Origin of the sequence: Microcystis aeruginosa FD4 (assembly GCF_009792235.1) — a bacterium.
GTDB classification, from domain to species: Bacteria; Cyanobacteriota; Cyanobacteriia; order Cyanobacteriales; family Microcystaceae; genus Microcystis; species Microcystis viridis.
Window position 1 is genome coordinate 1 of record NZ_CP046973.1, and the last position, 115,343, is coordinate 115,343.

A 115,343-nucleotide genomic window follows, 5' to 3' on the forward strand; every position below is an offset into this window, starting at 1 on the left:
GCAGAAAACGGGTTTCTTTGAGAAACCCGTTTTCTCGATAGCGGGTGATGTTAACAATTATTGCGCTTGCACTTGCTGGCTAATCCTAGAGTTAATAATAGTCCGAAAATAGGATCAGGTTCAGGAACTTTGGCTATATTAGTAAGCTTGATATTATCAACTAATAAAGCTGAATTTCCAGCAGCATTTCCTCCTCCTGTCTTATCCACATCAACTACCCCAAACCCTAAAGTATATGTTCCAGTCACCGATATTGGTATCGTGTAGGTTTGATAGCCTGTTTCTTTCGTTACAGGGGAAAAAGAAGGATTGACTGGAAAACTAGATTGAGTATCTGCCAAAGAATATAAAGTATTATTAAGGGTAAAAAAAGCGAAATCATTGTAATCTACATCAGCGGCACTTCATCAGTCAGAAAATTCCAAGAAAAGCTGAAAATATCGCCATAATTAGCAGTAATAGTCTGTTTGATAGCGGATCCTTCAGTAACAAATAGATTGCTTAACTGATTACCCGATAAGCTGAGAAATGATTCTAAATTACTAGCATTAGTCAAGGATTGACTGTCATCACAAGCACCGATAAAAACACAAGTTTGTAACAATGCTTGATAATTTCCGTTAACTGGTGTAACGACAAAACTGGCAGTTTTAACGCTTGTTTTTCTAACTTTTGGCCGCTCTGAGCAGATTTTGGGACAGCCCATCTCTAAAGAAAATATAAAACTGCATTTGAAAAAAGCTGGAAATCCTGTAACAGTTAACTGATGATTGCCTACTCCCTTTAATGATGCTTAGAAAACCAGGAAATTGCTGGCAGTTAAAGCTAAATTTGGAGAAAGTGTCGCAATTTGGCTGGCTGCTGTTGTTCCTGTACCGTCAATGTCGTACCATAATTGACCATTACTGGCATTATAAATAAAACGATGAGCAGAAGTCGTCGCTGATGTTCCGGTAGTAAACTGGGTGTTTAGTAAAGTACCAACCGTTAAACCGCCACTAAATCCACTCCGAGATACCAAAATCGTGTCATCTAGCACATTAAAGTCGGCAATCGTGTCAATGCCTTCCGTGCGTGAGTTATAGCGGAAGAAATCACGGCCACTTCCTCCCGTCAAGCTGTCATTTCCTGTCCCTCCTATAAGAGTATCATCGCTATTTCCGCCGAGTAGGGTATCATTTCCATTGCCCCCATTAAGGCTATCATTACCATCCAACCCAGAGAGAAGATTGGCACCTGAATTTCCGGTTATCACATTATTGCCATTGTTCCCCGTGCCATTAATCGCTGTACTACCTGTTAAGGTCAGGTTTTCAAGATTATTGGCCAAGGTATAAGTAATGGAAGCGGAAACCGTATCTGTTCCTGCACTATCAATAATCACATCGTTGATATTATCAATAGTATAAGTGTCATTACCTGCTCCTCCGTCTAGGGTATCTACCCCTGCTTTGCCGTCTAATGTATCGTTCCCTGCATCGCCTAGGAGGTAGTTATTGCCGTTATTGCCGATAATTGTGTTATTAAGGCTGTTTCCTGTGCCATTTAAGTTACCATTCCCAGTTAAGGTTAGATTTTCTAATCCCGCTGCTAGGGTATAAGTAATGGAAGCGGAAACCGTATCTGTTCCTGCACTATCAATAATCACATCGTTGATATTATCAATAGTATAAGTGTCATTACCTGCTCCTCCGTCTAGGGTATCTACCCCTGCTTTGCCGTCTAGTTTATCGTTCCCTGCATCGCCTAGGAGGTAGTTATTGCCGTTATTGCCGATAATTGTGTTATTAAGGCTGTTTCCTGTGCCATTTAAGTTACCATTCCCAGTTAAGGTTAGATTTTCTAATCCCGCTGCTAGGGTATAAGTAATGGAAGCGGAAACCGTATCTGTTCCTGCACTATCAATAATCACATCGTTGATATTATCAATAGTATAAGTGTCATTACCTGCTCCTCCGTCTAGGGTATCTACCCCTGCTTTGCCGTCTAATGTATCGTTCCCTGCATCGCCTAGGAGGTAGTTATTGCCGTTATTGCCGATAATTGTGTTATTAAGGCTGTTTCCTGTGCCGTTAATGGCTGAATTACCTGTTAGGGTCAGATTTTCCACTAGGTTAGGTAAAGTATAAGAGACACTCGCATAAACTAAGTCCGTTCCGCCTGTACTACCTGTAACGGTTTCTAGGACAAGATCTCCACTATTATCCACATAATAGACATCATTGCCATTGCCTCCTTCGAGAGAATCCGAACCCAGTCCTCCATTTAGGGTGTCGTTTCCGGCTAATCCTTGTAGGGTGTCGTTTCCGTCTCCACCGACAAGATTGTCATTGCCAGATGTGCCTGTAATGAGTATCCCTTCCGTCACTTGGTTGACGGTAATGGTAAAGGTATCCTCAATAAATAAACCTTTCGATGTTCCTCTGATGGTAATTTGAGCCGTTCCAAACTGATTTTGGAGATAATCTAGGATTAATTGGTTATTAACGATAGTTGCTGTCACCAAGCTAGTATTTGTGTTGGATAACACACTCTTGGTAATTGCATCTCCATCGGGGTCACTAAAGACGGTGGTTAAATCAATAACCGTATTAGCTGCATCTTCGTCAACATTAACATCTGTAATCGGATTGAGGACGGTTGGTGGATTATCGACTATACCGACATTGACAACGAAAGTATCGTCAACAGTTTTACCGTTGGATGTTCCCCGAATTGTCAGATTAGCTGTCCCAGATTGATTGTCTTGGTAGTCAAGGGTTAATTGATTGTCAACGATGGTAGCGGTGACTAATCCAGGATTGTCATTGACGAATACTGATTTGACAATTAAAGTCGGGTCATTATCAATATCAGTGAAGACGTTGGTTAAATCAATGACGGTATTGGCTGCATCTTCGTCAACATTGACATCTGTAATCGGATTAAGGACAGTTGGTGCGTCATCTACTGGGTTAACTGTAATGACGAAAGTATCGTCAACAGTTTTACCGTTGGATGTTCCCCGAATTGTCAGATTAGCTGTCCCAGATTGATTGTCTTGGTAGTCAAGGGTTAACTGATTGTCAACGATGGTAGCGGTGACTAATCCAGGATTGTCATTGACGAATACTGATTTGACAATTAAAGCGATGTCATTATCAATATCAGTGAAGACGTTGGTTAAATCAATGACGGTATTGGCTGCATCCTCGTCAACATTGACATCTGTAATCGGATTAAGGACAGTTGGTGCGTCATCTACTGGGTTAACTGTAATGACGAAAGTATCATCAACAGTTTTACCGTTGGATGTCCCACGAATTGTCAGATTAGCTGTCCCAGATTGATTGTCTTGGTAGTCAAGGGTTAATTGATTGTCAACGATGGTAGCAGTGACTAATCCTGTATTATCGTTGGTCAATACTGATTTAACAATTAAAGTCGGGTCATTATCAATATCAGTGAAGACGTTGGTTATATCAATGACGGTATTAGCTGCATCTTCGTCAACATTGACATCTGTAATCGGATTGAGGACAGTTGGTGCGTCATCTACTGGGTTAACTGTTAAGTTAACTTGAGCAGAATTGATACTATAAACACTCCCATCAAACCCGTTCCAACTAAAACTGATATTCCCGTTAAAGTTAGTATTGGGACTAAAAGTGAGATTATTTAAGTCGCTGACAGCAATTTCTTGACTGAGTGCAATTGCTGTATTATTCAGTTGGAGAACACCGTTATTAGGTAAAGCAGTAATCTGGATTTTAACGAGAGTATTACCATCAGCATCATTGAAAGCTGAAGTAAAATCACTTTGGCTAAAGTTGATGGGGTTATCTTCATCCCCACTCTTATTAATGTTATTCAGAGTTGGCGGTTGATTGCTGGGAAGTTGCTGATTACCGAAGTTAATTCCCGTTAGTATCTGTCCCGCAGTCAGGGTGACATTATGAACTAAACTGACGGTATTAGTGACCGTGTTGGAACCATTATTATTGTTATTTCCTGGGTTAACTAAATCTGGATTAGAATTACTGTCATTGAGGTTGAGTATGTTTTCTGCTAAAGCAAGTGCATTGATTCGAGGATAACTGATTCCTGTATTGGTAACGTTATCGTTTTCGTCATCCCCATCAATAATTAAATTGCTAGTTGTGTCTAATAAGGTACGGAATTCAGTTAAGGTTAATTCCCGTCCTAAATAAGTTTTAGCAATCTGTTGGGAAAGGGTAGCAATTGCGCTAATGTAAGGCACGGCTTGAGATGTGCCACCCATGGTAATTGTCCCGCCAGTTGCATTCGCGCCACTGATTAAAATTCCTGGAGCAAATACATCTAAAATTGGATGGCGTTGGGAGAAACTGGCAATTCGGTCTGCCGCAGTTGTATAATCTTTAGCACCATTACTAAAGCTGCCAGAACCGAAATCATCGGCCCAAACTGCACCGACTGAGATAACATTAGGGTCTGCTGCTGGATAGGCTAATCCAGGACTGCTATTAAAGGTGTAGAAACTGTTACCCGCTGCTGCTGCTATGAGAATATTTTGTCCGGCAATGGCGGCTAATTCATCGCCAATTCCATAGCGTCCGGTGGCGGTTGTCCAGTTTTGATTATCTCCTAAAGAAAGGTTGACAGAGGTGACATTATATGTGTTGGCATTTGTATTAACCCACTGTAATGCTTCTTCTAAGTCAGCAAAGTACCCAGAACCGTTATCTTTAAAGACTTTGAGTATAATTAAGTTAGCGTCGGGAGCAATTTGCGAGGCGATGCTGGCGATGTGGGAACCGTGATTGTTTTTATCACTAGCATCAGTATCATTATCAGCAAAGTCGTATTGATAGATAATCTTGTCAGCAATACCATTATTATTAGCATCGACACCAAAGAGCGGATGATTTAAGTCTGCACCTGTATCAATAATAACGATGCTTTCTCCTTGTCCTTTGATGTTAGTAAAGCGGGAATCTGACCAAAAATCATCAAGGTTAATTAGATTGGTGGCGTTACTATTTTGAGAAGTGGAAAGGGTGTTACTGGGATTTGAGATAGGCGGTGTGATTGGATTATTATTGGGAGATTCATCATCGAGAATAGTGACGGTTGCTTGACTTTGATTACCAATGATTGCGCCGTTTGTCGGGTTGGTTAGATGAATTGTAAAGTATTCGTCTCCCTCAACTTTATTGTCGTTGCGAATGCGGATGGCGTTGGGATTATTTAAGATGGCATTTTGGACGGGAATGACTTTACTGATTTCGTTTTCTGTGAAAGTAATGGTAATGGGACTATAGTTAAAGTCGTTATTTATCGAACTAGCGGCGCAACCGCATCCTTTGGCGGTTCCATCGGTAAAGGTGAGGGTTGCTGTGACTGTTTCTGCGAGATTTCCGCTGCGGTTGATGATAATTTCGGTAATGGCGGTTCCATCTTCTTTGACTATGTAGTTGGCGGTGTTGAAGTTGAGTTGGGTTTCAGTGTTTGTCGAGGTGGGAATGAGGTCTAGGGTGGGAATTGTCAGGGGAATATTCGCAGCGGTGGTGGTGATATTGAGGATGGGATAGGTTTGTTTCCATCCGTTTTGAACGACTTGTGCGACGTTATAATTACCTGGACGCAGGTTATTGAAGGTATAGTCACCGTTGGCGTTAGTTTGAGTTGTGGTTTCTCCGGTATCTAGTTGGTTGTTGTTGTTGCTGTCTAAGTAAACTGTCCATCCTGATAGATTGGGTTCGTTGTTATTAACGGCATTGCCATCAATATCGTTCCAAATATTGCCTTTTATTTCAGCATCGTTGTCTTGAATATTGACAATAACATTAGGAAGGGTTAACCCGTTGTAATTGGTGTCTGTACTGCTGATATTGTGGGTAATGGTAGCAGTATGATTCCCTTCTGTTAGGGTGTCATCTACTGCGGTAATGGTGATGTTTTGGGGAGTATTCCAGTTGGTTGTAGTGAAGGTAAGGGTAGTTGAATTGAGGGTAATTTGATTGTTACCAGTTAGGGTGATGGTAACGTCGTTGGTGGGTTGGGTTTTTAAGACGAGGGAATAGGTGTCAGTGTTACCACCTTCGGTGACGGTTGTGTTTCCTCCGGTTTGGGTTAAGGTAATTCCAGGTGTGGGAGGGGAAGTAATGATAAAGTTGGTGTTTTTGGCTGCGTCTCCGCTGTTTCCGGCGTTGTCTTGTATGGTGGTTGCGTCAACTTTTAGGTTGTAGATTCCTGGGGTATTGGTTAAGTCTCCTAAGCCATTAATCCGATAGGTTGTACCTGAGAGATATTCAACGGTTACGGTATTGGGTAGGGTGAGGGTGACACCATCACGGGTGAGGGTAATATCACTTTTATCGAAGGTATTTAGGTCAATTTGTTCGGAGAATTCAAGGTCAATACTATTGACAGGGTTAAGGGTTGAGGTAGGAATGTTGAGGAATTGGGTAAGGACTGGTTGGCTGATATCTGCGAAGAGACTGAGGGTTGTACTACTGATGTTTCCTGCGGTATCTTGTAGGCGGATTTCTATATCTCTAGCACCAGGTGAGGGAAGTGGTAAACTACCACTAAATTCGCTTCCTGTTACGGTTGCTTGTTGTAAGAGAGTATTAGTAGTTTTGTCGTAGAAGAAGACTTTTAATCCGGTTTCTCCTAAGTCACCGCTAATGGTGGGATTGGTTGTATTAATGCGCTGTTGTCCTGATACAGTTAAAGGCTGTAGGGGCGCAATGCTTGCGCCCTCAGCAATGTTTGCACTCTCAATATTTATCCCTGAAGGGGTGAGGGGATTTGTGACTGTAATGTTAGTAGGAATTGTGGGTGCGATGGTATCCATTATCCAGGTTTCGGACTGGGTTCCATTTCCTGAATTACCAGATAAGTCTTGGATTCCACTACCGTTAACTGTCAGGTTGTAAGTTCCATCGGTGGCGGTTAATCCACTTAATCCATTGATACGATAGGTGGTGTCATTGATGGCGGTGATGGTGACAGTATTGTTAATTAAATTAGTTCCACTATTGCGGGTGAGACTAATATCTTGCCAAGTGAAGGTACTGAGGTCAATTTTTTCGGAGAAAGTGACGGTTAAAGAGGGAACTGGTTGATTGCGAGGATTGATGAGAAGATTGACAATATCTGTTACTACTGGTGGGGTGGTGTCTGCATTACCGCCAGCCGTTTTCTCCCAGGTTTCTGTTAGTGAACCGCTACCGAATTTACCGATGGTGTCTTGGATTCCTGTGGCGTTGACGGTGAGTTTATATTCTCCGTCGTTATTGGTAAGGGTGTTTAATCCTGTAATTTGATAACGGGTGGGAGAGAGGGAAATAATGGTGACGGTGGAGTTGATTAAGTTTGTGCCATTGTTTAGGGTTAAGCTTAAGTCGTTGTAATCGAAACTGCTGGCTTTAATGGCTTCAGAAAAGTCAACGGTAATGGCGTTAACAGCCGTAGAGATAGGGTCGGGACTAACATCAATAATATCGGTGATAGTGGGTCCGCCAGGGGTATAAACAACCGTGTAGGTTTTCGTTCCTCCTGTGGCGTTATTGTCAAGAAAATGTAAGATATTTTCATAAATTGGACGACCTGTCGCAGGGAAAGTTCGGTCAGTTGTCCAAATATTATCTAACCCAATTTCTGTACCATCAGACCGCAAGATTTTAACGATATCGTATTGACTGTCACTGGGTTCATCTAAGCGGAAGTAAGTCCAGCCATTTTCGACGGTGGCGCTAATTTGAACGGTTAAATCATTGAGGGTTGGGGGTGCGTCAAGGGTGGCGTTTTTGACGGCTTTGACGGGTGCTGTTCCCCCACTGCTGAAGTAGATTATATCGGGGGTAAATTGTGCGTCAAAGGTTTCGTTAACGAGGAAGTCGGGTAGGTTGTCGGGGTTAGAATGATTGACTTGGACTGTGTGAATTAATTCGTGGATTTTGACTTCTTTGATGAGGGAGAGTTCGGCTTTACCAAGGCTGTTAATATGCTCAAAGGTGGCTTTGTAGTCGATGAATTTTCCTTGTAGGCTGGATTTTAGTAACCAGTCAGCGACGGCGGTTTTTCCGGCTTTGATGTCGCCAAAGTTGACGGTTAGGGAGGGGGTTACGCCTTGTCCGTTGACTTCGGAACCGATGATTTGAAAGTCTATTAGTAAGCCTTTTTCGTTTTCGACGATTTTGGGTTGACCGGAGGTGATTTTGAGGTTTTTCGCGTCTCCCTTTCCTTCATTTCTGACTAATACAGCGAGGGAGTAGGGGACGGATGTTTCAACAATGTCGTCGGTGAAGGGGTCATCGGCGAATACATCTCGTTGATGGAAATAGTCGAGGTAAAGTTCGGCTTGGGGATAGACGGTTACAGGACTGGATAGTAGGGGGACGGTGATAGTTTTGCCGTTTTCGAGGTAGGAAAGGGTTCCACCAATACTGTATTGGGTTGGAATTTCTGGCGCGGCTAAATTGGTGGGAATAAAAGTCCATTTGGCGCTACCTATTCCTTCATTTTGGGGTGTGTTGGGGTCGTTTCCGGTTAAGATTCCTGTTCCGTCAACGGCGGTAATATTGCTAAGAATGGGGTCAGTAATGCCAAATAAGTCGTTGACAATATTGCCGTTTTGGTCTTTGATTTGGAGGGTGACAGCAAGGTTAGTTAGGTTGGTGGGGTTGCCGTTTTCTATTTCTAAGTTACCAAGGAAGGCAGCGCGGGTCATTACTGCTTCTTGGTCGATTTGGATTTTGACTGTGGCGCAGACTCCTCCACTACCATCTAAGGCTTTTTGTAGTTCTTGAATTGCTCCTAAAGCTTGCTCACCAGGATCACTAAATCCAGCAGCTTCACTTTGCTTGATAGCATCATTTGCTTTAGATAGTTTATTTTTCCATACATCTATTGCCAAGAAGTCAGCATTGTCTCCAGATGGAACATCTTTTTGTTCAAATTTACCTGCTTGCCAATAATCAATAGTACGATTCCAACGATCTAGAAACTGGTTAACATCAGTTGCTGTAATACCGGAAGGCAGTGTTACACTAAGCAATTCATTTCGCTCTGAATCAGAGATTTTTGCCTCTGTTGTAGTGGTTCCCTCAGTTCGAGTTTGAAACGCATCTAACCAATTACTAAAGCTTACTGCATCCTCTTCGGCTGCTTTCCACCAAGCAATATTGCCAAAAAGAAAAGTTTGAGCATCAACAAAGGTCTGAAGACTAGCATAGCTATCTTGTAAGAGTTTCAAAGCAGATTGAGGAATCCCATTGACACTGATCTGACCTAAATCACTTGTTTGAATGCCAAAAGAGGCTAGAGTATTAGGACTGTTAGGGCCTCCACCCCCACTTCCGCCAGAGCCTCCACCCCCACTTCCGCCAGAGCCACTACCTAGACAAGCTGTCAGGATTTCATACGTACACTCCAGTACACTTAGATATTTCCAAGGACCCGGTATTGTCTTACCAATTGCCTCAGCACAACTTAAGATGGTTGTAAAGCAACCATAAGCACTTTCCCAACTTATACCGCCGGTAACACAGTCATAAGCTCCTTTAGTGCAACTAATCCAATTAGGGATAGGAATAAATTTGATCGCACAACTAGCGATCGCTTGTTTAGTTTTCTCCACACAAGGATCACAATCAGATGGGGTTGAAATAATGGTGACCTGGGAAACTGTTCCGCCACCAGGGCCAAAACCGCCACCAGGGCCAAAACCGCCACCAGGGCCAAAACCGCCACCAGGGCAGTTACCTTCTACATTCAAGACAGGAATAGGAATTGCACGCTTAATTTTTTGTCCAGCACATTCATAGTCATAACTCAATCCCCATGAAATCGAGCAAGGTACTTGAGGGGTAGAAGATGTACTAAGATCACCACTATTGCTAGGTAAAGTGTCAAAGTCCGCAATACGGGTAATTCTTACCGGAATGGTAATCGAACTTTTAGCGGCTAAAATGTCAACCCCATTGATTAAAGGCTCAATCTTATAGAAGGGATGTTCAGGTAAATTTAAGGCAATATCATTCGCTGCAATTAAGCCATGATTAGTAACTTTCATGTCAATTTGCATGACTTGACCTACTCCTTGTAAGTCAATTAAATCAATATACCCTGGTTCAATAACTACCGTCGGAATTGGGACGTTGGTTTCAAAGGTTGATTCAATGGTAATGGTATATCGATCTTCAATTTCTGTCGGCGTTACTGTCCAAGTATATTTAACTGTTTGTCTTGACAAAAATGCCTGAATATCCTCTGTTTCTCCTGCGCTGACATAAATATTCTGCTCATAAGTATCATGGTTGTCAGCAGTAATCCGCAGTTTATAATACCCTTCTGCTAAATCAGTTTTAGACAATATCCCATCCGCATCTTTTTCTGAGGAAATGACGGTTCCTGTAAAGGGATCTAATAGGGTAATTGTCGCATTTTCTAGCCTGGGTGAACCTTCCGCAAAAAAGAATAATTCATCAACAACATTAATATTAAGATTCCCTTTCGCTTCCGAAATCGCTCGGAAATTAAAGGGTAAGCTTAAGGATGCTTCATCCCCAGAAATAACGACATTTCCGTTATAAACCGTTAACTCTTGCGTTGTTGACGGTTGTAATAACAATGAAACTTTCGTTGATTGACCAGGATTTAAAGACGGTAAAGTAACCGCAGAAGCTGACTTTAACCAAGAAGCATCAGGAAGCAGAATACTTAATTGTCCTGACGCAACCTCACCTTGATTACTCACCGTAAACTCGACTATCGTTTGACCTCCCCGCAACATCGAAGCTTGTAAACTGCTGGTATCCGCCACTAAACGGGGTAATAGTTGCGCCACATCTACTCGTACTGGTAAATTGGCGGTAACGCCTTCAGCGGTACTTAATCCCAGACCAAAATTGTAATAACTCCATTTATCATCAGGGACATTGATACTGTAATTGACCGTGATTTCTTCATTCCCACCTAAGCTAGTCTTCTCTGGAGTAACATTAACTGTCCAATCACTCGGTGCACCATTGACAGTAGCAGTTAATCCTGATAATCCTAGATTACTCAGGTTTTGTAATTTAACTGACCCATTAAAGGTAGTTCCTTCGGTAATCCGTTGGGAAACCTGGGTTAAGAATTGGTCATTTTGTTCAAACCGCATTCCTAAGAGAGTAAAACTATCTTCTGGGGTGCTATCTTCTGCTGCAAATCCAGGGAAATAAGCATTGATATTATAAGTTCCTGCTTCTCCTGTTAAGGGAGTAAATTGACGGACAAAATTACCATTTCCATCGGTAAACGCATCAAACTCTCGGATATTTCCTTTGTTTTCTACCCGAACTTTGACAAATTCATAAGCTACAGGAGAATTATCACTATTACTTAATGCTTGTCCCCGTAAAGTAACAGGATTACCCGCAATCGCAGTTTCTGTGTCAGTATAAACCGTACCACGATAAGCCGGTGTTACTGTCACTGGGGTAATCGTTGTATTATTGTTTTCCCCAATTGTTACCCCCTCATTAACCGTATTTCCGTTATCTGTCACCCCAATTAAATAATATTGTCCGGGATTACGGGGAGCAAAATAGGTGACTGTGCGATTGTATGATGTTCCGGGTAATAGATTGGCTGGATTTTCTGTACTTCCTAAACCAAATTCTCCTAATAAGGTGTCATTTGCATCTAGCTTATTGTCAGTTGATAAGTAAATTCGGTCTTTCCAACTTCCCGTCGCAGCGATAATCCCATTGTTAGCGACTGTGTAGGTAAATTGGGATTGTTTAGTTGTATAAGTTGGGGAGATTCCTTGTAATTGAGTGACGACTAAATCGGGAACATTAATATCAGTGACTTCTAAGCTGTCACTCCCACTATTTAACCCTGTTGCTGAAGCAGTAATCGTTACCGTTTGGCTTCCATCATTGATTCCGTCACTAATTCCGGTAATAGTGAAAGTGGCTGAAGTTTGTCCCGCAGCAATTGTCACTGTATTGGGAACAGTTGCTTCGGTGGTATCACTGGAATTGAGAGTAACGGTTAAGTCACTGCTGGTATCAGTATTACGGGTAAGGGTTGCTGTTGCGGTTCCTGTTTCTGAGATAACATCTTTGTCAATAACGACTTTTAAACTAGGACTTTCGTTATCGATGATATTAATATTGGTGGTTGCGTTTCCTGTATCAGTTGCTAAGTTTGTCCCTGTATAGGTGGGTTTGGCGGTGATGGTAACTGTTTGATTTCCGTCTAAAGCAGTATCGTCAATTGCTGATATTTCAAAGGTAGCAGAAGCTTGTCCTGCTGCGATGGTAACGCTTGTGGGTACAGTTGCTTCAGTGGTGTCACTGCTGCTGAGTTGGACAACTAAGGGGGTTGAAGTGATGACATTGCGGGTGACAGTCGCGATCGCTTTTCCGCCATTTTCGTTAATATTATTAGAGTCGAGAGTTAGGCTGAGGCTAACTGCATCATTGTCGATTACTGCTAGGGTATCTGAACCACTGACAAATCCTTGGGATGTAGCAATAATTGTATAGTTTTTCGGTAGTTCAATTAAGGTATCATCAACTGCGTTCAGGTTAAAGTTAACTGAATTTGCACCTGCTGGAATAGTCACAGTATTAGGTACGGTAATTTGACTATTATCACTATTAACTAAGGTGACAGTTAGGGGTTCGGTGGTGTCGGTATTTCGAGTGACTGTTCCCTGAATGGTGTTACCTTCGGTGACTTGTTCCCCAGTAATGTTAACGGTTAAGGTGGGTTTAAAGTCGTTGTCAATAATATTGACAATTGCGCTGTTTTGTGAGCCGATTGTTACGCCGTTGGTGGGGTTAGATAGACTCAGATTGATGGTTTCAGTAGTTTCTAAAACACTGTCATCAATGATGGGAATATTGACGGTTTTCGCTGTTTCCCCATTAGCGAAGTTGACTGTAATTGGGGTGTTATTGTAGTCACTTCCTGCTGTGGCTGTTCCATTTGTGAGGTTAACTGTAACACTAACTGCGCCATCACTTCCATTAGTACGGGTGAGAGTGACTGCTGTAACCGGAGTTCCATTCTCATTAACTGAGTAAGTAGCATTACTAAATTGAATGACCCCTGGTACTGCGTCATTATCAATGATACTGAGGGTGGCGGTTTGCTGGGTTCCTAATGTTGCGCCACCTGTGGGATTAGAGATGGTTAAGTTGACAGTTTCGGTGAGTTCGTAAATACTGTCATCGGTGATGGGTATAGTAACGGTTTTACTGGTTTGTCCATTAGCAAAGGTGACAGTAATGGGGGTATTAGTGTAATCGTCTCCTGCGGTTGCACTGCCATTACTAGGGGTTAGAATAACGCTAACTTCCCCGTCACTTCCACCGCTACGATTTAGAGTAATATTCGCTGTCCCATTATTTTCGTTGACGGTGTAACTATTGCTGTTGAAGCTAATTGTTCCGGGTTGAGGTAAGTCATCATTGAGAATGGTTAAAACTGCTGTCGTCTGGGTTCCTAATGTTGCGCCACCTGTCGGGTTAGAGAGGGTTAAGTTGACGGTTTCGTCTGCTTCAAATTGGTTATCGTTAACGATGGGAATGGTAACAGTTTTGCTGGTTTCTCCGTTAGCAAAGTTAACCGTAATTGGGGTATTATTGTAGTCACTTGGTGCGGTTGCTGTTCCATTAGTTAGGTTAATTCTGACACTAACCGCGCCATCACTTCCATTGGTACGAGTTAAAGTTACAGCAGTAACCGGAGTTCCATTCTCATTAACTGAGTAAGTAGCATTACTAAACTGAATGACTCCTGGTACTGCGTCATTATCAATAATCGTCAGGATGGCGGTTTGTTGGGTTCCTAAGGTTGCGCCACCTGTGGGATTGGAGATGGTTAAGTTGACGGTTTCAGTGGGTTCGTAAATACTGTCATCGGTGATGGGTATAGTTACAGTTTTGCTGGTTTCACCGTTAGCAAAGGTGACGGTAATAGGTGTGTTATTGTAGTCACTTCCTTGGGTTGCTGTTCCATCTGATGGTGTTAAAGTAACACTAACTGTTCCCTCACTTCCTCCAGTACGGTTCAGCGTTATTGTGTTAAGTTCAAAAATCTTAATAGTATATTTACCTAAGTTATCCCCCGAATTGATATCATAGATGTAAAAATCAACTGGTTCTCCTTTTCCTTCGTACTCTAAAGAATAAATGTGATTAGCTTGATAATTACCTAAGAAGTCATCATTATTATTACCGAGAATGCTGGAATATAATCCAAAATCACCAAAAGTAGAATCACTATCATTGACGCTTACAAAGTTATTTCTTGTTACAAATCTTGCGTCAACCAACCAATTATTTACCCGATAGTCTGGACTCCATGTTCCTGCAATTTCAAAACGATATTTTTTGCCATTCGTTAAAACTTGAGAATATACTTTAGGTTGGCCTATAGGATAAATATTTGTTTGCGAATCAACTGTTAAAATTTGAATTGGTGAACTATTTGCATTTTCATTAACCGAATAATTAGCACTATTAAAACTAATTGTTCCAGGTTGCGGTAAATCATCGTTAATGATGGTTAGTACCGCTGTGGTTTGGGTTCCTAATGTTGCGCCACCCTGGGGATTAGACAGGGTTAAGTTAACGGTTTCGTCTGCTTCCAATTGGCTATCGTTAATTATCGGAATGTTGACGGTTTTACTGGTTTCCCCATTAGCGAAGTTAACTGTAATTGGGGTGTTATTGTAGTCACTCCCCGCTGTTGCTGTACCAGAAGATAGACTTAAAGTGACACTAACTGCGCCAGTATTATTACCTGCACGATTAATAGTGACTGCATTGACTACTGTTCCATCCTCATTAACACTAAATTGAGATGAACTAAAAGATAGAACTCCTGCATCAACATCGTCATTATTAATTGTGCTAGTAACTGTATTCGTCGTTCCCCGATTATAATTAGCACTAGAAACCAGAGTCAAACTAACTGTTTCATCTTGCTCAAAGATAGTATCTGCTGTGGGGTCAATGGTTAAAGTTGCTGTATTAGAACCTGCTGCAAAGGTAATACTTCCACTTGTCCCACTAAAACTATCTGCACCGCTTTGGCTATAGTCATTATTAAAGGTTGCATTACCACTCACATTAAAGTTAACGGTGAGAGGACTAGCGGTATTTCCAGTACGGGTAAAAGTATAAACTAAGTTATTTGTGCCATCTTCTGTCACACTTGCAGGAGAAACCGCTAGGGAAACCGTTGGCAAATCATTGTCAACAATAGTTAACGTAGCCGTAGTTTGGACTCCTAATGTTGCGCCACCTGTGGGACTACTTAAGGTTAAATTAACGGTTTCATCCCCTTCAAAATCGGAATCATTGACGATGGGAAGGGTTACTGTTTTACTGGTTTCTCCGGGTCCAAAGACCACAGGAATAGCTAGGGAATTGTAGTCATTGGGAAAGACCGCCGTTCCATCACTGAGTAAGACATTAACACTGACAGTTCCTTCATTACCATTAGTGCGTTGAACAGTGACACTAGCAACGGGTGTTCCATTTTCATTGACGCTAAAGGTCGAGGAAGTAAAAGATAAAGTTCCTGCTAAAGCATCATTAACATTGGAAAGAAAGATAGTAATATTTTGCTCATAAGATAAGCCACTACTATCTGTTGTTTTGACTCGAATTGTATGTTGAGTAGCTGTTTCGTAATCCAGTAAGCTAGTATCAGCAACAACTATTTTATCACCATCAAGAGTAAACCGTCCCCCTGCATTATTCACTAAGGTATAAGTGAAGGTGTCATTGGTGTTTAAATCTTGAGAAATCAGTGTGCCAATTAGAGTATTATTAGCACTGTTTTCGGGGATTGTATTATTGCTAAGACCAATAGAGTAGGGGGCGCTATTCACCACACTCAAGACAAAGCTATCGCTTGTGGAAGCACCACTTTGATCGGTTGCTATCACCTTTAGGTCATATTGTCCCGCTTGGGCCGCACTAGGATTACCACTAAAAGTGCGCTCATTAAAGGTTAACCAACTGGGAAGAGGACTGCCATCGGCTAAGGTGGCAGAATAGGTTAAAGAATCGCCAACATCGGAGTCTTGGAAAGTATTAGCGGAAATAGTGAAATTAGAGGAGCGATTACTATAGATACTGGTATCAGCAATGGGACTAGCAACGGTGGGGACATCGTTGATTGAGTTAATGGTTAAAGATACGGTTGATGGGTTAAGTGCGTAATTGGTGCCATCTGAGCCGTTCCAGGTAAAACCAGCGATTCCGTTGTAGTTGGTGTTTGGGGTAAAGGTTAAATTGCCTAAATCTGTTACAGCAATTTCTTGATCAACAGCGACGGAATTATTATTTAACTTGAGAAGTCCGTTACTAGGTAGGTTAATAATCTTAATTTTGGACAGGGAAAGTCCACTGCCACTGTTAAAGACACTGGCAAAGTCATTAGCAGTAAAAGGAACAACCTGATCCTCATCTCCTGTTTTCTGAACAACACCAATGGTCGTAATCTGATCAACATTAACTGACCAAAGTTCTACGCCATTAACCCCGTTATCAGCGGTGAAGTAAAGCTTGCCATTACTATAGGTTAAATTGCCTGGATTAGAACTATTACTACCGACATAAATATCCTTGAGGAACACTGGATTGCCTGTCGTCGGATCAACTTTCCAAAGTTCCCGACCATTAGCACTGTTAGAGGCCGTGAAATAAAGAACACCATTAGCATTAAGCAAGTTTTGCGGCGAAGAACTGCCACTACCCGACACGACATTAATCACACTGGGGGTTCCCGTAGCCGGGTCAATTCTCCACAGTTCATAACCACTCGTGGCTGACAGTGCTTCGAAATAAAGCGTACCGTTGACATTGGTTAAATAACTCGGCGATGAACTGTTACTTCCTGAATAAATGTCAATCAGAACTGGATTTCCGGTGGTGTTATCGATGCGATAAAGTTCTGTCCCGTTTGTGCCATTATTGGCCGTAAAGTACAGGGTGCCATTGACATCTGTTAGGTTGCTGACGCTAGAGGTATTACTTCCGGGATAAATGTCTAGCAGGGAGACAACGCCAGTAGCCGGATTGGCTCGCCACAGTTCGGTGCCATTAACATCATCGTTGGCGGTGAAATAGAGGATGTTGCCAATTTTGATAAAGTTGCTGGGACTAGATGCCAAGGTTGTGGCATTAATGTCTTTAACTAAAGCTGTACCTTCTGGTGTGCCATCGGTTTGCCACAACTCTATCCCTTGGCTGTAATTATCAGCACTGAAGTAAAGCTTGCCATTACTATAGGTTAAATTGCCTGGATTAGAACTATTACTGCCGACATAAATATCCTTCAAAAATACTGGATTGCCTGTAGTCGGATCAATTTTCCAAAGTTCCTGACCATTAGCACTGTTAGAGGCAGTAAAATAGAGAACGCCATTAGCATTAAGCAAGTTTTGCGGAGAAGAACTGCCACTGCCAGACACAATATCAATTACACTGGGGGTTCCCGTAGCCGGGTCAATTCTCCACAGTTCATAACCGTTTGTGGGGGTATAAGCTTGGAAGTAAAGCGTACCGTTGACATTGGTCAAATTACTCGGGGATGAACTGCTACTTCCGGCTGAATAAATGTCAATCAGAACGGGATTTCCTGTGGTGTTATCGATGCGATAAAGCTCTGTCCCAGTTGCGCTAGTAGTAGCAGTAAAGTACAGTGTGCCATTGACATTGGTTAGGTTAGCAGGACTGGAGCTTGACACACCTGAATGAATATCCAGAACTTCAGGATTGCCAGTCGTAGAGTTAATGCGCCAGAGTTCTGTTCCGTAAGTGGGATTATTAGCAGTAAAGTAGAGGACTCCGCCAAGGTCAATGAGATTACTTACATTAGTGCTACTGGAGCCGACATAGATTTCCAAGGGGACTGTACCTTGAGCTGTCCCATCGCTACGCCATAATTCTCGACCATTCACCCCATCATCGGCGGTAAAGTATAAGGCGTTGCCAACTGCATAAAGCGCGGTGGGACTCGAACTATTACTTCCTGTGCGAATATCTTTAACTAAAACTGGATTACCACTTGTATCCAGCTTCCATAATTCTGTCCCATTGGTACTATTGGTTGCCGTAAAGAAGACTGTGCCATTAACATTGGTGAAGTTCTGAGGAGATGAACTGCCACTACCTGCCACCACATCAATTAACACCGCATTGCCTGTGGTGTTGTTTATTCGGTAAAGTTCATAGCCATTGGCAGCACTATAGCCTTGGAAATACAGTGTGCCATTGACATTAGTTAGATATTGTACATACTGAGCGCCGGAAACCTGGACAACGTTGCCAGTGGCGGGGTCAATCGTGTAAAGGGGACGGTAAATCGTAAAGTCATTATTGTAATAAGAGTTGCGGAAGTACAGGCGATCGCCGACGCGGGTAAATTGGTCAAGGTATGCAGCATTATCTTGGTATAAATTAGGTACACTCAGTTGTACTGGTTGACCCGTTGTTGGGTCAATTTTGTAGAACCGCTCTCCATTAACGCCATCATTAGCGGTGAAATAGAGTGTGCCATTGATATCAATTAGATTGCGGGGGTTGGAACTAGGACTCCTTTCGTTAATATCCTTAGCTAGAACTGTTCCCGCACTTGTGCCGTCGCTAACCCATAATTCCACTCCATTGATACCGTTGTCAGCCGTGAGGTACAGGGTATTGCCGATGGCGAATAAACTACTGGGACTCGAACTATTACTTCCGGTGCGAATATCTTTAACTAAAACTGGATTACCACTGGCATCCAGCTTCCATAATTCTGTCCCGTTGGCACTGTTGTTTGCCGTAAAGAAGACTGTGCCATTAACATTGGTGAAGTTCTGGGGAGATGAACTGCCACTACCTGCCACCACATCAATTAACACCGCATTGCCTGTGGTGTTGTTTATTCGGTAAAGTTCCGTGCCACTGGCATCACTATAGCCTTGGAAATAGAGTGTGCCATTGACATTAGTTAGATATTGTACATACTGAGCACCGGAAACCTGGACAACGTTGCCAGTGGCGGGGTCAATCGTGTAAAGGGGACGGTAAATCGTATAGTCATTATTGTAATAAGAGTTGCGGAAGTACAGGCGATCGCCTACCCGCGTAAATTGGTCAAGGTAGGCGGCATTATCTTGGTACAAATTAGGTACACTCAGTTGTACTGGTTGACCTGTTGTTGGGTCGATTTTGTAGAACCGCTCTCCATTAACGCCATCATTAGCGGTGAAATAGAGTGTGCCGTTAATATCAATGAGATTGCGGGGGTTGGAACTAGGACTCCTTTCGTTAATATCCTTAGCTAGAACTGTTCCCGCACTTGTGCCGTCGCTAACCCATAATTCCACGCCATTGATACCGTTGTCAGCCGTCAGGTACAGGGTATTGCCAATGGCGAACAAACTACTGGGACTCGAACTATTACTTCCTGTGCGAATATCTTTAACTAAAACTGGATTACCACTTGTATCCAGCTTCCATAATTCTGTCCCGTTGGCACTGTTGTTTGCCGTAAAGAAGACTGTGCCATTAACATTGGTGAAGTTCTGGGGAGATGAACTGCCACTACCTGCCACCACATCAATTAACACCGCATTGCCTGTGGTGTTGTTTATTCGGTAAAGTTCATAGCCATTGGCAGCACGGCCTTGGAAATACAGTGTGCCATTGACATTAGTTAGATATTGTACATACTGAGCACCGGAAACCTGGACAACGTTGCCAGTGGCGGGGTCAATCGTGTAAAGGGGACGGTAAATCGTATAGTCGTTATTGTAATGGGAGTTGCGGAAGTACAGGCGATCGCCTACCCGCGTAAATTGGTCAAGGTTGGCGGCATCATCTTGGTACAGATTAGGTACACTCAGTTGCACTGGTTGACCCGTTGTTGGGTCGATTTTGTAAAACCGCTCTCCATTAACGCCATCATTAGCGGTGAAATAGAGTGTGCCGTTAATATCAATGAGATTGCGGGGGTTGGAACTAGGACTCCTTTCGTTAATATCCTTAGCTAGAACTGTTCCCGCACTTGTGCCGTCGCTAACCCATAATTCCACTCCATTGATACCGTTGTCAGCCGTGAGGTACAGGGTATTGCCAATGGCGAACAAACTACTGGGACTCGAACTATTACTTCCTGTGCGAATATCTTTAACTAAAACTGGATTACCACTTGTATCCAGCTTCCATAATTCTGTCCCGTTGGCACTGTTGTTTGCCGTAAAGAAGACTGTGCCATTAACATTGGTGAAGTTCTGGGGAGATGAACTGCCACTACCTGCCACCACATCAATTAACACCGCATTGCCTGTGGTGTTGTTTATTCGGTAAAGTTCATAGCCATTGGCAGCACTATAGCCTTGGAAATACAGTGTGCCATTGACATTAGTTAGATATTGTACATACTGAGCACCGGAAACCTGGACAACGTTGCCAGTGGCGGGGTCAATCGTGTAAAGGGGACGGTAAATCGTAAAGTCATTATTGTAATAAGAGTTGCGGAAGTACAGGCGATCGCCTACCCGCGTAAATTGGTCAAGGTAGGCGGCATTATCTTGGTACAGATTAGGTACACTCAGTTGGACCGGTTGACCGGTTGTTGGGTCAATTTTGTAAAACCGCTCTGTATTAACAGCATTATTAGCGGTGAAATAGAGTGTGCCATTGATATCAATTAGATTGCGAGGATTGGAACTTCCTGAACCGGTATTAATATCCAACAGGACGATGTTTCCAGTTGTGGGATCTACACGATAAAGTTCTACTCCGTTGGTTCCATTATCAGCGGTAAAATACACAGTCCCGCCACCAAAAATTAGATTAGTGGGATCAGAACCGCTACTGCCAGAGCGAATATCGCTGACTAATATCGGTAAATTATTGGCGGGATCAACTTTCCACAGTTCCCGACCCGCAGCGCTGTTGGATGCGGAAAAGTACAAAACGCCGTTAATATTAGTCAAATTTCGCGGAGAAGAACTACTGCTACCCGACACAATATCAATTAAAGCCGGATTGCCGGTGGCGTTATCAATGCGATAAAGTTCTGTCCCGTTGGTGCCGTTATTGGCGGTAAAGTAGAGCGTCCCGTTGACATTTGTCAAATTACTAGGATTAGAACTACTTGACCCTAGACGAATGTCAATCAGAACCGGAGATTCGTCGACGGTATCAATGCGATAAAGCTCCGTGCCGTTCGTGCCGTTATTGGCCGTAAAGTAGAGTGTCCCGTTGACATCGGTTAGATTATTAACACTAGAAGTATTACTACCGGGATAAATATCTAGCAACTCAACCACCCCGGTGGTAGGATTAGCCCGCCAGAGTTCCGTTCCATTAATCTCGTCGTTAGCGGTGAAGTAGAGAACGCCCCCAATCTCAGTGGGTGTTGTCAAATGGGAAACTGGCATCTCAACGAAATTACTCGGATTAGAACCTAAGGTCGTGGCGTTGATATCTTCAACTAATTCCGTTCCCTCCGGCGTGCCATCGGTGCGCCACAACTCCACGCCCTGGGTGTAATTATTCGCCGTAAAGTAGAGCTTGCCGTCGCTGTAGGTTAAATTGCCGGGACTAGAGCTATTGCCGCCCTCGTAAATATCCTTGAGGAAGACGGCGTTGCCGGTGGCGGGGTCAAGCTTCCAGAGTTCCTGGCCACTCGTGCTATTCGTAGCTGTGAAATAAAGAACTCCATTGGCATTCGTCAGATTATTCGGGCTAGAACTACCACTACCAGGGACAATATCAATCAAAACTGGATTGCCAGTGGTGTTATCAATGCGATAAAGTTCTGTCCCGTTGGTCCCATTGTTAGCGGTAAAGTAGAGCGTCCCGTTGACATTCGTCAAATTACTAGGACTGGAAGTACTTGACCCTAGACGAATGTCAATCAGAACTGGATTTCCGGTGGTGTTATTGATGCGATAAAGTTCTGTTCCGTTTGTGCCATTATTGGCCGTAAAGTACAGGGTGCCATTGACATCTGTTAGGTTGCTGACGCTAGAGGTATTACTTCCGGGATAAATATCCAGCAGAGAGACAACGCCAGTAGCCGGATTCGCCCGCCATAATTCGGTGCCATTAACATCATCGTTGGCGGTGAAATAGAGGATGCCCCCAACGTTAAGGAAATTACTCGGGTTAGAGCCAAAGCTAGTAGAGTTAATATCGGCAACAAGAGAGGGTTCGGTAGTGGTGGCTCTCTCAACTGCAATACTTATACCATCAACATTAATCACCCCGTGATCATCTTCCGATTTCATATAGGCCAAAGCCTCCTCAGACAGACTTTCCCCCAAAACCAACGAGGCAAAAATTGCCCCCTCATCCCCTAGCGCATCCGTACTATTCAACACCCCATCCACATAATGGCCATATTCTTCCAACAGCAGAGCGACAATAGCCCCTAAATTGCCCTGATTATGACCCAGAAACTCGTAAGATAGGTAAATTCGATTATTTGCTATTGCATAAGCCCCATTTGCCCCATTAAGGTCATTTCCTGTAACAATTTCCATGAGGGGAAAGCCAGTTAAATCGCCTGCTTGCCACTGGCTTTGTAATCCATCAGTATTAACCGCCGTGCCAAAGGCTACCTGTATTTTGTCGCCAAAGGCAGAATCATCGGCAAACTGTTGTAATTTGCCAGAAATTAACAGCGTTGCCTGTTGTAGCGCAGAAATAATATCTGAATCGAGGGTTAACGCAGATTCTAGGGTTAAGTTAGTTGTGAGGGTGTAAAGGGTGTTAGGCATGGGATGAACTGGGGATAAAAAAAGAGAATTAAACAGGATTCAGCGATATTTTGGTGGCAAAATCGATAAATTTGTACAACAATATCCCAATGGACAACAAAGTCAATCGAGAGATTAGGAGAATAATTGGTTGGGGAATATCAAATTGATCTAAAAACTCATCTGCGAGTCTAGCCTAAGCTGCCTAGCTATGTCAAGAAGTTTTCTGTAATTTCACAGGAACTTTAAAAAAACTTAACCAAATTTAGAGCATATAGCTATTGGCCATACACTTATTAATTCTATATCCTGGGTTATAGCTGTTGGGATTATCTGGGCTGCTACCAGTAATGCGATGTTTATCTTGTTAAGTTTTGTTAATAGCTTAATTTCTATGGTTTTCATAGTCTAAAAACAATGGTTATCCTCTTGTGTGAATAGGAGGAAAATCTAAGCTGGTATCTCCCATTCAGCCGCTCATAAGTGGGTGGGTGGAATTAAATATAAAATGAACGTAGGTTGGGTTGAAGCATGAAACCCAACGCCCGGATGGGTTACGAAGTGCGCTAACCCATCCTACAAATAATTGTGCCTCCCTACTTAACTAGATAAGAGAAACTGTAGCGATTAATTCAGTGACCGGTAAACACAGAAAACGGGTTTCCTCAAGAAACCCGTTTTCTTGGGCGACAAACCAGAATTATTCAGGTTTGATTAACTGATTTAAATAGTCCTGAAAATCTGAGATTGAGTCAAGAGTAATCGCTTGTCTGTGGAGATTTTTCAGAAGAGAAGTGTCTTGAATTTGGCTAATCTCATCAACCAGTTCCGAAGGCACATTCTCAAACCGAATCTCAAGGGCATCAATGACAGATTCTCTCATCCCTTTTTCCATTCCCATTCTTTCAACACTGGTAATATAAGGCATTCTTTTTTCCTCCTCGTACTGATTTAATTCCTGTTGAAACTCTTGTTCTAATTCAGCGGGTAAGCTCATCAGCCAATCGATAAACTTAAAGAGGTTGATAATATCCTCTCGTTGATAACCCTGTTCGTACAACCGTTTAGTTAATGCTAATTTCGCTTCTTTGCGCTTTTTTCGGTTTTGCCGAGTTTCTAAAGCTTGGAGATTCGCCATCACGACTGTAGCAAAAGGATTGCGGCTGGCTTCTAAAGCTGACCACTGCTGCTTAAATTCTAGCAACTTGACGACCGGAAAGTGAAAACTCACTTGACAATCAAATAACTCACGCTCAAATTGATTGGGTCGCCAAGAAGCATTATCATCACCTAAAACTGCCAAACTCGCTACTGAACGCCTGTAACGATCATAAATACGGTAGTAATAGATAAACATCCGTTCAGCAAAGTCAATTTCTCGCTGACCCTGGATTTCTATGTGGATTAAAACCCAGGTCTCTTCTCCCGCCATACGATAAATTTTCACCAACTTATCGACGAGACGTTTGCCTAACTCAGCATCGCGCACCACTTGTTGAAGTTCTTTGTCGAGAAATTCAAAGCCTTGATTCCAATCAATACCCGCATGAGCTTGAGGAAAAAAGAAGGAAACAAAGTCTTCAAAGTAGATTTCTAAGACATCTTTCCAAGGAGTATCAAAATCAGTATTTGGGTTAGTCATTTCGGTTATCACTTCTCTTGAACCACCGAAGCAATTTTTGTGATGTACTGTACTTACAATCGCAGAAAACGGGTTTCTTTGAGAAACCCGTTTTCTCGATAGCGGGTGATGTTAACAATTCTTGCGCTTGCACTTGCTGGCTAATCCTAGAGTTAATAATAGTCCGAAAATAGGATCAGGTTCAGGAACTTTGGCTATATTGGTAAGCTTGATATTATCAACTAATAAAGCTGAATTTCCAGCAGCATTTCCTCCTCCTGTCTTATCCACATCAACTACCCCAAACCCTAAAATATAATCTCCGGTCACGGATATTGGTATCGTGTAGGTTTGATAACCTGTTTCTTTCGTTAAATGGGAAAAAGAAGGATTGACTGGAAAACTAGATTGAGTATCTGCCAAAGAATATAAAGTATTATTAAGGGTAAAAAAAGCGAAATCGCTGTAATCTACATCAGCCGCATCTTCATCGGTCAGAAAATTCCAAGAAAAGCTGAAAATATCGCCAGCATTAGCAGTAATAGTCTGTTTGATAGCGGAGCCTTCAACAACCGATAGATTGCTTAACTGATTACCCGATAAGCTGAGAAATGATTCTAAATTACTAGCATTAGTCAAGGGTTGATTGTCGTCACAAGCACCGACAAAAACACAAGTTTGTAACACGGCTTGATAACTTCCGTTAACTGGTGTAACCTGAAAACTTGAAGTTTCAACGCTCGCTTGTCCACTGGTATTCCAGTCAGAAAAATTACCCGTTTCAAAACTTCCATTGACCACGGCGGCGGGGGAAATTTCAGCCGTCGCCACTAACAAACCAGCCACAGTAATTAAGGTTAAAGTTGGGAGTTTAAACATGAATAATTTTCCTGATATATGGTTAATTGTGAGATGGTATATTTCTCTGTCTGTTTACTTAAGCTTGAAGGAAAATGTCATTCTCACTTAACTGTGGGATGCCATTAAAATTGGCAAAAAGTGCGCCATTACCTAATCCTGATGTGGCACCGTTTTGATTGTAGAACAGATTACCTGTGGCTAAATTGTAAACGATTTTAGCACTACTGGAACCAACTAAGTCTAGTTCGTTGGCGGCATCGTTAATAGCCGCAAATTCGGCGGCTTGTAAGTTGTTACCGACGGTACTGACAAGAGCATTGAAGGAGGTTTTACTTAGGATAATTTTGTCACTTCCTTTAGTAAAGTCACTGATGCTATCAACTCCGAAATCACTGCTATTAAAGATAGCACCACTGCCAAAGAGGAATGAGTCGCTGCCATCGCCGCCGGTGAGAACATCATTTCCTTTTCCACCAATCAGGGTGTCGTTACCGGCGCTACCGAGGAGAGTGTCGTTGCCATCTAATCCCTTGAGTAGGTTATTGCCACTGTTGCCGGTGATGAGATTATCTAGGTTGTTACCTGTGCCGTTGGTGTTGTCATTGCCTGCTAAGGTGAGGTCTTCGATGTTGACAGTGAGAGTGTAATTTACAGAGGATTTGATGGCATCTTTGCCTTCTCCAGCATTTTCGATGACTACATCGCGGCTGCTATCGACAATGTAGGTGTCGTCACCGGGACCGCCTGCGAGTCGGTCATTTCCTGTGCCGCCGTCGAGAATATCGTTGCCTTCACCGCCGTTGACTGTATCGTTACCTGCACCGGCGTTGATGTGGTCGTTGCCGCTAGTACCGTTGACGGTTTCACCGCTACTGCTACCGTTGACGGCGTTGAGGATGTTGAGGCTAAAGCTATCGTCGGCAGTTTCTCCGGCTGAATCGCTGGCGATTACTGTAAGGTTATAGATGCCGGAGGCGGTATCGGAGGGAGTGCCACTGAAGGTTCCTGTGGCGGCATCAAAGGTGATGCCACTGGGGAGGACTGTTTCTGTTGCTAGGGTGTAGGTGAGATTATCGTCGTCAATATCTGTGAAGGTATTAGCGGGAATGGTGAAGCTGAAGGGTTGATTTTCTGTGGCGGTTTGATTGGCTATTTCCTGTTGTAATGTGGGTGCATCATTGACTGGGTTAACTGTAACTACTAAAGTATCATCAACAGTTTTACCGTTGGATGTTCCTTGAATTGTAATATTAGCTGTCCCAGATTTATTATCTTGGTAGTCAAGGGTTAACTGATTGTCAACGATGGTAGCGGTGACTAATCCAAGATTGTCATTGACGAATACTGATTTGACAATTAAAGCGATGTCATTATCAATATCAGTGAAGACGTTGGTTAAATCAATGACGGTATTGGCTGCATCTTCGTCAACATTAACATCTGTAATCGGATTGAGGACAGTTGGTGCGTCATCTACTGGGTTAACTGTTACTAGGAAAGTATCGTCAACAGTTTTACCGTTGGATGTTCCTTGAATTGTAATATTAGCTGTCCCAGATTTATTATCTTGGTAGTCTAGAGTTAATTGATTGTTAACGATGGTAGCAGTGACTAATCCCGGATTGTTATTGACAAAGACTGTCTTAACAATCACATCTCCATCAACATCACTAAAGACATTGCTTAAGTTAATAACACTATTTTCGGCATCTTCGTCAACATTAACATCTGTAATCGGATTGAGGACGGTTGGTGGATTATCGACTATACCGACATTGACAACGAAAGTATCATCAACAGTTTTACCGTTGGACGTTCCCCGAATTGTAATATTAGCTGTCCCAGATTGATTGTCTTGGTAGTCTAGAGTTAATTGATTGTTAACGATGGTAGCGGTGACTAATCCAGGATTGTCGTTGGTGAATACTGATTTGACAATTAAAGTCGGGTCATTATCAATATCAGTGAAGACGTTGGTTATATCAATGACGGTATTAGCTGCATCTTCGTCAACATTAACATCTGTAATCGGATTGAGGACGGTTGGTGCGTCATCTACTGGGTTAACTGTAATGACGAAAGTATCATCAACAGTTTTACCGTTTGATGTCCCACGAATTGTAATTTGAGCGGTTCCCGATTGATTGTCTTGGTAGTCTAGAGTTAATTGATTGTTAACGATATTAGCGGTGACTAATCCAGGATTGTCGTTGGTCAATACTGATTTAACAATTAAAGTCGGGTCATTATCAATATCAGTGAAGACGTTGCTTATATCAATGACGGTATTGGCTGCATCTTCGTCAACATTAACATCTGTAATCGGATTGAGGATAGTTGGTGGATTATCGACTATACCGACATTGACAACGAAAGTATCGTCAACAGTTTTACCGTTGGATGTTCCCCGAATTGTCAGATTAGCTGTCCCAGATTGATTGTCTTGGTAGTCAAGGGTTAATTGATTGTCAACGATGGTAGCGGTGACTAATCCAGGATTGTCGTTGGTGAATACTGATTTGACAATTAAAGTCGGGTCATTATCAATATCAGTAAAGACGTTGCTTATATCAATGACGGTATTAGCTGCATCTTCGTCAACATTAACATCAGTAATGGGATTGAGGACGGTTGGTGCGTCATCTACTGGGTTAACTGTAATGACGAAAGTATCGTCAACAGTTTTACCGTTGGATGTCCCACGAATTGTCAGATTAGCTGTCCCAGATTGATTGTCTTGGTAGTCAAGAGTTAATTGATTGTCAACGATATTAGCGGTGACTAATCCAGGATTGTCATTGACGAATACTGATTTGACAATTAAAGTCGGGTCATTATCAATATCAGTGAAGACGTTGGTTAAATCAATGACGGTATTAGCTGCATCTTCGTCAACATTGACATCTGTAATCGGATTGAGAACAGTTGGTGCGTCATCTACTGGGTTAACTGTTACTAGGAAAGTATCGTCAACAGTTTTACCGTTGGATGTTCCTTGAATTGTAATATTAGCTGTCCCAGATTGATTGTCTTGGTAGTCTAGAGTTAATTGATTGTTAACGATGGTAGCGGTGACTAATCCAGGATTGTCGTTGGTGAATACTGATTTGACAATTAAAGTCGGGTCATTATCAATATCAGTAAAGACGTTGCTTATATCAATGACGGTATTAGCTGCATCTTCGTCAACATTAACATCAGTAATGGGATTGAGGACGGTTGGTGCGTCATCTACTGGGTTAACTGTAATGACGAAAGTATCGTCAACAGTTTTACCGTTGGATGTTCCCCGAATTGTAATATTAGCTGTCCCAGATTGATTGTCTTGGTAGTCGAGGGTTAACTGATTGTCAACGATGGTAGCAGTGACTAATCCTGTATTATCGTTGGTCAATACTGATTTAACAATTAAAGTCGGGTCATTATCAATATCAGTGAAGACGTTGGTTATATCAATGACGGTATTAGCTGCATCTTCGTCAACATTGACATCTGTAATCGGATTGAGGATAGTTGGTGCGTCATCTACTGGGTTAACTGTAATGACGAAACTTGTGGCATTAATATTACCACCTGCTCCATCTGCTACCGTAAAGCTAAAGCTATCACTGGTAGTTTCTCCGCCATTATGAATGTAGGATAGTAAGCCAGTATTAATATCGGCTTGGGTAAAGGTGTTATTAACCGCTAAAGTAACTCCATTGCGTTGTAAATTTCCATTTGTCGGAATCGTACTGATGGTAAAAGTCAACTGATCCGCGGTATTATCTGGATCTGCGACAGCAAGCAGACTATTAGCAATAGCAGAACTAGATCCTTCATTAAGAGTTAAGCCTGTATTGACCGAGATTTGTGGGGGTTGATTAACTGCGCCACCGATTTGTATGGTTGCATCTGCCGTCGTCGGTGCTGCTTCTGTATTACCTGTGTTATCAACTGCAACCGAATAGAAGGAGTAGGTATGTCCAGCTGTCCCCGTGTAAGTGGCTTCGGTTAGTTCAGTATTATTGAGCCAAATCGTGTATTCTCCGCCATTATCAGAGACATAAATAGTATAAGTCGCCAAAGCTGAACCCGTATCTGTTCCCGTCCAACTGACGAGGAATTCAGGGGTTGGTGTGGTTGCAGGTAAGTCATTAACTTCACTGCTAGGTTTATCAACATCAAGGGTGTTGAAAATAGGTGGAGTGCTGATGGGTTCTTCCGTATCGAAGATGATAGTCGCCACAGCATCGATGACATCTCCTGTCTTTGCGGTAGATTTAGGTCGGATGCTATAGGTTACAAAACCTTCACCACGTCCGTTTTCGTCGTTGGTGGGAAGGAATCCTTGTTGTGCATCAAGAGGGGCTTCCCCTGTGGTGGGATCAACGGTGCTGATGCGCCAGGTTGCAATGCCTGTAAGGGTATCAATGGTGGCGGCAATATCTACATAGAAACCCTGGGTTTCGGTTAAGTCAATGCGGGCGCTATGGAAGGCTCGATTTCCTTCTAAGTCATAGACAGTTCCACTCCAGCCATAATCATCAATGCGGAAGGTACGCCAATCGAGGTCGGCATCAAGTTGTTGGGTAATAAATACTTCTTGAGCGGGGGCAGAGGCGGTGGCGACATTTTCAAAGCGAATGGTATAGCGGAGGGGTTCATCGGTGTCGATCCAACGATCTTCACCAAAGCCTTCGGGACCGAGGATGTCATTGGGATCACTGGGGCGACGAACAGGAGGTTCGTAATCATCATCATCATCATCATCGTCATCGTCGTCATCACATTCAGGATCGCCTTCTTTACAATCACAACATTCTTCAGGAGGAGTAGGTAAAGAGAAGCCTGAATTAGTAAAGATAGCCCCTTCTTCTGAAACGGTTAACACTCCAGGTGATTCAACTTCTGCTAACTCAGGGGTAAAACTGAGAGGTTCTGACCAATTACCATCATATAAACTGTAGAAAATACCAGCATTCGTAACATCTGGGTTAGAGTTTAGATCCTCACTCCAGAAAATCGCTGTTTTGCCTCCTATTTCTCCTATAGTAGCTAATCCAATAATTTCCCCATCGACAATTTCTTCGGCTTCACTCCAGATATTGCCATCCCAGATACTAACTAATAACTGTTCACTATCATCGCTAATATGATTCCAAGCCAGGAGAACTTCTCCTGTTGCAGTTGTTCCTAAGACTGGTGTTTCATCTGGTCCTAAAGCAGTTGTAATCGCAGTGGGTACTGACCAAACGCCAGCATCCGTTAAGACTGAGTAAACGATATCTGTCTCTAATAAGATAGCAACGTATTCTTCTTCGTTGATTTCAGGTTTAATCTTACTACCATCACCCATTGACCACACGACTAAGGGAGTATTATTTGGGTCAAAAATAACGGCTGGATTATTACTAAGTCCTAAACTATTAGGAATTTGAATGGGGCTAGTCCATTCATTGTCATTCATACTAGAAACAAAGATTGCACTGCCTCGTTGTTCACTGGTAGGGTCAAACTCTTTAGCCCATGCCATAAGAATTTCCCCATTTTCTCCTTGTGCTATGGTTGGGGGTTCATCAGCGTATAAATCGGATGCAATATCAGCTAATACACTGTCATTGTTATCGTCAAAATAGGTGTTTTCTGTGCCTACCGCCAGAGAGGGATCATAGATAAAATCTACTGTTATTTCTGGTGGAAGACCACTTTCATTAAGAGGATATAGACTATCACTCAAAGTTAAATCCGTTGCATCAAATTCATACAGAGTCGGTGTGTATCGATAACGGGCCAAGAAACCTGATGGAGTGCGGATATCAATTCCTACTTGCCCATAGACTTCTTTGACACTGGGATTTGGTATTATGTCACCCTTAGCCCCTACATTTCCATAAGCCTTAGCTTCGTATTTTAAAAGCTTTGCCTGGCCAAAAAGACCAACTCTGGCATCATAGGTCAAAGCTCCACTATCGGGTAGGCGATAGCCTTGAGGGGGGGCTGCTGGATCAGTCCACTGCATATTACCCCCTAGAAAGAGCATGGTACTTATCCCAAAGTTCGCTTCAAATAAACCCAGTTGACGCAAGGCTGCAAGTACGATTGTACCTGGCAAACTCACGGCAGGATTCGGAATTCGAGCAATGAGCGATTCCAATGGTGCAGCGAAATCTGCTCCAATCCCGACATTCAAACCCAGTGTTGCTTTATCAAATTCGTAGTAACAGTTTTCGTCAGTTCCTTTGCTGCTCCATTGCCCTTTGTAAAATAATTGACCCAAGGCTTTTGTTTTGGGAGAAAAGCGACTCTTAAACTCAATTTGAGCTGTTCCATCGGCTTGCAATTTTAATTCACAATCGATTCGATAACTACCATTGGCTCTTAATTCTGTTTTATATTGAGCCAATTGTCTCAGAAAACCCCATTTTGGCGTTCCATCAAATTTCCAGCCAATAGAAAATGTATTGGTACCTGGATTAGCATCTAAAGGAACAATTACATTCTCAAATACACTTAATTGTTCAAGCCAAATTAAAGGCTCGTTCTCAAAATCGACGAGATTATAGTAGAGATCAGTATCATCTTGAATACTCTGATCAGTTTTTTGATAAACCACCACAGCTTGACCATCTTGATTAACAATTATGGCTGGTTGAGTATCAGCGATACTATCGTCTGTAATTGCTACTGGTTCAGACCATTGAAAACTTCCATCTTCTTTCTTTGTGCCGACTGCATAGTAAATATCTTCATCATTTTCTTCTGTTCCCTCAGACCAAGTTGCGATTAAGCCTGTTTGAGTTCCATCAATGAGATTATTGACTGCCTTGACATCAAAAGTCCCAAAGTTTTCGCTTGGGATAGAGGCTGCTTCAATCCAGTTACTGCCATCAAAATAAGAATGCCAAATTTGACCATTTCGAGACCATAGCAAATGAGAATTTCCATCTCCATCTACTACCAAACGAGGCTGAGAATCTTGATTTTCATCGGTCTCTGTTTCAGAGAGAACATAAAGGTCTAAATCAGTAGTCTCAGAGGGTTCACTAATAATGTAACTAGGTGACTCAATATCTTCTACACCGTCACGGTTGTTATCAAAAGATAGTCGAGTGGTTTCATAAATTACATTGCCAGCTAAGACAAATTCATAATTTCCTGTCTGTAAACCGTCAAGGGTAAAATTGCCTTCTCCATCACTCAAATCGGTTTTTTCTAAAATCCATTCTCCTTCAACTTGACGATAAGCCGCAATTTCTGCGTTATCTAATGCTTCCCCTGTTTTTGAATCTAGTAGTTTTCCTGAGAGTTTAGATGTGTTAAAAAATGTGGAATTAAGTTGATAGGTTTGTGTAAATAATTCCCGAACATCATAAATTGGATGATCTGGTATTGATAATTGCTCAGACATATCATTGAGCATCTTCACATAGTCGCCATAAGTCTGAACACGAGGCACAATGTTACTCAAAAAGCCATCCCACTGAGCATCTGTTAATTCCTCTGGACGAATTGAGGCTTCCAAACTATTCCAATCAATAGCTGTGGTATTGTCTGCTGAGTAAGTACGAACTTGAAATTTAATCGGATCAGTGTTGCTATTAAAATACACGGGCAGAACATTGAGATCCCCAGGTCGCAAAATCCCCTGTGGCCCTTCATTGCTCACACCCAACAAATGCAATGGCGAATCAGAAGTCAGTCCATTTAAGGTCGTTCCTGCTTGGGTATTAGTCACACTTTCAATAATCAACAGAGGAGCGATCGCATCCGTATCCCCCGTATTGCCATAGTTAACATTGAAGCGATAATTACGGTTAGGTCGGACTTCCTCTGGCCCAGTAATATTGGAATTTAAATCGAAACCGTTCGCATCTTGAACCGTGACAACATCCTCTAACAGCGCGGTGCTATTACCCTGGTTTGCTTGAACGTCATACAATCCCAAGGTCTCATTAAAGAGATCGAAGGTAGCGTAGGCTAGAGTGGAATTTTCCAGATAGATATTCTCAGCGGTGATAAGGCTACCATCAGCGGCCCGAAGTTGGAATGTCGTATCGGTAGAAAACCTTGCGCCACGAATCTCCAGAGTAGCTTCACCAAAATTACCAATTTTCCGACTCGTTACGTCAGTAATAGAGAAAGGAATCTCTTGAGCAAGAATTTCATAGCTGGGCGTTTCGATAACCTGATCGCCATACCCCAGCACATAGTAGGTTCCCGTTTGTTCAATGGGAATAATAATTTCTGGATCAGTATTAAAGGGTTGTGTTGTTGTCCAGTCAAACTGTCCCCGCGTTGGCATTCCTCCATAACGCACATACAATTCATTCAAAGATTGATCAGAACTACTGTCTAACTTAAGACGAATCGCCTGACCAGCAGTCGCATTGAAACGATAGTAAACCGACTGACCTTGGTCTAAATCACCAATATCCGCAGTTCCCATCGTTAGAACTTCTACGTCGAGAGCAATTTTTGCATTTGAGATACCTGTATTATTTCCCTCATTTACTTCGGGAACTTGATTGCGAATATCGCTACGAACAAGGACATAGTAATCCCCTAAATTGACCCCTGGAACCACGCCATTAAGAGTTTCTGTATAACTCGCCCCTGTAGCCACATCACCCGAACGATCCACTTGCCCGACTAGGACATCTTCAATATCCCACTGATTATCAGCAGAAAGATAGACAGCATCCGTCCAACTTCCGTAGGCGGTCTCAGTGCCTTGATTCTGAACGGTATAGCTCAGGCTAATAGCTTGACCTGGAATGCCACTGGCCGGAACAGTAACATCGGTCACCACAAGATCCGAGGGCGGAGGGATGATGAGATCCGTCGAGAATCCGTCATAATTAACATTATTGATCTCTCCTAACCGTTCATAAACAGCATTACCGCCATCCGTCACCACGAAGGCGTAAAAACGTCCCCCTAAGCCTCGCGGTATATTAAAAGATTGAGTTGCAGTATAACTATCTCCTGCATTTAATCCCCCCGTATGGTTGCGATAGCCTAAATAAACATCGCTGTTGCGATCAAATACTTGGTCACGGGATAGATAAACGGCATCATACCAACTTTGACCCGTATTGGCATCATTATTAACAACCGTCCAAGTTAAACTCAGAGATTGTCCGGCAATTCCCTGTTCTGGTGCATCGACGGCAGTGACAGCAAGATCAGCAGAAGGAGCGGGAGTAATCGGTAGGCTTCCGGTTCCCGAACCGCCTCCACTGGTACTATCGCTGGCTAAAACGTTATTATTCTCAAATGCCCCTTCAATAACGTTATTATCTCGGTCAGTTTGCACCAGAACATAGTAACTCCCGTTCAGATTAACAGGAAGGGAGAAAGTGCCTGTGGCGCTATAACTTGCTGATGGCTCTAACGCTCCTGAACGATAAACCGACCCTAAATTAATGTCATCACCGCTGACATTTTTGTCTAAAGACAAATAAACTCGATCATACCAATAATTGCTATTAGTACGTCCTACCCCCAAATTCGCTACCGTCCAACTGAGGTTCAACGGCTGTCCGGGAGTTACAGTATTTGGCAGAGTAATGCTAGTAACTTGTAGATCGGGAGTATCACGAGAGATGGTGATGGGAAAAGCACTAGAGCCGTTGTTCCCCTCATTGCTACCTTCATAAACACTATTAGCCGAATCAGTGACGACAAATAGTTGATAATTGCCTTCTAAGGTAAAGGGTAAAGTAACACTTTCAGTCCGACTGTAAGTACCATTGGGAGCTAAAAGTCCGGTGCGGGTGAAGCTGGCGAGGGTAAGATCATCTGCATCCCCTAAAACCTCATCGTTAGAAGCGACAAGGCGATCGCTCCAACTGTTAACAATGGTATCCCCAGGCCCCTGGTTTTTTACTGTCCATTGCACGGAAATCGCCTTACCAGCCTCTCCTGTAGTCGGAATAATTGCGTCAGTAACGACTAAATCCGCCGGTTGGGAGACAATTTGTACTTGATTGATGCTTTGAGTGACGTTATTAACATTATTTAATTCAAATACCTGATCGCCGCTATCGGTTACGCCAAAGACATAGTAAGTGCCAGTTAAGGTATTGGGTAAGCTAAAGTTAGCGGTGCGATCATAACCATCACCCGGATAAAGAATGCCATACTGGCCAACACTACCCAAATTAATGTCCGTTGCCTTATTTAGTTGATTATCGCTGGAAAGATAGAAGGTATCGGTCCAATAATAATTCGGGGTTTCTGTGGCTCCAAAGTTAGTGACTCGGTAATTGATATTTAAACTGCTACCAGAACGAGCGTTGTTTGGAATCGTTAAGGATTCAAACTCTAAATCTGGTGGTGGCGTTAGGGTAATGTTTGTTGCTGTGGTGTCGTAGCCACTATTGTTATTCTCAAAAACGTGTTCATAAACGTTGTTGTAGATGTCACTTTGGACAAAGAAGAAGAAACTTCCCGCTACACCAATGGGTAAATTAACTGTTGCTGAACCGGTATAATTTGCACCGGCATTTAACGCACCACTATGATAGAAATCTCCCAAAAAGCGATCGCCTGCATCTAAAGTTGCATCCGCCGACATAAACACGCGATCATACCAAGCTGTTTCTAAAGTACGTCCTGTACCAGCATTGGTGACAGTCCAACTCAAGTTCATCGGTTGTCCTGAGAAGGCTCCATTAGGAGCATTAACCGCCGTTACTTGTAAATCGGGAGGTGGAGTTAAATTAACATCCGTCGGCCCACCAGACCCCCAATTATCCCCTTCATTACCAACTTCGGTAACGTAGTTATAAACATCAGCTTGTACGAGGAAATAGTAATTGCCATCAATACCGCGAGGTAGGGTTACGGTTAAGCTGTTGCTATAACTATCATCCGGGTTGAGATAACTAGGATTAACTGCTTGTCCTAAATAGGTATCAGTATTGTCATAGGTAGTATCGAGAGACAAATAAACGCGATCATACCAAACAGGCGCATTAGTAGCACCAGTACCGACATTTTTTACTGTCCATTGTACGACGGTTTCTTGACTGGAAAAAGCTGTCGTTGGTGCAGTTACCCCAGTAACTTGTAGGTTGGGAACTGGAGCAAGTTGTAAGGAAATCGAGCGATCATCTGTAGTGGTATTGTTCGATTCGTTCTGCGTTCCTTCAGCAATTTGTCCGTAATAATCCGTCGTCACAACGACTCGATAATTACCAGTTAAACTGAGGGGAACGCTGTAGGATTGAGTGCGATTTAAGGAGGCTCCAGCAGCCAAACTACCCGAATATTCAAAAATTCCGACATACTGGGTTGCATTGGTCGCCGTATTAACTAAATACACATAATCATACCAAGTTCCTTCGGCGGTTGTCGCTCCTTGGTTTTTGACAGTCCAATTGATCTCAATTGGTTGTCCAGATAGAGTTTCAACTGGTGCGTTAATATCGCTTACTACTAAGTCAGGAGCATTCAAATTGATAGCGACAGCACGAGTATTGTTAGTCTCGTTAGTTTCCCCTTGACCTCCCGAACCATCAGCGACAAATATTAGATAACGGTTTCCTGTGGCAAAGTTGGGGAGGTTGATATTGCGAGTAATGCTGTAACTTGCACCGCCGGCTAATGGCGTTTGGGTGGAGATTAATTCTTGGGTGATGTAAGTGTCGGCATTAGCGTCAAAAATAGCATCGTTGGAGAGGTAAATGCGATCATACCAGTCAGTAGGAGCGGCGCTTGTCCCTTGGTTTTGTACTGTCCAAGAAACTTCAATACTCTTACCGACCGTTCCAGTTGCTGGTGCAGAGGCATTGGAGACAATTAAATCGGGAGCAGTTAAACTGATAGCAACCGCAGCGACGTTATTATTCTCGTTGATTTCCCCTTGATAATTGTCCCGATCTGCAACAAATAATAGATATTGATTACCCGGGTTAAAACTAGGTAAGGCAACGTTCTTGCTTATGGTATAACTCGCTCCCGCAGCTAAGGGAGTTTGACTGGAGACCCATTCGGACGTAACTTGAACATCATTGCTATCTAAAGTTTGATTGCTAGAGAGGTAAACTCGATCATACCAATCCTGACTGGCTGCTCCCGTACCGTTATTAGTGACAGTCCAAGTTAATTCAACTGTTTCCCCTAAAATGGCACTTGTCGGAGCATTAGTTGAGGTAACTTGGAGGTCGGAAGCGGAAATATTAATCGGTAGGGAATAGACGTTGTTATTTTCGTCTGTCTCGCTTTGATAATTATAGTTATCAGCTTTGAAGAGTAAATAGCGATCGCCAGTAGCGGTACTAGGTAAGGTAACATTGAGGGTGCGGCTATAGGTTGCTGCGGCTGCTAGGGGAGTAAATGAACCCTGCCAAACTTCTGTCAGATAAGTATCATCGCTATTACCGAAAATCTGATCAGTAGAAATCACAACCCTGTCCCACCAATCAGCATTAGCCGCAACTGTACCTTGATTCTTCACCTCCCAAGTAACACTAATGGTCGCGCCTACAGTTACCGATGCGGGTGCAGTAGCATTTGAGACAATTAAATCTGGTGCATCTATGCGGATAGGAATGGCGAGATTATTATTATTTTCGTTGGTTTCTCCCTGAGCATTATTACCATCAGCACGGACAATTAAGTAACCATTACCAACCAAGTTTATTTGATTGGGTAAGGTAATATTTTGGGTTTTGCTATAGCTTCCTCCGGCTGCAACGGGAGTTTGTGCGGCGGCGGAAATACTGGTAATGAAGGTATCAGAACCGTCATAAGTATCATTGCTTGACCAGTAAATATAATCAGTCCAATCGGCGGGAGCTTCTACTGTTCCCTGGTTCTGTACTGTCCAAGAAAGGCTGACTGTTTCCCCTAATGCTCCTGATTCTGGTGCAGTAGCATTACTAACAATTAAATCCGGCGCACCAATAGTAATGGCAATGGCCTGACTATAGTTGTTGTTTTCGTTAGTTTCCCCTTGATAATTATAGGCATCAGCGCGGAAAAAGATGTAATAATTTCCCGGTGTAACATTGGGTAAGTTAATACTGCGATTGATCGTGTATGTACCGTCCGCAGCTAATGGTGTTTGAGTGCTTATAAATTGTTCGGTAATGTAACTATCATTGCCGGGTATATTATCAGAGGATAGGTAAATAACATCATACCAATCCGCCGGTGCATCCGTCGTACCCTGATTTTTTACCGTCCATGATACATTGATCGCTCCATTCACCACCCCACTACTGGGTGCAGTTGCTCCAGATATAATTAAGTCTGGCGCACCTAAAGTGATAGGAACAGCATAAGTATTATCGTTTTCGTTCGTTTCTCCTTGTTGGTTGTAGTAGGAGTAAGAGTATTGATCTGTAACAAAGATCAAATATTTATCACCAATTCCTGCATAGCTAGGAATGGTAATATTTTGGGTATCTGTATAACTGGTATTAGCGGCAAGGGGACTTCTTGCGGCTTCCCAGAAAGCGGTAATCCATGTATCTCCACTATCCCAAGTCTGATCATTAGACAGATAAACTGAATCATACCAATCAGCATTAGCGGAAACAGTTCCATTATTTAGTACCGTCCACGAAACTGATATGGAACCGCCTAAAATAGCAGCACTAGGTGCAGTCGCACTGGTAATAGTTAAATTGGGTGCAGCAATATCAATCGCTTGAGCATAAACGTTATCGTTTTCGTTTGATTCTGTTTGGTAGTTATAAGCATCTGTTTTAAATAGCAAATAGCCACTTCCTACTGCCTGGCCGGGTAAGGTAACGTTACGACTTACTGTGTAGGTTTCATTCGGTTCTAAGGGTAGTCCGTAGCTACTAGAGATATATTCATAGCTAATAACTGTAATATCATCACTATCCCCATAGATGTCATTGGTGGAGAAGACTACGCTGTCATACCAGTAGGAACTTCCTGTGGTCACGGAACTGTCATTTTTCCCCGTCCAAGATACAGTAATACTCTGACCAGCAGTAGCGGTAGTCGGTGCTGTTACTTCGGTAATAATTAAATTGGGTACAGCAATATCAATCGCCTGAGTATAAACGTTATCGTTTTCGTTTGTCTCTGCTTGATAGTTAAAAGCATCTGTCTTAAACAGTAAATAGCCACTTCCTACTGCACCACTGGGTAGGGTGACACTGGTATTAACCGTATAGGTTTCATTGGGTTCTAAGGGTAGTCCATAATAGCTGTAGATATAAGAGTCAGTCAAATAAATATCATCACTATCCCCATAGATGTCATTGGTGGAGAAGACTACCCTGTCATACCAGTAGGAACTTCCTGTAGTCACAGAACCGTCATTTTTCCCCGTCCAAGATACAGTAATACTCTGACTAGCAGTAGCGGTAGTCGGTGCTGTTACTTCGGTAATAATTAAATTGGGTACAGCAATATCAATCGCTTGAGCATAAACGTTATCGTCTTCGTTTGATTCTACTTGGTAGTTATAAACATCTGTCTTAAACAGTAAATAGCCACTTCCTACTGCACCACTGGGTAGGGTGACACTGGTATTAACCGTATAGGTTTCATCGGGTTCTAAGGGTAGTCCATAATAGCTGTAGATATAAGAGTCAGTCAAATAAATATCATCACTATCCCCATAGATGTCATTGGTGGAGAAGACTACGCTGTCATACCAGTAGGAACTTCCTGTGGTCACGGAACTGTCATTTTTCCCTGTCCAAGATAGAGTAATACTCTGACCAGCACTAGCGGTAGTTGGAGCCGTGACATTAGTAATAGTTAAATTGGGTACAGCAATATCAATCGCTTGAGCATAAACGTTATCGTTTTCGTTTGATTCTACTTGGTAGTTAAAAGCATCTGTCTTAAATAGCAAATAGCCACTTCCTACTGCACCACTGGGTAGGGTGACACTGGTATTAACCGTATAGGTTTCATTGGGTTCTAAGGGTAGTCCATAATAGCTGTAGATATAAGAGTCAGTCAAATAAATATCATCACTATCCCCATAGATGTCATTGGTGGAGAAGACTACGCTGTCATACCAGTAGGAACTTCCTGTGGTCACGGAACTGTCATTTTTCCCCGTCCAAGATACAGTAATACTCTGACTAGCAGTAGCGGTAGTCGGTGCTGTTACTTCGGTAATAATTAAATTGGGTTGACTAATGGCTATAGGAATACTATAGTCATTATCCGTTTCATCGGTTTCTGCTTGATAATTATATTGATCAGTCTTAAGCAATAAATAGCCACTTGCTGTAGCAGGTATATAACTAGGCAAGGTAACATTGCCAGTCATTGTATAAGTTTCATCGGGATCTAAGGGTACGTTACTATTAGATGAATCAACCCAAAAATTATTTAGATAATAGTCATTACCATTCCCCCAAATGTCATCAGAAGAATAGACAATACTATCGCTCCAATAACTCCACGCTGTGGGAACTGTACCTTGATTTTTAACCGTCCAATTCACAGTAAAAGACTGTCCTAACCCCACACTGGAAGGAGCGGTAGCATCAGTAATCACTAAATTGGGTAACTCTCCCGTTAGGGTGATAGAGGGAGAAAATTCTGAGGTGTTCCCATCAGGATTAGTCGCTGTGCCAGTAATATAGCTATACAGTCTCTCGGCATTAGACAAGGAAAGGGTAAAATCAGCATGACCATTATCATCTGTAGTAACGGTGATATAGGTACGGTAATCTTCTCCTTCTCCGTTACCACTAGCATCTTGTGTACGATTAGCAAAAATCTCAATCCTGTATTCCTTATTGGCTTCACTATCAAGATAACCAATCAGGGTGGCTGTTCCTCCGACAACTTCAGCAGAGGTGAAAATGGGATAATTTTGTAAAGCATTCGCTCCCGTATCGCTATCACCTTCATCATTAGTGGTGACTCCATCCCGTCCTAAATCAATTCCTAAGCCATTATTTTCATAGATACGATTACCTTGAATAGTATTTTTGTCAGAGTTATCTATGGAAATACCATTAGAGTTGTTATAGCTGATTGTATTTCCTGTAATTGAATTACCTTGTGCCTGTTCTTGGATACTCATTCCCTCGGCATTATTAAACAGATAATTATTGGTAATCTGATTACCTGTTGTATCTGCTCCGCGAATAACAACACCAGAGGATTGATTATAATAGATGTAATTGCCTTGCACGAGGGTATTTTTTGCTCCGGCTAAATCAATTCCATCATCCCCGTTACCTAAAAAATTGTAGTCTTGGTTAGTCCCAATCCAGTTACTAAGGATTTGATTATTATTGGCGATCGCTCCATAGGATAATACACTTACACCGTTGTTAGTATTACCAGCAATAACGTTTTCTTGAATAAGATTATCTGAACCGTTAACTATCCCCACCCCAACCCCATTAGGACGGGATGAAGTTCCTGATGAATCAAGACCAATGTAATTATTAATGACTTGGTTGTTAATTGCAGTTTCATTATTAATTAATACACCTGTTCCCGTATTACCAGAGATAATATTCCTTTCACTGGTAGTTGCTCCCCCAATCAGATTATTGGCAGATTCAATTAAAATACCGCCTTCTCCATTGCCCGAAAATCCCTCATAAATGTATTCAACATTACCAATATAATTACCTTGAATAATATTATTACCTTGAGCGATTAAGCTTATTCCATAACCACTAAACTGGGTAATAATTAAGCCACGGACGGTACTGTCACCGGCACTAATAACTAGACCCGATAATCCTTCACCTGCTTGATAACCACTAATTTGAATTATCGGCGTTCCCGCGTATCCCGGTTGACTGGTACCATCAATCAAGACAGGGGACGTAATTTCCGGCAAAGCCGATAAGGGAGTTATGGTATAGTATCCACCCTCACCAATATTAAACAAAATGGTATCTGTACCCGGATTATTATTAGACTCAGTTATTGCCCATCTGAGGGAACCCTCCCCATCATCGTCGGTATTAGTAACTGTGTAAGTAGTTCCTGGATTATTAGTAATGGCAAAGCGAGCAAAACCTGATCCCGGACTGCGAATACCTTCATTATTGAGAGGACCGACATTACCGTAATCATCTGAAACAGTCAGAGTATCACCTTGGGTAACATACAGATAGCCATTTAGATAAACTGCACCACTACCTTTACCAATATTGAACGGCACATCAGGAAGGGTTTCTAACCAGCCATTTGCCCCCACTTTAGCAAAGTTACGATTGTTAATTAAACCGCGTCCCTCATTAAAAGGCCAACCATCTGTACTGGTTTCTCCTCTTAATAGATACAAGTCTTCATTAACTGCGGTGACAGAGTTACCCCATAAACTTGTTCCAGTTCCACTATTTGCCCAGCCTAAATCATTTTTCAGTGAGTAAAGTAAGGTACTTTGAGAAGCTAAAGGCAATTCACCGTTGGGGGTAGAAGTTAAGAAACTTCCTCCCGGATAAGCGTAGTCGTCATGAGTCCACATCACCAATTGATCGCCACTGAGGTGATACAAGCGATCATTAGTTGGATTATAATCCCAATCTCCATTACGGGGAAAATGCGCCCCAGTAAAACTCCAATTAGGGGTTAATTGGGTATGAGTTCCCCCACCATCAATATCATCGGTACGAGCAAAATTGTAATCTCCTCCTCCCGTATGATGGAGAATTACTGGTTCTCCATTGACATCTACCCCAAGGATTCCTGCATTACTATTAATTAATGGTGAATCTTCGCTAGTTTTTTGCCATTCCTGCGTCCAAGTACCGCTAGTACCGGTGCTTAAATCGTAGGAATAGAGAGCCGCTATTTGTGGACCTGAGCGGAATTGGTAGTAATATAATTTATCGCCTGCTACAAACAGAGGATTAACTAAATTACCAGCGGAGAAAGCATCTCCCGACACCCCTTCACCATTTAATATCGGCAAATCTTCCCAGGTATCGGTTGCGGGATTATAGCGAGCAAAACGGACAGAACCGTTAGCAATACCTAGATTATCTAAACTTTCCTCGCTATCATCGCTCAAATTCCTGTTTAAGTCAATATAATCATCATTGCCATCGCCGCTAAAGTCGGCGGCATAGATATAAGTTCCGTCAGTAGCTAGACCGCCACCAGTACTAACTCCGTAGTCAAAAGGCACTGCCGCCAATTGTTCCCAACCCAATTCCTGAACTATCGAAGAAGAGGTTGCAGTTGTTGTTTTCTGTACTGACGGAGGATTATTCATATCCTTAGCTCCAACACAAAGAAGTTTAATACTGAGGCGTTCAGCGTTGACTATTTCTCTGGCAGTTTAGCCTAAGCTACTTAGCTATGTCAAGAAGTTTTCACTAATTTCATCTAGGCCTTTGAAAAACTTAACCAAATTTAGAGCATATAGATAGCTATTGGCCATCCGCTTATTACTTCTATATACTAGGTTATAAATGTTGAGATTGTTTGGGCTGCCACCGGTAATGCGATGTTTATATTGTTAAGTGGTGTTAATACCTTAATTTCTATGGTTTTCATAGTCTAAAAACAATGGTTATCCTCTTGTGTGAATAGGAGGAAAATCTAAGCTGGTATCTCCCATTCAGCCGCTCATCGAAAATTTTGGGTGGGAAACCCCGCCGTTCTAGGTTGGCTTTACGTTAGAATTAAAAAGACCGTCTCGAAAACCAAGTGGGCGGACAGCACCTTGAAAACTCGGCTTAGGGGGTTCCGTTCAGAAAAGCTTGTCCGGGTAAAAAGTCGCGCGCAACAAGTACAAGAAGCGTTTAGTCAGAACCGTACCGTGGGACACAAGGAATCGGGCTTCTGAAAGGTCGCGAAAGTCTGTGGACTTTGTGTAAGACAGTACATGGTTTTTTAACCGTGGTATGCAACGGTGGTTGAAGCAGAAACTTAAATCGTGAGGTTTAGGAATCGCCGCACTTTTAGGGCGGCGAGGATGTCAAAATTCGGGTCTGCTGAAAAAGTTTGTTGGTGGGGTTAGGAGTCGGTCGTCGGTCGGGGAAGTCAGAATAACAGAATGACCTCGCGTGCCTGGAAGCGGACTCCTTAGCGTTCTCGCTCGAAGAGCGCTTTGCGTTCGCCTCCGGAAAGTGCCAGGGTTTTGAGTCCCTCGGATCGATTTCTCAACGTTTGTTTTTGGCACTTTTTTGGCTAAAAAAAGTGCCAAACTCTTTTCTAGTAAAGCTTCTACTGATATTCAGCCACCCCTAAGTAGCCTATACTCAACGGATTGAGGATAATAAGCTAAGACGTATTTAAACCGCTTATTCTTAGATTAGCCGAATCTCCCCCAATCCCTTTACTGTTCCCTTTTACCAGAGCGCAAGAGTGCCTCGTCTCAACAAGCAATTTAAATTACGAACAGCTTAATCGTTTCTACTAAAATTTCCAATACGCAGTTTAAATGCAGTACAGCTTAGTAGATGAACCGCCGGTTAATTAACCTTTTGAAACGATTGAAGAAATGGAATAAATTCTGATAACTCGTTGTCAGTATCTCGAAATAATGACTAATGAAATTAAAAACTTGACCAATTATCATTGGCTAACTGATGATTGTTATCAGCTTTCCCAAAAAAATTAATATAACTAGGGTTTATTCTACAAAAATCTGCCTAAATCGAATTCCGTGGTGGCAGTAATTTCTCGAAAGCGTTCTTGACTGATTATTAACAATAATCTTTCAGTATAATCCACTGCACCGCGCAATTCTCGTTCTAATCTTGCTAAACCAGCGTTGGCATATTCCTCGAAAATTGTCACTCGCAAAGCTTCCGAATCTACCCCGTGGGGAGAAAGAATTTTCGTGTCTTGGAATTCATTGACTGCCAATAATTTGATTAGGGTATCGTAGCCACGAGAAATAAAAATTTCGAGGTTAATAGGTGAGGGTTCCTTCGCCACATTTTCTATCGTCACCCTTTCTTGATATTTTACCCCTAAAGCCGCCGCAAAAGCGATGACATCAGCATAGGTTTGAAAGGGTCCAATTCCCTGATTAAAATTAACTAAGGACTGGACAAATTCCCCTTTATCTCTAGCAATACGCACTCGATGAATGGACATATTTATCAAGTAAAAAGTAAAAAAGGTTACAAAATTCAGGAAATAGGAACCCGCTAATAACTGATAACTGCTTTAAGGATAGATTTTAATTAGTCCTTTAGCTTGGTAAACATGAAATTGTTCGATGGTAACACCACCGCGCTTGATCGGAATGACAGCTACTTTAATTATATCTTGGAAATAGGGACGGTAGCGATCGATTATTTCCCGTCTTTCTAGAGAACTATTTGTAGTAATTAATAAACCATTTTTACCGATCCATTCTTGAGGATTAAACCAAATTTGATAACCCCTTTGATCGTTGTTAAAACAGGTTACGGGGATAGGAACTAGGGGATAAAGGGCCATATCTAGCCATGCTGTCACATAAAAACTATTGGTAAAAACGAAACTAGAATCTTTTAAGAGTGCTAATAATTCGGGAGAATTAGCAAAGCCTTGACGCAGTTGATTGATATCGACAATTTCCCGAGAAGGGTCTTGTTCTGGGGCAATAATTCCCCCAAAAATTGCGTATTGACTAGGTTTTTGGAAAGTGCCAAAAGTAACGTGAAGCATTGCTATAGATAAAACAGTAACGATAAAAATTCCCGATCCCCATAACCATCTTTTTACCCAAATTCGAGAAGATTGCTGCCAAGTATTGGCCTTTTCTCCTAATAAAATTGTGCAGGACCAGAACCCTGGTAAAATCCAACTAGGGGCGAGATAATGGGAAGCACCCACATAAAGCATTCCCAAGATTAAAGGCAGAGAAACCGAGAGAATTAACCATTTTTTTAGGGATTCTTCTTCTCGATGAAAAAATCTTTTTTTAGAGATAAAATTAGGAATTTGTTCGCCAAAGCTTTTAAATGTCACCCACCACATCGGTAAACCGAAAGGAGGAAACATCGTGGCGACACTAATGCCAATAACCGAGAGAATACCGAGAATATTAAAGGTTTTTGGTTCTCCAGAAAAACGGTCTTCTAAATGAAAGCGAAAGGAAATCCAATCATGGTTAATATTCCAGTAGATAATCGGCAATAAAGTTATCAAAAAGAGAATAAATCCTAATCCCAACCATGGCGATCTAAATACAGGCCAATAGCGGGGAGTGGTCAGACAAAATAAAACTAAACCAAAGCCTAAAATAAAGCCGTGATATTTACTTAAAACCGCCAATCCTACGGCAAGTCCAATATAAGCGAGACGATAGCTAGGATGATAGTTTTTTTCCCGAATTGGCCAGAATTCTTGCGCTGCTAAATAGACTGTTAATGACCAAAAAAAGATTAAAGGACTATCTGGCTGCGAGAGAATCCCGAAGACGATCCCATAGATGGGGATGAGAGTGGCGATCGCTAAAGTCATTCTGGCGACCGGCAGACTGAACAATTGTAAAGCCGTCAGATATAGCAAGCAGAGGCTACCAGTATAGAGAAGGAGAGTACCGAAGCGAATGGTAAATTGATTGACTAATCCCGTGATCCAAGTCCCAAAACCCGTGGAAATCGCTACTATTGGCGGATGATCGAAATAACTCCAATCCAGATTATGGCTGTAAACGTAATAATAGGCCTCATCGTACCCGGGATAAAGCCCCAGGGCGATGATTGTTCTAAACAGGAGTCCACCGATGAGCAGATAAACGGCAATGCGATCGCTAATTATTTTGGTCAAAATTCTTACCTCATTTCATCGCTGAAACTGATGTTAGAGACGGGAGATTTTTGGGGTTGCCAGATTAGATTTAACTGTGATCTTTAGTTACTATATCACCAACTCTGTCATCTCTTAGCCCTTGGCTATCAACAAACTCTCCCTAGGCGTTGCTAATTTGAGATATGAAAGAGGATTAAGGGAACGGGGAACTTAGATAAAAGTGATGTTAATTAAATAACTTTTGCCCCCATCAAATCAATAATAATCAGGGCAATACCTTATAACGGTAAATCACGAGGCTGACTTTCTTGCTCAAGAGCCTCTATTATCCATGAGGGAAACTCAAAGGCAATTGTTTGTTCCTCGGAATTAGAACGTTTAATTTTAGTTAAATCCAAGTATTCGATGATATTTTCTCCATCATCAAATTTGCGGTCAAAATCTTCAGCTTTCATAAATTTGCACCTCTTCTGGTCTAGAGCGTCGGACTGCGATAATAGAGTCCTATTCCTAGATTAGACCATTAGGGGAAGTGGGGAAGTGGGGAAGTGGGGAATTTCAACTGAAATCCCCAACACCCAACACCCTAATTTAATGATTTAATAAAACCGACCACTGCTGCAGGAGATAAAAACTATGTGTATTCTCGGTTTTGATCCGGGTAAGGACAAATGTGGGATCGCGGTTAGGTCATCGACAGGGAAAATTTATACCCATGAGGTGATAGCATCGTCACAAGCGATCGAGCGTTTAGCCAGTCTCTGTCAACAGTATCCGATCGAATTATTGGTGATGGGGAATCAAACCACCTCGAAAAGTTGGCGCGAAAAAATTGCCGCTCGTGTCACCATCCCGATTACTCTAGTAGATGAACGCAATAGTACCCTAGAAGCGCGCGATCGCTATTGGCAAATGTTCCCCCCCAAAGGATTACAGAAACTCATCCCCCAAGGTATGCGTCTTCCTGGTCGCCCCATTGATGATATAGTAGCGATTCTGCTGATTGAACGTCATTTACAGTCCAAATAATGTCACACTACAAAATAGACACAGCAGGGTAAATTGACGATGCTCCTAAGTAAAGGTTTTGAAGTGGAAATGTACACCGGAACAGCAGCCGGAGAAATTATCGGTTTATCCGATCGCATTGTCAAGGATTTAGATGGTTTTGTGCGGGAACCGGATAGTCGTAACGTAGAATATACCACGGCCCCCATGACTAACTATGACCGTCTTTTATGCGCTACTTTAAAACCTCGTCTGGCCCTACGGCAATATTTGCGTCGTTTAGGTGATTATACCCTCATCCCTGGCAGTACCCTCTCCTTGGGCGATAGTCAATATTTTTATCGCAGTGACCCCCACAATCCCTATCATGACTATATTGAACAGACCTACGGCACTAATGTAGTCACGGCCAGTATTCATATTAACGTCGGTATTAGCGATTATGAGGATTTAATGCGGGCCTGTCGCTTAATTCGCCTAGAAGCTCCTTTATACTTGGCTTTAAGTGCTTCCTCTCCTTTTCTCGATGGTAAAATCACTGGTTCCCATTCCCGTCGTTGGCAAGTTTTCCCCCAAACTCCCGCTTATGTTCCCCTGTTTGAAAGTCATAAACATTTTGTCACTTGGACTGAGGAACAATTAAAACTCGGTACGATGCAGAATGTTCGTCATCTCTGGGTTTCGGTACGTCCTAACGGTAGCAATCGTCCCTATAATCTCAATCGTCTAGAATTGCGAATTTGTGACCTAATTGCTGATCCTATTAGTTTATTAGCAGTTATGGCTTTTTTAGAGGCCCGTTTAACTCAACTTCTGCACGATCCCCAATTAGACCCCTTAATTTTAAGTCAATTACCCAGCAGCAATCGCGGCGAGGATCTATTAACTTTAACCCAAGAAAACGAACAGGCTGCCGCACGTTTTAGTCTTGATGCCACCCTGAAACATTGGTACGATGGACGGGAAATCTTAGCTAGGGATTGGATTAAAGACCTCTATGTTCAAGTTTATCCGATCGCTAAAGAAAGGGGTTTTAGTTGTTTCCTCTCTCCCCTACAAAAAATCCTCCGCGAAGGTAACACCGCACAACAATGGCTAAAACAATTCGACCAGGGTATGGATGTTAAAAGTATTATCAAACAGGCGATTATTACCCTAGAAAAACAGGAACGAGAGTTAGAACATAAATTATGTCAGCACATTCTAGTCGCGTGAATAATTATTTAAAGGCCATGGTAATTAAACCCTGTTGACCGAGAAGAATTTCCCGCAGCAGCGTACAAATTCCCACCCAAATAATCGGAGAAATATCAACTCCTCCCAAGGGTGGGATGAGTTGACGCACGGGGATTAAAAAAGGTTCTGTGGGCCAGGCAATAATATTAAAGGGAAAGCTATTTAAATCTACCTGTGGATTCCAAGTCAGCACGATCCGTAAGATAAATAGAAGGGTCATTAACCCTAAGATAATTCCCAAAGTCCAACTCAATGCGATCGCTATGTCCATAGTCCCTAAATGAGTTTTTTACTAATTGCCTCTGTCCTAATATAGCAGTTTTGGTTCTATCTTGAAATAATTATGTTTAAAGGTGGGCGTTGCTGATTTGAGATATGAATCTTCTTTTGTGGGATTTTTAAAACCTAGACTCAAACTAACTTTTGGATACGATGCACAGTCGGCATTCATACCTTGATTCAGCAACGCCAAAAGGTGCGTAGGACGCACCCTACAATAGCGGCTATCACTTTCAATTAATAGACTTGATCGTGATTACCAATATCAACAAAAACGGCTTTTTCATCGTCTGTAAAATAAAATATCACTCTTTGATTATACTCAATACTAAAACTCCATAATTCTTTAAGTTTGCCTGATAATTTATGAGTTTTGAGAGATGGATCAAACGGATTTTCTTGAAATTTTTCTAGCTTTGTCCGAAATTTTCTTTCTAACTCATGGTCGCCTTGAAAACGTTTTTTGAAGCCTCGCTTAAAAGACTCATCAAAACTAATTTCTATCATTATTCTTCTAAAAACTGCATTAGTTCATCTGTATCTGAGGAAAATTTTAGTTTTCCTTCTTTCTCGTTCTGTTTGGCTACCAAATAGTTTTGATAAATTTTGTCACGTTGCTCTTCTCTTAAAAACTGTTCTAAAAGAAATTGTATCTCTTCCTTTTCTCCTAAAGATAAGGTTTTAATTGCTTCTACGACTTCACTAAATGTCATATTTATCTCCTTAAAGATTTTATATATTTGTTTCTATGTATAGTTTATCAGTGATCGCCGATAACTTCAAGGTTTTTTTTCTTAGGATATCTTAGCGAAGTGTAACGCATAAATATTACAAATTTATCACAATTAAAAGTAAAAAGGTGCGTTAAGTAACGCACCCTACAAGATCGGCGATCACTACCTAGACGGCGATCACCCAATTATTTTCTATTAAGAAATCTATTTTGAGGTCAAATCGCCGGAATAACCATTTCATCAAGTGTTGGGGGATCTCCGTCTCCGAGAGTGACAAAAGAGGGATAGATATTGGGCTGCTGCATAACGGCTAAGTTGAGCGGCGGCTAATATCCTTTGCACCACTATCAATATCTCTCGCTCGTCCGCTCCAACGTTTTGTTAGACCGTGTTTTCGAGATAAAGTTACAACTTCTCTGCCACTTTCAGCTTGTTGCTTTTGCAAATCAGCAAAGATGGCTTTCAAGTCATGATTGAATGACCGAGAGTACTCTTCACGAATTCTGTGGATCTCTTCCACAATCTCATCCTGAAACATAATCAACCTCCGAGAAGTTCATAGGGTGTACAAAGAATCGGTAACTCATATCCAAAATCAAGGCTGATCTCTGCCAACTTTCCCTGAATTTGAGCGTTGGCAATGTGCTTACAATTCCATGTCAGCAAATAATCCATGCCGTGAACGGTTGCGGCGGCGATATGAACAGCATCCAACATCAGCTTTTGCGGGAAGGTTGCTGCGTTCCAAAAATTGCTCTGCTAAATCCAGCACAGATTGGTTCAAGTCGAGTAAAAATAGATTGCTAAGAATTTCTAGTCGTTGAGAGGCGATCGCATCATCGCCTTGGGAAGTTTCTCTCACGACTGCCTGAGACGAATACAATTGGAAGTCACTGCGGCGAGTATCCCACCACTCCCTCGTCACCTCAATATTAGCCGCCACAATAATATCTCTGCTGGGTCGAGCAGTAAGATAGCCTAAAATACTGGTTTCAATATAGACGGTTTCGCTCACAGCAATCTAGAAAACCTCTCCAATCTCTATCCTACCAGATTTAATCTTGATTCCGAGGGTGTTGGGTTTCCTTTTGTCAATCTAACCTATCAAGATCGGCGATCGCACTACAAGATGGGCGATCACACTACTATTACGCCGAATCAGCTAAGGGACTTGCGCTTTGATAATGTACCTTTTGGGCGAACGCAGTTCGCCCCTACATTGTGGACAAAATCCGTTACTGTCGGGGCGCAAAGCTTGCGCCCTCCGCGCGCAGGGGGTTTGCTGATCACCCTAAGTAGGGGGAGAGCCTTCGAGAACCCCCTTCCAATAAGGGACTTGCGCTTTGATAATGTGCCATCTGGCTGGTCTGATTCTTCTACAGAGCGATTTTCAAAGCTGGGATATTATTCCCACGCCAGTCCCTAAATTCTTCACGTCTTTTAAGGTTCCCATTTTTATCATATGATTCACGTACTTTTAACTTTCCTATATGATCTCCTGTTATCTTAGAAATTTCCCATTCATATATCATTCGTGAAGAAATCTGTAATTTTCCAGTTTCTATCTGTGGAATAACGTCATAAGTAACTTGATGCCATTCTGAGCCTTGTTTATAATAATGCCTAGATAAAAAACTAACACCGTCTTTATTTGTACCTGTTTCTTTCATTTCATGCAAAATATGTACTACGTCAATAGCAAGAATAGTGGTTTCAACCCACCTTTCAACTGTTAGCGGTCCATTTTTTTCAACTTCTCGCTTTATAGCCATTTTTGGTTCCCTCTCAGTTAAAAGTGTGTAGGATAATTTCGGTGAGTGGTATAACTAAGGATTATAGAGAAACTTTCCGTATAACACTCTCCAAGGTAACAATATATGGAAAATTTCTGTATATCACGCCAAATACGCATTTTTTTGAGAAGTTTTCCGTATATCACGCCCAAAAGCCTGTTAGGCAGATTGGCGTACTGTAAACAGCACTAATTGTTGTCGTTTTTTAGGGGTGATCGGCAACATTACTGTCAATTTACCCCTAGTTTTCTCTCTTGGCTTAGTCTGTAACCAATCTTTTACAAAGCTGTAACTTGATCCCAGTGAATAAGTTAATCCAGCATTAGGCGATCGCTCCTCAGCAATTGAGAAAGTTTTCACAACGTCCAACGGTAGCAAGCAATTATTGTCCAGATCAGCGATCGCTGAATAATTGCCTCACGATTAGCATTGACGTTACCGATAATCATGGCAATAAATTTGCCCCCATCAAACCGACTCGATCAACTGCGCTCTTTTTGGTCCCTAACATCGGAAAAAATCCTCAATAAGGCTTGACAAACTAGCTAGACTTGACTTATAATTATTTTTATAATGGGAATCCGTGTCGCCCTGCGACCCCCCTTTTTCAGGCCAGATAACGACCATCTTTTCCTGACCGCAGAAGTAACTTAAAGATGACAGAATTTCGCATCGAGAAAGACAGCATGGGAGAAATTCCCGTACCTGCCGATAAACTTTGGGGAGCGCAGACCCAAAGATCCCTACAATACTTTAGTATCGGTGATAATCTCATGCCCCGGGAGATGATCCGGTCCTATGCCATTCTCAAAAAAGCCTGTGCAATTGTCAATCAGCAAAAACAGCGCTTGAGTGAGGAGAGAAAAAACCTTATCTGTCAAGTCTGCGATGAAATTTTAGCCGGACAACACGCGGATAACTTTCCCCTCTACGTTTGGATGACGGGAAGTGGCACCCAGTTTAACATGAACATCAACGAAGTCATCTCCAATCGTTGCAGTCAACTGACGGGGAATCCTTTGGGTAGCAAAACTCCCGTGGATCCCAACGATCATGTTAATATGTCCCAATCGACTAATGATTCCTTTCCCTCGGCCATGTATATTGCCGTTGCTTTGGCAGTCAAGGAAAAATTAATTCCCAGTCTGCAACTATTACGGAATAGTCTCGATGAAAAGGCGCAATTATGGGCAAATATAGTTAAAATTGGTCGCACTCACCTACAGGATGCCACCCCTTTAACCCTCGGACAAGAATTCTCAGGTTATGTGGGTTTATTAGATGATGGCAGCGATTGGCTAGAAAAATGTTTAGAAAAAGTCTATCGTTTATCCTTGGGAGGAACAGCAGTGGGTACGGGAATTAATGCTCCTCTCGGTTTTGCTGAAGATGTGGCTGCCGAAATCGCTAATCTGACCAAATTACCCTTTATTACCGCTCCTAATAAGTTTACCGTGCAAGGTTCCCACGATGCTCTGGTTTTCTTGAGCGGGGGACTGAAAACTATCGCTAGTTCCCTCTATAAAATTGCTAATGATATCCGTTTACTTAGCTGTGGTCCCCGTTGTGGAATCGGAGAATTACAGCTGCCGGAAAATGAACCGGGTTCTTCAATTATGCCGGGGAAAGTTAATCCCACCCAATGCGAAGCTTTATCGATGATAGCAGTGCAGGTGATGGCTAATGATTTAGCGGTGACGATGGGAGGTGCTGGGGGACATCTGGAGATGAATGTCTATAAACCGCTGTTGATTCATAATCTCATGCAGTCTATCCGTTTGCTCACTGATGGTTGCGCTAATTTCTGTCAGTTTCTGGTTAAGGGGATGACTGCTAATCAAAAACAAATTGAGACTTTTTTAAATCAATCCTTGATGCTGGTGACTGCCTTAAGTCCCGTGATTGGCTACCAAAAGGCTGCCTACGTCGCTCATTATGCTCTAGAAAAGGATTTAACCCTGAAAGTGGCAGCCTTGCAACTAGGATACATCGAGGAAGATGATTTTGATCGCATTGTTGACCCCGCTAAGATGGTCAATCCCTACGTTGCCGATGGTTAATTCTCTGAGGGGTTGACTGCCCTAAAAATCAGAGGTCGCAGGCAGGCACGGATTCCCATTATACATATAAGTATAAGGCAAGCGGCGGGATTTGTCAAGCCCCGCCGGTCAAAATTTCTCCTAAACTTGGGTGATGATAACGAAGAAAACAAACAGAAAAATCATAAATGCTGCTGCCATGGGGAAGAAGGATTTAGGAAGATTAATAACTTTCTCCAGTTTCAGGAAACCCACCAGAAAATAAGCGGCGATTGCCAGGAGAATTGGGATAACTAAGCGCAGGATTGTGCCAAGGGGACCAGAGAAAAACTCACCGATTTTATAGCGGGGTGTATTTTCTTCCGCGTGAGGAGGAATAGTTACACTTGTCCAAGTTTCTCCCCCATCGGTGGAACGAAAAACTGTAGTTTGAGCGCCACCAAAACCGAATAAAGTTTGATCTTGAGCGTAATTAGGAGAAAACTGGACGGAGATACCAGAGGAAGGGATACTATGAATTTTCACTAGGGGTATTTTAGGATCACCAATTGATTTAAAAGTTTCCCCGCCATCGGTAGATTTAAACAACCCATCTCCCTGTAAACTAACTATTACCGTGCGATCATTAGCATAATTAGGAGAGATAGCAATGGTTTCTACTGAGGTATTGGGATTAAACCCCGGTTTCTCTAATTTTGTCCAACTTTTAGCCCCATCTTTGCTGACAAACAAACCAGAAATTGTCCCAGCAAAAATAGTTCCATCACTGGGATAATTGGGAGAAATTGCCAACTGCACATTAGCGGTTTTTGATAGGGGTGTTCCTTGAGTGACATTTTTCCAAGTTAGTCCACCATCAACACTTTGATAAATACCCTCCGTTCCCGTGACAAACAAAGTTTTATCCTTAGCAAAATCGGGGGAAGCTGCCATAGCAGGGGCATAATTACCGGAAATTCTGCCCACTTCACTGATATTTTTAACCGTATTTCCTCCATCGGTAGAACGAAATATTCTACCCTGCTGATTGGTGAGAAAAAGAGTTTTATCCTTGGCAAAATCTGGAGAAGGAACTATCCGCGGACCGCGGACTCCTTCATCAATTTCGATAATTTTCCATAAATCACCACCGTTATCGGATTTGGCAAATCTATTGCGTAAAAACCCAGCAAAAACAGTTCGATCTTCTCCATAGTTAGGAGAAAAGGCAATGTCAAAGAAACGCCGGGGATCTTGTCCTGATTCTTCGGGATCTTTACCAAGTCGATAAACCTCTAAACCGCGATTAATTGGTGTCCAAGTTTCCCCTTTATCCCGACTGATGAAGATATTGCCTACATAATTAGCAATGACGACAGTACCATCCTGGGCATAATTAGGAGAAACCGCCATAGCGATAACTGTTCCCCGGGCTAAAGTTTCTATTTCCTGCCATTGTTTGCCGCTATCCGTGGTTTTAAATAAGCCATTAAATCCCCCTAAAAACATCGTATCTTCAACGACTTTTAAATCCATAAAATGGGGAACTTTATAATCATCAGCCTGTTTATCTTTGGTTAAACCCTCGCTCATCTTTGTCCAACTTTTGCCCCCATCTTGCGAAACATACATTCCGTCATACCAAGTAATGGCATAAAGGGTTGAATTTTGGGCATACTGGGGAGAAATAACGATGTCTTCGATGATTTTATCTTTAATTCCTTCGTTAACGGCTTGGAAGGTTTTACCATCATCAACGGTTTTAAAAATACCTGCTTCTTCTGTGCCGACAAAAAAGGTTTTATCCCTGTCTAAATTAGGAGAAAAAGCCATTGTATCTACTGCCCCCACATTAGCGGGTAAGGTGAGATTTTGCCAAGTTTTCCCCCCATCGGAGGAAGTGTATAATTTACCCTGTTCATCCCCGAAAAAAATTCGCCCTGGATTGTTGGGAGTAATAGCTAGAGAGGTTATCAGTGCCGTGGTGGGAAAAATATTTGACCAATTTTTACCGCCATCTTCGGTTAAATAAACCCCTTTTTCTAATCCCACTGCTGCTGCTATATTAGGATCGGAAGGGGCAATTTGGACAAAGTTAATAAAATCAGTTTCTAAACCCTGATTAACTTTCTGCCAAGATTCCCCCGCATCTTCACTTTTATAAATACCATTGGATCTTGAAGCTAAATAGAGAATATTTTTATTGAGGGGAGATAGGGATAGAGAACTTAATTCACCCGTATAATCTAAACCTTGAATTAATCTTGTCCAGTTGTTACCTCCATCGCTAGACTTATAAAAGTTATTTCGCACCAAGATATATACTGTATTATCTGTCTGGAAATCAGGAGAAACTTCCACTTGACTAATCACATCATGGGGACGATGGGCAAAAGCAGGATTACTCCAGAGACAAAAAACTGTAGCGATTATCAATAAAATGAGATGCAACTTGTGGGCGAATCTCAGCAAACTTTGGCGATTAATCATACTTAAACTGCTAATATCGAGAATAAAAATTGACCTAATCTAGCAAAGGGCGATCAAGATTTAACCGAGGGTTCTGTAAGAGTATAGACGAAAACGGCGATTATAACCATTACTAAAATCAGGCTTATTTGCTATCAGCATAGATTAGAACCAATCTCTACACTTTGATTATTGTAGAGACTCATTGCCTTTTGTAACCCTTGTTTGAGACCAAGTTCGATCGCTTTTCTGGACAAGTCTAACACTTTCAAGATCACTTCGTTTTCTTGGGGGGTGAATCGGCCTAAAACGTGGGAAATTGTCGCTTTTTCGGTTGATTTACCGATTCCTATGCGTAAACGAGCGAAGTTTTCCGTGCCAACGTGGGCAATCATCGATTTAATACCGTTGTGTCCGCCCGCCGATCCCGATAGACGGATTCTCAACCGGCCTAGGGGCAGATCCATATCATCGTAAATGACTAAAATCGACTCTGGAGCTAGTTTATACCAGTCCAGCACCGCTCGCACCGATTGCCCGGAGCGATTCATATAGGTTTGGGGTTTCAAAAGACGAATTTTGCCCGGGAGAGAACTGTCACCCTCAGCGATAAAACCGTGAAATCGCTTATTTTCCTGCCAAGATAGCCCCCAATCCCGCGCTAATGCGTCCACAGCTTCAAAACCGATATTATGACGGGTGCGATCATATTTGGGTTCGGGATTACCCAAACCGATAATTAGCTGAGGAATGATTAAATTAGGGGTTTTATCGGAATTCATAGGGGAAAATCGGGCTTTTAACCATGACCCGACTCTTATTATCACCGAATTAGCACTCCGAGCGCTGGAACAAAGTTTCTAGATAAACCTTGGCACAGCTATTTTGCTCCTCAAAATTCATCCTTTCGGAGGATTGACAATTAAGTAGAAAAAATGATACGGCCGCCGTAAACACACCATCTTGATCCCAACCAGGGTGAGTTTCTAGATATTGTTGTAGGGATTGGTGGAGGATTTCGGGGATTTCTGCCAAGATACTGACTGATGTATTCATAATCGTTTACCTCTGATCGGAAGTGGGGAAATCCCTGACTGGTGCAGTGGACAGTAAGGACTATTGTGAGCCAAGTTGGGGGGAGTTGCAATATTACCAGATGTAAAGGAATGCTTTAGAAAAACTTAATATTTACGAAGGAATAAGGGTTAGAGCTAGATTTTATTTACTCAACTTAACAGTAACTCAGTATCTATCGATGGGAATTTTTACAGTCAAGATTAATTTTTTCTCGAAGTAAGTGCCGATTATATCGCTGTTGCCTGTGGAAAAGTCTGGGTAAACTGTGGAAAACTTGGGAGTGAGTGGGGAAAGACTGGGGAATGTATGGGGGAAAACATCGGGGAAAAATAAGATTTGCAAATTTTAATCCGTAGTGATGCTCAAATCCGATCCCTGATAGCTATCTCACAAGTCTGGGAATCTCGACTCTGAATGCTGGCTGCTATGCTTTTACCACCAATACGGAACAGGTAGCTTCTGCCACCACGAGACTACTAACAGAATCTTCGATCACCCGTTGAACTCCCGTTAATCCCCGGCTACCGATCAGGATCAGATCAGCATGATAGATATTAGCTAAACGAATAATTTCCTCCGCTGGATCGCCAAAGATGACTTCGATTTCACTAGGGGCAGCAATCTGGGATTGATAGCAGCGCAATTGATCTTCAATGATCTCACGGGAGGAGTGAGGGCGATCCACTGGCGATTCATCTCCCTCCTTACCGAGGATATGGGTGAGGATGATGCGAGAATTTGCCGTTAGAGAAAGGGAATTCAAAGCATGAAGGACTCGAGGCGATAATTCCCCACAATCTAAGGCAACAACGATATTTTTAAACATTTTGACTAAATCCTGCCACTAAATAAATTTTCAATTAAGATTCCGGAGCAAAAAATCTATAGACAATTTTATAGGTTATTGCGATCGGTTAGGATTTCGTAACCCGTGGCGGTTACTAGGACAGTATGCTCAAATTGAGCAGAGAGAGCATTATCCATCGTCACCACCGTCCAACGATCGCGCAAAGTTCTGGTATGTTTAGAGCCCCCATTGACAATTGGTTCAATTGCCAGAGTCATCCCAGCGCGGAGTTTGACATTGGGTAACTGATGAGTGCGAAAATTAAATACCGAGGGTTCTTCGTGGAGATTTCTGCCGACTCCATGACCAGTAAAATCTTCTACCACCTGGAAACCGTTAGCTTGAACGTGATCTTCGATCGCTCCTGCAATATCGAGCAGATAATTGCCAGCTTTTACCTGATTTATGCCTTTATATAAAGCTTCTTCCGCCACGCGGATTAATTTTTCGGCTTTGGGAGAGACGGAACCGATCGCGATCGTGATACAGGAATCCCCATGATAACCTTGGTAGTAGGCCCCCGTATCTACCTTTAACACAGAACCGGCTTTGAGGCGTTTTTTCGGGCTAGGGATACCGTGAACGACTTCGTTATCGACGGAGGCACAAATCGAGGCAGGAAAGCCATAATAACCTTTAAAACTGGGAGTAGCACCCATTTCGCGGATACGTTTTTCTGCGTAGGCATCCAGAGCCGCCGTCGTCATTCCGGGTTGAGCGATCTCGGCAATTTCCTTGAGGACTGTGGCGGCAATTTTACCCGCTTGTCGCATAATAACGATTTCTGCGGCGGATTTGGTCTCGATTCCCCGGCGGCTTTTCTGTACTCGCGGCGAACCTACTTGCTCTGGGGTTTTAGTTTCGGGAAAAAGCAGCTTGGTTAGGATGTTCATGGAGAGTTGGTTCAGAGTCTTTACTTAACTTAGCATTTTCCCGGCGATCGATGACTGCTCTGGAGAAATCAAAAATCTTCCCTTAGGTGAGGAGACTCCGAGACTCCGAGACAGGAGATGGGGAGGTAGGGAGATAGGGAGATAGGGAGTGGGGAGATGAGGATAAAAAAGACAAGAGACAACTATACTAGCCATAAAACCGAAAATTATCGCAAATTTATCTGAGTTTTAAGATATTTTGAGCCGATAGCACATCGAGAACTTACTTTTGCAGGAGAGCTAAGGGACATTTAGAAAAGCTATAGTAGGGAAAAGGCTATTTTTCTGGCGAGGTGACAATTTATGGCAGTCAAAAAAGAGTTTTCCAGTTTTCAGGAACTGTTGCAAACCACTAATCTTCCCGTGTTAGTGGATTTCTATGCCACTTGGTGTGGTCCTTGTCAAATGATGGCCCCGATTCTAGAACAAACGGGAATGTATTTCAAAAATCGCCTACAAATTGTTAAAATTGATACAGACAAATATCCTAATTTAGCCACCAAGTACGGTATTCAAGCTTTACCGACTTTAGTAGTCTTTAAAAATGGTCAACCGATCGATCGAATCGAGGGAGTGGTGCAGGTTAACCAACTGGTTCAACATTTACAAACTCTGTTGTAAGATGATTTTGAACCAGAACTAGGAGTTAGTGTCATGGCCAAGGCGATTTGGAATGGTGCAGTGGTAGCGGAAAGCGATAACTGTGAAATTGTCGAGGGGAACTACTATTTTCCCCCCGATACCATCAAAGCTGAATATTTTCAACCCAGTAACACCCATACCATTTGTTCTTGGAAAGGAGAGGCTAGTTATTATACTCTCAGGGTAAATGGACAAGACAATAAAGATGCCGCTTGGTATTATCCCGATCCTAAACCAAAAGCCCAAAATATTAAAGGATATATCGCTTTTTGGCGAGGTGTGCAGGTTGAGAAATGATCGCCATCTACCCCGGCAGCTTCGATCCAGTTACACTCGGTCATTTAGATATTATCGAACGCAGTGTGCCACTATTCGAGCGAGTAATCGTGGCAGTTCTCTGCAATCCCCATAAAAACCCCTTATTTACCGTCGAAAAACGCATAGAACAGATCAGTTACTGTACAAAACACCTGAAAAACGTTGAGATAGACAGTTTTTCAGGATTGACGGTTGAATATGCCAGATTGAAAGGCGCTAAGGTACTTTTGCGGGGGTTGCGGGTCCTCTCGGACTTTGAAAAAGAACTGCAAATGGCACATACCAATAAAACTCTCTGGGAAGGAATCGAAACGGTTTTTTTAGCTACCACTAAAGAATATAGTTTTTTAAGTAGTAGTGTGGTTAAAGAAATCGCTCAATTCGGTGGCTCTGTCAGCCATCTAGTCCCAGAAAACGTTTCTAGAGATATTTACTCATACTATAGTTAACATACTAGAATACAGCAATGAGGACGATCTGAACCTATGGCGCGCCGAGAATCTAATGATCGCAGGAAAGCACTACCTAACACTTCTAATAGTGGGGTTCCCAGTCCACCCGTCGATTTCGATATCTATCAGGATCTGGCGCGTCTGCAAGAGATGATTTTTGATAGTTTCCATATCCCCCTCACCCGTTGGACAATGATCGATGAGGGACAGATTTCCGAACAGATAGATCTCATCTATGAAACCGTGCCACCAGCAGTACAGAAAGCTTTAGCAATTTTGCAGGAAGAACAGGAAATTATCACTAAAGCGGAGGAATACGCTCAACAAGTCCTTCGTTCCGCTCAACAAAGAGCCGCCCAAATTCTCGATGAGTCCGGTATTATTCAACAAGCAGAACGGCAGGCGGCCCAAATTCGTCAACGGGTTCAGCAGGAGTGTGAATCCTTGCAACAACAAACCCTCGATGAAATCGAACAGATGCGTCACAGTACCATGCAGGAAGTGCAACAGTTACGACAAAAAACCCAAGCTGAATGTCATGAAATTCAAAAAGGCGCTGACGACTATGCCGAAGCAGTTTTAGAACATCTTGATCAACAATTAGGGCAAATGTTACAGGTTATCCGCAACGGTCGTCAACAGGTAAGATCGAAACCAACATCCTCAAAAAATCTACCCGGAGAACGTCCTTAATCAGTTATCAGTGATCAGTGATCAGTTATCAGATGTAAGTTTTAAGTTAATTAGTGAGTTAGTTATCTTTATCCCTGATTACTGATTACTGTTTACCGAACACTGAAAAGAACCAAACCTCCGATTCCTCATCGATAACTGATCACGGAATTTCATGAATAACCCCTCCTCGAATTCCCATCTATTCGGACGCTTTCTTAGCGGGTTATTCAGCTGGAAAATTTGGTTATTTGTCCAGATATTTCAAGGCAGTAAAAGCTTTTATCGATTCCTGTATCATTATTTATATCGTCGTCCTAAAATTGATCGCATTCTCGGTAGCGATGTCATCTATATTCCTGAGAAAAAACTTTATAGCATTCCCCTCGATGTGCTGAAAATGGAGCGGCAAATGGTCAATAGTGATCGCCAGCAGTTGACTTCTGTTACTACTTGGAAAGTTAAAACGATTCATCCCACCATCACCGAAACCGAGATACAATTCCACGATATTACCGTCGATTTACAACAGGTACACCTGATTAAATCAGACCTTAATAACTACGATTATACTAACACTCGCCGCTTGGCTCCTCTGGTGAAAACCTTGCTTTTTGAAATTAACCCCAAAATTGCTAGTTTAGTAGAAAAGAAAAATCAATTACATAGACTGCGAAATCTGTCCGCATCTTCCGAAATTTTTCATTCACAAACCCCATTATATGATCGAGCAATTAATCAAGTCCAGCTAATTATTGATCAAGCCGAAACTTTGAGACAAGAATGTTTAAAATTTATCCGAGAAACCCTGATCGAACGGGAATTAGTGCAATCAGATATCGATAGCAATATCGTTGATTGTAACCTCGATTTTGCTAGTCAATATCAACTAATTCAAGAAAAATATCAACTCTGGAAAGGAGAAGTACAAGCTTATTTTGAACTAAAAGATTCTTCCCTACCTAAAAATTAACTATCACCGTTAGTTATCAGTTACAGGATTTATTAAACCTCTTGCATAATTAATTGGTGAAGGTTCAAAAACGGCAAAAGTAAGGATTAAATTGCATAAAATATGTAAATAGACCATTTAACTGATTAATGCTCATTTTTAATTCTCCTGACTACTGACTCCTGACTCCTGACTCCTAACCCTAACAACAATTTTTTATTTTTACAAGAGGTCTATTATTATGTCTAATTTAACGACAATTCGTGAACATATTTTTACTTGGGGAAAACGCACCTATATCATGGGTGTTTTGAACGTTACTCCCGATAGTTTTAGTGATGGGGGAGAATTTGACAAGGTTGAAAATGCCCTGCTACAGGCGATGAAAATGATCGAGGCTGGGGCAGATATAATCGATATCGGTGGTCAATCCACCCGTCCGGGAGCGCAAGAAATTAGCCTAGAAGCAGAATTATCGCGAGTTATCCCCGTAATCACCGCTATTCGACAACAAAGTTCTATTCCTATCTCTCTCGATACCACTAGGGCGATCGTAGCAGCCCAAGGTATCGCCGCCGGGGCCGATTTGATCAATGATATTTCTGGGGGAACCTTCGATCGCCTATTATTGCCTACGGTGGCTAAATTGGCCGTTCCCATCATCCTCATGCACCTGCGGGGCAATCCGCAAACCATGCAATCGTTAACACATTATGATAATTTAGTCAAGGAAATTAAAGAATTTTTACAGGATCGCGTTAAGGAAGCTTTACAGTGGGGTATTGCTAGGGAAAATATTATCATCGATCCGGGGATTGGTTTCGCCAAAACTGGGCGACAAAATCTTGAGTTATTGCGAGAATTAGGGCAATTTCGGGATTTAGATTTACCTGTTTTAATTGGATTGTCGAGAAAACGCTTTATCGGCGATATTACAGGCAAAGATGACCCAAAAGAACGAGTTTTTGGAACGGCGGCGGCCTGTGCCATAGCGATCGCCAAGGGGGCCGATATCCTGCGCGTTCATGATGTGGCCGCGATCGTAGATGTGAGGAAAGTGGTGGACGCAATCGAGCGAAGTTGAAAATTTTTGCTAGTCTTAGAATCATCCACAGTTCGATCGAAATTAGCGATGAATAGCCAACTAACTAGCGATCATTGTATGTTACCCGTGATTCGATCTCCCCGGGATTATCAAGTTTTTCGCATTAGTGCTGGGGATACGAATCGTTTAGCGATCGTCTTCGATTCTACCGTAGCGGGGGATTCCTTGACCGTCTGTGTGGAAATTTTCGATCCCCACGGTCGCACCCCTACCCATCGTCATCATTTTGCCGTAGAAATGTTTTTTATCCTCAAAGGGGAAGGAATGGCTATCTGTGATGGTAAACCGATTCCCCTGAGGCCGGGGGATAGTTTATTAGTCCGTCCCACGGGTATTCACGAGATTAGAAATGTGGGGGACGGAAGACTGTATGCACTATGTTTTATGGTTCCCAATGAGGATTTTTCGGAATTAATTCGCAATGGTATCTCAGAGGAGTTAGACGCAGAAGATTTAGAGGTGTTGATGGGAACTATTAAAGGATAATCAAGCAATATCATCCCTTAAATTTTGGTCTTTTTTTTCAGGAAAAGAGCGATAAAAAAGGTAAAGGTTCCTCCCAGAAGTCCGAAGATTAGCCAATTTAATCTTGGATAGCCTTTATTGATAGCGATGATTGTAGCAATGGCACCGATGAGACAATGCCAGAAAAAAAGCAACAAGAATAAATCTAAGCTCGGGGAAATATCACCAATTAGTTTCATATTTTATCAGTAGAGCGAATAGAATCTTTCCAAGGGACGAATCCCTGACCCGATTTTATGTTTATTAACCTTTATAAGTATTTCTCTTATTTTTTTGTCCAAGGCCATTTTGTTCCCATTTCGGTTAAAGCTGAAAAAACTAGATAGAGAATGAGAAGGACAACACAAAAGATAAAAGTCAATAAGTCGTTATTCATCGAGTCATCGCTGATAGGTTAAAGGTCACTGATTCGCTACTATTCATTTTACCACTACTTAGCAATTACTGCTTTTCTAGACTGTTGAAACAGGTTTAATTATTGTTGCTGTTGTGCCAAATAGTTAAGCACTGTTTCCAGAGTCAAGTCTAAGCGTTCCGAGATTTGTTGTGGGGTTAAACCGAGGTCTTGCAGTAGAGGAATTGTTTTCAATTTTTGCAAGTTTATTCCCTGTTCAATTCCCTGTTCAATTCCCTGTTCAATTCCCTGTTCAATTCCCCGTTCAATTCCATCTCCAAAAGCTTCTTGATAGAAACGAGTTTGTTTGAGGTCTTGTAGTTCCAACATAGCTTCTATTTCCTCTCGATTACTGCTTTTCTAGACTGTTAAAACAGGATTGATTATTGTTGCTGTTGTGCCAAATAGTTAAGCACTGTTTCCAGATTCAAGTCTAAGCGTTCCGAGATTTGTTGCGGGGTTAAACCGAGGTCTTGCAGTAGAGGAATTGTTTTCAATTTTTGCAAGTTTATTCCCTGTTCAATTCCCCGTTCAATTCCATCTCCAAAAGCTTCTTGATAGAAACGAGTTTGTTTTAGGTCTTGTAGTTCCAACATAGCTTCAATTTCCTCCCGACTTTTTTGGGGTAACTTATAAATGATTATCGTTTCGATTAAATCAATGACATTTCTCTGCACTAAGCGATCGCTAACTTCTCTTTGAGCCTGTTTAATTAAAATCTTAGCAGAATTAACAGCTTGACTCTCACTTTCCGTAACCAATTTGCTCAGAGCGATCGCTAAGGAAGGAGTCTCGTCATTTGGCAATTCATCCAGATAGATTCTTTTAACCCTGTCCAAGGATAACAAGTCAGCAAATTGCTGGGGATGTTCTCGCTCAATGTCTCGACTGGGATAAATAACAACTATCTGCCAGGGTGACAAAGGTTTATACTGTCTAAGATACAGGAAAAGTTCTGAAAATAATCGATAATATAGGTCTTCATCCTTTTGAAACTGCACTTCTACCAGATAAAAGGGCAAATTTTCTAGATTATCGAGGGGCAAAAATAAACCATCCAATCGAAAAGCTAGTTGTTTAACTTCTTGAGAAGTAAATCGATAATTGCTAACAATAACATCGGGTCGCTCAATTAATTCAAAGAACGAATCGGGAAAATCGAGAAACATTCGATAGAATATGCTGTCAGTTTTCATACTGTCACAAAATTACCTGTAATTTCCGCTTAATCTGCCAACAAAAGAGAATTAACCTATGATCATCCCATCATTTCTGCAACCCGGTGCTAAAGTTTCTCTGGTGGCCACCAGTGGAGCCGTCAAGGAATTAGCCGCCCTAGAAAAAGGCGTAGAAATCTGGCGATCGAGGGGTTATCAAGTGGAATTTAGCGAGAATTGGGCTAATCGTCTCGGTTATCTCGCCGGTAGCGACGAGCAACGTCGTCAAGCTTTAGCCCAAACATGGCAAGATGCCGATTGTCAAGCAATTCTCTGCGCTAGGGGGGGTTACGGTAGCGCTCGCCTCTTAGAAAATTGGACATGGGCAAAAACTAACCCCAAATGGTTAATCGGTTTTTCCGACGTGACGGGGATTTTATGGAGTTTAGCGAAACAGGGCATTTGTAGCGTTCACGGGCCAGTTTTAACCACCTTAGCCCAAGAAAGTCCCCAATCAATCGATCGCCTCTTTTCTCTTCTGGAAGGTCGTCCTTTAGCCCCTCTTATCGGTCAAGGTTGGGGTGGGGGCAAAGTGCGGGGACGCTTATTACCGGCCAATTTAACCGTAGCCACCCATCTCCTCGGAACCTCGGTTCAACCCACCCTAGAGGGGGTAATTTTAGCCCTAGAGGACGTAACCGAGGCACCCTACCGGATCGATCGAATGTTAACTCAGTGGCGAATGCTGGGCATTTTCTCGCAAATTAAAGCCATTGCTCTCGGTCGTTTTAGCCGTTGTCTGGCAGCCCCCGACAGTGATAGTCAAACCGTAGAGGAAGTCTTAAAAGAGCGTTTGGGCGATTTAGGCATTGCGGTTATTGCTGAGTTACCTTTCGGTCATGATGGCGATAATGCCGCTTTACCGGTGGGAACAATGGTAGAACTGGACGGGGATCGGGGAATCTTAGAATTTTTCTATCCCCAATGATCCACTTTTTTGATAGTATCTTAGAGAAGTGTTAACAAATGTAACAAAAAATTAATTATAGATGAAAGTATTAGTTGTCGGTGCGACGGGAACCCTAGGGCGACAGATCGTGCGTCATGCCATCGATCAGGGACATCAAGTGCGTTGTTTGGTACGCAGTCAGAGAAAAGCGGCTTTTTTGAAGGAATGGGGCGCGGAATTAGTCGGGGGAACCCTGCGGGATAAAAGTACGATTATTACTGCTTTAGAGGGAATGGACGCAGTGATCGATGCCGCTACTGCCCGGGCGACGGACTCGGCCAGCATTAAACAGGTGGATTGGGATGGTAAAGTTAATCTGATTCAAGCGGCCAAAACTGCCGGAGTAGATCGCTTTATTTTCTTTTCGATTCTCAATGCCGAAAAATATCCCAACGTGCCTTTAATGGAGATAAAACGCTGTACCGAGAAATTTCTAGCAGAATCGGGGTTAAAATCTACAATTCTCCGTCCCTGTGGCTTTATGCAGGGTTTAATCGGTCAATACGCCATCCCGATGTTAGATAATCAAACCGTCTGGATCACGGGAGAAAGTACGGCGATCGCCTACATGGACACCCAAGATATCGCTAAATTCGCCGTTCGCGCTTTAGAAGTCCCCGAAACCGTCGGTCAGTCCTATCCCGTGGTGGGCAGCAAAGCTTGGAAAGCTGAAGAAATTATCGAAGTTTGCGAGCGCCTATCGGGTAAAGAGGGGAAAATTTGGCGTTTACCCATGGGATTACTGCGTTTTATGCGAGGAATAAGCCGTTGTTTCCAATGGACTTATAATATATCTGACCGACTAGCTTTTGCGGAAGTTCTCGCTAGTGGTCAAGCTCTTGATGCCCCCATGGCAGAAGTTTATCAAGTATTTGGCCTTGATCCGAGTCAAACAACTACTTTAGAATCCTATTTACAAGAATACTTTAGCCGCATTCTCAAGAAGCTCAAGGAAATCGACTTCGAGAAACAAAAAGCTCAGAAGAAGAAGAAAACCCCTTTCAAAAAGAAAGCGTGAACCAGCAGTAGGAAAATTTGTCAATGCCCAAAATCGGCATTATTTACAACGATATTAAGCCTATCGCTTGTAAAACAGCCCATCAGATACAAGATCAGCTACTTTCTTTAGGTTGGCAGGTGTTTATGGCTACCGGCAGCGGTGGTCTGCTAGGCCATTCTAAACCCTCTCGTCCCGTTTGTTTTACCCCGATCGATCAGTTAGTCCCCCCCCACTTCGAGCAAGATTTAAGTTTTGCGATCGTGCTGGGTGGCGATGGTACAGTCCTATCGGCGGCCCGGCAGTTGGCTACCCTCAATTTGCCCCTGTTAACGGTCAATACGGGACACATGGGCTTTTTGACAGAAATTTACCTAAATCAGCTTGAACCCGCCTTAGAGCAGGTTCTAGAGGGGAAATACACCATCGAAAATCGCTCGATGATCACGGTGCGACTGTTTCGCGAAGATACCCTCCTCTGGGAGGCACTTTCTCTCAATGAGGTGGTCGTCCACCGGGAACCCCTCACCAGTATGTGTCATTTTGAGATTCAAATTGGTGAACACGCACCCGTCGATATCGCTGCCGATGGGGTGATTCTCTCCACTCCGACCGGTTCTACTGCCTATGCTCTCAGCGCCGGTGGCCCGGTAATAACTCCCGATGTGCCGGTATTACAATTAGCTCCCATTTGTCCCCATTCTTTAGCTTCCAGATCCTTAGTATTTTCTGACAAGGAAACAGTAAATATTTTCCCAGCAACTGCTAATCGCATGGTGATGGTAGTGGACGGCAATGGCGGTTCTTATATCTTGCCAGAAGATCGAATTAATGTGCAGAAATCGCCCCACCAAGTCCATTTTATTCGTCTGCAATCAACGGAATTCTTCCGCATCCTCCGGGAAAAATTGGGTTGGGGGTTGCCTCATATTGCTAAACCAACTTCGGTGGAATTACCTTAATCAGTTATCAGTTATCAGTTATCAGATGTGAGCTTTCAGTTCATTGATTACTGGTTACTGTTTACTGATAGCTGAATTTATGCTCCCTTTTCGTGCCAAAATAGCTTTTTATTTAGAGGATGTCACCACGGCGATCGGACTGACGGTAAATCTGCTTATCTTAGCATTAATTTTACTCTCTTTGGGGATTTATGTGGCTCAAACCTATCCCTTATCCGCCACTTGGCAAATGTGGTTACGTCAGCTTGATTGGGTAATTTTAAGCTTATTTTCCCTAGAGTATTTAATTCGGTTTTGGTGTGCGGAATCAAAACTAGGCTTTGTTTTTAACATTTTTTCTATCCTAGATTTATTATCAATTCTGCCCCTATTTTTTGGTTTTTTTGATATTAGATTTTTTAGAATTTTTCGCTGGTTTAGAATTTTGCGAGTCATTCGTTTTTTTGGTTCCGATCTTTCTATTTTTCAAATTAAAACTTCCGATCAGATAGTATTTATTCGCATTTTACTAACTCTATTTTCGATTATTTTTGTCTATGCAGGTTTAATTTATCAGATCGAACACCCAATTAATCCCCAAGTTTATCGGACATTTTTTGATGCTTTTTACTTCGCCGTTGTGACTATGACTACCGTAGGATTTGGGGATGTAACTCCCCTTTCTGATGGAGGCAAAATGGTGACAGTTTTAATGATTTTAACGGGAGTTTTGTTAATTCCCTTGCAAATTAGCGATCTGACTAAACAAATATTAAAATCTGGCAATCAAATTGATTATCCTTGTCCAGCTTGTAGTCTACCCCGTCACGATATAGATGCCAATTTTTGTAAAAACTGTGGGGCAAAACTCTTAAAAAAACCTGATTGAGACTAATTCTGGCGAAAGGGGGAGCGGGGAGCTTTTCAGTGATCAGTAAACAGTAATCAGTAATCACTGAACTGAAAAAGCTCTCTTGGATATTGGCTGAAAAATGTTCACAGTGTCACATTATGGGTGCAAGCAGTTGGATAAACTCACTGACCACGTTGCGCCCCTACATTGCACCTGTGTGATTGGCAGAGACCTATAGCCTACGCCCTTTCTTCGATAAGATTTGCTCATCACTATAACCCCAAGAGAGCCACTGATAACTGATCACTGATCACTGATCACTGATCACTGTCTCGGAGTCTCGGAGTCTCCTGACTCCTAACGACCGACGACCGACGAAATCATGGCCATTTACAATTGCTTAATAATTGTTGCCGCTGCCGTGATAATATGTCTTGTGGCTTACCTGAGCGTCATAGCTGGGAAAGCAATCCAGATATTGAGATTAGTCTATCGCTGATTTAGGTGTACCTTGTCTGACCCATCGATCGAATCTCCCCCAACCCCAGAAACCAACCCGCCGTCAGCTCCGATGCGGGAATACTATCAACTACAAAACACTTTATTGATCACCACCCTGATCTTAAGCGGTCTGATCTTTATCCCTGTGTGGCTGTTTTATTCCCTCAATACCGCCCTTAATTACCTATTGGGGGCAATGGTGGGAGTTGTTTACCTAAAACTCCTAGCCGGGGAAGTGGAAAAATTGGGGGTAACGAAAAATCGGGTGGGCAAAAAAGGATTAGCCCTATTCGCTGGATTAATCATCATCGCCAGTCGTTGGCAAGAACTGCACATAGTGCCAGTTTTTTTGGGTTTTTTGACCTATAAAGGGGCGATCATCGTCTATACTCTGCAAACCATCTTCAAGCTGGAGCAGAAAGCCGATTCCTGAACCTTTTGGCCGTTAAAATAACCCTGATTTGCGAACCCGAATCTCCCCAAGGTGGAAATGTTAGACAGTTTAAGTGTGCTTAATTTTTATAGCCTCGCTTCCCTGGAAGTGGGACAACACTGGTACTGGCACATCGGCGGACTAAAAATTCACGGGCAAGTGATCGCGGTCTCCTGGATCGTCTTCGCTATCTTAATCATCGCCTCGATCGCCGCTACCCGCAAGATCCAGAAAGTTCCTAGCGGTATTCAAAACCTGATGGAGTACGTCCTGGAATTTCTGCGCGATTTAGCCAAAAACCAGCTAGGAGAAAAGGAATATCGACCCTGGTTGCCCTTCATCGGCACCCTATTTTTATTTATTTTCGTTTCTAACTGGTTAGGGGCCTTGATTCCTTGGAAGTTAATCGAACTGCCCGAAGGAGAATTAGCCGCCCCCACTAACGACATCAATACCACGGTGGCGTTAGCCCTACTGACTTCCCTCGCTTACTTCTACGCGGGTATCAGTAAAAAAGGACTCGGTTACTTCGCTCACTACCTAGAGCCGATTCCCGTGCTATTACCGATCAAAATTTTAGAAGACTTTACCAAACCCCTCTCCCTCAGCTTCCGTCTTTTCGGGAACATCCTCGCGGATGAGTTGGTAGTAGCCGTATTAGTCTTCCTTGTCCCCCTAGTCGTACCCCTACCCCTGATGGCTCTCGGTTTATTTACCAGCGCTATTCAGGCCCTTGTCTTCGCCACCCTTGCCGGGGCCTATATCCATGAGGCACTGGAATCGGAACACGAAGAAGAACACGCTTAAAAGCGAGGGACGAAAAAAGAAAAATTTCTTAGGGAAAAGTGTCCAAATAATAGGATAATAACTAAGAAATTATTGGTCGAATTCAGGATGAGCAACTGAATTCCAGGATCGTTCTTTCCCAAAAACTCTTTCGGGAGTTTTGAGCAGAAAACCAGCCATTTTTTACGGCTGAGAACGCGCTCTGTAAACAACAGATTGAAATTGATTAGTAAATAGAGGAAAAAATCACCATGAACCCCACAGTAGCTGCCGCTTCCGTTATCGCCGCCGCCCTCGCCGTTGGTTTAGCCGCTATCGGCCCCGGTGTTGGTCAAGGTACTGCTTCTGGAGAAGCTGTTTCCGGTATCGCCCGTCAACCCGAAGCTGAAGGAAGAATTCGTGGTACCCTTCTCCTCAGCTTGGCATTCATGGAATCCTTAACCATCTACGGCTTGGTTATCGCTCTCGTTTTACTGTTCGCTAACCCCTTCGCCTAATTAAAAAAGCAGTCGGCTATCAGCCCCCAGTCCGCAGCTTTGCAGGGGAGTTTTCAAAACTCTAAAAAACGCCGAAGGAGCCAACTAAAAAATCTAGTTTTTGGGAGGGAAGGCTGATAGCTAGTTAAGGGAATTTTAGTGATTCCCCCTGACTGTTTATTGTTAAAGCAGGGGGATCATATTCCTTTTTTGAACCTGTCTATAGCTTCTATTTATCAGGAATAAATCAATGTTTGATTTCGATGCCACCCTGCCAGTGATGGCACTACAGTTTATTCTTTTGGCAGTGATCCTGAACGCCGTTTTTTATAAACCCCTCAGTAAAGTTTTAGATGAACGGGCGGAGTATATTCGGCAAACGGAAGGCGGAGCCAAAGAACAACTAGCCAAAACCGAAGCACTGGTACAAGAGTACGAATTGCAATTAAGTTCGGCTCGTAAACAATCCCAAGAGATTATCGCCCAAGCGCAAGCCGAGGCCCAAAAACTAGCCAGCGAAAGAGTTGCCGCAGCCCAAAAAGAAGCGATCGCTCGTAAAGAAGCCGTCGCCGCCGAAATTGCCCAACAGAAAGAAGAAGCCTTTCGTTCTCTAGAAGGACAAGTGGCCTCTCTTTCCCGTCAAATTCTTGAAAAACTCCTCGGCCCCGAACTCGTTCGCTAAATCCCAGCCCTTGGTTAATAACAGTGATCAGTAAAAAGATAGAACTCAGTCGTCAGGAGTTAGAAGACTGATAACTGATAACTGATAACTGATAACTGATAACTGAATAACCTATCTCCCCGCCCTCAATAATCATGATCATCGACACAGTTTTATTATTAGCCACGGAGGCGAAGGAAGCGGCAGCAGAGGGATTCGGCATCAACACCGATATCTTAGGAACTAACCTATTTAACCTCTCAATTCTGCTCGGTTTAATCATCTTCTACGGCCGCAAAGTTCTCGGACAAATCCTCGGAGAACGTCAGTCGAAGATTGCTGAAGCTTTAGCCGAAGCTGAAAACCGGAAAAATATTGCCGCTACCGCCCTCGCCGAAGAACAGAAAAAACTCGCCCTGGCAAAACAAGAGGCGGAAAAAATTATCAATAACGCTCGAGATAGAGCTAAAACTGTCACCGCCGACATCGCCGCCCAAGCCGATCTGGATATTCAAAGAATGCGCGAAAGTGCCGCTAAGGATCTCTCGGCGGAACAGGATCGTGTTTTAGTAGAATTACGCCAAAGAATTACCGCTTTAGCCTTAGCTAATGTGGAATCCCAATTAAGCACCGGCCTGGAAGAATCGGTACAACAAACCCTAATTGATCGCAGTTTGGCCAACCTAGGAGGTAAATAGATGCAGGGAAGTTTAATCAGTTCAGAAATAGCCGAACCCTACGCCCAAGCATTACTTTCCGTCGCCCAAAGCAGCGGACAATTAGAAGCGATCGGCGGCGAAATTAAATCCCTCTTGGAATTGCTAGAAAATGCTCCCGATCTAAGAGCTTTTATCGGCAATCCCGTCATCAAAGAAGAAGCTAAAAAAGCCGTTCTTTCCCAAGTAATGGGGAGCAGTGCCAATCCCTATTTAACTAACTTCATGATGTTATTAGTCGATAAACGTCGGATTCAATTTTTAGAACCCGTTTGTCAACAATATCTCACCCTAGCCAGAGCGCTGACTAACACGGTTTTAGCAGAAGTTTCCTCGGCCACCGAATTGAACGATAGCCAAAAACAAATCGTCATCGACAAAGTGAAAACCCTAACCGGGGCGAACGTGGTCGAACTGAAAACCAAAGTTGATGGCAGCCTCATCGGTGGTGTGGTGATCAAAGTCGGTTCCCAGGTCTTTGATGCCAGCATTCGCGGTCAACTACAACGCCTCAGCCTTTCCCTGCGCTAAGGTCATCTAATCTCCCTTTTTTGCCGTTTTTTCACCTCCTAATTTTTTACCCTTTCCCAGATTAAACTATGGTAGCTATCAGACCCGACGAAATTAGTACAATTATTCGTCAACAGATCGAATCCTATAACCAAGAAGTACAGGTCTCCAACGTGGGAACCGTCCTGCAAGTGGGTGACGGTACTGCCCGCATCTACGGCCTACAACAAGCCATGTCGGGAGAACTATTAGAATTTGAAGATGGAACCGTCGGCATCGCCCTTAACCTCGAAGAAGATAACGTCGGCGCAGTGTTAATGGGTGACGGTTTCGGGATTAAAGAAGGCGGTACGGTGAAAGCTACCGGTAAAATCGCTCAGGTTCCCGTGGGTGACGCCTTAGTCGGCCGCGTGGTTGATGCTCTCGGTCGTCCCATCGACGGGAAAGGAGACATCCTCGCCAGCGAAACCCGTCTGGTGGAATCCCCCGCCCCCGGTATTGTCGCTCGCAAATCCGTCTGTGAACCGATGCAAACTGGCATCACCGCTATCGATGCCATGATTCCCGTCGGTCGTGGTCAACGGGAGTTAATTATCGGTGACAGAAAAACTGGTAAAACAGCGATCGCCATTGACACGATCATTAACCAGAAAAGCGAAGACGTGATCTGTGTCTATGTCGCCATCGGTCAAAAAGCCTCCACCGTCGCCCAAGTAATCGACACCCTCACCCAAAGAGGCGCCATGGATTACACCGTGGTGGTGGCCGCTAACGCTAACGACCCCGCTACCCTCCAGTATATCGCCCCCTACACGGGAGCTTCGATCGCTGAATACTTCATGTATAAAGGCAAAGCGACCCTAGTTATCTACGATGACCTCACCAAACAGGCTCAAGCTTATCGTCAGCTATCCCTGCTTATGCGTCGTCCTCCCGGTCGGGAAGCTTACCCCGGCGACGTTTTCTATCTCCACTCCCGTTTACTAGAGCGCGCCGCTAAACTCAGCGATGCCCTCGGTGGTGGTAGCATGACCGCCCTGCCGATTATCGAAACCCAGGCCGGTGACGTTTCTGCCTACATTCCCACCAACGTAATTTCGATTACTGACGGTCAGATCTTCCTCTCCACCGACCTCTTTAACGCTGGTTTCCGTCCCGCAATTAACGCTGGTATTTCCGTATCCCGCGTGGGTTCGGCGGCCCAAACGAAAGCGATGAAGAAAGTTGCTGGTAAATTAAAACTAGAATTAGCCCAGTTTGACGAATTAGAAGCTTTTGCTCAATTCGCTTCCGACCTTGATGCGGCCACCCAAGCACAACTCGCTCGCGGTCAACGTCTGCGTCAAATCCTGAAACAGCCCCAAAACTTCCCCCTGGCCGTTTGGGAACAGGTCGCGGTGGTTTATGCCGGTTTAAACGGTTATCTCGACGATATCGCCACCGATAAAGTTATCGATTTCTGCACCGGTTTACGGGAATACCTGAAAACCAGCAAACCTCGCTACGTTGAGATCGTCAGCACTGAAAAACAACTCAACGACGAAGCAGAAGGCCTGCTCAAAGATGGCATCAACGAGTACAAACAGGCTTTCAAGTAAACTTCTGTGAGCTTTAAGCTGTCAGCCTTTTCAGTTATCAGTGATCAGTAAACAGTGATCAGTAAACAGTGATCGGTAAACAGTGATCAGTAAACAGTGATCAGTAAACAGTGATCAGTAAACAGTAAACAGTAAACAGTAAACAGTAAACTAAAAACTCACATCTGATAACTCACATCTGATAACTGATAACTGATAACTGATAACTGATAACTGATAACTGATAACTGATGACTGATGACTGATAACTGATGACTGATAACTGATAACTGATGACTGATGACTGATGACTGATAACTGATAACTGATAACTGATAACTGATAACTGAATTATGCCTAATCTCAAAGCGATTCGCGACCAAATTCAATCGGTCAAAAATACCAAAAAAATTACCGAGGCCATGCGTCTGGTGGCGGCCGCAAAAGTGCGTCGCGCCCAAGAACAAGTTCTCTGTACCCGTCCTTTTGCCGATGCCCTCGCTCAGGTACTTTATAATCTGCAAGGTCGTTTAGCCTTTAGTGATGTTAATTTACCCCTACTGGCCCAACGGGAAGTAAAAACCGTGGCTCTGTTGGTAGTGACAGGCGATCGAGGTCTTTGTGGCGGTTATAATACTAATGTCATTCGTCGTGCCGAACAACGGATGAATGAATTAAAAGAGCAAGGGATTAACTATCAATTAGTTGTTGCTGGCCGGAAAGCAGCACAATATTTCGAGCGCCGGAATGCTCCCATTGCCGCTAAATTTATTAACCTCGAACAGATTCCCACTGCCGATGAAGCTGGCACGATTGGGGATGAATTGCTTTCCTTATTTTTATCGGAAACAGTCGATCGCGTCGAGTTAATTTATACTCGTTTTATCTCCCTGATCAGTTCCACTCCGGTGATTCAAACCCTGTTACCTTTAACTACCCAAGGTTTAGCGGTACAGGATGACGAAATTTTCCGTTTGGTGACTAAAGAGGGAAAATTTAAGGTACAACGGGAAAAAATGGCCAGCCAACCGGCGCAGGTTTTTCCCCAAGACATGATTTTTGAGCAGAATCCCGTCCAAATTCTCGATTCTCTCCTACCTTTGTACTTAAATAACCAATTACTGCGCGCCCTCCAGGAATCGGCAGCCAGTGAATTAGCAGCCCGGATGACGGCGATGAGTAACGCCAGCGACAACGCCAGCGAGTTAATTGGGACTTTAAGCCGTACCTACAACAAAGCGCGGCAAGCAGCTATTACGCAAGAATTGTTAGAAGTAGTAGCGGGGGCAAACGCTCTCTAGGTTTAAGCCAGTTTTTCTTCTGATTATCAGTAGGAGTGATTGTTTTCACTCCTTTTTTTTCGTTTAGATAGCAGTAAACTATTAGTCTTATTATAATAGACAAGTGGGAGAAGTTTAGGCGAAAATGGTAGTCATGTAAGTAGGTAGGCACAATTATTTGTAGGATGGGTTAGCGCACTTCGTAACATAATCGGGCGTTGGGTTTCATGCTTCAACCGTTCGGCAAAAGCTCACGGCCGAAGCCCAACCTACGTTCATCTTATATTTAATTACACCCACCCACTTATAGCGTTTCTCACACCTGTGTGGCACAGTTAAACCTTTGCTGATTAAGCTTTTCACCATCGACAATGTACCTCTTGCGAACAGGAAACGCTATATATAGAAAAAGTTCCTAATCGTAATTTTCCTGGGCAATAAAAGGCGTTATATTTATTAGGGGTTTCCTTGATTTGTACCCAGTAACGGCACATTCAGATACGGCACGGGTTATGGTCTTTTGTCAAGGGGGAAGTCCAATAATTAAATCTCCACCTTTTAAAATACAAATCGACTATTAGAAGTAAATCCGTAGTGAATTACTCATAACTTCGGTGGCCGATTGTAACTTTTAAGGTGTTTGTCCAAAGACCATATATAGACGCGGCGGCCTAGATTTTGATCACAAATTTTCTGCCAATCATGAATGATAGAAAGGTCTCCCATTCCCCTACCTCGCATCGCTTGATCAGGAAACTCTTTTAACCATCCTTGCAGGTCTTCTTTCTTTAGAAAATTAATGGGGGTAAAGGGAGATTTTCCTTCAAGAGCTTTTGTTACCTGATCTACAAATTTTTCTGCACAAGTACGTCGCTGGTTGCCATCTCCATTTTGGGCAATATGATTGCCAGTTTCCAGAATGGTCGCCATTGGCAAAAAAAGAGATTCTTTAGCTTCAATTTTCTCTTTTAACTCTTGAAATATTAACTCAGATTGACTCGCATTTTGGGGGACATTAAGTATCTCTAAAAAGATCGAAGTATCGATCAGACAAATAGCTCCCATCAGGCTACTTCTCCCTGTTTTAATTGCTCTAACCAACTTAGCGCATTTTGTTGACGTTGTTCTGCTGTGGACTTATCCTTTAAGAACTTATCTAATACTTGTTTAGTCATCAACTGACCAAGAGTTCCCTGCACAATTAATTCGGGGAAACGCTCTAAATCAGCTAATCGGACAATACGACTATCTCCTGCTTGCGTATCTCGGTAACAACAAAGTACATTTCCAATATCACTATCGGGTACTGCATCTAGTAACGCCGGGTTATGGGAGGTGATCAGTACCCTCAGTTTTCTTTCTAAGGCGATCTGCCGAATTTGCTTAACTAAATTATCTGCACGACTGGGATGAACACCATTATCGATCTCTTCAATAATTACGAAAGTTCCAGGATTTGCACTTAGTAGAGTTGCAGCAATCGCTAAAACTCTCAGAGTACCATCAGACAACAAAGGAGCATCCATCTGATGTTTTTTGTTCCCAAAAGACTCTATTAGTCTCACCATAACATCGTTGCGGTCTGTAATGATAAAGTCAATATCGGTAATATCCTGCTCTGGTAATGAACGAATGAAGTCAAGCAACTTGGTTTTTTGAGTCTCTCCCTGCTGACAAACTGTATAAAGAACACTAGAAAGGTTAGACCCATCTTCTTTAATATCATTATCTTTAGCGTAAGCATAACCCCGCATTACTGCTGGACGAGGATCAAGAAAGATAATATTCCTCAAGGTTTCCCGAATTACTTTAGTAACTTCTGGAATAATTTTTTGTGATTTAGTATCACTTTGCCGAAATCGACTGGGAGTTTCCAATTGATAAAAAATAGCTTGTCGGTTAGAACAAGGTATGTGAGGCTTATTTTTACCTTGCTTGAAATTGTTATACATCACACTAATTTCATCGGTATGCGGGTTAGGATCGCCATCAATTTTGTAAAGTGGTAATTCCTGATCTTTACTAGCTTTACTGACACTTTCTCCGATTATAAGAAGTTGGTCTGATAATAGCCCAATTTCAATCTCAAAATCAGTCCAACCGTCAGTAGCGTTATCAATGTGTGTTGCCAAGGTAAAATACTGTTTTTCTGCACCGAAAAGATCGATCGCTTGTCCACGAGCAATTGCATTCCCGCTTTGAATGTTGCGTTCAATGTCATCTAACCTGCTGCCTTTCGCTAACCACGAAAGTAAGCGAATTGCTTCTAGTGCATTACTTTTCCCTGACGCATTAGCACCGATTAAAAAGGTGATGGGTGCTAGAGACAAGGTTGCCTCCTGATAGCTTTTGAAATTCCGAAGAGTCACCGATGTTAACATACTTTTCACCCATTAAATCTTGACTGGTGCAGTTTGAGCATTTGTACTAAAAGTTCCAATACGCAGTTTAAATTCAGCGCAGTTTATAGAACCTATTTGGTATCTTAGGATACAGCTAATCGTCGTAGTAGAAGTCGAAGAAAACAGAGATGAATTTTGGTAGTGGAGTGCTGTAAAGTACGCTCAAAATTTTTGACTAAAGATTTGCAGCGTTCCATCCAAGAATTACTTCTTTCAATCACCCATCGAGTTTTTACAGGTACGAATCCTGATAAACCCTTCTCCGCTTTTTCGGTTTTTGACGGTTTTGGAGACAGTTCAAACTGAATTTTAGTCATTATCTCTGGATAGACCTTAACCAACTCTTTCTCTATTTTGTCAGGATGATAACCATTATCTAGAAGAATAGTCGTCTTAGGCAGTTCCGACGGTTTTAACTTGAAATAGTCAATACCTCAAGTTAACAACTCAATCAATCCTTGGTCATCAGATAGGTTGGCGGGAGTACAATGAGCGAAAAAGGGAAAACCAAGACTATCCGTCGCTAGATGACGTTTAATTCCATTGGTGCACTTGTAGAAACAAAATCCTTTCGTCTCCACACTCGCATTACAGGTATTTTTGACGGCTTGAGAATCAATCATAATTAGAGCAGCAATTCTCATTTTGAAACGATTTTGCGTTGTTTCAGCGACCTAGAGATTCGTTAAGAATTATTAACCCCTCTAGGTGCAAGGGTTTTAATGTCATGAAACCTTAAAATGAGAATTGCTGTAATTAGAGTCGTCCACAAGTTTTTTTTTCTTGTTGTCGTAATCGGCGATGTAATTCTTCCCTTATTTTTTGGATGATTCCCTGACTTCTCCACTGTTTATAATGCCAGAACACGGTGGAGTAGGGGGGGAAATCTTTCGGGAGGTCACCCCAATTACAGCCATTTTTGAGTTGATAGAAAATAGCGTCTAAAATCTGTCGTTTTGTCCATTTGGGCGGACAAGTCAATTTCTTCTTTGGCAATAGCGGTTCTACGATAGACCACTCTTCATCCGTCATACTACTTGAGTACATTTAGCTGACTCCTCCATTGATTTTTTGGGACGACTAGACGGTGACGCATTCACAAAACGGGGTTCCGACTAAAGTATTGCCGCTCGCGCAGGCTAGAGACTCTCTCCCCTGAAACCTATAATGGACAAGGTTTTCGCGTCACCTTTTCAGCAAGGGCATCTACATTATAAAAGATACCAAATGGATTCTATAGAACAGGCTTCCGCTGGACATATCAAAGGTGCTGAATCATTACACCACGCGATTCGAGAGCATGGTTCGGATACTTTTGAAATACGAGAAATAGATCGAGGAACTTGTAAAAAAGTTCTTGAGAATAAAGAGAGAGCGTGGATCGAAAAACTAAATACTTTGGTTCCCAATGGATATAATATTTCTACAGGTGGGGTCAGCGGTGGATCGCACAAAAAAGTCACCTATATCGATGACATCCGCTTTGAAAGTGTAGAACAAGCTTCAATATATCTCTCTAGGACTCGAAATATTAGCCTTTCTGCGGCGAAAAAAAGGATTAGTCTAGGGCGTATCGATATTAAAACTCCTGCCAAACCTGGCGAAAGCCTAGTAAAAACACAAGTTTACAAAGCTTGGAGCCGAATAATTCACTGTGTGATAAATCCCAATTCCAAAGACTATATACCAGGAGTTGAAGTTCATGATTCATGGCGTGATTTTAAGCGGTTCCTACAAGATGTTGGTCATCCCCCTGAAAAAAATATGGTATTTTCTAGGCTAGATAAAAACCAAGGATTTTTTCCAGAAAATTGTGCTTGGCTTAGGAGAAGTGAGGCAAGTAGGCTCAATGCCGAACAAACCCAAAAGAAAGGTAAGCTTAGGAAAAACAAAGATAAAAATAATCGGGAAATTATGAATCACAAAGTAAAAAGTTTATCTGATTGTATGGAAATACAACTCGAATTATCTTTAGATCTATCAGTAGGTACAGCAGATAGAATTATTGTTGAAGGTATTCAAACTCAAGACCGGAAACCTACGAAAACTTTTTTTCAAACCGCAAAATCTTTACAATTGCAAGGAGAGCCGGATTGGTCGGTTCAAATCGACGATCGATAATCGGGTTTCCCTTGCTCGCTCGAAATCCTGACAGATCGATCGCTTCCTCGTGAAAATTATCCTAGAAATCTATTCCCAAGTAAAAGCGAATCGAGAACATTTTTTAACCCGCTCTCAAACAAAGTCGGATTTCCAAATATGAACCGCTCGTCGGGCTAAACTTTCTTGACGTTTAGCGATCGTGTCCGGTGTCCATTCCTCTGGTACTATATTTCTCGCTAGAGCATAATCGCTTTGTTGGTAAATCTCTTGTTTATCTGTATAGTATTGATTGCCGATTTGACGATTCAAATTAGCTTCTAAAGGAATCAAGTTACCGATCCGATAGGTCATTTCCTCGATCTCGTTATCGAGAAAGTGAACGCGCCATCGATCGCTCGGCGATTCTGGTAGAATATGCTCGATCGAGAATCCATCTTCCGCTATATTAGATCGACCCGATTCGTCCATTTCTAATTTCCAGAGAATATATCGAACCAGTTTTTTCTTTTGACCTCTGGTAGAAATCGAAAGAATCGAAAAATCCTGCACGAACTTAGTATCCGTGACATAAACCGAACGCAAGCCCTCGAAAACTTGCCTCGGAGTCGTCATTTCGCCATTATTTATGGCGATTGCTATCTTATTATAAATCCCTTCTAGCTCATTCGGGTTAAGACTACTGACAATCGTGTATCGAAACGAAATTATACAAACCAATTTTAGTAGGCGGGTGAAGTTCTCGCTTGAAAATTTATTGTATGCCGAGAATAAAACTGGATAGGCTTGTTTTACGCCAAATAGTTCAATTTCTCGAATATAAGGGATATTATCTGGAGTATCTTGCCAGAATTCATCATTGGGATTATTAAGAGCGATAAAAAGACCACTATATTCTTCGAGTTGTTCGAGTAATTTAAACGCGCTTTCAGCGTTTTGTATAGACTCTCGAACCCTTTTAAATAAACGTTCCCGTCTTACTCTCGTCCGCGTGAGGCTGAGATAGTAACGTAGGAACTCGGGGAATTTTTCCATTGTAACGGTATCAATAATTCCTCTCCACTGTCGTTGTCCTTCTCGCAAATCATCCGCCCCTCGGAAAAGAGAAAACAAATAATTTTTTAATAGATCGGTTGAACTTAGCTCTATCCCTCTAGCGTTTAGGGTCTCGAAAACCGTATACGCATTCAATTCATCTTCAACATTAATCTGAATAAATAAGAGTCTTTTGGCAACGGTATCCGTTAAAAAAATTGCCAGTTCTTTTCCACTGTTAACTACGCTTGTAAGCTTTTGCAATGAATCGGAAAAGTATTGAAAAGCTTTCCATAGGAGTTGGTTGGATTTTGCGAGCGATCGAGGATTGCGAGGAGGTCTAAAGTTAATGAGACGACTTTGATAAAAATCATTATTATTTTCATTCAAAATTAATTTACTAGATTCTTTTAAAGAACCCAGATCTTTATTACTCAAATAACCGCTTTTGAGAAGCCGTTGTCGTTCTCTATTCGCTTCCGCTTCTTCCCCCCGATCGATTAACGTTTGAATTTTTTCGATAATCGCTATAGCGAGAATACTAATCGTTACCAATCGTTGTTGTCCGTCAATAATTGTAAAATCCGTATCCGATCGCTGGGAACCCTGTAAAACGATCGCTCCCATGTAATGACTAGAATCGGGGTTTTCATAGAGCGTTTGAATATCCTGCCAGAGATCTTCCCAATTTTCTTCCTTCCACGAATAATCTCTTTGAAAAGGGGGAACTCGGTAGATTTTGCCATTGCCGATGAGATCGCTAAAATTGCTGGTTCGGGTATCTAATAGATGAGTACGGGGCATAGGTTCGATCGGCAGTCAGTTCATCGAAAATTTTGGGTCTGAAACCCCGTCGTTCTACGACGGCTTTACTGTTAAATATTAACACATTTACGAAATATATGCTAAAATGTGAGGCATGGAAAAAGCCTATTCGTTTCGATTTTACCCCACACCCGAACAAGAGTCGCTATTGCGGCGCACTTTGGGCTGTGTAAGATTGGTTTACAATAAAGCTCTCCATCTCAGAACACAAGCATGGTACGAAAAGCAAGAAAGAGTAGGATATACTGAAACCTCTTCAATGCTAACTGATTGGAAAAAGCAAGAAGAATTAGACTTTTTAAACGAAGTAAGCTGTGTACCTTTACAACAAGGGTTAAGACACCTACAAACAGCTTTCACTAACTTCTTTGCTGGTCGTACTAAGTATCCTAACTTTAAGAAAAAACATCAGGGAGGAAGTGCCGAATTTACTAAGTCAGCTTTTAAATTTAAAGACAAACAAATCTATTTAGCCAAATGCACAGAACCTTTACCTATTCGATGGTCAAGACAAATACCAGAAGCTTGTGAACCAAGCACAGTAACAGTCAGATTACATCCTTCTGGGCGTTGGCATATCTCAATAAGATTTGATGACCCAACAATTAAGCCATTACCAGTAACAGATAAAGCCATCGGAATTGACTTAGGAATTAGTAGCCTAGTAATTACCAGCGATGGTGACAAAGTGTCTAATCCTAAGCATTTTAAAAAGCATTATCAGAGACTGCGAAGAGCATCGAAAAGCCTTTCTCGAAAACAGAAAGGTTCAAAAAATCGGGAAAAAGCGAGAATCAAAGTAGCCAAAATTCACGCCCAAATTACTGATAGTAGAAAAGACCATTTACACAAGCTAACCACTCAATTAGTTCGTGAAAACCAAACGATTGTAGTTGAGAATTTAGCCGTCAAGAATCTGGTCAAAAACCCGAAATTATCTCAGGCAATATCTGACGTTAGTTGGGGAGAAATTACCCGACAATTAGCCTATAAATGCCGTTGGTATGGGAGAAATTACCTCGAAGTAGATAGATGGTTTCCTAGCTCTAAAAGGTGTAGTAATTGCGGGTATATTGCTGAGAAGATGCCGTTAAATATTCGAGAATGGGATTGTCCAGACTGTGGGACACACCATGACCGAGATATTAACGCTAGTAAAAACATTTTGGCCGCAGGACTTGCGGTGTCAGTCTGTAGAGCGACCATAAGACCAGAACAGAGTAAATCTGTTAAGGCAGGTGCGGAACCCCGCAAGGGAAAGAAGCAGAAACCTAAATCGTGAGGTTTGGGAATCACCGTCCGTTTACGGCGGTGAGGATGTCAACACTTCTAACTTACCAAATATCAGCCGATCGTTTACCCGTGTTAAAAACCACCAAAAAAAGGATGGCCTCGCGGCCATCCCTACAAACCTTTAAACTACAGCCAAATTAGTAGCGGCCAGCATTGGGTTTATGAACAATAAAGCTCATGGTTTGACATTGTTTGATGTTATCAAAAGCGATAACGCGGATGTAGCAATCAGAATATTCAGTGCGGCACTCGCGAACTTCATTAAGAACTTCTTGGGGACCAGAAACAGAGAATAAAGGCAGTTTCCACATCGTCCAATGATAATCTGCGGGTTTGGGATCTTTTTCAAATTCCACAGCAGGAATATAACCCTGATCGATCATGTATTGAATTTGTTTAGCAATTTGTTGATCGGTGAGGGGGGGCAAGTAGGAGAGAGTTTCGTAACGCTTCTCTTTAGGTAAAGTTTTCATGGGTTTCTTGATTCCTTATGGGTTGGGTAGATCATCAACATCGAGATTTAATTCCGATGTCTCTGGTTGACTTATAGCAGTACGGGTGAGACGTTCCAAAAGTTGCCGACGATGTTCGGTATTGTCATTAATAATTCCCGTTTTTACCATCTCTGGCAAGAACTCTAAAACCTGTTCGGCTAAATGTTCTCTTACCGTCATGATCCGCAAAACTAACTCTTTATTCTCAGTCATTAACCCCGCAATATAGGCCTCGCCATCCTGAATGGAATGGCTAGAAGTATAGTGACTCAGCCAAATAGCTAAAGTGGGATTAGTTTCTGACAATTGATCGATAATCGTGCGAACCGCTTGGTAAGTTAGGTAACTTTGTAAGACTTTCGCGGTATCTTGAACAACTTTTTTCGGATACATTTTATACAGTTTTCAGTTATTGGCTAGGCAGTTATCAGTGTTGAAATTCTAACCACTGCTTGCCGATTTTGGGCAAGTCCCCGGCATTATTTTCCACCGATAACTGCTAACAACCTTCTGAAGGGCTGTATTAGAGGGTATCCATAGCCTCGAACTCGAATTTAATTTCTTTCCAGAGTTCGCAAGCGGCAGCCAGTTCAGGACTCCAACGGCAAGCTTCCCGGATAACGTCGTTACCTTCGCGGGCCAAGGAGCGTCCTTCGTTACGAGCTTGGATACAAGCTTCCAGAGCCACACGGTTAGCGGTGGCACCGGGTGCGTTACCCCAGGGGTGGCCGAGGGTTCCACCACCGAACTGTAAGCAGGAATCGTCACCGAAGATTTCCACCAGCGCCGGCATATGCCAAACGTGGATACCACCGGAAGCAACGGGCATTACCCCGGGTAAGGAAGCGTAGTCTTGGGTGAAGAAAATACCACGAGCGCGATCTTCTTCTACATAGTCTTCACGCATCAGGTCAACAAAACCCATCGTGATTCCGCGTTCACCTTCGAGTTTACCGACAACGGTTCCAGAGTGGAGGTGATCACCACCAGAGAGACGTAAGCACTTAGCTAAAACGCGGAAGTGGATACCATGATTTTTCTGACGGTCGATAACCGCGTGCATTGCCCGGTGAATGTGGAGCAGTAACCCTTTGTCGCGGCAGAATTTCGCCAGGGTGGTGTTAGCGGTGAAACCACCGGTGAGGTAGTCGTGCATGATGATCGGGGTTTTGATTTCGGCGGCGAATTCAGCCCGTTGCATCATCTGCTCGCAGGTAGGAGCGGTTACGTTTAAGTAATGTCCTTTAACTTCGTTGGTTTCTGCTTGGGATTTAACGATCGCCTCTTGGACAAAGAGGAAACGATCGCGCCAACGCATGAAGGGTTGAGAGTTAATATTTTCGTCGTCTTTGGTGAAGTCTAAACCACCGCGGAGACATTCATAAACGGCACGACCGTAGTTTTTAGCGGAAAGGCCGAGTTTGGGTTTGATGGTGCAACCGAGTAGGGGGCGACCGTATTTGTTTAATTTGTCCCGTTCAACGGTGATACCGTGGGGAGGACCTTGGAAGGTTTTGATTAAAGCGACGGGGAAACGGATATCTTCTAAACGGAGACCGCGTAGAGCTTTGAAACCGAAAACGTTACCAACGATCGAGGTGAGGATGTTGGTGACGGAACCTTCTTCAAATAGATCTAAAGGATAGGCAACGAAACAGAAGAACTGGTTATCTTCGTTGGGTACGGGTTCGATATCATAACAACGACCTTTATAGCGATCGAGGTCGGTTAAGTTATCGGTCCAAACGGTGGTCCAGGTACCTGTGGAAGATTCCGCCGCTACCGCCGCACCTGCTTCTTCAGGAGGAACTCCGGGTTGGGGTGTTACCCGGAAGCAAGCTAGTAGATCGGTATCTTTGGGGGTGTAGTCGGGGGTGTAGTAGGTCAGGCGGTAGTCTTTTACGCCGGCCTGGAAACCTTTGGATTTGGCTTGCACCATTGGGATTATTCCTCCATAAACTGCATGATTAGTCGCACCTGTAAAATCTCGCCGTCAACCGACATAGATTTTTCTTAAGCTCCTTTCCCCTGCTGCCAGGAGCGAAGTTAGGGAGCAATTTTCACTAATGTTTTTTTCAACTGATCATCTTAACACGAACTTTATCCTATTCTGATCATTTTTTTCCCTATCTCTAAAATTTTGATTGTTTTTTTTTCTCGGGGGGATTAGTTTCTTTAATCTGTCGTCATCTAACTTTGATAATCTCTACAAAAACACAAAAAAATCAACAAAAATTTACCTGATTGACACGCAGAAACTTCTGCTCATCAGGCTTTGAGCGATTAAAACTACTCTTTAATTGAGGAAGATTATCAATAATTACAACCTCAAAAAATTGTCGGCAATCGCTAAATATTAACTGGATTTCTAAGCAATTATACCCAGTACCTAGAGGACAGTTAGACAGCAGTGAACTCTAGATAAATTAGGTCTAATTACTCAGTAATTATTGTTGAGATTTTTGGCTTGTGAACGATTATTTTCCCCTTCAAGAATTATGGTTATTGTTGCCATTAAAACGATGACGTTCTGGAAATAGCGTGACCAATAACTGATTGATATAGACCTTTCCGACCACAGATGCTTGATTCGGTTGGTTAGTAGTAGATGCTTGTTCTCTGGTTTCTGGAGGACTGGCCTCGGCGACCATTTCCTCGCCATCCCAAGGACTGGCCACGGTTTCGGCCACCGCTTCCTCCACTGACGGCACTGGGGACACTTGACTGACTACGGGTTCCGGTTCCGGTAAAGGGGGTCTTTCCGGTTCCGATCGGGTCGCTGACACCTCGATGGTAATTTGACGGGAAGTATCTCCGATCAGTGAACCGGACGGCACGAGCGACATCGCTGCCACAGAAGCATTAAAAATCGTTGTGGTTGACCCAATACAGGCATTCTCACCGATTTCACCCCGACCGACAATCAGAACACCTGTACCTAAAATTGCCCCTGCACCGATAGCAATAACACCCTGATAGGCGGTTAAAATCGTTCCCATACCCAGGCAAGCACCCGCACCGATAATTATTTGGCTATTGGGGGCTGCTCGGAGAATCACCCCCGGAGCCACGATCGCACTCTCATCAATGGTTACATCACCATTGACATAGAATTCCGAGCGGCTAATAGGTTGAACGGGGGGTAAGGACATAATTGACAGTGATCAGTGATCAGTGACCAGTGATCAGGGGTTAGGGGGTAGGGGTTAGAGTTTCGGGGATTTTTCCCGATCCGCCAACACCTAACACCTATCTCCGTTCACCAATTACCGAGTCCTGAAATTAAGGGCGTTGAATAATCGATTCGAGGACACGACGTTTCGCTTGGGAGTCAATCCCGATCAGACGGACGTATTCTCCTTGATGGTCGCGCAGACAGGTTTCTAAAGCGGCCACCACATCGGATTCGCGACTGCTATCGATCGGGGTGCAGCTTTGCCAAGAACCGGTTTTAAAACGACGTTTATCCGCGTGTTCACTGCCAATTTTGTGACCTTGGTTCAATAAAGAACGAATTTGAGCGATCGTTTCCGCGGTTAAGGTACTGGTTAAAGTGGCAGTACCGCCGCCGGAGGAACTGGAAGCAGAGCTTTTGAAACTCGGTTCAGCAACGGTGGCGGTTTTACCGTTGCCATTACTAGCCACCGAACCATCGGGGCGCTGGATCACCGTTTCTAAAACCCGTTTTTTGGCTTTAGCATCGATACCGAGTAAGCGGACGTATTCGCCGCTATGTTCCCTTAAACAATCTTCCAAAGCAGTAATTACCTCGGATTCGCGATTGCTTTCGATCGGAGCGCAACTCTGCCAAGAACTGGTTTTAAACCGGCGTTTATCCGCGTGTTCGGTGCCGATTTTGTAGCCTTGGGCGAGCAGGGAACGAATTTGAGCGATCGTTTCGCCACTTAAGCTACCACTGCTGCTATAACTGGCTCCGTTACTGGCGGGGGTGCTGTAGCTGCTGGTTTGGCCGCTGCCGTTACTAGCGGGGGTGCCGCCGGGGCGGTGAATAATCATTTCGACGACGCGTTTTTTCGCCTGCGGGTCGATCCCGATCAGGCGGACGTACTCATCGCTATTTTCAGTCACGATCGCTTCAATATCGCGAATGATGCCCGCTTCGCTCTTGGTTTCGATCGCCGGTCCAGTTAACCAAGAACTGGTTTTAAAACGGCGTTTATCCGCGTGTTCGGTGGCGATTTTCAGCCCTTGGGCGAGCAGGGAACGCACTTGCACGGACAGGTCTGAATTGCCGTTACCGTTGCCATGACCGCCGTGGACGGCGGTGGTGGTGCGGGCCGGTTCTCCCGGGGTGTCTTCGGGGCGTTGGATAATCATTTCCAGTATGCGCCGTTTAGCGGCGGGATCGACTCCGATCAGGCGGACGTATTCGCCTTGCAGGTCTCTCAGGGAGGCTTCTAGGGATTGGGATACCTGTTCTTCGCGGCTGCCGTCGATAAAGCCGGCACTTAACCAAGAACTGGTTTTAAAGCGGCGTTTGTCAGCGTATTCGATGCCGATCTTGTAGCCTTGGGAGAGGAGGGAGCGAACCTGCGCTCGAATGTTTGTATTTAAACTCATAGGTGTCACCGAATTTCTATATAGCGTCTCATTAGCGATGTTTATAGCGGCTGCCGGTGGCGGAGTCGCTGGTCCTTGGGCTTTGACCGGGACGCTGGGGGCGAGGTCAATTTCCACAATGTGACGAGTGAAGGCTCGATCGATCTCTGTGACATCGGGTAAGCGATCAGCCTGTTGTTGGCTGGTGATCACGGAACCGGATGGCACGAATTTCCCGGCGGGGATTTCCACGTCTTGAACGAGGGCGTGCATCATGACGATGCAATCAGCCCCGATGCGGGCGTTAAAGACGGTGGAGCGAAAACCGATAAAACAGCGATCGCCCACATAGGCAGGCCCGTGAATGAGTGCCATGTGGGTGATGCAGCTGCCCCGGCCGATCCACACCGAATATTCTCGGCCGTCATCTCCCACCACACGGCTTTTTTCTAAACCGTGGATGATTGCTCCGTCCTGAATTTTGCTGTCGTCGCCAATGTGAAAGGGGGTTCCTTCATCGGCGCGGATGGAAGTCCCCGGAGCAATCACCACTCGCGCCCCGATCTCGATAGCGCCACTGAGGTTAGAGAAGGTGTGGACTTTGGCACTCTCGTCTATGTGCGTTTCCTCTGGGGATTTGGTCCGCTTTTTCGGACTAGCCGCCGTTGTGCGGACGACCATAGTTAGTCTTCCTCCATACTGAATTTGGCTGGCTGGTTGTTACTTAACTGTGTTTGGGTCCTATCGATGTTTAACCAGATTGACGAAATTCGTCTCTCTTGCTGTAGAGGGTGCGATTTTCTACGGTTATCGTGTCAATAATCCCCACCACCATCGCGTCAAGGGGGCGATTGTTCTGTCCGTCTTCGATACGGGCGGCTCCTCCCCGGGACACTAGCACCCATTCATTAATTCCCGCTCCGACAATATCACCCGCTACTTCGTATTTAGGCAAAAGTTGCCCTTGGGCGTCGATGAATTGCAAAAGCAGAAGTTTCACTCCCGTCATACTGCGCGGTTTCAGGGTGCTAACGACGGTTCCGCAAACTTTGGCAATTTGCATGGAATTTGTTTACACTAAAAGTTAGTTGCGCTCTAGATTCGTCTTAAAGGTTGCGGGTTAACACTTTCACGAAACTGTTCCACGGCCTCTGTATAACGGATGGGAAGAACGTATTCGAGGTTTTCGTGGGGACGGGCGATGATGTGGGTCGAGAGGACTTGACCCCCTTTAACACGATTAGATGCCGCTTCTGTCCCCGCCGATACGGAAGCCTGTACTTCCGAAACGTCCCCCCGGACGATGACGGTGACGCGACCACTACCAATTTTTTCGTAACCTACTAGGGTTACGCGGGCGGCTTTCACCATGGCATCAGCCGCCTCGACGACGGCCGGGAAACCCAAGGTTTCCACCATGCCCACTGCAATTGACATAATATTTTTGTCTCCTAATGGTTGGCTTTCTTCGACTCTATAGATGCTGACCCCGAAACGGTGTTTAATAGCTGCGGAATTGCTCTACTTCTTCGGTGTAGCGAATGGGCAGCACGTATTCGAGGTTTTCGTGGGGACGAGCGATGATATGGGTAGATAGCACTTGTCCTCCGTTAACCCGGTTGGCGTTTTCCACTCCAGCAGCCACAGAAGCTTGCACTTCTGAAACGTCTCCCCGGACAATGACAGTGACGCGACCACTACCGATTTTTTCGTAACCCACTAGAGTCACCCTGGCGGCCTTGACCATGGCATCGGCCGCTTCCACAACGGCGGGAAATCCTAGGGTTTCAATCATTCCTACTGCAATTGGCATTTTTTTGTTCCTCGCTTGTCAAGCCAAACTAAACTATTAATTTCGTTAGCGTTATCAACTTTGTTTCAGTCAAATTCTTTCCTTGTTACTTTTCCTGCTCTAGCTTTGGTGGCAGTCGGGATCGTGGCAAGGTGGGGGTAAGACCATCCTAGATTTTATCTCGATCGTGACCGTTTTCATCCACTATTTTTATTTTCTAGGGCCGGTTGGTAAAAATTTGACGAGTGGGGCAAAATTATCAACCTAAAAAAAGCATAGGAAACTATGACACCTTTGACAATATAAAACATTATGATTATTTCTCATCTTCAGGTTAACGAAAGTTAATCATTCCTTCCCTTCGTCCATCAGCCTCAGCAATTCTCAGGAGATTTACCGCCGAAACCTTTGCTCTGACTGCATTTCCGCTTTAATTTCTCTCTTGGCAGCTTGATTCCATCTGCCGGATTTAATGGCAGATAAAAGCCTTATTTTCCCTGATTTCGGCTTTTTTATAATTTTTTTATACTATATCTGCACTTCCCCCAGACAGAAATACTAAAAAATTGACAAAATCCTTACTCCAGGTCGCTTCTCAGAAAAAATTGGCTCACCACTAGGTACATTTTCTGCTTGAAAGTAGAGCGATCTTGTTAAATTGTAGCTTTTGATACTGTTGCGGATGTGATAATGTGTATTGTTGTTTTCAATCGCCCTTGGGGTTGGGTGCGGCTGTTGCTTGAGCCACCCTGTAAGTAAGTATAATTAAATTGAAGCGGCAGAGAAAGCCGATCAGGAATATTTAGAAGGGCGCGATCCTGGCAAATCTAAAGCAGAGTTGAAGGCTGAGTTAGGATGTGGCGTTACATCATCTTAAAACCAGCCAAGCGTTATAAAACGGTTACAAGGAAACACCAAAATGAGAATCCTAAGCTTAAGCAGATTGATATGATGATAATGTATTTCCCCGGGGGTCAAAAATGTTGTTGAAAATCGTACAAATCGGCAATTCTCAAGGAATTACAATTCCTCAAGCGATTATGGAACAGTGCGAACTCACTGATGAAGTCGAAGCGATAGTCGAGGGTAAAAAAATTATTCTGAGTGCTAAAAAGAAGGTGAGAGAGGGTTGGGCTGAGTTGTTTGATGACGAACCCATCGAAGCAGAGTTACAGGATTGGTTAGGGGTGGAAAATGAGTTTGAGCGAGAAAACCAATGGTAGAAAGATTTGCCGTAGTTCTAGTAGAACTCGATCCGACTAGGGGTTCTGAACTGCAAAAAACCCGACCTTGTGTTATTGTTTCCCCTAGGGAGATCAATGCTCGGTTGAGAACAGTAGTTATTGCTCCAATCACCAGTACGGTTAAAAAATACCCAACCAGAATCCCGATTGATCAAAAAAATGTGCAAGGCAGTATTGCCTTAGACCAAATTAGAGCGATTGACAAAACCAGAATCGTCGCTCAAATTAGCCATCTCGACGAACAAATGGCAATGTTAGTGGCTGAGCGCTTGGTTGAATTTTTTCACTACTAATTTTTGGATTATAGTTCGCAAAGAGGAAATATCTCAATTGTCCCAGGTGCATCCCTAGTTAGGGAGAGGAATGTAAAGATTTATTAAATATAGAGAAATTGCGGCATGAGATATGATTGATCTGGTTGCCTATTAGTCTAAGTCAAATGAACATTGAACAAGTTATCATTAAAAACCTCAGAAAACTTCCCTTAGAAAAACAACAAGAAGTGTTATCCTTCACCGAATCTCTCACCTCAAGAATTTCCCTCCCTTCCCCAGATTATAGTCTCACTCCCCAGGAAAAAGCTCAAAAATGGCAGAAAGTAATCGCTAAACTTCCTAAAACAAGTGCGAATTTACCTGATGAAGCTTTACACCGTGACACTATGTATGAAGACTAATGACTCAATATTTACTGGATACTAACATTTTGCTTCGGGCGGCTGATCCGTCTTCAGCAACTTATTCTCTTGCTAATAATGTAATTACTCAAATCGTTGAAACAGCTAATGAATGTGTTATTATTCCTCAAGTTTTAATTGAATTTTGGGTAGTTGCAACCCGACCCCTTGATGTTAATGGTTTAGGTTGGACTCCAGCACAAGCTACAAATTATGTCAATGATTTATTAGATAACTTTACATTAATTGCAGAAACCCCGGATATTTTTCCCCTTTGGTTTCAATTAGTCACCATCTACAACATTAAAGGAAAACGCACCCATGATATTAGGCTTCTTGCTGTCATGAAAGCTTCTAACATTCCCCATTTATTAACCTTTAATCCTGATGACTTTATCCCTATTCCCAATATTACCATCGTTCATCCGCAAGATTTCATTAATTCCCAATAATTAAGCAGCAAATCCCACATACCGCACCAAAATCCCTCCCGGAAGCGGATAGGTCGCCCGAGCAGGAGTAAAACAGGGGAAAACACCTGAAACTCCTTCCTCTGTGAATCACTGTTTTATGGCGAAAGGAGAAACAGCAGTCTAGAAAAGAGTTCTGGTATTATTTATAGACATCGCCGCGAGGTTTAATAGTTGTAATGACGTATAGATTGTTATCTCTATCTTCAAAAAACAACACTCGATACTTACCCACTCGCAATCTTAGTTCATCTCTTCCGTAAAGGGGTTTAATATCTAATTTTGTAGAATCCGAAATCAAAGTATCCAAAGCTTCAAGAATAGGAATTTGGTCATTTTTTGGCATTCTTTCTAAGTAGCGTTCTGCTTGTCTAAGTAGAATATAATCAGCCAAGTTTATCTCCAAATAGTTTGTATTTTAATTCTGTTGAAGTGATTCCAGTATCTCGACCAGATAAATAATCTTGCCATGCTGCTTGGCTTTCAGCAAGTTCTTCGGCTGGAATGATCTCATCGTCATCTTTTGGCGCTAGGGTCGGCTTGATGATAGTTTTTAAATCCTCTAAAAGTCGCAACCTATCCGTAAGGGGAAGATTCTCTATTTGGCGGAGGATTTCATAGTAAGTTGTCATAGACCTTGATCGTATCAGATAATCCGAACACACCTCGAATAATACCACATCCAGATACTAACCAAAAATGGTAAAAGCGGTGGGCTGTTCACAACCGACTTGGTTCTGCGGTTTCTTTATCGGGATTAAGAAAGAAATATAAAGATTTATTAAACTGTAGCTTAGAATACAGTTGTGGGGGGGGGATGTGTATTGTTGGTTTCAATCGCCTTTGGTGTTGGGTTGGGTTGTTGTTTGACCTGGCTGCGAGGGGGGGTTAGTAAGCGAGATTTCGAGTAAAACGCAACGAAATAAACGAGGTTCACATCCATGATAAGTAGAAAACAATCAGAAAACAAAGTTAATGCTCTTACAAAAACGCTGTCTTCTTTGGGCATCTTAGCTGGAGTAACTATTGCGGCAACAACCCTACAAGCAACATCAGCCAGTGCAGCAACAGTTGTTTGGACGGATTGGACATCAGCAACGACAGGTACAAGTGGATCAGCTACGGGAACCATTGGCTCCATCACAGTGAACTATACTGGGGATGTCTATTTTGCCCAAACATCAGGTGGAACCAACTACTGGGATGCCCCGCCAGGACTTCCTTATATTAACAACAGTGTGGTCAGTAATGCACCGCCAGCAAGTGACATAATTGCCTTAAATACTGCAACGACTGGTTTGCCAACAAATAAGTTGACTTTTTCCCAACCCATCACCAATCCAATCATGGCTGTTAATAGTATGGGAAACCCAGGTCTTTCCGTTAGCTATACTTTTAATGCACCGTTTAACATCCTTAGCCATAACAGTACTAATCCAAATAATCCTGCTTACTGGGGTTATGGGCAATTGTCACAATCAGGAAATACCTTAATTGGGACAGAGGGAACTGGAGCGATTCAGTTTATTGGAACCTATTCATCAATTGAATTTAGTGTTGATCAGCCTGAAACTTGGCATGGGTTTACAGTAGGTAAGCTAGAACAAGTCCCTGAACCAGGTAAACAAGTCCCTGAACCCACCTCCACCCTCAGCTTCCTAGCCCTCAGCACTCTCGGCGCAGCTTCAACCCTCAAGCGCCAACTAAAATCATGTAAAACCTCAGAAAAAGAAACCACAAAAGTAGGCTAAATTGCTTCTAAAAATATGACAAATTACCCCTTCATTCAGTCAGTTAAGGGGGTTTTATTTTTTTGCTTACATCTTAAATTTAATGATTCTTAGATTAAGACGAATGATTGTTAGGATTTTCCATCAGCAATCCCTCACTGATCACAGCGACATTCAACTCATTATCTGCCGAAACAAAAGTTATAGGGGGTAAACCACTGGCTAGACAAAGTATATTAACAGCACGACCTGCTGCTAACTGGATTGCGTCATAACCTCTTAAACCATAAGTTTCCGCTAATACCATTCCTGAATTAATTAGGGTTTGCAGCAAAAAGTACGGGCGAAGCATTCGGATAGAAAATCTACGGTTTCACCGATAGGTTATTGCCCGAATGCTTCGCCCCTACAGAACGCGGGCCGATGAAGATGCAAGGTTTTGAACCACGATTCTCTCAAAATCTTGCACCTGTTTCGCTCGTAAAGCCCCAAAACCCTTACTTTGCATACATTTCACATTTATTCAGCCAGCCCTAATTATACTTTCGGTAATTTCGATGACTTGATAATCTTGAAGCGAATCCTTTCTCAACTGATGAACTATTGCTGTTGCATCCGTAACGCTAATACTTCCAGTGCGGGATCGTCGCGTAATAGCAGCCACAATTTCTACCTTGGCGATTGCGGCAATAAATATTTCATTATTGAAAGCAGCAGCAAATAATCCCAATACCCACACTGAACCAGTTTCGCTGATATAACGCTTGACCAAGGCACTACTATCTAAGAAATAAAGTGCCATTTAACGTCGTTCCTCAATCATCGTTTCTGAAATAGGTTTGCCCTCGATTTCAATCAATCGTCGCTCAGTTATCGGTTGAGATGAAGGACGCTTAATCTGCTTCACTAATCCGGCATCAAGAAGAGATTGATGAAATACCGCTTGTTTGTCAGCTTCTTCTTTATCCATAAGATACTGTTGAATCTTCTGATTAAGCTGCTGAAGTTCTTTTAACTCAAGAGTCTCAAGCTGATTCAAGATTTGAGTAAGGATTGCCTGTGTCATAATCGGCTACTTTTTTGGCTGAATCTCTTATTACTGGGGATGAAGACTTGTTAGTCCTGAACCCATTTAGAAACATTAAAATCATCACTGCATTAGAATTTTTGGATACTTATTCCATCAGTTGATGGGGTTTAGTGTTTTGCCTACTTTCCTGGCTACACCAAGATTAAAACGTAACTCAAAACACCATGCTATGGAACAACAAACTATAGAAGGAACTTGGGAGGAAACTTTACAATGCCTACACCTGTCAGGAGCGGAGAGGGGAGAATAAATAAAAATAATCTCCTGACTCCTGACGACCGACGGTTCAAAAACCGATAACTGATTCTAGCGATCGATCTCGCCTTCGTAGGGTTGGACACCGATCGAGGGATAATTATCGTGGTTAGGACTGAAAACTTCTAACACTGCATGAGCTAACTTTTGGAAAAAGTCGGGACTCTCGTGCAAGGATTTGAGTGCCGCTTCTAATTCAGGAAGGGAGAAATCGAAGCCTTGCGAGCGAGCTATCTCTAGTAATTGCTGAGGATCTTGGGTTGAGCGCATTTTTTGACCCAATTCTTCGTTTTTAGCGGCTAAGGCGAAGAAGTCGAACACTTGATTTTTAGACATATAAATACTTTTCCTTTGATGATTAAAGGTGTGGCCTCGGCGGCATTGAGGCTAAACTGCCTAGTATGGTTTATTTTTATCCTACCAGTCAGGAGATATCCTCAAAGCAAAAGTTTCGTTTTTCTTGGCTTGTATGGCTGAGTATGCTTTAGGGCTAATTCCAGGGAGATAGGGACGTGGGGAAGTGGGGAAGTGGGGAAGTGGGGAAGTGGGGTGTGGGGTGTGGGGAGAACAAAGCAGCCGCGCAGCCTCGGAGCCGACCGCCTCTTTCAAGTCAGAGGATAAATAGCCTAAAATAGAAACCTGCACTCTTGTTTCTGTAGCCAGCATCATGAATAAGTCCCCACGTCGTTACCATATCACCACCTTTGGTTGTCAGATGAATAAAGCTGACTCCGAACGCATGGCGGGTATTTTAGAAGATTTGGGGTTTCAATGGTCTGAGGATGCCAACGAAGCCGATTTAATCCTCTACAATACCTGTACAATTCGCGATAATGCCGAACAGAAGGTGTATTCCTATCTCGGTAGACAGGCTAAACGCAAACAAACTCAACCCGATCTTACTTTAATTGTCGCTGGCTGCGTGGCCCAACAGGAAGGGGAACAATTATTAAGACGGGTTCCCGAAGTGGATTTAATTATCGGTCCCCAACACGCAAACCGCTTGGGAGACTTATTACAACAAGTTTTTGACGGTTCCCAGGTGGTGGCCACCGAACCCATCCACATCATGGAAGATATCACCAAACCGCGCCGGGATAGTAATATTACCGCTTGGGTGAACGTCATCTATGGTTGTAATGAACGCTGTACCTATTGTGTGGTTCCGGGGGTGCGCGGGGTGGAACAATCTCGCACTCCTGCGGCAATTCGAGCAGAAATGGAACAATTAGGACAACAGGGTTATCAAGAAATCACCCTTTTAGGTCAAAATATCGATGCCTACGGACGGGATTTACCCGGAGTGACGGCAAGCGGCCGACATTTGCACAATTTCACCGATTTACTCTACTACATTCACGATGTGGCCGGCATTGAACGTCTCCGTTTTGCCACCAGTCACCCCCGCTATTTTACCGAACGTTTGATTAAAGCTTGTCAGGAATTACCTAAAGTTTGTGAACATTTTCATATCCCTTTTCAATCGGGGGATAATGATATCCTCAAGGCCATGAAACGGGGCTATACTCACGAAAAATACCGACAGATTATTGCTAATATTCGCGATTTAATGCCGGATGCTGCCATTAGTGCCGATGCGATTGTTGGATTCCCCGGAGAAACAGAGGCACAGTTCGAGAATACTTTAAAATTAGTCGATGAGATTGGTTTTGATCAATTAAATACGGCTGCCTATTCTCCCCGTCCCGGCACTCCGGCCGCTATTTGGGATAATCAATTAAGTGAGCAGGTAAAAAGCGATCGCTTACAAAGATTAAATCATTTAGTGGCCACAAAAGCTGCTGAACGTTCTCAAAGATATTTAGGCAGAATTGAGGAAATTTTAGTGGAAGACGTTAACCCTAAAGATGCTGGTCAAGTTATGGGAAGAACTAGAGGCAATCGCTTAACTTTCTTTACTGGAGATATTGAGGAATTGCGAGGCACATTTGTTAAGGTTAAAATTACCGAAGTCCGTCCCTTTAGTTTGACGGGAGTGATATGTTAATAGTTAACAGTGACCTCTCAACAGTGAAAAAAGGCAATAGCTATCGGGAATAATTTGGTACTTTATGGATATTATCGCTATTTTGCAGCAAGATTATCAAAGATTTCCCCTCGATCAAACCTATGACATTTATGCTGATAACGTTTATTTTCAAGACCCTCTCAATCAATTTCGGGGGATTAAACGCTATCGGGAAATGATTGGTTTTATGAGTCAATGGTTCCAAGCTATCAAGATGGATGTCCACGCAATTGAACAGCAGGGAAATATTATTAATACCCGTTGGACATTGCAGTGGACAACCCCTTTACCTTGGCGGCCCCGCATCGCTATTTCTGGACGCAGCCAATTAACTCTCGATGACAATAATCTGATTATTTCTCATATCGATTATTGGGATTGTTCGCGCTGGGATGTGCTACGTCAGCATTTAGCTTTTCCCGGTTCTTAACTAGGGTCTGCTGAAAAAGTTTTTCGTGGGGACAGGGTGTGGGGTGTGGGGTGATGGGGTGGTCACTGCGTGCGCGTTGCGGGGGGAAGTGGGGTGATGGGGAAGTGGGGAAATTGAACTAAAACCCTAAAACCCTAAAACCCCAAAACCCCAAAACCCCAAAACCTGACTCCTGACTCCTGACTCCTGAATACTGACTCCTGACTCCCCAAAACCTAAGACTCTGTACCTCACAACTATGGAAATTGCTATAGATTTTTTAACCAGAAAATGCCGACCAACGAGCGCTCGTTTGCTTGACAAAATCCTGTAAAAATGCTAGGCGTTGATTTTGTTCCCAGACCTGTTTAACTTTATTCTGCAAACTCGTCCAATTCCAATCATTATTCAGTTGCTCGTTAATTTCCTGTTCTTGGAAATATTCAATTAAACTTAAACCAGCTAAACGAGTTAGATAGGCTGCTCCAATTCCTTGCACTGTACCACCAGCAATATAAGTAATCGCATTTCCCTTGAGAATTGTTCCTAATGCCTGAGTTGTCACCTCTACCATGCCCAATTGTACCATCATTTTCCCTAGGGTAGTCATGGCTGTTTTTGCTTGTTCAAGGGACATTTTTTGTTGATAAATTGCCCCTAAATCCATTAACATTTGAGCGTTAGTGGCCGCCGCTAAAACTAAATCTAGGGCCGCGAGAGGATTAGCAAAAGTGGCAGTAGCGGCTATCCATTGGTATTGTTCGATAACAGGTAAAGCCTTTTTGCGTCGGGATTGATTGAGTAATTGTTTGGTTTCCTTTGCCAATTCGAGCGCTTGTCTCCAGATAGTTCCAAGAACTAATTCGGACTTTTCTTGTTCGATAAGTTGTCGGAGATGATTATCTAGATTATCAATAACAATAGCTTGGGGTTCCGTCCATTCCTTGATTTCTCCATTGCTTTGATGTTGACGAACTTTTAGGGGTTCAGGGGCAGCGGCTATGGCTAAAATATGATGAGCAGCAATAGTTTCTTTCAGTCTTTGTTTCAGGGAAAGGAGAATTTCTTCTCTGGTTTCGACGGGTAAACGATCCTGTTTATTCAGTAACAGGATAACACGCTGGTGCATTCGATCGAATTGCTGGAGGATTTGCCATTCGGAATCGGTTAAATCCCCATTGATAAGATATAAAACTAAGTCGGCTGCCAGAGCTTTTTTCTGGTTAGCGGTGCAGTCGAAAGTTAGAAGCGGTTCCGTTTCCAGAAAAGCGATAGATTCCCCAAAGTTGACCCTTTCTAGTAGTTTTTTTAAGGCAGTTTTACCGGTTTTTCTAGCACCGGTAATGGCAATTTTCAGATCTTGGCGACCAAATTCTTGATTTAATTGGGTTAAAGTGGTTTTGAGTGGGGTTAAGTCTTGATTAGGGTCTTCTTTGGCCAGATAATTAATTATCTTCTCGGCTTTGCTAATCGCTTGTTTAACCTTTTCTAGACTCAGGGGAGTGGGGGGGGGAAAATCGATTTTCGAGTTGGGTTTTTGCCAAAACCAGATACCAGTACCAAGAGCAATCGCACCTAAAATACCCCAGGAACCGATTTCGCTCAGTCTGCTATTGAGAGTTTCCCCCAGGGTGAAAGCGATGGTAATGCCTATCCCCGTCACTAAAATCGGTTTACCCAATCTTACCGTCATTTTTCCTCATCCTCGCCAACTGCTGTGATTATTCTAGCTTTTTTGTGCTGGATTTCATCCCAAGCCAAACTTTTTAGCCGACAATTCCCTGCGTTGCCCCGGCCGCTCTTGCCTAAAAAGCCCCAGATATGTCATAATGATCGATTGCGTGTAAATTTACCCGATCCCCTGTTGTTATGGCTAGTAAAAAAGGCGTTCGCCTAATCATCACTGTAGAATGCACGGAATGCCGCAGTAATCCCGATAAGCGTACCCCCGGCGTTTCTCGCTACACCACCAGCAAAAACCGTCGCAATACCACCGGCAGACTGGAAATCAAGAAATACTGTCCCCACTGCAATAAGCACACCGTCCACAAGGAAATTAAGTAAGCACACTTTAGTTAAAAAGTCAAGCAATCTTTACAAATCTATGAGCTACTATCGTAAACGTCTCTCCCCCATCTCCCCCAGTCAACCGATTGACTACAAAGACACCGAACTCCTCCGCAAATTCATCACCGAACGCGGCAAACTTCTACCTAGACGCATCACTGGTTTAACTTCTAAACAACAGCGAGATTTAACTGAAGCGGTGAAACGGGCCCGTTTAATGGCTTTATTGCCTTTTGTCAACCAAGAAGCCTAAATTCAGTGATCAGTAATCAGTAATCAGTGAACAGTGACACTGAAAATAACATATATAAGTAATAGGACAAAATTAACTTCTTGGTGAGGATAGGCACTCATCTAAGGAGTAGTTAGATATACTTAATTAATTGTGTCTAGCTACTTAACTTAAAACTTAAACCTGATCACTGATAACTGGTCACTGATAACTGATAAGCGATCTCAGTATATTGGGGTTGCTTTCTCGTTTTTGCAAAGAAATATATCGAAATCGGCAGCGGATGGGAAAATTTGTGCGAGAATCTAAAGAAATTGTTAAATCGCCCTAGGAGTAGCCAACGATTTTGTGATTATCGATCCAAATCCACCAATTAGCACAAGGGGAGGCTCTTATGGAAAAGCAGCCATCAGAAATCGAGATCGAGCTAGATACACAGCTAAAAGCGGAGGATTCCGAGCAGTTTCTGCGTAGTATATTTAATTCCGTGCAAGCGTCGATTTTTGTAGTGGACGTGCTGGAAAATAGAGATTTTCGCTATGTGGGAGCAAACCCCGTTCATGAACGCTGGACAGGATTGCGCTCATCGGATATTAAAGGCAAAACTCCCGAACAAATCCTTCCCCCCGATGATGCGCGTAGTGTGCGGCAACACTATAGTGATTGTGTGCGTTACGGAACGACTATTTCCTACGAACAGTATTTACCTTTTCAAAATATACCCTACTGGTGGCTAACGACTTTAACACCCCTACGGGATAACAATGCGCGTATCTATCGTTTGGTGGGAACCAGTACCAATATCACCGAACGCAAACAGGCCGAAGAAGCTTTAAGATTACAAGCAGAACGAGAACAACTACTGGGGGTAATGCAGGAAAGAATCCGACAATCGTTGGATCTCGATCGCATTTTGCAAAGAACCGTTAAAGAGGTGCGACAATTCCTCAACTGCGATCGAGTGTTAATTTATCGTTTATTCCCCGATCATAGTGGCATGATTGTGGTGGAATCCCATACCCCGAGGATTAATTCTGTCTTGGGAAACAGCATCGAGGATCCCTGTTTTAATTTATCCCCAGAACGTCTGGAAAATTATCGTCGCGGGAGAATTCAAGTTATTGAAAATGTTCATAATTCGGGACTTGATCCCTGTTATCGCAGCTTACTCACCTCTTTGCAAGTACAGGCTAACTTGGTGGTGCCAATTATCTGCGATAACCAACTCTGGGGGTTACTAATTGCCCAAAATTGCCAAAAAACTCGCTCTTGGCAATCCCAAGAAATCGATCTGCTTAAACAATTAGCCATTCAAGTGGGAATTGCCATTCAACAAGCAGAACTACACCAACGGGTAAAATGCTTGAATACTGCCTTAGAATCGGAGGTTCAGCAAAGAACCGCCGAATTGCAGATGACTTTGAAGTATGAAGCATTAATCGGACGGATTACCGAAAAAATTCGCGATAGTCTCGATGAAAATCATATTTTGCAAACCACCACCAGGGAATTAGTCCAGGTTTTACCCGTAGAACGGGCCCAAATTGAGCTTTACAATCCCAGTCGCAGCCAAGCTACTATTGTCCACGAATACACCACTCAAGAGTTTATTTGTCAGGGAATTAGCCGTCAAATTAGCGATTTTCCTGAAATCTATCAACCGCTGCTGCACAAACAAATTTTACAATTTGTCGATCGTCTTCCCCTTGGCAATCCCCAAATCTGTCGTGTTAACCGTTGCGCTTGTCCCATCTTTGACGATCAGGGTTTTTTGGGCAATATTTGGCTAATTCGACCAGCTAATCAGATTTTTAACGCCTTAGAAACTAATTTGATTCAACATATTGCCACCGAATGTGCGATCGCTATTCGCCAGGCGCGACTCTACGAATCTTCCCAAGCACAAGTGAGGGAATTAGAAAAACTGGAAAGATTAAAAAGCGAATTCCTGAAAACCCTTTCCCATGAACTGCGAACCCCGATTACCAGCATTCGTCTAGCGGTGGAAACCCTAGAAAGTCTCCTAGAATATCAAGGGATCGAGATCGATCCACAGGATTCGATCGGTCAACTGTTGCAAATTCTTAACATTGAATGTCAGCGTCAGAGTAAGTTAGTTAATGATTTGTTGACTTTAACCTATCTAGATGCGGAAACTGAACCTCTGGCGATCGAAACAATCGACTTACTTTCTTGGCTACCCTTATTAGTGGAACCTTTTCGCACTCTCACCAGCGAGCGACAACAGCAGTTAATTTTAGATATAGATGGGGATATACCGGAGATTAACAGCAATCTTTGTGATATAGAACGCATCATAGCGGAATTACTGACCAATGCTTCTAAATATACCCCAGAACAAGGGATAATTAGGGTAAATGTCAGGCGTGCGGACGAGCAAATATTAATCAGTGTGAGTAATTCAGGAGTAGAAATCGCTCCAGAGGAATTATCAAGAATATTTGCTCCTTTTTATCGCATTCCTAACCAGGATCCCTGGCGCTACAGTGGCACAGGTTTAGGTTTAGCTTTAGTCAACAAACTGATTAAACCCCTGAATGCCACCATTGATGTCACCAGTGCCAATGCTGTCACCACTTTTACCCTCACCTTGCCAATCTAGTCGAGCAGAAAACTTTTTAGAAAAAAACCTTGCAATTATTTCGAGGGCGTGCTATATTGATAAAGGACTAAAAAAAGCCGAGATAGCTCAGTTGGTAGAGCAGAGGACTGAAAATCCTCGTGTCCGCGGTTCAAATCCGCGTCTTGGCATCACAAAAACACGAAAATCGGATTTAACGCACAGAAAACGGGTTTCTCCGAGAAACCCGTTTTCTACTCATGCAAAACTGAAAAGTCTCCCCAACCGGCAACTACTTTTGGATTTTGGGCTTGACGTAAGCGGTCACGGATTAAGATAATCTAACAAGTATGTACGACAATGAAATCCTAGATTCTAGCAACTCCTTAGATAATCCTCTCGATGGGAGCGATCCGGACAAAGCAGCGGAAATCCCCCCCGATCCCGAGGAAATGCTCTCATTGCTTACTTCTGCTCATCTGAGCGAGAGAATGATCGCCGCCCGGGCCTTTTGTGAATTGCGTGACGAAAGAGCGATCGCCCCCTTACTAGAGATGTTAAGCGATGTCTGTCCCCTAGTGCGTGTCAGTGTCGCCTACGCTTTGGGCAGAAATCCCAGTCTTAGCGCCGTGGAGCCTTTAATCGATCTACTGGCCAGAGATTGGAATGGTTACGTCAGAAAAGGAGTAGTTTGGGCCCTGGGTAACTGTGGTGATCCCAGAGCGATCGAGCCTTTGGTTCATGCTCTTAAAACTGATATTTCGGCGGTGCGATTATGGGCTGCCAGTAGTTTGGCCCAGATTGCCAAGGTCAATTATGAAGATATCATCACCGTCTTGCCGCCTTTAATTGAAGGATTGCGCCGAGATTTAATCGCGGCGGTGCGGAGTAATTGCGCTTGGTCGATCGGTCAATTATGCCGAGAATTGCCCTTAAATGTGATTTATGCCACGGCGATCGATGCTTTGATCGAGGCCTTGGTGGAAGATGAGGATTTAGGTGTCAAGGAAGATGCGAGGGGTGCTTTATTAAAAGTGGGCGACCCGAGAGGATTACAATTGATCGAGGAATTAGAGCTTGAAGGAATTATCTAAACCGCTAATTTTGGGCGTGACGGGGGCATCAGGGCTGATTTATGCCGTCCGTACTCTCAAATATCTACTTTTAGCCGACTACACGATCGATCTAGTGGCCTCCAAATCAGCTTACACTGTCTGGCAAGCGGAAGATAATATTCGGATGCCTCCAGAACCGGAGCTGCAAGAACAATTTTGGCGCAGTCAATGCGGGGTGATGGAGGGGGGAAAATTACGCTGTCATCGTTGGGGTGATGTGGGAGCAACGATCGCCAGTGGTTCCTATCGCACCCTTGGTATGGTAATTATTCCCTGTAGCATGAGTACAGTGGCCAAATTAGCGGGGGGATTAAGTTCCGATTTACTAGAAAGAGCGGCCGATGTGCAGATTAAGGAGGGCAGAAAATTGGTTTTAGTGCCGCGAGAAACCCCCTTTAGTTTAATTCATCTGCGTAATTTAACTACTTTAGCCGAGGCGGGCGTTAGAATTGTGCCAGCAATACCGGCATGGTATCATCATCCCCAATCGATCGAGGATTTGGTCGATTTTGTTATCGCTCGTACTCTCGATCAGTTAGATATCGATTGTGTGACAATTAATCGCTGGCAAGGACATTGACAGTTATCAGTTATCAGTTATCAGTGGGTAAGTTATCAGTTATCAGATGTAAGTTATCAGATGTAAGTTATCAGTTATCAGATGTAAGGGACTTGCGTGGGAATAATATCCCAGCTTTGAAAATCGCTCTGTAGAAGAATCAGACTAGCCAGATGGCACATTATCAAAGCGCAAGTCCCTTATTGGAAGGGGTTCTCGAAGGCTCTCCCCCTACTTAGGGTGATCAGCAAACCCCCTGCGCGCGGAGGGCGCAAGCTTTGCGCCCCTACAGTAACGGATTTTGTCCACAATGTAGGGGCGAACTGCGTTCGCCCAAAAGGTACATTATCAAAGCGCAAGTCCCTAAGTTATCAGATGTAAGTTATCAGATGTAAGTTTTAAGTTAATTAGTTAGTTAGTTATCTTTATCTTTATACCTGATTACTGTTTACTGATCACTGTTTACTGATCACTGTTTACTGATTACTGTTTACTGATCACTGTTTACTGATCACTGTTTACTGATCACTGTTTACTGATCACTGTTTACTGATCACTGTTTACTGATCACTGTTTACTGATCACTGTTTACTGATCACTGTTTACTGATCACTGTTTACTGTTTACTGAATCAAGGGAGGTAAAAATGGGCTGGATTATGGTCTTATTTGCGATCGCTGTGGGCGGATTACTGATCTGGCAGAATTTGGGGGTGATCACTTTGGTCTTTTTTGGCGGTATTATGACGGTAAAACTGCCCCTAGCTGTCTGGGTGTTACTTTTCACCCTAGCGGGAATTATCAGTGGTTTAACCCTGCAATTTCTCTATAGTTTTGGTCGTCCTTTGGCTGCCCCCAAAGCTTCCCCTCCTATAGCCAATAATCCCAAAGTTCCAACCCCATCTCCCCGACCTACCTATATTCAAGATTCTGCTGCGTCTGCACGGGGTAACGATTGGGAAAGAGATAGCGGTGATGATTGGAATTTTGATACACCCCCCGAAAAACCGACTACCATTCAGGATCGGGAAGAATTTCCGCCTAGGGTTGCCGATGAGGAAAGAGCGGATTTTGTCAAGCCTCCAGATGACAGTTCTCAAACTGGCTCGGTTTATTCCTATAGTTACCGCACAGCCAAACAGAGTCGCGGGGAAAAAGCCGATCAAGTTTACGATGTCAATTATCGGATTATTACGCCCCCTGCCCAGGATCAAAACGGAGAACGGGAAGTAAACAAAGGGGATGAAGAGGAGTGGATATAAACTTTGACAGAGTAGAGTTTTCTACCCGAATCGCTCAGAGAAGACAAGCTGTTCTGGTCTTGCCTCCTGTCTTACAATGGTTAAATCTAGGTTGTGCAGACAGAGCGCCATGAAACACACATTATCCGTATTAGTTGAAGATGAAGCGGGAGTCTTAACCCGTATTGCTGGATTATTCGCCCGTCGCGGCTTTAATATTGAAAGTCTGGCCGTGGGTCCTGCTGAACAGATGGGAGTTTCTCGGATTACGATGGTAGTACCGGGAGACGAGGACAGTATCGAACAGTTAACCAAACAACTTTACAAATTAATTAACGTCCTCAAGGTGCAGGATATCACCCAAACCCCTTGTGTGGAAAGGGAATTAATGCTGATTAAAGTTAATGCTACCGCCGAGCGCCGGGCCGAAGTGATCGAATTAGCGCAGGTATTCCGAGCGCGGATTGTGGATATTTCCGAGGAAACCCTGACCATCGAAGTGGTGGGGGATCCGGGTAAAATGGTGGCGATTATGCAAATGCTGAATAAATTTGGCGTTCGCGAGGTGGCCCGTACTGGTAAAATTGCTCTGATTCGCGAGTCGGGAGTCAATACGGAATACCTCAAAGCTTTAGAGGCTAAAATGTCAATTTAGGGATAGTGGCTATGAATTGGGAATTGGGGTTTTAGGGTGTTAAGGTGTTGGGGTTTTAGGGTTTTAGGATGTTAGGGTTTTAGTTGAAATTCCCCACTTCACCATCCCCCATTCCCCATCCCCCATCCCCCATCCCCCATCCCCCATCCCCCATCCCCTGATAAAAACTATGTCTAACCAGTCGCCGAAAACCCAAATTAGTCAACTTGTCACCGTTGCCGTGCAGAAATTGCAAGGAAAGGTGAATTTTCAGGCGGTAAATCTCAAAAAAGGGGCGAGGGTTCCCGAATTACGCCTGAAAAACGAGAATGGCAGCGGGGAAAGCAAATATCCCCTTATCGGCGATCGCTATTTGTTGGGTCGTAGTTCCAGTTCCTGTGATATTACTATCCGTAACACCGTAGTTAGTCAGATTCATTGTTCCCTGCAGCGTGACCCAAAAAATCCCCATAATTTCCTACTCACAGATGAAAACTCCACCAACGGGGTTTATATGGGTAAACGTCGTCTGAAAAGCGTTTCCCTGCGTCATGGTGATACCTTTACCCTGGCCCCTCCAGACTTAGCCAATTGTGTCACCATCTCCTATTACTGTCCCCCTCCCCTGTGGGCGCGACTTTTGCGCTATGGTTTCTATGGTGCGGGTGGTATTTTCGGTTTATTAGTTTTAGCGATTATCTGGGAAAGTCGCAGAGTTAATGTTTATCCACTCCCTTCCGGGGTGAGCGGTCCGGTGGTGGTTTACGCTAGGGATGGTCAAACTACCCTCAATCCCATGGGACAGGAAACTCACCAAGAATTAGATAATCTGGGCGATTTTTCTGCCTATTTGCCCAAGGCGGTTGTCGCTTCCGAAGATAGTCGTTTTTACTGGCATTTTGGGGTTGATCCTTTGGGGATTGTCCGGGCTGTTATGATTAATTGGCAAGGTCAAGGCATTCGTCAAGGGGCCAGTACCCTAACTCAACAGTTAGCGCGTAGTTTATTCCCAGAAGTCGGTCGCCAAAATACTGCTGATCGCAAACTCCGGGAGATGGTTGTCGCCCTACAATTAGAAGCGGTGTATAGTAAGGATGAAATTCTCAAAACCTATCTCAATCGAGTTTATCTCGGTCTGGCCGGTTACGGTTTTGAAGATGCAGCCCGCTTTTATTTCGATAAATCCGCTAGAGATTTAGATATCTCCGAGGCTGCTACCCTTGTGGCTATGTTACCCGCCCCGAATTTATTTAATCCCATTCAAGATTACGACACTTCCGTACAATTACGCAATCGTGTCATCGATCGCATGGCCGAATTAGGCATGATTTCCCCAGAAGCGGCCGCCAGCGCTCGCAGATCCCGCATTGAAATCAGTCCCCAAGCCAAAAAATCCTTGTCTAGTACAATTGCACCATATTTTTATAGTTACGTTTTCGAGGAATTACAAGACCTTTTAGGGGAAGAAGTGGCTAAAGAGGGCAATTTTATCGTTGAAACCAGTTTAGACCGCCGGCTGCAAGCGATCGCAGAAAAAAGCTTAAAAAATAATGTCTTAAACCAAGGTTCCCGCTATCGATACTCCCAAGGGGCTTTAGTTACCCTAAACAGTCAAACTGGGGAAATTCTCGCTTTAGTCGGGGGAGTTGATTATCAAAAAAGCCAATTTAACCGCGCTATCCAAGCTAAACGTCAACCCGGTTCCACTTTTAAGGTATTTGCTTATGCTGCCGCCTTGGAAAAGGGAATATCGCCCTATAAAACCTATACCTGCGCTGGACTCTCTTGGCAAGGACAGGCCTATTCTCCCTGTGAACGCAGTAGCGGGGGAGTCAATATGTTTCAAGGTTTAGCGCGATCGGAAAATAGCGTCGCCCTTCGCATTGCTCGCGAGGCAGGATTAAGTAATGTGGTCAATGTAGCGGAACGTTTGGGGGTCAAATCAGCTTTAAATCCTGTACCGGGTTTAATTTTAGGGCAAAGCGAGGTAAATGTCTTGGAAATGACCGGTGCTTATGCGGTTTTTGACCATGGTGGGCGCTGGAATCGTCCCCACGCCATTAAACGCATTCTCGACGCTTCCGACTGTAAAAATGTGGAGGATTTGAGTACTTGTCGGGTTATTTATGACTATGGCGACGATAGCGAGAGAAATCAGCAGGTAATCTCAGCTAAAACCGCCGAGACGATGAATAGCCTATTGCGGGGGGTGATAACTAATGGTACAGGCGGCGCTGCCAGTATTGGCATGGGAGAAGCGGGTAAAACGGGAACTACGAATAATTATGTGGACCTTTGGTTTATCGGTTATCTTCCCCGGCGCGACTGGGTGACAGGCATTTGGTTGGGTAATGATAATAATTCTCCCACTGCGGGCAGCAGTCAACAGGCAGCCAAGTTATGGGGCGATTATAACCGTCAGTTAATCACTACACAAAACTAATCCCAATACGGGACTTGCGCTTTGATAATGTACCTTTTGGGCGAACGCAGTTCGCCCCTACATTGTGGACAAAATCCGTTACTGTAGGGGCGCAAAGCTTGCGCCCTCCGCGCGGAGGGGGTTTGCTGATCACCCTAAGTAGGGTCTGCTGAATAAATCTAAAAACCTTGTTGGATAATACTTTTAGACTTTTTTCCCATCAAAAAGTGCCTTAGCTAGGGGTGATCGGGGGGAAAATTCAGGTACTTTTTCCCTGAAAATTAGGTAGTTGACCACCTGAAAATCGGTAAAACCCTACACCCCACACCCCACACCCCACACCCTGCCCCCAGGGAAAACTTTTTCAGCAGACCCTAGTTAGATTTTGTGTTTCTGTTCCTTTCCCTAAAACCAGAGACTTCCCACTTCACCATTAAAGTAATAAGGGTGTCTTAGCCCTAGCTAACACACCCAGTATCTGTCTATTCAAACAAGGAAATTAAATGAAGGCGAAGTTACCAGAAACTAATGTACCAGTAATCGAGGTAATTGTCGCAACGGTGGTGTTGGTGGTCGACCAGTCACCGTCACCGTCATAGAGGAGGGTCTTTGTATCGGTGGCGAAGGCAAAACGAATTAATGATTTAGCATCCGCTAAGGCCTCGATATTATCAAAAATATCAACAATGATACTGTTAGAAAGATTGGCAGCAGCAGCCGCAGTACTAACAACTGGCAGCGTACCTGCTACTGGAGCGCCCAAGTAATTAGTAACAGTAAATGCAAAGACATCATTGTCACTGGTAATGAATTGGGAAACTGTCTGATTACCCTGATTGTTAAATACAAATGTATCAGCACCATTACCACCATCTAGGGTATTCGTTCCCGTGCCACCAGTTAGGCGATCGTTTCCGTCGCCACCAATTAGGGTATCCCCTCCCGTGCCACCATCTAGGCTATCCGCTCCCGCGCCACCATCTAGGCTATCCGCTCCCGCGTTACCGGTTAGGGAATCGTTTCCACCGAAACCGAACAGGGTATCGGCCATCAAGCTACCAGTTAGGGTATCGCCACCATCTGCACCTCTAAGGACGAAGCTATACATGTTACCAATCATGGCAATATCGTCACTGGAAGGAGCCGTGTTTTCTGCTTTAGTAAACCTTTGACCACCACCAAAGTCGAGGATATGGGTTCCTAAAAAAGCAGAAGCGACGAAAGTGTCAGTTCCGCCAGGAAGAGAATAATTTTGTAAAAAGGAACTTTTATAACCAGTGAGGTTAGCAGTCACCGCCGGCTGACTGGATCCGTTGCGAAGTCTCCAAGTGGAAAACTCAACGGAAGAAGAAGGATTCGTAAATCGACCTAAAGCAGTAAGATTTCTACCGGTGGCTGTGGTAGGGATGGAAACGGCTAGGTCGGTATTTACCGAGGATAAACCCCAAAACCCTGACAGAGTCATGATCGTTGAAGCATTGACGGTATAATTCGTGGTGGAGCCAGTCGGAGCAGAGATATATGTAGTGGACATAGTTTTTTTTTGAGTGGTATGTTTGAACCTGAGGATTTTGACAATATTCTACCCGATTATTACACACCCAGAAAAAAATGCAACCTTTTTCTCTTGGTTTGTTGGCTCTTCTGGTTTATGCGTGGAAACGAGGTCTATACTGATAGAATATCCGCAAAATAGCCCTAAAAGTCTTGCCCGATAAGCATTTCACGATTCCATAAGCAAAAATTATCACACAAAGTCGAGAAGAGCCGTTTGTTTCCTGAATTATTAGACCTCTTGCATAATTTTTTTATGGTATAATGTAAGGTTTTGCTTTTTTCTCAATTCTTAGATTGAAGTGGAAAAAAGAATAAAATGTGATCTTAGGTCAGGAAATCATCTATAATTTTGCTATGTTTATTAGCAAAATTATGGATTATCAAAACTTATCAGATGAACAATTCAAACGCCGTTTCGGTGTGTATAAACAAACATATAGAAAGATGGTAGAATCAGTAAAAAGTGTTGAAGCCGACTCTAATTCACCATCTAAAAGGGGACCGAAACCTAAACTATCTATAGAAGAACAAGTTTTAGTAACGTTAGAATATTGGCGAGAATATAGAACATATTTTCACATTGGTACAAGCTGGGAACTATCAGAATCAACTATATGTCGGATTGTAAATAAGACGGAAAAAATGCTTTTACAATCGGGAAACTTCCGTTTAAAAGGAAAAAAAGCTTTACTCAATCAAGCAGAGATACCGGTCATAACGGTAATGGATGTAACGGAAACTCCCATTGAACGCCCCCAAAAGAAACAGAAAGATTTTTTTTCGGGTAAAAGAGGTTATCATACTTTAAAATCCCAATTAGTAGCTGATCAAAATACCGAGGAAATTATCTGTGTCTTTTGTGGGAAAGGTAGAGGTCATGATTTTAGTTTATTTAAAAAAAGTCGAGTTCGTTTTCATCCTTTAACTACCAGCATAGAAGACAGTGGTTATCAGGGAATAGCTGCATACCATAGTAATAGTTATACACCGAAAAAGAAATCGAAAAATAGAAAATTAACAGAGTTAGAAAAAGAGTATAACAAGGCTTTAGCCAAAGAAAGGATTATCATTGAACATATAAATAGGAAACTCAAAATCTTTAAAATCTTATCCTGTAAATATCGGAATCGTCGTCGAAGATATAGTTTAAGAGTTAACTTGTTGGCGGCTATTTATAACTGTGAGTTAGGGATAGGTATAGCAGCTTCTTAAAAGTTGCCTAAAGATTAAGCAAGTCAAGGATAATTTATTCTCAATTTTTATAATTGAGATAGTTTGTGCCGCTTAAATAAAGAGGTTTTGATAACCAAATTAAAGCAGCTCTAAAGAGTTTTGAGTTAAAAGTTAAACTTCAAGTTTTCATTCAGGACGAATGTACTGATTAACTAATTTTTTGGGGAAAATTAGTTAACCCATTATTATAACATATAATTAATTTGCAAGAGTTCTAGAGTTTTGAGTTAAAAGTTAAACTTCAAGTTTTCATTCAGGACGAATGTACTGATTAACTAATTTTTTGGGGAAAATTAGTTAACCCATTATTATAACATATAATTAATTTGCAAGAGTTCTATTGCTAATGGTCAAGTTTTTGGGAATTTTGGGTTAATTTTGGGCTGGGTGTGACGTAAATCACGCCAGAAATTAAAGTTAATGTCACCGATAGCCAAAAAGCGATCTGAGCAATTAAATTATATTCAGAAGGCAAGGGAGCAATTAAGAGAGCGATAGCGATAATTTGGCTGACTGTTTTGCTTTTTCCCCACCAATTAGCCCCTTTTATGTCGCTATTTCCCGTTAAATTCGGATTAATACGCCAACCAGCGATCGCTAATTCGCGAGCAAGAATCAAAAATACTCCCCAAGCAGCAATTAAATCCATTTCAATCAGAGCTAAGAGGGGAGCGAGAACCAGCAATTTATCGACCAAAGGATCGAGAAATTTACCTAATTCGGTGATTTGATTCAATTTTCGCGCCAGATAACCATCGAGCCAATCGGTGCTGGCAGCAATCAGAAAGATAATTAAACTTAACCAGCGATCGATTTCTGTGCCTTGGTGCAACCAGTATAAAATTAATGGCAGTCCCAAAAGTCGTGATAGGGTAATCGAGTTGGGTAGGTTCATTTTTCAGTGATCAGTAAACAGTAAACAGTGATCAGTAAACAGTAAACAGTGATCAGTAAACAGTGATCAGTAAACAGTAAACAGTGATCAGGTATAAAGATAAAGATAACTAACTAATTAACTTAAAACTTACATCTGATAACTGATAACTGATAACTGATAACTGATAACTTAAAACTTACATCTGATAACTGATAACTGATAACTGATAACTGATAACTTACATCTGATAACTGATAACTGATAACTGATAACTGATAACTGATAACTGATATTTAGCTGGCTAATTTGAGATCGAAATTACTTTGTTTATTGCCTAATTGTCTGAGCCAACGATAATTATAAGCTAAAGCACCTCGCAGGGTGGGATGAACGGCATAATTAACGCCAAATTCGTGGCAAACTTCCGCTAAAATTGGGGCAATTTTGGGGTAGTGAATATGACAAATTTGCGGGAAAAGATGGTGAACAACTTGATAATTTAAACCTCCTAAATACCAATTTAAAAAAGCATTTTTAGGAGCAAAATCTACGGTAGTTCGCACTTGAAAGATTGCCCATTCGTCTTCGATTTGGTTAGTTGCCGAGGGTTGAATAAATTCGGCGGGTTCCAAAACGTGAGCTAACATAAATACATGACAGGCAAGCACTCCATAGGTCATAAAAGTAATGAGAAAACCGATCGCTATTTCTAGGGGACTATAACCAACTAAGAGAGGAATGCCAATAAACCAGAAGAGATAAACAAATTTTCCGCTCAATAAAACGAATAGATCGATCGCTTTAGGATTGGGAATTTTCATCTCGCCAAAACGATGACAAAAGAGGATGGATCGCACATCGGAGAATGACCAATAGATAGGAATTATAGCGTAGAGAATCGGGATAAATAAATGTTGATAACGATGATACCATTTATGCTCGGCATGGGGAGTCATTCGCACCACACCATCGCCGTGAATTTCCACATCGTACCCTAAAACATTGGTGTAGGTATGATGGAGATAATTATGACGAAAACGCCAGAGATAGCTGGAAGCACCGATGATATAATCGTAGGTCATGCCAATGAGAGAATTAACCCATTTTTTACTAGAATAGCCGCCATGGTTGGCATCATGACCAATGCTAAAACCAATCCCTGCTAATCCCCCTCCTAAAACCAGACAACCGATAATTTTTAGCCACCAGATATCCGGACCAAAAAGTACAAATAGCCAAGCGGCAATCACCCAAGTTAAAATCGTGATCGTCTTCAGGTACATGGCCAAATTATCTCTGGTGGGGATGCCGTTTTCGGTAAAATAAGCATCAACCCGTTTATTCAATTCCTTTCTAAAACCCTGATTTTCGGTAAAAGTTACTCGCATTCCTAATTTTTGTCCTAGAAGTTGGTATGACGGCAATTTGTGGCAGCTCAGAGGGAATCTATGAGTCTTTTACTGGTTTGCTAAGGCTGTCTCACTATAACTGATAGTTTCTCATCAGTCTCTCATCTATTGTCAGAGAAAGAGGTGCGCTTGGCAAGGGAATCGCCGAATTTATTTGCTACTCTTGCATAAAATCCTCTGATTTTACCTAATCAGATATCAGATACCTGTAGCCGGTGATAGAGATGAGCGTTAGGTACTTTTGTACTACTATAAAGACCATTGAAGGCGATCGAGTTTTCTGGTGCGAAGTGCCACAATTAAGAAAATCGATCAATGCGATCGCTGGAAGCGTGGCCAATGATGAAGCGGTATATGTTTATCTGTGGCAATGGTTACAGAATGATCCTAATAACCAATTAGTCAAGTCCCATTGGATGGTTTTTTTACAATATCGTTCCTCTATGGTAACTCAAAGGGTCTATCAAAATGTTGGCCATCGGATCGATGCTGATTATGAAACCCTCTTCTACTATTTGCTGAATTTGCTGGCCACGGCAATTATCAATAATCCTAGCAATTTTTACGGTAACTTTCAGGAGAAAAAGACCCAACCGGGATTTTTTCGCTTAATCTTAGAAAAATGGACAGATAAAAAATTGAGAAATACTCTCTATAATTTCCTGCGAGGAGAGTATAAAACTATTGGTAGGACTAATCTCGGTATAGTCAGTCTTTTTAGTGCGAATAAAATTCAAAAAGTTTTACGAACATCGGGTATCTTGACCGAGAATCACCTGC

88 protein-coding genes, 1 tRNA gene and 2 pseudogenes (1 of these 91 running past the window's edge) are annotated in these 115,343 nt (G+C 42.9%); 43 read left to right on the top strand and 48 right to left on the bottom strand.

From position 1 onward, the window contains the following. Positions 1–50 precede the first annotated feature (50 nt). The 9 genes from GQR42_RS00005 to brnA form a co-directional block, all read right to left on the bottom strand. Entirely contained in the window at positions 51–341 is a 291-nt protein-coding gene (locus tag GQR42_RS00005; protein WP_158198437.1) for a PEP-CTERM sorting domain-containing protein, read from the bottom strand. A 47-nt stretch (positions 342–388) separates the two neighbouring features. Next, positions 389–706 carry a hypothetical protein gene (locus tag GQR42_RS00010; protein ID WP_158198438.1) on the bottom strand — a complete coding sequence of 106 codons (318 nt, stop codon included), beginning with the start codon at positions 704–706 and terminating at the stop codon, positions 389–391. A gap of 87 nt (positions 707–793) precedes the next feature. Beyond that, entirely contained in the window at positions 794–22,762 is a 21,969-nt protein-coding gene (locus GQR42_RS28110; protein ID WP_233271197.1) for an ELWxxDGT repeat protein, read from the bottom strand. A 679-nt stretch (positions 22,763–23,441) separates the two neighbouring features. Then, positions 23,442–24,383, bottom strand: a complete 942-nt coding sequence (locus GQR42_RS00125) for a cytosolic protein (protein WP_158198439.1) — start codon at positions 24,381–24,383, stop codon at positions 23,442–23,444. Between the two features lie 111 nt (positions 24,384–24,494). Further along, on the bottom strand, positions 24,495–25,241 hold the full coding sequence (locus GQR42_RS00130; RefSeq protein WP_158198440.1) for a PEP-CTERM sorting domain-containing protein: 747 nt from the start codon (positions 25,239–25,241) through the stop codon (positions 24,495–24,497). A gap of 58 nt (positions 25,242–25,299) precedes the next feature. Beyond that, on the bottom strand, positions 25,300–43,401 hold the full coding sequence (locus GQR42_RS00135) for a CARDB domain-containing protein (RefSeq protein ID WP_158198441.1): 18,102 nt from the start codon (positions 43,399–43,401) through the stop codon (positions 25,300–25,302). A 1,370-nt stretch (positions 43,402–44,771) separates the two neighbouring features. Further along, a complete protein-coding gene (locus GQR42_RS00140; protein ID WP_158198442.1) occupies positions 44,772–45,236 on the bottom strand; it encodes a DNA phosphorothioation-associated protein 4 in 465 nt (154 codons plus the stop codon). Between the two features lie 72 nt (positions 45,237–45,308). Continuing rightward, positions 45,309–46,901 (bottom strand): ArnT family glycosyltransferase, encoded by a 1,593-nt coding sequence (locus tag GQR42_RS00145; protein WP_158198443.1) that lies wholly within the window; start codon positions 46,899–46,901, stop codon positions 45,309–45,311. A 260-nt stretch (positions 46,902–47,161) separates the two neighbouring features. Further along, on the bottom strand, positions 47,162–47,338 hold the full coding sequence (gene brnA / locus GQR42_RS00150; RefSeq protein ID WP_158198444.1) for a type II toxin-antitoxin system BrnA family antitoxin: 177 nt from the start codon (positions 47,336–47,338) through the stop codon (positions 47,162–47,164). Positions 47,339–47,519: 181 nt separating this feature from the next. Here brnA and GQR42_RS00155 point away from each other — a divergent pair, with 181 nt between their 5' ends. Continuing rightward, on the top strand, positions 47,520–47,912 hold the full coding sequence (locus GQR42_RS00155; protein ID WP_158198445.1) for a pre-16S rRNA-processing nuclease YqgF: 393 nt from the start codon (positions 47,520–47,522) through the stop codon (positions 47,910–47,912). Positions 47,913–47,951: 39 nt separating this feature from the next. Next, positions 47,952–49,106 carry a glutamate--cysteine ligase gene (gene gshA, locus GQR42_RS00160; RefSeq protein WP_158198446.1) on the top strand — a complete coding sequence of 385 codons (1,155 nt, stop codon included), beginning with the start codon at positions 47,952–47,954 and terminating at the stop codon, positions 49,104–49,106. Between the two features lie 4 nt (positions 49,107–49,110). Here gshA and GQR42_RS00165 read toward each other — a convergent pair whose 3' ends face one another. The 6 genes and pseudogenes from GQR42_RS00165 to GQR42_RS00190 all read right to left on the bottom strand — a co-directional run bounded on the left by GQR42_RS00165 (position 49,111) and on the right by GQR42_RS00190 (position 51,912). Continuing rightward, entirely contained in the window at positions 49,111–49,398 is a 288-nt protein-coding gene (locus GQR42_RS00165; protein WP_158198447.1) for a YggT family protein, read from the bottom strand. Between the two features lie 245 nt (positions 49,399–49,643). Then, entirely contained in the window at positions 49,644–49,913 is a 270-nt protein-coding gene (locus GQR42_RS00170; RefSeq protein WP_199273249.1) for a type II toxin-antitoxin system RelE/ParE family toxin, read from the bottom strand. Next, entirely contained in the window at positions 49,913–50,119 is a 207-nt protein-coding gene (locus GQR42_RS00175) for a hypothetical protein (RefSeq protein WP_158198448.1), read from the bottom strand. The genes GQR42_RS00170 and GQR42_RS00175 overlap by 1 nt, the downstream gene beginning before the upstream one ends. A gap of 331 nt (positions 50,120–50,450) precedes the next feature. Further along, a complete protein-coding gene (locus GQR42_RS00180; protein WP_158198449.1) occupies positions 50,451–50,678 on the bottom strand; it encodes a hypothetical protein in 228 nt (75 codons plus the stop codon). A gap of 2 nt (positions 50,679–50,680) precedes the next feature. After that, positions 50,681–51,155 (bottom strand): annotated as a pseudogene (locus tag GQR42_RS00185) (type II toxin-antitoxin system VapC family toxin). A gap of 361 nt (positions 51,156–51,516) precedes the next feature. Continuing rightward, the gene (locus tag GQR42_RS00190) at positions 51,517–51,912 is read right to left on the bottom strand and encodes a hypothetical protein (RefSeq protein ID WP_158198450.1); all 396 of its coding nucleotides are present in this window, start codon (positions 51,910–51,912) and stop codon (positions 51,517–51,519) included. Positions 51,913–52,589: 677 nt separating this feature from the next. Between GQR42_RS00190 and fumC the strand changes: the two genes are divergently transcribed. Further along, on the top strand, positions 52,590–53,993 hold the full coding sequence (gene fumC, locus GQR42_RS00195) for a class II fumarate hydratase (RefSeq protein WP_158198451.1): 1,404 nt from the start codon (positions 52,590–52,592) through the stop codon (positions 53,991–53,993). A 120-nt stretch (positions 53,994–54,113) separates the two neighbouring features. Here the strand turns inward: fumC and GQR42_RS00200 are convergent, their stop codons facing one another. From GQR42_RS00200 to map, 5 genes are all read right to left on the bottom strand, one after another. Beyond that, positions 54,114–56,441: a WD40/YVTN/BNR-like repeat-containing protein gene (locus GQR42_RS00200; RefSeq protein WP_158198452.1), complete on the bottom strand. Its 2,328-nt coding sequence runs from the start codon at positions 56,439–56,441 to the stop codon at positions 54,114–54,116. Between the two features lie 134 nt (positions 56,442–56,575). Beyond that, positions 56,576–57,202, bottom strand: a complete 627-nt coding sequence (pth, locus tag GQR42_RS00205) for an aminoacyl-tRNA hydrolase (protein ID WP_158198453.1) — start codon at positions 57,200–57,202, stop codon at positions 56,576–56,578. 49 nt (positions 57,203–57,251) lie between these two features. Then, on the bottom strand, positions 57,252–57,476 hold the full coding sequence (locus tag GQR42_RS00210; protein WP_158198454.1) for a DUF2811 domain-containing protein: 225 nt from the start codon (positions 57,474–57,476) through the stop codon (positions 57,252–57,254). A gap of 445 nt (positions 57,477–57,921) precedes the next feature. Beyond that, complete coding sequence (locus GQR42_RS00215; protein ID WP_158198455.1) at positions 57,922–58,323, bottom strand: universal stress protein; 402 nt, start codon at positions 58,321–58,323, stop codon at positions 57,922–57,924. 68 nt (positions 58,324–58,391) lie between these two features. After that, complete coding sequence (gene map, locus GQR42_RS00220; protein ID WP_158198456.1) at positions 58,392–59,237, bottom strand: type I methionyl aminopeptidase; 846 nt, start codon at positions 59,235–59,237, stop codon at positions 58,392–58,394. Between the two features lie 342 nt (positions 59,238–59,579). On the opposite strand from map, the gene trxA reads away from it, so the two are divergent. The 7 genes from trxA to GQR42_RS00255 all read left to right on the top strand — a co-directional run bounded on the left by trxA (position 59,580) and on the right by GQR42_RS00255 (position 63,903). After that, complete coding sequence (trxA, locus tag GQR42_RS00225) at positions 59,580–59,897, top strand: thioredoxin (RefSeq protein WP_002765348.1); 318 nt, start codon at positions 59,580–59,582, stop codon at positions 59,895–59,897. 33 nt (positions 59,898–59,930) lie between these two features. Continuing rightward, positions 59,931–60,215: a DUF427 domain-containing protein gene (locus GQR42_RS00230; RefSeq protein ID WP_158198457.1), complete on the top strand. Its 285-nt coding sequence runs from the start codon at positions 59,931–59,933 to the stop codon at positions 60,213–60,215. Then, complete coding sequence (coaD, locus tag GQR42_RS00235; RefSeq protein WP_002750042.1) at positions 60,212–60,685, top strand: pantetheine-phosphate adenylyltransferase; 474 nt, start codon at positions 60,212–60,214, stop codon at positions 60,683–60,685. Before GQR42_RS00230 ends, coaD begins: the two co-directional genes overlap by 4 nt. Positions 60,686–60,721: 36 nt before the next feature. Next, positions 60,722–61,381 carry a hypothetical protein gene (locus GQR42_RS00240; RefSeq protein WP_158198458.1) on the top strand — a complete coding sequence of 220 codons (660 nt, stop codon included), beginning with the start codon at positions 60,722–60,724 and terminating at the stop codon, positions 61,379–61,381. A 154-nt stretch (positions 61,382–61,535) separates the two neighbouring features. Then, positions 61,536–62,333: a hypothetical protein gene (locus tag GQR42_RS00245; protein ID WP_158198459.1), complete on the top strand. Its 798-nt coding sequence runs from the start codon at positions 61,536–61,538 to the stop codon at positions 62,331–62,333. Positions 62,334–62,553: 220 nt separating this feature from the next. Next, complete coding sequence (gene folP, locus GQR42_RS00250; protein WP_158198460.1) at positions 62,554–63,396, top strand: dihydropteroate synthase; 843 nt, start codon at positions 62,554–62,556, stop codon at positions 63,394–63,396. A gap of 48 nt (positions 63,397–63,444) precedes the next feature. Beyond that, the gene (locus GQR42_RS00255; protein ID WP_158202326.1) at positions 63,445–63,903 is read left to right on the top strand and encodes a cupin domain-containing protein; all 459 of its coding nucleotides are present in this window, start codon (positions 63,445–63,447) and stop codon (positions 63,901–63,903) included. A 17-nt stretch (positions 63,904–63,920) separates the two neighbouring features. Here GQR42_RS00255 and GQR42_RS00260 read toward each other — a convergent pair whose 3' ends face one another. The 3 genes and pseudogenes from GQR42_RS00260 to GQR42_RS00270 all read right to left on the bottom strand — a co-directional run bounded on the left by GQR42_RS00260 (position 63,921) and on the right by GQR42_RS00270 (position 65,532). Further along, positions 63,921–64,121, bottom strand: coding sequence for a hypothetical protein (locus GQR42_RS00260; RefSeq protein WP_158198461.1), 201 nt, complete (start codon positions 64,119–64,121; stop codon positions 63,921–63,923). A 296-nt stretch (positions 64,122–64,417) separates the two neighbouring features. Next, positions 64,418–64,687 (bottom strand): annotated as a pseudogene (locus tag GQR42_RS00265) (Rpn family recombination-promoting nuclease/putative transposase); the annotation flags it as partial. A 32-nt stretch (positions 64,688–64,719) separates the two neighbouring features. Next, a complete protein-coding gene (locus GQR42_RS00270) occupies positions 64,720–65,532 on the bottom strand; it encodes an Rpn family recombination-promoting nuclease/putative transposase (RefSeq protein ID WP_158198463.1) in 813 nt (270 codons plus the stop codon). Positions 65,533–65,590: 58 nt separating this feature from the next. On the opposite strand from GQR42_RS00270, the gene GQR42_RS00275 reads away from it, so the two are divergent. The 12 genes from GQR42_RS00275 (at position 65,591) to GQR42_RS00330 (ending at position 76,254) form a co-directional block, all read left to right on the top strand. Next, positions 65,591–66,481 carry a S66 peptidase family protein gene (locus GQR42_RS00275; RefSeq protein ID WP_158198464.1) on the top strand — a complete coding sequence of 297 codons (891 nt, stop codon included), beginning with the start codon at positions 65,591–65,593 and terminating at the stop codon, positions 66,479–66,481. 61 nt (positions 66,482–66,542) lie between these two features. Next, the gene (locus GQR42_RS00280) at positions 66,543–67,520 is read left to right on the top strand and encodes an SDR family oxidoreductase (protein WP_158198465.1); all 978 of its coding nucleotides are present in this window, start codon (positions 66,543–66,545) and stop codon (positions 67,518–67,520) included. Positions 67,521–67,543: 23 nt separating this feature from the next. Next, entirely contained in the window at positions 67,544–68,461 is a 918-nt protein-coding gene (locus tag GQR42_RS00285) for an NAD(+) kinase (RefSeq protein WP_158198466.1), read from the top strand. Between the two features lie 79 nt (positions 68,462–68,540). Then, entirely contained in the window at positions 68,541–69,329 is a 789-nt protein-coding gene (locus GQR42_RS00290) for an ion transporter (RefSeq protein WP_158198467.1), read from the top strand. A 535-nt stretch (positions 69,330–69,864) separates the two neighbouring features. Further along, positions 69,865–70,227 (top strand): ATP synthase subunit I, encoded by a 363-nt coding sequence (locus tag GQR42_RS00295; RefSeq protein ID WP_002739749.1) that lies wholly within the window; start codon positions 69,865–69,867, stop codon positions 70,225–70,227. Positions 70,228–70,284: 57 nt separating this feature from the next. Next, positions 70,285–71,034 carry a F0F1 ATP synthase subunit A gene (atpB, locus tag GQR42_RS00300; protein WP_002739857.1) on the top strand — a complete coding sequence of 250 codons (750 nt, stop codon included), beginning with the start codon at positions 70,285–70,287 and terminating at the stop codon, positions 71,032–71,034. 230 nt (positions 71,035–71,264) lie between these two features. Further along, on the top strand, positions 71,265–71,510 hold the full coding sequence (gene atpE / locus GQR42_RS00305) for an ATP synthase F0 subunit C (protein WP_002740068.1): 246 nt from the start codon (positions 71,265–71,267) through the stop codon (positions 71,508–71,510). A gap of 229 nt (positions 71,511–71,739) precedes the next feature. Then, positions 71,740–72,171, top strand: coding sequence for a F0F1 ATP synthase subunit B' (locus GQR42_RS00310; RefSeq protein ID WP_002769600.1), 432 nt, complete (start codon positions 71,740–71,742; stop codon positions 72,169–72,171). Between the two features lie 134 nt (positions 72,172–72,305). Next, a complete protein-coding gene (locus GQR42_RS00315; RefSeq protein WP_158198468.1) occupies positions 72,306–72,848 on the top strand; it encodes a F0F1 ATP synthase subunit B in 543 nt (180 codons plus the stop codon). Next, a complete protein-coding gene (gene atpH, locus GQR42_RS00320; protein ID WP_151695461.1) occupies positions 72,849–73,397 on the top strand; it encodes an ATP synthase F1 subunit delta in 549 nt (182 codons plus the stop codon). 68 nt (positions 73,398–73,465) lie between these two features. Continuing rightward, the gene (gene atpA / locus GQR42_RS00325; RefSeq protein ID WP_002793184.1) at positions 73,466–74,974 is read left to right on the top strand and encodes a F0F1 ATP synthase subunit alpha; all 1,509 of its coding nucleotides are present in this window, start codon (positions 73,466–73,468) and stop codon (positions 74,972–74,974) included. 332 nt (positions 74,975–75,306) lie between these two features. Next, positions 75,307–76,254, top strand: a complete 948-nt coding sequence (locus GQR42_RS00330; protein ID WP_046663344.1) for a F0F1 ATP synthase subunit gamma — start codon at positions 75,307–75,309, stop codon at positions 76,252–76,254. A gap of 582 nt (positions 76,255–76,836) precedes the next feature. Here the strand turns inward: GQR42_RS00330 and GQR42_RS00335 are convergent. The 5 genes from GQR42_RS00335 to GQR42_RS00355 all read right to left on the bottom strand — a co-directional run bounded on the left by GQR42_RS00335 (position 76,837) and on the right by GQR42_RS00355 (position 79,682). Further along, complete coding sequence (locus GQR42_RS00335; protein ID WP_158198469.1) at positions 76,837–77,298, bottom strand: hypothetical protein; 462 nt, start codon at positions 77,296–77,298, stop codon at positions 76,837–76,839. Further along, on the bottom strand, positions 77,298–78,614 hold the full coding sequence (locus GQR42_RS00340) for an AAA family ATPase (RefSeq protein ID WP_158198470.1): 1,317 nt from the start codon (positions 78,612–78,614) through the stop codon (positions 77,298–77,300). The genes GQR42_RS00335 and GQR42_RS00340 overlap by 1 nt, the downstream gene beginning before the upstream one ends. 104 nt (positions 78,615–78,718) lie before the next feature. After that, on the bottom strand, positions 78,719–78,952 hold the full coding sequence (locus tag GQR42_RS28115; RefSeq protein ID WP_353737490.1) for a hypothetical protein: 234 nt from the start codon (positions 78,950–78,952) through the stop codon (positions 78,719–78,721). 117 nt (positions 78,953–79,069) lie between these two features. Continuing rightward, positions 79,070–79,258, bottom strand: a complete 189-nt coding sequence (locus tag GQR42_RS28120; protein WP_233271199.1) for a hypothetical protein — start codon at positions 79,256–79,258, stop codon at positions 79,070–79,072. 133 nt (positions 79,259–79,391) lie between these two features. Beyond that, a complete protein-coding gene (locus GQR42_RS00355) occupies positions 79,392–79,682 on the bottom strand; it encodes a transposase (protein ID WP_199273250.1) in 291 nt (96 codons plus the stop codon). A gap of 180 nt (positions 79,683–79,862) precedes the next feature. On the opposite strand from GQR42_RS00355, the gene GQR42_RS28125 reads away from it, so the two are divergent. Beyond that, positions 79,863–80,756 (top strand): hypothetical protein, encoded by an 894-nt coding sequence (locus tag GQR42_RS28125; RefSeq protein WP_233271200.1) that lies wholly within the window; start codon positions 79,863–79,865, stop codon positions 80,754–80,756. Positions 80,757–80,870: 114 nt separating this feature from the next. Here the strand turns inward: GQR42_RS28125 and GQR42_RS00365 are convergent, their stop codons facing one another. Then, on the bottom strand, positions 80,871–82,574 hold the full coding sequence (locus GQR42_RS00365; RefSeq protein WP_002770760.1) for a DUF262 domain-containing protein: 1,704 nt from the start codon (positions 82,572–82,574) through the stop codon (positions 80,871–80,873). 115 nt (positions 82,575–82,689) lie between these two features. On the opposite strand from GQR42_RS00365, the gene GQR42_RS00370 reads away from it, so the two are divergent. Beyond that, positions 82,690–83,877, top strand: coding sequence for an RNA-guided endonuclease InsQ/TnpB family protein (locus GQR42_RS00370; protein WP_158198472.1), 1,188 nt, complete (start codon positions 82,690–82,692; stop codon positions 83,875–83,877). 148 nt (positions 83,878–84,025) lie between these two features. Here the strand turns inward: GQR42_RS00370 and GQR42_RS00375 are convergent, their stop codons facing one another. From GQR42_RS00375 to GQR42_RS00410, 8 genes are all read right to left on the bottom strand, one after another. Beyond that, complete coding sequence (locus GQR42_RS00375) at positions 84,026–84,361, bottom strand: ribulose bisphosphate carboxylase small subunit (protein WP_002741682.1); 336 nt, start codon at positions 84,359–84,361, stop codon at positions 84,026–84,028. 15 nt (positions 84,362–84,376) lie between these two features. Further along, positions 84,377–84,775, bottom strand: coding sequence for a RuBisCO chaperone RbcX (rcbX, locus tag GQR42_RS00380; RefSeq protein WP_002732424.1), 399 nt, complete (start codon positions 84,773–84,775; stop codon positions 84,377–84,379). Positions 84,776–84,905: 130 nt separating this feature from the next. Continuing rightward, positions 84,906–86,321: a form I ribulose bisphosphate carboxylase large subunit gene (locus GQR42_RS00385; protein ID WP_002753365.1), complete on the bottom strand. Its 1,416-nt coding sequence runs from the start codon at positions 86,319–86,321 to the stop codon at positions 84,906–84,908. 550 nt (positions 86,322–86,871) lie between these two features. Next, positions 86,872–87,534, bottom strand: coding sequence for a carbon dioxide concentrating mechanism protein (locus tag GQR42_RS00390; protein ID WP_158198473.1), 663 nt, complete (start codon positions 87,532–87,534; stop codon positions 86,872–86,874). A 130-nt stretch (positions 87,535–87,664) separates the two neighbouring features. Further along, entirely contained in the window at positions 87,665–89,623 is a 1,959-nt protein-coding gene (locus GQR42_RS00395) for a ribulose bisphosphate carboxylase small subunit (protein ID WP_158198474.1), read from the bottom strand. 70 nt (positions 89,624–89,693) lie between these two features. Beyond that, on the bottom strand, positions 89,694–90,005 hold the full coding sequence (locus GQR42_RS00400; RefSeq protein WP_002741688.1) for a EutN/CcmL family microcompartment protein: 312 nt from the start codon (positions 90,003–90,005) through the stop codon (positions 89,694–89,696). 32 nt (positions 90,006–90,037) lie between these two features. Continuing rightward, the gene (locus GQR42_RS00405; RefSeq protein WP_002733426.1) at positions 90,038–90,379 is read right to left on the bottom strand and encodes a carbon dioxide-concentrating mechanism protein CcmK; all 342 of its coding nucleotides are present in this window, start codon (positions 90,377–90,379) and stop codon (positions 90,038–90,040) included. Positions 90,380–90,443: 64 nt separating this feature from the next. Further along, positions 90,444–90,755 carry a carbon dioxide-concentrating mechanism protein CcmK gene (locus GQR42_RS00410; RefSeq protein ID WP_002734613.1) on the bottom strand — a complete coding sequence of 104 codons (312 nt, stop codon included), beginning with the start codon at positions 90,753–90,755 and terminating at the stop codon, positions 90,444–90,446. Positions 90,756–91,714: 959 nt separating this feature from the next. On the opposite strand from GQR42_RS00410, the gene GQR42_RS00415 reads away from it, so the two are divergent. The 4 genes from GQR42_RS00415 to GQR42_RS00430 all read left to right on the top strand — a co-directional run bounded on the left by GQR42_RS00415 (position 91,715) and on the right by GQR42_RS00430 (position 93,106). Beyond that, positions 91,715–91,957, top strand: coding sequence for an AbrB/MazE/SpoVT family DNA-binding domain-containing protein (locus tag GQR42_RS00415; RefSeq protein WP_158198475.1), 243 nt, complete (start codon positions 91,715–91,717; stop codon positions 91,955–91,957). Next, entirely contained in the window at positions 91,951–92,271 is a 321-nt protein-coding gene (locus GQR42_RS00420; protein WP_158198476.1) for a type II toxin-antitoxin system PemK/MazF family toxin, read from the top strand. The genes GQR42_RS00415 and GQR42_RS00420 overlap by 7 nt, the downstream gene beginning before the upstream one ends. Before the next feature lie 146 nt (positions 92,272–92,417). After that, positions 92,418–92,654 (top strand): hypothetical protein, encoded by a 237-nt coding sequence (locus tag GQR42_RS00425; protein WP_008202209.1) that lies wholly within the window; start codon positions 92,418–92,420, stop codon positions 92,652–92,654. After that, a complete protein-coding gene (locus GQR42_RS00430; protein WP_158198477.1) occupies positions 92,654–93,106 on the top strand; it encodes a type II toxin-antitoxin system VapC family toxin in 453 nt (150 codons plus the stop codon). The genes GQR42_RS00425 and GQR42_RS00430 overlap by 1 nt, the downstream gene beginning before the upstream one ends. A gap of 160 nt (positions 93,107–93,266) precedes the next feature. On the opposite strand, the gene GQR42_RS00435 is transcribed toward GQR42_RS00430, so the two are convergent. Next, complete coding sequence (locus tag GQR42_RS00435; protein ID WP_158202328.1) at positions 93,267–93,470, bottom strand: type II toxin-antitoxin system RelE family toxin; 204 nt, start codon at positions 93,468–93,470, stop codon at positions 93,267–93,269. Positions 93,471–93,510: 40 nt separating this feature from the next. Continuing rightward, positions 93,511–93,756, bottom strand: coding sequence for a hypothetical protein (locus tag GQR42_RS00440; protein WP_158198478.1), 246 nt, complete (start codon positions 93,754–93,756; stop codon positions 93,511–93,513). Between the two features lie 309 nt (positions 93,757–94,065). Between GQR42_RS00440 and GQR42_RS28130 the strand changes: the two genes are divergently transcribed. After that, the gene (locus GQR42_RS28130) at positions 94,066–94,875 is read left to right on the top strand and encodes a PEP-CTERM sorting domain-containing protein (protein WP_233271201.1); all 810 of its coding nucleotides are present in this window, start codon (positions 94,066–94,068) and stop codon (positions 94,873–94,875) included. A gap of 94 nt (positions 94,876–94,969) precedes the next feature. Here the strand turns inward: GQR42_RS28130 and GQR42_RS00450 are convergent, their stop codons facing one another. The 3 genes from GQR42_RS00450 to GQR42_RS00460 all read right to left on the bottom strand — a co-directional run bounded on the left by GQR42_RS00450 (position 94,970) and on the right by GQR42_RS00460 (position 95,920). Continuing rightward, the gene (locus GQR42_RS00450) at positions 94,970–95,206 is read right to left on the bottom strand and encodes a hypothetical protein (protein ID WP_199273252.1); all 237 of its coding nucleotides are present in this window, start codon (positions 95,204–95,206) and stop codon (positions 94,970–94,972) included. Positions 95,207–95,377: 171 nt separating this feature from the next. Next, the gene (locus tag GQR42_RS00455) at positions 95,378–95,656 is read right to left on the bottom strand and encodes a type II toxin-antitoxin system VapC family toxin (RefSeq protein ID WP_233271202.1); all 279 of its coding nucleotides are present in this window, start codon (positions 95,654–95,656) and stop codon (positions 95,378–95,380) included. After that, positions 95,657–95,920: a hypothetical protein gene (locus GQR42_RS00460; protein WP_158198479.1), complete on the bottom strand. Its 264-nt coding sequence runs from the start codon at positions 95,918–95,920 to the stop codon at positions 95,657–95,659. Positions 95,921–96,044: 124 nt separating this feature from the next. On the opposite strand from GQR42_RS00460, the gene GQR42_RS00465 reads away from it, so the two are divergent. Beyond that, positions 96,045–96,194: a hypothetical protein gene (locus GQR42_RS00465; protein ID WP_158198480.1), complete on the top strand. Its 150-nt coding sequence runs from the start codon at positions 96,045–96,047 to the stop codon at positions 96,192–96,194. Between the two features lie 56 nt (positions 96,195–96,250). Here GQR42_RS00465 and GQR42_RS00470 read toward each other — a convergent pair whose 3' ends face one another. Then, positions 96,251–96,535 carry a Nif11-like leader peptide family natural product precursor gene (locus tag GQR42_RS00470; RefSeq protein WP_002759324.1) on the bottom strand — a complete coding sequence of 95 codons (285 nt, stop codon included), beginning with the start codon at positions 96,533–96,535 and terminating at the stop codon, positions 96,251–96,253. Positions 96,536–96,616: 81 nt separating this feature from the next. Next, positions 96,617–96,868 carry a hypothetical protein gene (locus tag GQR42_RS00475; RefSeq protein WP_233271203.1) on the bottom strand — a complete coding sequence of 84 codons (252 nt, stop codon included), beginning with the start codon at positions 96,866–96,868 and terminating at the stop codon, positions 96,617–96,619. Between GQR42_RS00475 and miaB the strand changes: the two genes are divergently transcribed. Together miaB and GQR42_RS00485 are read left to right on the top strand one after the other, a co-directional pair. Next, positions 96,867–98,207 (top strand): tRNA (N6-isopentenyl adenosine(37)-C2)-methylthiotransferase MiaB, encoded by a 1,341-nt coding sequence (gene miaB, locus GQR42_RS00480; RefSeq protein WP_158198481.1) that lies wholly within the window; start codon positions 96,867–96,869, stop codon positions 98,205–98,207. The genes GQR42_RS00475 and miaB overlap by 2 nt on opposite strands. Positions 98,208–98,271: 64 nt before the next feature. After that, positions 98,272–98,658: a DUF2358 domain-containing protein gene (locus GQR42_RS00485; RefSeq protein ID WP_158198482.1), complete on the top strand. Its 387-nt coding sequence runs from the start codon at positions 98,272–98,274 to the stop codon at positions 98,656–98,658. 259 nt (positions 98,659–98,917) lie between these two features. On the opposite strand, the gene GQR42_RS00490 is transcribed toward GQR42_RS00485, so the two are convergent. Next, positions 98,918–100,330 (bottom strand): slr1306 family protein, encoded by a 1,413-nt coding sequence (locus tag GQR42_RS00490; protein WP_158198483.1) that lies wholly within the window; start codon positions 100,328–100,330, stop codon positions 98,918–98,920. 176 nt (positions 100,331–100,506) lie between these two features. Between GQR42_RS00490 and rpmG the strand changes: the two genes are divergently transcribed. The 9 genes from rpmG to GQR42_RS00535 all read left to right on the top strand — a co-directional run bounded on the left by rpmG (position 100,507) and on the right by GQR42_RS00535 (position 109,508). Beyond that, a complete protein-coding gene (gene rpmG, locus GQR42_RS00495; RefSeq protein WP_002734724.1) occupies positions 100,507–100,701 on the top strand; it encodes a 50S ribosomal protein L33 in 195 nt (64 codons plus the stop codon). A gap of 40 nt (positions 100,702–100,741) precedes the next feature. Beyond that, positions 100,742–100,957 carry a 30S ribosomal protein S18 gene (gene rpsR, locus GQR42_RS00500; RefSeq protein ID WP_002732313.1) on the top strand — a complete coding sequence of 72 codons (216 nt, stop codon included), beginning with the start codon at positions 100,742–100,744 and terminating at the stop codon, positions 100,955–100,957. A gap of 373 nt (positions 100,958–101,330) precedes the next feature. Beyond that, the gene (locus GQR42_RS00505; RefSeq protein ID WP_158198484.1) at positions 101,331–103,559 is read left to right on the top strand and encodes a sensor histidine kinase; all 2,229 of its coding nucleotides are present in this window, start codon (positions 101,331–101,333) and stop codon (positions 103,557–103,559) included. A 76-nt stretch (positions 103,560–103,635) separates the two neighbouring features. Then, a tRNA-Phe gene (locus GQR42_RS00510) sits at positions 103,636–103,708 on the top strand. Positions 103,709–103,867: 159 nt separating this feature from the next. Then, positions 103,868–104,611: a HEAT repeat domain-containing protein gene (locus GQR42_RS00515; RefSeq protein ID WP_158198485.1), complete on the top strand. Its 744-nt coding sequence runs from the start codon at positions 103,868–103,870 to the stop codon at positions 104,609–104,611. Beyond that, on the top strand, positions 104,595–105,212 hold the full coding sequence (locus tag GQR42_RS00520) for a flavin prenyltransferase UbiX (protein ID WP_104398397.1): 618 nt from the start codon (positions 104,595–104,597) through the stop codon (positions 105,210–105,212). The genes GQR42_RS00515 and GQR42_RS00520 overlap by 17 nt, the downstream gene beginning before the upstream one ends. Before the next feature lie 625 nt (positions 105,213–105,837). Then, positions 105,838–106,452 carry a hypothetical protein gene (locus GQR42_RS00525; RefSeq protein ID WP_158198486.1) on the top strand — a complete coding sequence of 205 codons (615 nt, stop codon included), beginning with the start codon at positions 105,838–105,840 and terminating at the stop codon, positions 106,450–106,452. Positions 106,453–106,561: 109 nt separating this feature from the next. After that, a complete protein-coding gene (ilvN, locus tag GQR42_RS00530) occupies positions 106,562–107,086 on the top strand; it encodes an acetolactate synthase small subunit (protein WP_002732118.1) in 525 nt (174 codons plus the stop codon). A 169-nt stretch (positions 107,087–107,255) separates the two neighbouring features. Beyond that, positions 107,256–109,508: a PBP1A family penicillin-binding protein gene (locus GQR42_RS00535; RefSeq protein WP_158198487.1), complete on the top strand. Its 2,253-nt coding sequence runs from the start codon at positions 107,256–107,258 to the stop codon at positions 109,506–109,508. Between the two features lie 478 nt (positions 109,509–109,986). Here GQR42_RS00535 and GQR42_RS00545 read toward each other — a convergent pair whose 3' ends face one another. After that, on the bottom strand, positions 109,987–111,021 hold the full coding sequence (locus GQR42_RS00545; protein WP_158198488.1) for a calcium-binding protein: 1,035 nt from the start codon (positions 111,019–111,021) through the stop codon (positions 109,987–109,989). A 377-nt stretch (positions 111,022–111,398) separates the two neighbouring features. Between GQR42_RS00545 and GQR42_RS00550 the strand changes: the two genes are divergently transcribed. Next, positions 111,399–112,256 (top strand): IS5-like element ISMae4 family transposase, encoded by an 858-nt coding sequence (locus GQR42_RS00550; RefSeq protein ID WP_002732125.1) that lies wholly within the window; start codon positions 111,399–111,401, stop codon positions 112,254–112,256. A 364-nt stretch (positions 112,257–112,620) separates the two neighbouring features. On the opposite strand, the gene pgsA is transcribed toward GQR42_RS00550, so the two are convergent. Both pgsA and GQR42_RS00560 read right to left on the bottom strand, forming a co-directional pair. Next, complete coding sequence (gene pgsA, locus GQR42_RS00555) at positions 112,621–113,172, bottom strand: CDP-diacylglycerol--glycerol-3-phosphate 3-phosphatidyltransferase (RefSeq protein ID WP_158198489.1); 552 nt, start codon at positions 113,170–113,172, stop codon at positions 112,621–112,623. Positions 113,173–113,447: 275 nt separating this feature from the next. Next, entirely contained in the window at positions 113,448–114,542 is a 1,095-nt protein-coding gene (locus GQR42_RS00560) for a fatty acid desaturase family protein (RefSeq protein ID WP_158198490.1), read from the bottom strand. A gap of 245 nt (positions 114,543–114,787) precedes the next feature. On the opposite strand from GQR42_RS00560, the gene GQR42_RS00565 reads away from it, so the two are divergent. Beyond that, positions 114,788–115,343, top strand: the 5' end (the start) of a protein-coding gene (locus GQR42_RS00565; protein WP_158198491.1) for a sigma factor-like helix-turn-helix DNA-binding protein. It continues 593 nt past the right edge of the window; 556 of the gene's 1,149 nt are visible here — the first part of the coding sequence; it begins with the start codon at positions 114,788–114,790; the stop codon falls past the right edge of the window.

Bases quoted from the DNA above. Each gene is read 5' to 3' on its own strand.
- GQR42_RS00455 (WP_233271202.1), bottom strand. From the start codon at position 95,656: ATGGCACTTTATTTCTTAGATAGTAGTGCCTTGGTCAAGCGTTATATC.
- GQR42_RS00390 (WP_158198473.1), bottom strand. From the start codon at position 87,534: ATGTCCTTACCCCCCGTTCAACCTATTAGCCGCTCGGAATTCTATGTC.
- GQR42_RS00165 (WP_158198447.1), bottom strand. From the start codon at position 49,398: ATGGACATAGCGATCGCATTGAGTTGGACTTTGGGAATTATCTTAGGG.
- GQR42_RS00230 (WP_158198457.1), top strand. From the start codon at position 59,931: ATGGCCAAGGCGATTTGGAATGGTGCAGTGGTAGCGGAAAGCGATAAC.
- GQR42_RS00295 (WP_002739749.1), top strand. From the start codon at position 69,865: ATGCGGGAATACTATCAACTACAAAACACTTTATTGATCACCACCCTG.
- GQR42_RS00515 (WP_158198485.1), top strand. From the start codon at position 103,868: ATGTACGACAATGAAATCCTAGATTCTAGCAACTCCTTAGATAATCCT.
- map (WP_158198456.1), bottom strand. From the start codon at position 59,237: ATGAACATCCTAACCAAGCTGCTTTTTCCCGAAACTAAAACCCCAGAG.
- atpE (WP_002740068.1), top strand. From the start codon at position 71,265: ATGAACCCCACAGTAGCTGCCGCTTCCGTTATCGCCGCCGCCCTCGCC.
- GQR42_RS00135 (WP_158198441.1), bottom strand. From the start codon at position 43,401: ATGAATAATCCTCCGTCAGTACAGAAAACAACAACTGCAACCTCTTCT.
- GQR42_RS00400 (WP_002741688.1), bottom strand. From the start codon at position 90,005: ATGCAAATTGCCAAAGTTTGCGGAACCGTCGTTAGCACCCTGAAACCG.
- GQR42_RS28125 (WP_233271200.1), top strand. From the start codon at position 79,863: ATGGATTCTATAGAACAGGCTTCCGCTGGACATATCAAAGGTGCTGAA.
- GQR42_RS00435 (WP_158202328.1), bottom strand. From the start codon at position 93,470: ATGCCAAAAAATGACCAAATTCCTATTCTTGAAGCTTTGGATACTTTG.
- pth (WP_158198453.1), bottom strand. From the start codon at position 57,202: ATGAATTCCGATAAAACCCCTAATTTAATCATTCCTCAGCTAATTATC.
- GQR42_RS00410 (WP_002734613.1), bottom strand. From the start codon at position 90,755: ATGCCAATTGCAGTAGGAATGATTGAAACCCTAGGATTTCCCGCCGTT.
- GQR42_RS28120 (WP_233271199.1), bottom strand. From the start codon at position 79,258: ATGATTGATTCTCAAGCCGTCAAAAATACCTGTAATGCGAGTGTGGAG.
- GQR42_RS00260 (WP_158198461.1), bottom strand. From the start codon at position 64,121: ATGAAACTAATTGGTGATATTTCCCCGAGCTTAGATTTATTCTTGTTG.
- folP (WP_158198460.1), top strand. From the start codon at position 62,554: ATGTCTAATTTAACGACAATTCGTGAACATATTTTTACTTGGGGAAAA.
- atpA (WP_002793184.1), top strand. From the start codon at position 73,466: ATGGTAGCTATCAGACCCGACGAAATTAGTACAATTATTCGTCAACAG.
- GQR42_RS00450 (WP_199273252.1), bottom strand. From the start codon at position 95,206: ATGCTTCGCCCGTACTTTTTGCTGCAAACCCTAATTAATTCAGGAATG.
- pgsA (WP_158198489.1), bottom strand. From the start codon at position 113,172: ATGAACCTACCCAACTCGATTACCCTATCACGACTTTTGGGACTGCCA.
- GQR42_RS00505 (WP_158198484.1), top strand. From the start codon at position 101,331: ATGGAAAAGCAGCCATCAGAAATCGAGATCGAGCTAGATACACAGCTA.
- GQR42_RS00170 (WP_199273249.1), bottom strand. From the start codon at position 49,913: ATGATAGAAATTAGTTTTGATGAGTCTTTTAAGCGAGGCTTCAAAAAA.
- GQR42_RS00340 (WP_158198470.1), bottom strand. From the start codon at position 78,614: ATGTTAACATCGGTGACTCTTCGGAATTTCAAAAGCTATCAGGAGGCA.
- GQR42_RS00255 (WP_158202326.1), top strand. From the start codon at position 63,445: ATGAATAGCCAACTAACTAGCGATCATTGTATGTTACCCGTGATTCGA.
- GQR42_RS00430 (WP_158198477.1), top strand. From the start codon at position 92,654: ATGACTCAATATTTACTGGATACTAACATTTTGCTTCGGGCGGCTGAT.
- GQR42_RS00315 (WP_158198468.1), top strand. From the start codon at position 72,306: ATGATCATCGACACAGTTTTATTATTAGCCACGGAGGCGAAGGAAGCG.
- GQR42_RS00245 (WP_158198459.1), top strand. From the start codon at position 61,536: ATGAATAACCCCTCCTCGAATTCCCATCTATTCGGACGCTTTCTTAGC.
- coaD (WP_002750042.1), top strand. From the start codon at position 60,212: ATGATCGCCATCTACCCCGGCAGCTTCGATCCAGTTACACTCGGTCAT.
- GQR42_RS00365 (WP_002770760.1), bottom strand. From the start codon at position 82,574: ATGCCCCGTACTCATCTATTAGATACCCGAACCAGCAATTTTAGCGAT.
- GQR42_RS00490 (WP_158198483.1), bottom strand. From the start codon at position 100,330: ATGACGGTAAGATTGGGTAAACCGATTTTAGTGACGGGGATAGGCATT.
- trxA (WP_002765348.1), top strand. From the start codon at position 59,580: ATGGCAGTCAAAAAAGAGTTTTCCAGTTTTCAGGAACTGTTGCAAACC.
- GQR42_RS00180 (WP_158198449.1), bottom strand. From the start codon at position 50,678: ATGTTTCAGGATGAGATTGTGGAAGAGATCCACAGAATTCGTGAAGAG.
- GQR42_RS00470 (WP_002759324.1), bottom strand. From the start codon at position 96,535: ATGTCTAAAAATCAAGTGTTCGACTTCTTCGCCTTAGCCGCTAAAAAC.
- GQR42_RS00545 (WP_158198488.1), bottom strand. From the start codon at position 111,021: ATGTCCACTACATATATCTCTGCTCCGACTGGCTCCACCACGAATTAT.
- GQR42_RS00290 (WP_158198467.1), top strand. From the start codon at position 68,541: ATGCTCCCTTTTCGTGCCAAAATAGCTTTTTATTTAGAGGATGTCACC.
- GQR42_RS00465 (WP_158198480.1), top strand. From the start codon at position 96,045: ATGGGGTTTAGTGTTTTGCCTACTTTCCTGGCTACACCAAGATTAAAA.
- GQR42_RS00460 (WP_158198479.1), bottom strand. From the start codon at position 95,920: ATGACACAGGCAATCCTTACTCAAATCTTGAATCAGCTTGAGACTCTT.
- GQR42_RS28130 (WP_233271201.1), top strand. From the start codon at position 94,066: ATGATAAGTAGAAAACAATCAGAAAACAAAGTTAATGCTCTTACAAAA.
- GQR42_RS00355 (WP_199273250.1), bottom strand. From the start codon at position 79,682: ATGTACTCAAGTAGTATGACGGATGAAGAGTGGTCTATCGTAGAACCG.
- atpB (WP_002739857.1), top strand. From the start codon at position 70,285: ATGTTAGACAGTTTAAGTGTGCTTAATTTTTATAGCCTCGCTTCCCTG.
- ilvN (WP_002732118.1), top strand. From the start codon at position 106,562: ATGAAACACACATTATCCGTATTAGTTGAAGATGAAGCGGGAGTCTTA.
- GQR42_RS00485 (WP_158198482.1), top strand. From the start codon at position 98,272: ATGGATATTATCGCTATTTTGCAGCAAGATTATCAAAGATTTCCCCTC.
- atpH (WP_151695461.1), top strand. From the start codon at position 72,849: ATGCAGGGAAGTTTAATCAGTTCAGAAATAGCCGAACCCTACGCCCAA.
- GQR42_RS00420 (WP_158198476.1), top strand. From the start codon at position 91,951: ATGGTAGAAAGATTTGCCGTAGTTCTAGTAGAACTCGATCCGACTAGG.
- GQR42_RS00550 (WP_002732125.1), top strand. From the start codon at position 111,399: ATGTTTATTAGCAAAATTATGGATTATCAAAACTTATCAGATGAACAA.
- fumC (WP_158198451.1), top strand. From the start codon at position 52,590: ATGACAGAATTTCGCATCGAGAAAGACAGCATGGGAGAAATTCCCGTA.
- GQR42_RS28115 (WP_353737490.1), bottom strand. From the start codon at position 78,952: ATGACTAAAATTCAGTTTGAACTGTCTCCAAAACCGTCAAAAACCGAA.
- GQR42_RS00475 (WP_233271203.1), bottom strand. From the start codon at position 96,868: ATGATGCTGGCTACAGAAACAAGAGTGCAGGTTTCTATTTTAGGCTAT.
- GQR42_RS28110 (WP_233271197.1), bottom strand. From the start codon at position 22,762: ATGCCTAACACCCTTTACACCCTCACAACTAACTTAACCCTAGAATCT.
- GQR42_RS00125 (WP_158198439.1), bottom strand. From the start codon at position 24,383: ATGACTAACCCAAATACTGATTTTGATACTCCTTGGAAAGATGTCTTA.
- GQR42_RS00190 (WP_158198450.1), bottom strand. From the start codon at position 51,912: ATGGCTATAAAGCGAGAAGTTGAAAAAAATGGACCGCTAACAGTTGAA.
- GQR42_RS00215 (WP_158198455.1), bottom strand. From the start codon at position 58,323: ATGTTTAAAAATATCGTTGTTGCCTTAGATTGTGGGGAATTATCGCCT.
- miaB (WP_158198481.1), top strand. From the start codon at position 96,867: ATGAATAAGTCCCCACGTCGTTACCATATCACCACCTTTGGTTGTCAG.
- GQR42_RS00210 (WP_158198454.1), bottom strand. From the start codon at position 57,476: ATGAATACATCAGTCAGTATCTTGGCAGAAATCCCCGAAATCCTCCAC.
- GQR42_RS00415 (WP_158198475.1), top strand. From the start codon at position 91,715: ATGTTGTTGAAAATCGTACAAATCGGCAATTCTCAAGGAATTACAATT.
- GQR42_RS00395 (WP_158198474.1), bottom strand. From the start codon at position 89,623: ATGGTCGTCCGCACAACGGCGGCTAGTCCGAAAAAGCGGACCAAATCC.
- GQR42_RS00270 (WP_158198463.1), bottom strand. From the start codon at position 65,532: ATGAAAACTGACAGCATATTCTATCGAATGTTTCTCGATTTTCCCGAT.
- GQR42_RS00140 (WP_158198442.1), bottom strand. From the start codon at position 45,236: ATGTCCATTCATCGAGTGCGTATTGCTAGAGATAAAGGGGAATTTGTC.
- GQR42_RS00010 (WP_158198438.1), bottom strand. From the start codon at position 706: ATGGGCTGTCCCAAAATCTGCTCAGAGCGGCCAAAAGTTAGAAAAACA.
- GQR42_RS00310 (WP_002769600.1), top strand. From the start codon at position 71,740: ATGTTTGATTTCGATGCCACCCTGCCAGTGATGGCACTACAGTTTATT.
- GQR42_RS00370 (WP_158198472.1), top strand. From the start codon at position 82,690: ATGGAAAAAGCCTATTCGTTTCGATTTTACCCCACACCCGAACAAGAG.
- rpsR (WP_002732313.1), top strand. From the start codon at position 100,742: ATGAGCTACTATCGTAAACGTCTCTCCCCCATCTCCCCCAGTCAACCG.
- GQR42_RS00375 (WP_002741682.1), bottom strand. From the start codon at position 84,361: ATGAAAACTTTACCTAAAGAGAAGCGTTACGAAACTCTCTCCTACTTG.
- GQR42_RS00130 (WP_158198440.1), bottom strand. From the start codon at position 25,241: ATGTTTAAACTCCCAACTTTAACCTTAATTACTGTGGCTGGTTTGTTA.
- GQR42_RS00525 (WP_158198486.1), top strand. From the start codon at position 105,838: ATGGGCTGGATTATGGTCTTATTTGCGATCGCTGTGGGCGGATTACTG.
- GQR42_RS00440 (WP_158198478.1), bottom strand. From the start codon at position 93,756: ATGACAACTTACTATGAAATCCTCCGCCAAATAGAGAATCTTCCCCTT.
- GQR42_RS00405 (WP_002733426.1), bottom strand. From the start codon at position 90,379: ATGTCAATTGCAGTGGGCATGGTGGAAACCTTGGGTTTCCCGGCCGTC.
- rpmG (WP_002734724.1), top strand. From the start codon at position 100,507: ATGGCTAGTAAAAAAGGCGTTCGCCTAATCATCACTGTAGAATGCACG.
- GQR42_RS00425 (WP_008202209.1), top strand. From the start codon at position 92,418: ATGAACATTGAACAAGTTATCATTAAAAACCTCAGAAAACTTCCCTTA.
- GQR42_RS00330 (WP_046663344.1), top strand. From the start codon at position 75,307: ATGCCTAATCTCAAAGCGATTCGCGACCAAATTCAATCGGTCAAAAAT.
- GQR42_RS00280 (WP_158198465.1), top strand. From the start codon at position 66,543: ATGAAAGTATTAGTTGTCGGTGCGACGGGAACCCTAGGGCGACAGATC.
- GQR42_RS00335 (WP_158198469.1), bottom strand. From the start codon at position 77,298: ATGGGAGCTATTTGTCTGATCGATACTTCGATCTTTTTAGAGATACTT.
- GQR42_RS00240 (WP_158198458.1), top strand. From the start codon at position 60,722: ATGGCGCGCCGAGAATCTAATGATCGCAGGAAAGCACTACCTAACACT.
- GQR42_RS00535 (WP_158198487.1), top strand. From the start codon at position 107,256: ATGTCTAACCAGTCGCCGAAAACCCAAATTAGTCAACTTGTCACCGTT.
- GQR42_RS00275 (WP_158198464.1), top strand. From the start codon at position 65,591: ATGATCATCCCATCATTTCTGCAACCCGGTGCTAAAGTTTCTCTGGTG.
- brnA (WP_158198444.1), bottom strand. From the start codon at position 47,338: ATGAAAGCTGAAGATTTTGACCGCAAATTTGATGATGGAGAAAATATC.
- rcbX (WP_002732424.1), bottom strand. From the start codon at position 84,775: ATGTATCCGAAAAAAGTTGTTCAAGATACCGCGAAAGTCTTACAAAGT.
- GQR42_RS00385 (WP_002753365.1), bottom strand. From the start codon at position 86,321: ATGGTGCAAGCCAAATCCAAAGGTTTCCAGGCCGGCGTAAAAGACTAC.
- gshA (WP_158198446.1), top strand. From the start codon at position 47,952: ATGCTCCTAAGTAAAGGTTTTGAAGTGGAAATGTACACCGGAACAGCA.
- GQR42_RS00155 (WP_158198445.1), top strand. From the start codon at position 47,520: ATGTGTATTCTCGGTTTTGATCCGGGTAAGGACAAATGTGGGATCGCG.
- GQR42_RS00200 (WP_158198452.1), bottom strand. From the start codon at position 56,441: ATGATTAATCGCCAAAGTTTGCTGAGATTCGCCCACAAGTTGCATCTC.
- GQR42_RS00560 (WP_158198490.1), bottom strand. From the start codon at position 114,542: ATGCGAGTAACTTTTACCGAAAATCAGGGTTTTAGAAAGGAATTGAAT.
- GQR42_RS00285 (WP_158198466.1), top strand. From the start codon at position 67,544: ATGCCCAAAATCGGCATTATTTACAACGATATTAAGCCTATCGCTTGT.
- GQR42_RS00175 (WP_158198448.1), bottom strand. From the start codon at position 50,119: ATGACATTTAGTGAAGTCGTAGAAGCAATTAAAACCTTATCTTTAGGA.